Source organism: Bacillus sp. 7894-2, from assembly GCF_002272225.1.
Lineage (GTDB): Bacteria > Bacillota > Bacilli > Bacillales > Cytobacillaceae > Cytobacillus.
This window is the reverse complement of the sequence record NZ_NPDG01000102.1, coordinates 1-112,375: the sequence shown is the minus strand read 5'-3', so window position 1 is coordinate 112,375 and position 112,375 is coordinate 1. Positions and strand designations below refer to the sequence as shown.

Here is a 112,375-nt window from a genome sequence, read left to right as displayed (position 1 = left end):
AATCAGTAGGAAGAAAAGCACTCCCCACTGATTGAAGTTTCACTTTATCGTTTATTCTGTTCCTTTTCTTTTTTCGTACTGCCGCTGCGGGGTCATTTTGGAAATGGCATCATCCACAACTTCCTGGGCTTTCTTTGCTTCCCGGTCCTGTTTTTGGGCTTCCTCCTGAATACGGTTTACGTCCTTCGGGGTATTTTCGGTCATAAATAAACCCTCCCTATTTGTTATATGTAATTAATGTTTCCGAATTTCAGTGAATTAAACAAATTGGAGTCATGAAACCTTTTGAATACTGAATCGTACTACAGTAAAGGGGATGAGAAGATGGCAGCTTTTATTGTGATTTTTTTCTTATTTATTCCTGTGTACGGAGTATTGCTATGGAGTTATTTTGATCCGGAAGAAAGCCTGCTTTGGGGAAGGCGGGGGATGTATAAGGAGGAGCCCGAGATTTCGGAAGGTGCCAAAAAATACACGAAAGTTTTATCGCTCGTCCTAATGATCCTGATAACATTGATATTTGCTATTGTATTCTTTAATCTAATAGCAGAAAAGTTCAGTTAAGTATTTGTAAGAAGGAGTAATGCGGAAAATGATAATTGAAGTGATCGCAGACACACTCAGTGATGCGCGAATTGCCGAACAGGCCGCGGCAAGCAGAATTGAACTGGTAACCGGGCTGGCTGAAGGCGGTCTAACGCCAAGCTATGGAGTTATTGAAAGTGTATGCAGAGAATTGACAATTCCGGTGAATGTGATGATCCGCCCGCACAGCCGCGGGTTTTGCTATTCGGAAGAGGACATAAAAATCATGATTAAGGATATTAGTGTCTGCAAGAAGCTTGGTGCAGCAGGTGTAGTCTTTGGCGTTCTCACACCTGACCACAAAGTACATAACGAACATTTGAAACGGCTAGTTCATGCTGCAGACGGACTGGATATTACCTTCCACCGGGCATTTGATGTGACTGATGACCAATTTGCGGCTCTGGAAGTGATCAAGGAGTATCCGCAGATTTCGAGAATCCTTACATCAGGTGGACAGAGTAGTGCTGCAGATGCAGTAGAAAGATTAAAGTGTCTCCATGAGCTTACGGCAGATAGCCATTTAAAAATTATGGCAGGTGCGGGTCTGTCAGTTGTTAATATAAAAGCATTTTTGGATGAGGTGCCTGTCACTGAGGTTCATTTTGGTTCAGGTGTCCGATTCCAATCAAACTATGAGCATGCGATTGATCCTGAGAGAGTGCAGGCGTTAAAGAAGATAATCGGCAGCGGAGAGTTATAGAAGAAAAGCATCATTTATTTGGATTCTGTTTACGTTGAAATTCTTCTTTGATAACTACTTATGTTATTAATTCAAATTTTCAGAATGAAGATTGACTGGACTGGCAGTTCCATGCTACATTAATTTCATATTATTAAAAGGTGTGGTGAAGTATGTCGATTGCAGGTGTCAACTAATTGTTTAGTTGAATTAGGTACTAATTTTCTGGTTTTCGCCAGTTTATTAAGAATGCCTTTTTTCAAACATGTTTTGTTTGAATACCTGCCATCAGACTGCTTCCATTTCTATATATTCGTGTAGCTTTAGACACTATGCCTGTTTTAGGGTTAAGTTTGTTTATGCCTGTTCGAAAAGTAGAACGCCCGCGGAAGCTTTCTGCCCAATTTACATTGGGGCGGGGAAGGCTTTTGCGGGCTATTTTATTTGGAATGAGGCAGAGAGAATGAATGGAATGACCTTTGAAAAATTACAATACCACGAATTGAAAAATAAAGTGAAACAGCATTGCGTCAGCAGTTTAGGGAAAGCGCTGATCGATAAGCTGGAGCCGAGCTCAAATATAAAAGCCGTCCGCAATCGCTTAAACGAAACAAGCGAGGCGAGAAGGCTGCTGGACGCCGAAAAGCATTTGCCATTAACCGGCATTTCCAATATAACAGGCATTATTGAAAAAGTGGAAAAAGGAATCATTTTAACTCCATCAGAGTTAAACGCTGTATCCGATTTTCTTAGGGGCTGCCGGAAAATCAAAAAATTTATGGCAGATAAAGAATTTTTTGCGCCAGTTCTCTACACGTATGCGTTATCTATGACCGAATTCAGGAATATTGAAGAAGAGATTCTATATGCAATCAAAGGAAACATGGTTGACTCAGGTGCAAGCAAAGAGCTGAAACGGATTAGAAACCATATTGCCAAAACCGAAGAGAAAATTGAAGAACGATTGAATAAGTTCTTGCGGAGCAGTGCTAATAAGGAATACATTCAAGAATTTTATATCAGCAAAAAGGATGACCGTTTTACGATTCCGATTAAAGCATCCTTTAAAAATCAGGTTGCCGGAACAGTGGTTGAATCCTCTTCAAAAGGCTCGACTGTTTTTATGGAGCCTGATGCCGTTTCAAAGCTTAATGTGGAATTGTCCATGCTGAAATCGGAGGAGTCGGTAGAGGAATATCAAATACTCGCCACACTTTCAGGAGCCATTCTTGAATCCATTCATGAGATCCGCATCAATATTGAATGCATCAGCCAGTACGACATGATTTTTGCAAAAGCGAAGTACAGCAAAAGTACGGACGGTATTGAACCAGCGATAAATAAACATGGGTATATCAAATTGGTAAACAGCAAGCATCCTTTATTGGAAGGGAACGTTGTCCCGCTGGATTTTGAAATCGGGAAGGACTATAGAAGCTTAGTCATAACAGGCCCCAATGCAGGCGGGAAAACCGTGGTCTTAAAGACAATCGGAATCCTCACTCTGGCTGTCATGTCCGGGTTTCATATTAAGGCGAAGCCGGGAAGTGAAATCGCCATTTTTGACAATGTATTTGTTGATATTGGCGATAATCAGAGCATCGAGAATGCCCTGAGTACGTTTTCTTCTCATATGAAGAACATTTCCGAAATCATGAGTGCTTCCACTAATAATACGCTGCTTTTATTCGATGAGATTGGCAGCGGAACAGAGCCGAATGAAGGGGCTGCATTGGCAATTGCGATTCTCGAAGAGTTTTATCATATGGGATGCATCACGATTGCCACTACTCATTATGGTGAGATTAAACGTTATTCTGAAATGCATGATGATTTTATGAACGCTGCCATGCTATTCGATAGTGCGGAATTGAGGCCGATGTATAAGCTTTTAATAGGTGAATCTGGAGAGAGCAATGCACTTTGGATTTCCAGAAAAATGAATATCCGCGAACATGTCCTGAAGCGCGCGCAATTGTATATTGAAAATAAGGAATATAATCTGGAAGCAGTACGGGAGAACAAAATAAAGAAGCCAGTGATTGAAGTGAAGCAGACTGAAGATGTGTATCACTACGATATTGGTGACCGGGTAAAACTGATCAGCCAGGATGATTATGCCATTGTGTATGAGCCAATAGATAAATTCAATAACATTAAGCTGTATTATAAAAATGAAATAGTTGAAGTAAACAGCAAGCGGATTGAATTGGATATTAAAGCAAGCGAGCTGTATCCGGAAGGGTATGACAGGAATACCTTATTTACCAGTTACCATGAACGGAAGCTGCAGCATGATCTGGAGAGAGGATCGAAAAAGGCGCTGCGGAAGGTTGAAAAGGAGATTCGGAATAGGAAGCAGGAATAAATGAGTGAGGCGATTCTCCGGGTGGAGGATCGCCTTTTTACTGGGTATTTTTGTCTGAAGCTTCTTTGGTTCGGACAGAGAACGGCGGTTTTCTGCTATTTGAGTCCGAAGTTGGCCCGGGTTCTGACACAGAACTGTGGTATTCAGCTATTTGAGTCCGAAGTTGGCCCGGGTTCTGACACAAAACTGGGGTTTTCAGCTATTTGAGTCCGAAGTTGCTCTGGGTTCTGACACAGAACCGGGGTTTTCAGCAATTTGAGTCGGAAGTTGGCCCAGGTTCTGACGCAAAACCGGGGTTTTCAGCTATTTGAGTCCGAAGTTGGCCCAGGTTCTGACACAAAACTGGGGTTTTCAGCAATTTGAGTCCGAAGTTGGCCCAGGTTCTGACACAGAACAGCGGTTTTCAGCAATTTGAGTCGGAAGTTGGCCCAGGTTCTGACGCAAAACGGCAATTTTCTGTAATTTGAGTCAGAAGTTAGCTCGGGTTCTGACACAAAACCATGATTTTTTGCTTTCTTTGTCCGAAGTGTTCCGCGGAATCTTTGTCCGGATAACTGCCAGGATGAAGTTTAAGCAAAATCTATGAAATCAAAAACCCTGTCGCAATAAATAATGCAGCAGCAATAACAGCCCCGATGGCTGAAACTTTCAATTTATATCGTGCATAGTCGACGAGGTCCATATCCAGGATCGAAGCAGTGGTAATGGTGGTATCGCCAAGTGGTGAGGTAAGCGCTCCGAATGCCCCGCTTGCGAACACGGCTCCAACGGTAAGTGGAATGGAGGCGCCGGTTGAAACCGCGAGGGTAATTCCGAGCGGCATGAACAATCCCCATGTTCCCCATGAGCTCCCAATAAAGTAGCCGACCACTGAACCGAGCACAAAGATGGCAGCTGGTGTCAGATAAGCTGGCAGAAAGCTTCCGAGTGAGCTCCCGATAAAATCTGAAAAACCAAGATCCTCCGCCGCCAGTGTCAGCGCCCAAATCAGAATGAGCAGGCTGATCGCCTCCATCATCTGATTGCCTCCATCGTAAAAATGATAAAGAATTTCGTTCATTTTCTCCCGCCTGATTATGTAGAAAATAAAGGTTAAGACAAGGGTGATAAAAACAGCCAGCAGCATCACAAATGTAGCGTCGGCCATGGAAAATGCCTCGAAAATCGTATTTGCACCCTGCGACATTCCATCCTGCCATAACAGGAACAGAGAAAAGGCAAGCAATAAAACGACAGGGAAAATCAAATGCCATGGCTGGGCTTTTACAAGCGATAATTCCTTCTTAATTCCCATCCGGTGGAATTCATGCTCTTTTTCCTCCAGATCGGTATGGGCTTCAGCTTTTTGCTCTCCTGTCTTTTTCCGGCGCCAGAACGTCTGCACCATCCCAATCAGCAGCATAATGATCGCGTAAAAGTTAAACATTATGCTCAATAAAAAAATCTCATATGCGGACATATTCAGATCCAGCCCGCTGATGCCGCCTTCAACAAGTGAGACCATGAAGCCCACAAAAGCTGTCGCAACCGGAAGCAGCACAATTACGGATTCAGTTGATATATCGAGAGTCATGCCGACTTTCTGTTTGGAGAGATTCATTTTTTTAATCAACGATTTGATAATGGGTCCGATCATCATAATCCGAAACATCGGCATCATGAAGGTGAACGGGAGAGTGATCCAAATGAACACAAGAAGACCTCGTTCAGAGCGGATCCGTCTGCCGGCCCATTCGGAAAACCCCTTAATGCCGCCCGCAATATTCATCATTCCGACAAGCCCGCCGAAAAGGTATAGAAATCCGATTATCTTGATATTCGTTTCATCGGAAAGCGTTGTCACAATATAAGTGACCGACTGCTCCGTCCCCGCCAGCAGGTCCGCGGACACTAGTATGGAGCCTACAAGGATGCCCAACACCAATCCTGGCAGGATATTCTTCAGCCAGATGGACATTCCGATTACGATTATAAATGGTATGAGCGATAGCCAGGTGATGTTCAAGTTTGTGCCCTCCAAAAAAAAATGCCGTTACTTATTTAGTATGGCCAGGGAAGGGAGGTAAATTCCCTGACATCATACAATAATACTTCATTTCCTTTGGATTGCCTGCTATTAGAAGGTACAACCTTTTTCGCTTTAACTCATTAATATGGGTGTTTGATTCAGTAACAATCCCCCATCCTGACACATATTTTGATGGAGAGAGTATCCGAAGGACTGACAATGCTGTTCTTCATTTTGCCCCTTGATGCTGCTTGCACATCTTATTAATAAATACGGAGGTATGAACATGAATGATTTCCAAAACGAATTGCAAATGCTGAATGTTGGTGATTTCCATGCGAATGAGATGGTTCCTTGGGATCAAAACCAGGTGTATAGTGATCAGTCCCGGTTATGCGCTGGTTTTGGTATTGGCTTTGGATTTAGCTGCTTTTTCTTTAACTGCTTCAACTGCTTTAACTGTTTTAATTGTTTCCGATGCTCTAACTGTTTTAGGTGCGGAGGCCGCTGTGGCGGGCGCTGCGGAGGACGTTGCGGCGGACGCTAGCCTATTCGATGTGTTCAGTTTAGCCCCTGAGTATTCAGGGGCTTTTCATCTGAGGGTCAGACATATGAGACAAATCCCAATACATAGAATGAGAGAGAAAGTATGTTTCTTAATTAGGCATAGTTTACGGGTAAGGAGGCGCGAAATGAAAAAATTGACCCCTTCTGTGCGGCTGAAGATGAAAAGGGACACGTTTTTTATCCCTGATCCAGCCAAAGGTGTGTATTTTCGGAATAATGTAAGCTCCTTCCGCATGGAAGGCAGTATGATCGATCAGTGGGTTCAAAAGCTGATGCCGATGTTTAATGGTGATTATTCGCTTGAGGAATTGACGGCCGGCTTGCCGGGCCCGCATAGGGATCGGGTGTTTGAAATTGCGGAAGTGCTGTACCGTAACGGCTTTGCGCGGGATGTTAGCGGGGATCATCCACACCAATTGGAAGAGCATGTCCTTAAAAAGTATTCCTCCCAGATCGAATTTTTGGAAAGCTTCGGTGATTCGGGTGCATACCGTTTCCAGGCATACCGGCAGGCAAAAGTGCTGGCAGCAGGTTCAGGCCCTTTTTTTGTTTCGCTGGTTTCTGCGCTGATTGAGTCCGGATTGCCAAAGGTTCATATGGTCATTACAGACCCTGAATCGACTAACACAAAGAGGCTGAAGGAGATTGTCGCACATGCCCGGCAAACAGATCCCGAAGTTTCTGCAGAGGAGGTAACAAGAGAGAGTGAAGAGGATTGTTCCTGGGAGGAATTGATCCAGCCTTATGATTCAATTCTATATATCTCGGAAACAGGGAATGTAGAGGAACTGCAGGTTATACATGCAGCTTGCCGGAAAGAGAAGAAGATATTTCTTCCTGCTATTATCTACAAACAGGCTGGTATGGCAGGTCCTCTTGTGCATCCGGAATCAGAAGGATGCTGGGAGACTGCCTGGCACCGCGTACATCAGTCCGCATTTTGCAAAGACAAGCAATTGCATACTTCCTCCGCCACGGCAGGAGCCATGCTCGCTAATTTGATCGTGTTTGAACTGTTTAAAGAGGTTACTGGATTGACCAGTGCTGAACAGAGAAATCACTTTTTCCTGCTTAATCTGGAGACGCTTGAAGGAAATTGGCATTCCTTTTTGCCTCATTCGATGCTGACTGGAAATACAGTTGTGGAATGGATTCAAGATGTTGATCAGAGAATCGGACAGAATTCCGAAAGAAATAAGTCTGACAGTTTGTTTCTATTTTTCAGCCAATTGACTTCCAAAGAGTCTGGAATTTTTCATACATGGGAGGAAGGGAATTTAAAGCAGCTTCCACTGGCACAGTGTGAAGTGCAGGCAGCAGACCCGCTGTCAAAGGGCCCGGCCGAACTCCTGCCAGCTTTAATCTGTACAGATTTGAGGCATGATGAAGCACGCAGGGAAGCAGGTTTGACCGGAATAGAATCGTATGTGTCGCGGATGGCTGAAAAGCTCGCAGCAGATCAGCTTGCACCTAGCGAATTTGTTGGTGTGGGAGCAGGAGAAACATTTGCAGAAGGGGTACTACGCGGGCTGGATAGATGTTTGGAAGAGAAGCTGGCTAAGCGTCAGGCAGTACAAACAGCAGTTGCTCCGCTGCATTTGAGTACTGTTGAAGATGAACGCTGCAGGTTCTATTTAGACGCATTGGCAACCATGAAGGGAGCGCCAAAAATCTGTGAGGGTGAAGGAGTGTCCGGCTTCCCTGTGGTCTGGGTCGGCACGGACGATCGCTGGTTTGGCAGTGTTGGCATTAATAGAACATTGGCGCTGAGGAAAGCGCTGCAGCATGCGATTGCACAGTCGCAAAAGCAAAGGGGGAGACATAGAGCAACTGCAGTGGAGGCATCATCTGTGCTTGTGGAGGAAAAGGAGCCTCAGCGTCTGGTCATACCTACTTGTATTGAGAAGGAACAATCCCAGCTATTGCAGTCTGCCAGACAGGTTCTGGAAGAGAACAGCATGCAGCTCTTAGTGTGTGAATTTTCGTTCGAGCCATTTTTGAAAGAGAGTCTGGCAGGGGTGTTTGGGGTGTTCATACGGGAGGGGGAATCTCAGTGAGTGCTGTCGTGGTAGTTGTCGGAGAGGGGCTGCTGGCGGACAGCGTATGCAAACAACTGCCTGCCGAATATAGGGTAGTCCGTCAAATGAATTTCGAGCCTGAACTGCCGGATGGAACAAATTTGTTTCTGGTGCTGCACGATACTTGGATGCCTTCAGTTCATAAAAAGGCGGAAGAGGTATCCCGATCATCAGGTATTCCCTGGCTGCGGGGTTTTGTATCATTTGGAGAAGGCGTGATCGGCCCAATCGTTCACCCGTCTGCACCGGGATGCTCTCAGTGTGCGGACACTCGGAAACTCCTGGCAGGGCGTGACCGGGAAGAGATGTGGAAGCTGCAGCAGAAATTCGAAGGGAACAGCGGATTAGAAAGTGACGCCTGGGCATCACGGACAGGTCTTTTACAGGTGTCCCTCCTGCTTGTGTCCGAAGTGCAAAGGTGCCTGGAGGGCAGCCTGGCGGACCTGGAAGGACGAATGTATCTGGTCAGTCTGAAAACATTGAAAACCTCTCGCCACCTCATTTTGCCGGATTCATTGTGCCCGGTCTGCAGCTCCCTCCCTGAAGATTCACAGGAAGCCGCAGGAATTACTATTAAGCCAAGTCCGAAAATTAGTGCAGATAGTTACCGCTGCCGCTCACTGGAGGATTTAGAGCACTTGCTCATCAAAAATTATCTGGATCCGCGGACTGGTTTACTAAATGGGAAAATGTATGATTTCAAACCGCCTTTTGCAGATGTAGTTGTAAACCTGCCGTTGTTTGGAGGGGATGAAGGCGTGGCTGGCCGCACTCATTCCTATAAGGTCAGCGAGCTGACAGCCATTCTGGAGGGGCTTGAACGTTCCTGCGGCATCTCGCCCCGTGGAAAGAGGACAGCAGTCTTTGACAGTTACCGCAACCTGGAAGACCGGGCTTTTAATCCTCTAAAAGCAGGTGTGCATGCAGATGAACAGTATGCACGGCCGAACTTTCCTTTTAATAAATTAAATCCTGATATCCCGATGAATTGGGTATGGGGTTATTCGTTTTTGGAGGAGTGCCCGATTTTGGTTCCTGAGCTGCTTTCTTATTACAGCTTGGGCTGCGGGAATGGGTTTGTCTATGAAACGTCCAACGGATGCGCACTGGGCGGCAGCCTGGAAGAAGCGATTTTCTACGGTATTTTAGAAGTGGTGGAGCGTGATTCATTCCTGATGGCCTGGTACGGACAGCTGGCCCTTCCTCGGCTTGATCCTTATTCCGCTAATGATCAGGAATTGCAGCTGATGATTGATCGGGTAAGGGCAGTGGCGGGGTATGATCTTCATCTGTATAACGCGACAATGGAGCACGGGATACCAAGTGTTTGGGCGATGGCGAAAAACAGGAAGAAAAAAGGGCTGAATCTCATTTGTGCGGCCGGAGCCCATCCTGACCCGCTCCGGGCGGTAAAAAGCGCAGTCCATGAGTTAGCTGGAATGATGGGGACAATGGACGATGATTTTGAAGCGAACAAGACGAATTTACGGCAAATGCTTAAGGATTCTTCCCTTGTCAGGAAAATGGATGACCATGGGATGCTTTACGGTTTGCCGGAAGCGGAGGAGCGGCTGGCGTTTTTGCTGGATGAAAACCGTCCGCTCCGATCGTTTTCCGAGGAATTCAAGCAGGGAAGGAGACATGCAGACCTGACAGATGATCTGCAGGACCTTCTTCAGGCCTTGCACAGGCAAAAGCTTGATGTCATAGTGGTGGATCAGACGACACCGGAAATAAAGAGGAGCGGATTGCATTGTGTCAAGGTGCTGATTCCGGGGATGCTGCCCATGACATTTGGACACCACCTGACACGTGTAACAGGGCTTGGGAGGGTGCTGGAGGTACCAATGAAACTCGGATATGCAAAAGAACCCCTTAGAGTTGAACAGCTGAATCCACATCCCCACCCATTTCCATAAGCCCTTACTGGGAGGTGAAAAAGATGAATTCAGACACATTTCTGCACAATTTGCATTTTGATATTGATAAAATAACCCCGCCGGATTGGGAAGTGGATTGGGAAGATGCGCCGCTTGCTTATAAGCTTTACCGGGGCTTACCAGTTTTCCCCCTGTCCCTGGAGGTTCCCCTTTCTCTTGAAGAATGGGAGGCACCTGCAAAGCCTGATCTTAGGAGAATTGGGGATTTTCTTTGGTACACATTCGGCCTGAATCAATTTTCCCAGTCTGTCTCTCCAGTGGGTTCGGATGAGCAAGGGGATTTTATGCAGTCGTTTCGGCGGTCTGTGCCTTCTGGCGGAGCGCTGTATCCTAACGAACTATACATGTTTTTGAAAATAGATGATGTGCCGGAAGGGATCTACCATTATGATGTACTGCACCACCGCCTGGTGCTGCTTCGCAAGGGGAATTTCGATTCGTATATAGCCCGTGCTCTTGGCAGTCGGTGTGATGTGTCATCCTGTTTTGGGACTGTGTTCGTGACGACCATGTTCTGGAAAAATTACTTTAAATACAATAACTTTGCATATCGTCTGCAGGGCTTGGATGCAGGGGGAGTGATTGGACAGTTATTGGAGGTTACAAAGAGGTTTGGTTTTGCAGCGGGAGTTTACTTCCAATTTCTTGATCGTGCTCTCAACCATCTCCTTGGACTGTCTGATGAGGAGGAGAGCGTATATGCCGTGATCCCGCTGTCAGTGGAACCAACCAGATGGGCTGCGAACAGTACCAGCAGGAACGAAATGGCTTCTGCCGCTGAATTGTGCGGGGAAATAACCCCGATTCAGACTAAAACCTTAGTCAGATCTAACAAAGTAAAAGAATTTCCGATGTTAACCAGCATCAATAAATCGTCCATGCAGGAGTCCATAAGTTCGTTTCGTCAAATCATTCCTCATTACACCCACTGTGAGGGACGGCCTGTGACTCTTCCTCATGTAAACAGGATATCGTATGATTTGGCGGCAGTCTGCAGGGAGCGTTTTTCACCGGACATAGATTTCACTTTAGGAAAAGTCAGGCAGGAGCAGCTTGCTGCCCTTCTTCAGGAGGCGGCTGTATCCTGCCTGTATCGGAACGATTTAGATATGGCACTTGAAAATCGCGCGTCACGTGTAACTTTATATGTGTGTTTGAATAATGTCGACGGGATTCCGAATGGTGCTTATTATTATGACAGCGATGCCCATTCACTAAGAGAGATTAATCTTGGCGACCATCGGCTTGCGCTTCAATCCGGAATGCCTGCAGGCAATGTGAATCTGTTTCAAGTCCCGCTCTGCTTTCATATAGCCGGGGATAGAGCTTACCATAAAACGGAGTTGAACTATAGAGGCTACCGCATTCAGCAAATGGAAGCGGGAATGCTTATGCAGCGATTACTTATAGCAGCAACAGCGCTTGGAATGGGCGGACATCCGCTGCTCGGGTTTGATGCAAAGATGAGTGATGAAATCTACGGAACCGAATCACAGGGAAAAACCAGCCTCATCCAAATCCCAATTGGCTTCTACCGGGCCCGTCCATGGCTGAAGGGGAATTTAATTAGCTAGATTAGAAGATGAATCTGGTTGAAGTTTAGGGATGGTTGGGCGCTTAGCGACCATAATAAGAGTGGAGAAGAATATCGTCGTTAATAGAGTTGATTAACTCCCAAAAGTCAGGAAGTTGCGTAAAAAGGCGATAAACTAAAAACTAAAGATGGTGAAAATATAATACCTGCACAAAGACTGTTTATTATCTATATGCAATAAAAAAGCGGTAAATTGATGATTTACCGCTCTTTTATTGATTCAATCCATTTTGATTAAAAAAATGTGTAATAACAAAATTCACTTCCATCCTGTAACATTTGAGAATGTTTCATAATCACAACCTGTGATGTATTCAAACTCTTTTCCAGTTCTCCTTGTATATGCTTCGGATGCTATCGACAGTAACGGTTCAAAAGAGTTGTCCTTTGGCATTTTTTGAGGATTATTGAGACAATCATCAAAGTATTCTTCTCCCTCAGCAATCACGGAGCACCTAATATACAAGAATAGATCTGCAGAGAAATGCTCTTGTGTTATTTCATTATATGAATATTCTCCTATGTTTTTGGCGTGCTCTTTAGTGTCTAATAAATATAGCTTATAAGACAATGCTTCTTCAAACTCTTTAATGTCCTTTACTCTCATTTTTGCTAGTGCATTAACAGCAGGTTCTATTATTTTTTCTTCATCATTTTCATAAAAATTAAGTAAAAGAATAATTGACCAGAAGGTTTCATCCTTCATTATTTTTTTAGGTTTTTGTGGTTTATTATGATATTCTTCTTGTATTCTTTTTTCTTCTTCCCGAATTTCCTTCTCAAAGTTTTTTCTATCATGTTCCCATCTCCACTCTAAAGAAACTTCCATTCCAACAGAATCGTCCCATTTCCCGCCAAATGAGTTGCAAAATATTTTTCTTTTATTATCGGAAAAAGGAATATTCCCGATGTAAGTAACCTCTTTAGGTACCTTCCCTTCAACCCAAAGCAATGCACGGCTATTTTTGAAAAAAAGCGATTCTGAATAAGAATATCACCTAAAAACTCGTTTTCAATTGGTGGGATTTCTGTACCTATATATGGTGTTGTGATAATAAGATAGGATTTATCTATTTGGTCAGCAACTCTTATTGCACCGTATCGACCATCTGGTAAACTTACCGCAAAAACATCTCCTATTAATACTGTATTTTTTAATTTCCCCTTAGCCACTTTGACTCCTCCTGGAATATATACTCCTTAATAATTATTTATTAATTAATTGTCCTTATGAACTAAACTCACCATTAGATGTGTAAGACTCTTTACTAATTTTACTATATTTATCTCAGAAAAAACGCTAAAAAGCAGTGCGATTTCTGTTGTGAAATCCACTGCTTTTATACTTGTTTTTATATTTCTTTTTCCTTTGCGGGTACTCCAAAAGAGAAAGGCATACTGTAATTAAGTAAGTAGTGCAGTTATAGTGAAGAAAATGTAAAGAAATGATAGGAATCACACTTTAAATAACAACTCAAATAACAATAGAAATGACCCACAAACACACACATATATATCTGTGTGTGTCTAATTTACTTTTCTTCTCATAGTAAACCTTACATTAGTTGCTTATCAAGATTACTTTTACTTTTTTAGAATTAAAAATTTAGGTCTCTAGACTTACTGGGAATTTGAGCTTGGGTCGTATGATTATTCTTAAGGATAAAGTTAAAATAATGATAATGAATATAATGCGATATATTTTAAAACATAAAAGGAGTAGTCATTTTGAACAAAATCAAATCAAAGCTAGAAATCACATCCACTACTAGAAAATTGCAACTAGCCATTGCTTTGAGCTCGGTAATTTTCACCATCGGTACGACATTGCAAAATTTTGTCATTGTAAATACAGGGCTAATTGAAACTATGATGCAAATGGCAGGTGCTCAAAATCCAGCTGGAGAAGCACCAGGATTTACTTTTTGGTTTCGAATTGTTGGATGTATATATATCTTAGGTAATGCGTTAGGTTTATTGGCTTTTCGGAGCCGTTCTAGGGTACTATGGTGGACGATATTATCAGTAAACATCACTCAAGGTTTAGGTTTTGCTATGATACCTCCTTCAATGTGGACAGCTTCAACCGAAGCTTACGGTGTATGGGGGATATTACCTAGTGCTATCACCGATGGAGGTGGGCTCATCTTGTCCCTTGTGATGATTATTTCTATGGTGAAGTATCGCACTACATGGGCACAACACCGATTACATCAACGATAAAATACACTTAGTAAAGTTATACCTAAAAAGCCTCCATTGGGTCTGGAGGCTTTTTGGCTTTCAAAAAAAGGATTTGTTCATATTGTTCACTTATTTGCTTCGTTTAAATTAAGTACATAATCTCTATACTTAATATAAACAAAAATTTACAATCGCCTTTTGTATGCGTAGAATTAACAAAGTAACTAGCACATCTTTTAGCATGCTAATTTTAGAATTGACAACAACTAATGTCATTATTAGAAATAATTTGTAATTTACTCTGCGATTCTGAAGATAAAACCCGCCAATGATTGGAATAAAAGAGAAACAAGAGACCAAATCGTCAATGCAATTTGGTCTGCTAATAGGCATGTTATTTCATATGTGTCTCCACGTTATCTGAACTACTTAGTAATTAAGCCGGAGCCTTTTTTGCCTTTTATTCATTCCCCAAACTTCCCGCGATAATGAGACAAAGCCATAAGCGGAAAGATATACCGATAACTGTGGTAATGAATATAAAAGCTCCCCGCCATGGCCTGCCCTTTTGGATATTCTGTCGTCCAATCCTCTTTATCAATTGAGTTCAGCAAGTAGTGAATTCCTTTTTGAATCTGTTCAGTTGGCTGGTCTTCCGCTGCAATTAGAGCATCAACCGCCCACGCCGTGTCTGTAAGTGTGCTTGCATTCAAGGGAACATAAGATTTTTGGCTGTCGCTCAGGCAGGATTCTCCCCAGCCGCCATCCTCGTTTTGGATTTCCTTCAGCCAGTCACAAGCCTTCCTGACAGAAGGATGGGTTGAATGGCCTGCCGCAACAAGCCCTGTTACTGCCGCCCATGTCCCGTAAATATAGCAAATGCCCCATCTCCCATACCAGGTGCCATCCTGCTCCTGATTTTCCACCAGCCAGTTTACTGCGTTTTTAATCAAAGGGTCTGCAGATGGCAGATTCGTATAGTTCCCCAAAAACTCCAGCGTTCTCCCGGTCAGATCGGCTGAGGTGGGGTCTCCAAACATATATTCACCCTTTTCAAACGGAAGGAAGGCGAGCCATGGATTTTCGGTGTTTCTTTCAAAGGAAGGCCAGCCTCCATCATCATTTTGCATGGATAAAAGCCACTGAATGCCGCGATCCCAGGCATCCTGATATTCTGAACTGCCCTCGACACTTATGGCGATCGCCCTCAAAGAAGCGGTGGTGTCATCAACATCCGGGTTGAGGGTGTTGACATCGGAAAATCCCCATCCGCCCGGCTTTCCATGGGGGTTATGGATAGCCCAGTCCCCAAACTTTACATGCTGACGCTTCAGTAAATAGGTGTTTGCTTTCCTTACTGCAGGGTCTTCAGGGGAAACACCCGCTAATTGGAGGGCTGTGTTTATGAGAGATGTATTCCATATACTGGCGTTTGCGTATTGCATATGAGGGAGGCCGTCTATATCTGTCCGGAGCGATTTCAGTCCTGAAACAGCATTCTTTATAACCGGCTCATCCTTGGAATAGCCAAGAGACAGGAGCGCGAAAATCATTAAAAAGGTTGAGCTGAAGTAACTATAGAATGTCCCATCAGGCTCAATCCGCTCAAGCATATATTCCATTGCCCGGTCCATTGCCAATGAGTGAAGCTGTTCAGGCAGCCCCAAAAGCTCTTCAACACCTTCTTTGATCAATGATAAAAATGATCGGTATTCGGGCTGGACCTCCCACTGGGCTCTTGTAATTAGCAAGTCAGAAAGGTCAGGGCTGTTTTTTGTTTTGATGCTGAACTTTTTCTCTGAAAGAATCAGGATCGGAGCCAGATTCACACGCCCATACACCGAAAACTGATAGAAATTGAAAGGGAAGGACAGAGGCAAAAGCATAATCTCAACAGGAATCGGAAAGGATTCAGGCCATGGGTATTGTCCCGTAGAAGCTAGCATAATTTTGGTGAATATATTTGCGTTCTCCATTCCGCCATGCTCCTGTATAAATTCTCTCGCAGCTTTCATCCTTGCGTCTTCCTTCTCAATATAGCCCGAATAAAGAAGTCCATAATAAGCCTCCAGTGTGGCATTTGCATTTCCATCCTGTTCATCCAGGAAAAGCTTCCAGGCTCCATTTTCTTCCTGCTTGCTTAGGATTCTTGCGGCCAGTCCCTTAATTAATTTTTCATCATGTATCTCCAGTGTCCTTAATAAAATGATCATATAAGCGTCTGTTGAAATGCCGGTTTCAAAAGGATAATTCCATGAACCATCATTGGACTGATTTTTTCTTAATGCGGCAATGAGACGTTTCATGCCAGCAACGGTATAGGTCATTCATGCACATTCCTCTCCAGTTAAATTGCTCCTATAAATACATATTCATTTCACAGAGAGAGAATTCATGGAGGAGGTTTGCTTATCTTTTTTCAAAAGAAACACCCAATGAACTGGTTAAAAGAAGAATTAAAGAAAAGAGTTCAAAAGCAGATAAACCTTTCAGATGAAGAAAAGAGGATTCTGAGCCAGGTTAAAAGGGAGACAACTGAATGGAATCTAAATAACGTCACCCGGACACAAGCCTACCTTGACTTCTACCGGCAGCACCCCGAAATCCATTGGGCCTTTTTGGGGCATATGGTTTCCCGCAATGGCGGCTGGAATATGACCGATTTAAAAGGGGAGCTCCTGTCAAGATTACTTTCAAATCGGGAAAAGCAATCCTTCTTTTCTTTTTTGGAAAGAGGGAACTGGCTCATTTTTCAGGATGCGTATCCGCAATTTTTGATATATAGAGAAAGCTTGAAGCGAAACAAGCCCTTATTTTACCTTTTCCCGTTCCTTAATATCTCGGTTTTTATGGAAACAGTCTGGAGCAGCTTTTGGAGGAAGCCTGATCCCTATATGCTTACCATTGCCCTTATCATCAATGAACAAAGCTATTTAGAACAAAGGGTCATTCAAAACCCCCAATATAAACTCGAGGTTTTTCAAAAGCTTGAATTTAAGGTTCAGGAGCTGCTGTCCTTGAATCACATCCTCTTTCCTTATGAAAAGAAGAGTGTTCTTCATCTGAAAGGCCAGACATTGAATCATTTTGAATCGCTGCACGAGCGGATCACATTAGGAAAAAGGCTGTACGATGTTCTGTTTAAGGACAAAGAGGTGCTTGCCTTAACGGAACACTGGGCAAATGCACACCCACATACCGGCTCAAGAAAGGATTATTGGCCGCATATTTTCAATGATGTCCATGAAGGGGTGCCAGGCGAGCAATATCAATTTCAGTTAAAGTCGTGCCAGCTCCGGCCGGGGGGAAGGAGGATTTTTAGCCCAAGCCTTGAAATCGCCTGGAAAAATGCAAGCCAGCCTGAAGCAGAATTAGGAGATTGGTATAAAAGTGATCACGTATTGGAGTATTTTTTGGAGTCAGACGATATGATTAAGGGAGAGATCAGGCATGCATACTGTCAAACACTTGAAAGGCTCGAGCTCGCAGCCCTTGCCAAAAAGGTCGTCTGGAATTAAAGCCTATATACCTGCCATGCTGCTGGCATCGCTATTAGGCACATATTTAGATTTGTATTTTACCGGGAAGGGGATGTACGCTTTCCCAATAGGGCCATTCTCAGGCATCTTTACGATCAATATTTTATTCACCCTGGCCGTCCTTCCTATCTTCATGATTCCTTTACTAAAAATTATGGAAAGCTTAAAGGGCAGGTTCTGGGGAATATTTGTATTGGCTATCAGTATAGCGATGGCAGCTGCAGAAAAAATGGCAGAGAGTATCGGAATATTTGTTCATGCCGAAAACTGGCATCATCTTTATACCTTCATTGGCTACTGCCTATTTATTGGATTGATCGCTGCCTTTCATGGATGGATGAATGGAAATCGCTGAAAAAAGCCTATTTCAATAGTGTAAAAGCTTCCGTCTTCTGAAAAAGTTTAGTTGAAGGAATTTAAACGATGACTGAAGAAGTTGTAATAGTACCTAAAGTATATTTTAATATATTTCTTATTGCGGAGGGGGTTTAGTGCAAACACTTTTTAAATATTATAACTGGAGGATATTAAAGTGGTGAATTCATGAATATTATAGAACAATTTGGTGATGTGCCAAAACTAGAAACGGAACATCTCGTCCTTAGAAAAATCACATTAGATGATGCAGAAGAAATGTACTTATATGCTTCGAATGAAGAAGTAACAAGATATGTAACTTGGGATACTCATTCTTCAATATCCGATACAATTGAATTTATAAATTCATTTTTACCTAAATATGATGCTCCATGGGGGATTGAGCTTAAAGAAAATGGAAAATTTATAGGAACAGTTCATTTTGTTTGGTGGCATCCAGAACACAATAGTGCTGAAATTGGATATGTCCTTTCTAAGGAATACTGGGGCAAAGGGTTAATTACCGAAGCAGCAAGGGCAATTATCTCTTTTGGTTTCGAAAGTATGAACTTAGTTCGCATTCAGGCGAGATGCTTTTTAGAAAACAAAGGATCAGAGCGTGTTATGGAAAAGTTAGGTATGTCTTTTGAAGGGATAAATAGAAAAGTTTTGTATGTTAAAGGGGAACATAAAGACTTAAAGATGTATTCCATTTTAAAATTAATTGATAACCATTGCATCTAATAGAGTTGTGAAGATCTGCACTTAAACTATCGTTTGCACAAGCTTAAGAAGGGACGGAATTCATACCAAAGAAAACTCGCCAGTTTTTGGGCGAGTTTTGCTTTTTTATAAGCCATTTGAGATGTCAAAAGGACTGTCATTTCGGTGAATGCTTTTAGAAAAGCACCTCAAAACGGAACCTCAAAATCTATGGAGATAGGCTTTTTTCTGGTGGAAAATTCATTTCCTGTTTTGCATTTATAAAACAAACATGTCCTTTTATTAAAGAAAGGTAACACTCTATTTACAAATCGGTAAAGCTCCAATTGTTCGACATTTTTTTAATAATCACTTGATATAATGACATTATTTTAGAAGGAAGTGAGATGAATTCAGGTCAGTCCTTAGCAGCGAGTATAAACCTATCTAAAAAATATAACAAAATCATTGGGGGAGGAATCATGACGGAGGTTTTGCTTTATGTCGGTACATATATTTCCCTTACATTTGCTCTTGGCTGGCTGATTACGGTCGCTTTTAATCTATTTTTAAAATGAAGACCTTTGTAAAAAAGCTATTAAAGTCCTTTTCCTCTGAATGCACTCAGGACGCTGCGGCTCGTGCTCATCTATAAGGAATCTTATTATCCAGGGAGGAATTAGATATGTGGATTTAAACACTATTTTTACAGGACCGGATCCAAATGTTTGAGTATGAGAACAGGGAAGAAGCAAGAATTGAGCTAAAGAAAGCAAAAGGATGCAAAATTCTATTTGAGATCATTCACTATAGGGATTTTGAAAATAAATAAAATTCTCTTGGACAGCCGGTATACTAATCTGGGAAAAGACCTTCTTCCATTGAAGGTCTTTTTTTTATTAGATAAACAGCTGCCTATTTTGATTAGAATTAAGAAAACAAAGATAAAATCCGTTTAAGAATTATTGACTAACATCAAACGTTAGTTTAATATGTTTGTTATAAAACAAACAAATTTTTATTTTGTTTAGAAAAATTAGGGTGTGTTTAACCGATGGAATTTTCAAATCAATTCTGGGACGCTTCTTTAGAGGAGCTAAAACAGGGTTACATGGAAGAAAAAGAGACATACACTTGCCTGTTATGCGGGGAAAAGACGGAAAAAGGGATTGTATACCCATATAAAGATCGATTTTACGAAGCGGAGCGGTATATACGCATTCATATTGAAACGGAGCATATATCGGTTTTTGACTATCTGCTTTCGATGGATAAGAAGCTTACAGGGCTTACGGATCATCAGAAAAGTCTTCTGCAGCTTTTTTATCAGGGGAAAAGCGATAAGGATATTCAGAAGAAGCTGGACATGGGGAGTACCTCGACCATTCGCCATCACCGTTTTGCCTTAAAAGAAAAGGAACGTCAGGCGAAGACTTTCCTTGCAATCATGGAATTGCTGAAGGAAAAGGATGAGCACGCACCAGCATTCCTGCCGGTCCATAAAACAGCCACGATGGTGGATGAACGCTACAACATTACAGAGGGGGAACAGGAGAAAATCCTAAAGAAATACTTTCCCGAGGGTGCCGATAAACCCCTTGCAAAGTTTCCGCCAAGAGAGAAGCAAAGGCTTATTGTGCTGCGGGAAATTGCCGGCAGACTGAAGGCCGAACACACATATGGCGAGAAAGAGTTAAATCAGGCACTAGAGGCCATTTATGAGGACTATGCGTTGATCAGAAGGTATTTGATCGATTATGGATTTTTAGACCGAAAGCCAGATGGCAGCGAGTATTGGCTTAAAAAGTAGAAAACGGGGGATTACCATGGAACGAAAAAGAGAATTAAAGCAGCAGTTTAAAGAAACGCCCATTGAAGCTGGGGTTTATCAAATTAAAAATACAGTGAACAACAAAATCTTCATTGGAAGCACCAATAATTTAAAAAGCTTGAACGGGGTCAGATTCTCACTCGAAACAAACACCTACCTGCCTAATCGGGGGCTGCAGGACGAATGGAATCAGTTTGGGAAAGAGGCTTTTGAAATTGACATTCTTGAAAAGCTGAAAAAGAAGGATGATCCGTATTTCAACGAGAAGGAAGCGCTGGAGAAGCTTGAGGAAAAGTGGCTGGAGGAGCTGCAGCCGTTTGGGGAAAAAGGGTATAACACGAAAAAATGACGTGTGGGGTTCCCACACGTCATTTCTTTAGGCTTGTTTAGCCAGCAAGGATTCCTTCAGCCAATTCTTCCCCTCAACAATCCGGCTGACCATCATGGCCGATACCGTGTTGCCGGCTGAATTCAGGAGGGTAGCCGGTGCATCAATGATTGTAGAGATAACTGCGATGATCGGCAGCACTTCTGGCGGGAATCCGAACACGCTCAAGATGAGCATTTCGCCAATCATTCCACCGCCAGGGATTGCGCCCATTACAGCTCCGACCAGGAACGAAACAGCCAGGATAGTAAGAATGCTGGTCATACTCGACATGTCTTTCCCAAATAAGCTGAACAGGAACACAATCTTAAACACTCCGCCAAGAACAGAGCCATCTTTATGCGTGTTAGCCCCAAGCGGGATCATGGTTTCAGCAATATCCTGCGGAACACCCATTTTTCTGACAGCAGCAAGGTTAATCGGAATACAGGCTGCACTCGAGCATGTGGCAATCGCACTGACAGAAGGAGTGATTGCATTTTTCCAGAACACCTTGACGCCATTTTTTCCGCCAGCCGCAAAGGCATACAGCGTAAAGAAACCAAAGAAGTAAATAAGAGTTAAAACAAGATAAAGAACAAACACACGTACATATCCGCCGAGAATCTGCGGGCCAAGCTCACCAATGATTGTAGCGAAGTAACAGCCAAGACCAATTGGCGCATAGTACATCACAAATCCAACGATCTTCATCATGATGGCTGATCCGGATGAAAGAAGGTTGGCAATCGGCTTGCCTTTTTCACCGGACATCGCTGTCGCCAGTCCGAATAAAATCGAGAACACAATCAGCTGAAGCATGTTATTCTTCGAGAAAAGCATTTGGAAATCAGGAACCGTGAAGGCCTGAACCAGCTGCCCAAGGAACGTGACTTCTTCTGTCTCAGGATCGATGGACGCATCTGTCATGATGCTCTTAATGGCAGAGACGTCTGTATTTTTCAGGGGATCCACAATGGAAATCCCGATGAATCCCAGAATCGCGGAAATGACAGCCGTAATAAAAAACACGGTGAAAATCCCGGCCATGATCTTCCCAAGCCTTTTCATTCCGCCCATATTCGCAAGGCTCGATGCGATGCTGAAAAAGACAAGCGGCACAATGATCATAAACAATAAATTTAAAAATAAATCCCCAAACGGCTTCACAACCGCAGTCTTCGGGCCAAAAACCACTCCCGCAACTCCACCGATTAGGATGGAGAGGAGCAGGAAGATGGTTAGTTTGTAATTTGCAAAAACCTTTTTCATGATGTCTCAACCTTTCTGTGTAATTCAACACTCTATTATATAATTAAATCGTATCTTAAAAGAAGGCTGATGGAAAAATTCTTTATATTCTGTCTGATTCGCCTTTATTGGCCAAGCACCATTTGAAAAACGCTTCTCTATTCGAATAGTCTATTTAAGTCTATGATGGTGCCGCACTGCCTACTGTTTCGGAAAGTAGAGACTGGAGGCTTTTTGTTTGGAAAGATTTTAGTATTCTGGGGGAGCTTGATGGAATGTAAATTACTTTTTTGAGGGAAACTGATTCAACCTTTTTTGGTACTAATTAGGGGAAAATAGAACATACGTACCAATTATGGTATAATATAGAATAGCTACAAGGCAGGGTATGGGAGCGGTGGCTACCCCCGAGGTCAGAAAGGGGGTGCTGTCGTGTACGTAACGAATGATGATCTAAGTATTATGATTGCTTTCGCTACTCTAGTCGTCACAATTATTGTCGCAGCACAATCGGGCAAAAATAAAAACGACTAGCCCACCCTGATTTGGCCGTCGGGTCGTGGAACTAGTCATTTCATATCGCGACCTCAGCCACCGCAAACTTATACTGCGGAGTAGCTAAGATGAAGACTTGGGTGTGACAGCACCTGAGTCTTTATTTTATGTTGTGTTCTTATTTTAATAATATACTAATAAATTCTATTCATCAAGTGTTCTGACTATTCAAGCTCTCCCGCTTCCCATGCCTCCTGCTTCATAATTGCCCTCATTAATGAAAATTGATATTTGTATTTTATAAAACATTTGTTCGTATTTTTCAAAAATTTAGTTAGAAATGTTACGAAATTTTCACAATTCATTCGACAATATTCGCGCGAAACTGGCCGCTGATTTCTTTATAGTGAAAAGTGTTACGTTTTGAAAGATTGGGGTGTAAAGATGAGAACTTTAAAGATAAAAGACTTAACCCTGGACGCGCTGGAAGAACTGGAACATGACCTTCATGAAAACGGGGAAAAAAGCAATTACAGCTATTACATGCAATTGGTGATCATTTATGAAACGATGTACAAAAGGCTTACAAATCTTGCTAGAAATAATGGCCCCTATTATGATTACGCACTAAAGGAAACAAAAAAACTGCTGGTATCGTATCTTATTAAATATGGAACCTACTTAAAAATGAATCACTTCAGGGACGACAGTGATGAAGTAGAGTCACTGCTCAAGGCGATTAGACTAGAACAAAAGCTGCCGATTGCCTATTACCGTCTTGGCTGCCTCGCTTATAAACATGGCAAATACGGTTCAGCTGTCCGCTATTTCCAGCAGTCCCTGAGTAAGCAGCTCTTAGGTGACCCAAGCTACAGCCTCAATCAGCAGCAGGAACTCCATGCCCACATATATTTGGCCAACTGCGGGCTGCATGTTGCGGGCGAGTCCTTTGAATCGATGGAAAAACTCCCATCTCCGGATCAGCTGCCGAGCGCAGAGCTGTCCCCATTACTTGAAGCATCATCAGCCAATGAAACCTACTTACATAACCATGCCTTCTACAAAATAACCAAAAATAAAACGGAGACATGTTCAAAGGATGTTTGCGAACATCTATTTGAAAACAGTGAAGAAGGTGAGATGGTTCTGTACTTTAACGACCGGGAAAATATTCTATTATTTAATGGTCAGGATGCCATCATCACGCCAACCGATGCGAATATGATCAGACATTTCATGCTGTGCTCCAGCAGGGAAAATCCAAGTACGAGAATCACAATGCGCGATTTTTTCGGAAGAACGGGGCGTGATGGGGAGGTAAAAAAGAGCACCTTCACCAAATCCATAGAAAGACTCAGGGCAAAATTACGGGATATGCCTGAGATGATTGATGTAACCGAAGACAGGGGAGAGACTGCCTATTATTATAATGGAGCCCATCCATTTACCATCCTCTTCAGGGTCGATGATGCTTTTGCGAATCTGTATGTGAACTGAAAATGAACGAATGAGGAGCCAAATCAGCGGTTTTTATAACCAGTCAATTAGGCTCCTTTGCATTACAGCCCCTTTTTCATTATAAAAGGGTCTGCTTCGTATTATTTAGTAAATCTTCTATTGCGAGATCCAGGGTGGAATGATTCTCAGCGTCCAGCCAGTTTTCTGGAATGATGAGATAAGAGCAGCTGCCGCTGTGTAAATAACGGTAAATAATATGGGCTGCATCGATTTCATGTCTGGTAATCTCACCGGGTGGATTTTCATCTTTATTAAAATAAGCTAAAATGTTCTCTTTTATTTTTTTACTAATATTACCGTTTGCTCCATAGCTCTGGCTGAACAGAATCTCCGTCCTTTTCATAAGGTACAGTTTAATCGATGAATCCGTTAATCTTTCGATTGCAGCGATACTATGGTTTTCTTCGGTGAATTCGATGACTTTTTCTTTTTTTAACAGGGAGCTTACTGCCTGTATATGATCCCGATAGGTGGAGGCCGCTTCAAAATCAAAGATTTCAGAGGCGTCCAGCATCATTTGAGTCATGTCCTCTAAGATACTCATGTCCGTGCCTTTCAGAAAACCGATAAACCTGTCCAGGATGTCATTGTACTGCTGTTCGGCAGGACCGCCAATACACCGGCCAAGGCAGGAGCCTAAGGAATAATTCAGGCAGGCGGAGTTCGATCCATTGGGATTGCTGCAATTTAGCTTAAAGCATTCCTTTAACCCCCGGATAGCTTCTTCCACTCTTCTTCGGCTTGTAAAAGGGCCAAAATAAACTTTGCTGTCATTTTCACTGGGATCAAAGGCAATATCAATCTTACGGTGATGGCCGGTAAGGCCGATTGAGATATATATGAATGTCTGCGGACTCTTCATCATCCGATTATAGAGCGGCTTAATGCTTTTTATTAATTGGCATTCAAGCATAAAAGCCTCGAATTCGGTATCTGTCAGGATATAGTCAAGATCTCTTAAGTGTTTGACCAGCTTTTTAATCTTTGGTGAATGGTTCGTAGAGTTCCGGAAATAAGACTGAACCCGATTCTTAAGATTCTTCGCCTTCCCCACATACAGAACTTGGCCCTGCGAATCCTTCATCAGATAGACGCCTGGAGTTAAGGGCAGGTTTTTCACCTTTTCTGGGAGATTAATAGCTATTCATTCCTTTACTAGAATATATATTTAGTATTTTATCATGGGAGGGGATTCTGCAGCTATTTCCCTGATTTGGGTATTGTATGGACCACTTGTGTCTATTTATTAGGCAGGTTGTGATAGAGGTTTTCTTGCTGTTAAAAATACAAGAAGAAGTATTTGGGCTTGAAGAGATTAAACAGGGTCTGTATCAACAGAAGCAATGTAACTATGGTAATAAATAGGCTAGCGGTGAGTTGCTGTGTTTAATCGGATGATAGGCAATAAATCCGTCATTTTAATAGAAATGTGCCTTTTCTCTCCTTTTTAAAATAATCCTTTCTTTTTTTATATCCCAGGAATTAGTCCATAAGTATAATTATTTGAAAATTACAAAAAATTTATTGATTTTGTAAAATTCTAAAAATAAAATGTAGTAAAGCTACATAGATTTGTAATGCTGAAGAAGTTTTACTACATAAAAAGGAAGGAGAGGGCGATGCAAAAAGGATTGGATCGTATTCGGCAGGGGATTGGGATATTGAATCCCTCGGAGAAAAAAGTGGCAGAGTTTATCTTGAAAAATCCGCAGAAAATTTTGGACATGCCGATTGCGACGTTATCGAAAAAGACAAATACAAGCGAAGCTACGATAATTCGAATGTGTCGTTCGCTGCATTTTAAAGGATTTCGTGAGTTAAAGATCAGTATTTCTGCTTATATTAGCCAGGAGGATCAGAAAGGCAATAAATACCAGGATATATCAGAAGGTGCGTCTCTTACAGAAATCATTAAGTCCATTTCTAATAATAATATGTATTCGATTAATAGTACGCTTGCTATTTTAAATCCTAAATCAATAGAAGAGGCGATTACCATATTAGATAGAGCCAAGCGAATAATCGTCATTGGCGTTGGGGCGTCTGGGATTGTAGCGTGTGACTTTGAGCAAAAATTAAAACGAATCAATAAATGGTGTGAAGCAGTAACGGATAGCCATTACATGCTAACAACTTCGGTCCACCTTCAGGAAGACGATGTAGTGTTAGCCGTTTCCTATTCGGGAGAGACAAAAGAAATCATTGATGCCCTTAAAATTGCTTGTGCCAATGGAGCAGCTGTTATCTCGTTAACAGGCTATTCGACGAACACGGTGCAAAAAATGGCAGATATTAATTTGTTTGTATCTATAAGTGAACAGAGTATTCGAAGCGGAGCCACAGCTTCCAGAATTGCGCAGTTAAATGTGATTGATATCTTGTTTACAGGGCTGGCGTCCCTCAATTACGAACAGTCTGTAGATTATTTAGAAAAAACCAGGAAAGTGATTCAAGACAGATTTACGGGCTCCAGAAGCAAGTTTTTACCCAATGTATGAGGTCTAATAACATTCACATGCATTGGTTGAATAATAAACTAAAGGGGTGTCAAAGCATGAATGGAAAAGCAATGATGAAAGGGAAAAGAATGCTGATCATGGCTCTTATTCTAGTAATGGGGATGCTGTCAGCATGTACCTCTGATTCTTCATCAGGAGACGGCAAAGAAGAAGGAAAGAAAAAATCAGGCGGTGCGGATGGTGAAATCGCTGGAGAATTAGAAATCCAATACTTTGTTGGCGGATATGGTGACGGATGGTGGAAATCAGTAATTGAAGGATTCAAAGAAAAATATCCGAATGTTGAAATTGTTGAACATGCTGGGCCAGATATCAATACAGAGATGAAAACACGCTGGATTTCCAATAATCCGCCGGATGTTGTCTATATTGATGGAAATGGTTCAAGTGAAACACAAATGATTAGTGATGGACAGCTCATGGACCTGAGTGATTGGGCAAAGGATCTTAAACTAGAAGATGGAAGTCCACTGCTCGAAAGCTTTATATCACCCGCTGAAGAATTAGATGGCGGAGCGATTTACACATTGCCGCTTGTGTTTGATACGTGGGGAGTCTGGTATGACAATGCGTGGTTCCAAGAGAAAGGATGGGAGGCGCCAAAAGATTTTGATAGCTGGCTGGCTTCCATGAAACAAATCAAGAAAGACACTGGCATTGCTCCATTCATAACAACGGGTCAATATCCGCAGTACTTCCAGCGTGGCGTGTTAAATCCTGCCTTTGCAGCTGCTGGCGGGGAAGAGCTATTAAATGATTTATCTGATGGAGTTGTGGAAGCTTGGGAAAGTGAAGAAGTGATGGAAGTCATGAAAAAAGTCGAAGCAATGGTCGATGCAGGGATGGTGGATAAAGGTTTTGCCGCCCGCAGTCATACACAGACGCAAATGAATTTTATTATGCATGAAAATGCTTATATTCCTGTAGGATTCTGGCTGCCAACCGAGATGAAAGCTGATACACCGGAGGACTTCGAATATGGCTTTATGCCAACTCCTATGAATGATGATGGAGATGCAATGGCACTGGTACCAGACATTCGTCCTGTGGCGATTGCCAAAGAAGCTGAAAATCCAGAAGCAGCCAAAGCGTTCGTAGAATACCTCTTTACCGAAGAAAATGCACAAAAATTTGCAGAATCAACTGGTGCAATTATGAACTTAAAAAATGTAGATCTTTCCAAAAATGAACAGGTGCCTGAATTCTTAAAAGGAATCAATGACATGATCAATAACCCAGGTTCGATTGAAATTTATAACAGAAATACACCTGAAGGCAAAGACCAAAAAATTTCGATTGAGATGACGGATGAATTGCATGTTCAAATCGTTGAGCTATTAATGGGCCGAATTGATGCTGAAAAGTTTGTCCAAACCATGCGGGATAAAGCAAAAGAATTGCGAAATTAATCGCAAAAGCCTGGTGCTGCAGAATGCAGCAGAAAGCATCTCTTTTTCATGATTTAAGGAGAATGGAAAGCTGCTGAATGCTTTTCATTCTCTTTTATACATAAACGATGACAATCTATATTCTGTTTTCCAGGAAGGAGTGATGGGATGGTACAGTCGAAAACGCAAAAACATCTTTTTCTGGCATTTTGTTTGCTGCCTACTTTTATCTTGTTTCTTGTCTTTACAGTATATCCTGCTGTCAATGGCCTTTATTTATCCTTTTTTGAATGGTCGGGAACAAGTGCGGTTAAAGATTTTATAGGGCTAGAACATTATAAAAAATTATTCAATGACTCTGTCATTCTGAAATCTATATTCAATGATTATTTTTTCGTGTTTACGAAAGTAATAGGGATTATGATTTTATCCTTGTTTTTTGCTGTTGCTCTAACACAGCTTCGAATTAAAGAGGCACCGTTTTATCGGGTTGTATTCTTCTTTCCCAATATCATGTCTGTTGTGGTGATCGGGATCTTATGGCAATTTATCTTTGATCCGGATATTGGGCTTATCAATGGGCTGCTTACAGCGATCGGTCTGGAAAGCTGGACGAGACCCTGGCTTGGTTCCATGGAATGGGCGCTTCCCAGTCTGGTATTGCCAGCCGTATGGGCTGGCATCGGACTGTTTATGCTTTTATTAATGGGCGGAATCATGAATGTGTCGAAAAGTCTCTATGAATCTGCTGAAATCGATGGAGCAAGCGAATGGCAGCAATTCTGGAACATAACCGTACCACTCATTTGGCCGCAGATTAAGACATCCATTATTTATATTGTGATTACCTCCTTAAATGGATCCTTTGTCATTGTTCAGATTATGACAAATGGCGGACCAGGGAATGCGACAGAGGTAATGGGTTCTTATCTGTATGAAAAGGCCTTTGAAGACTTTCAATTCGGCTATGGTGCAGCCATAGGTGTTTTAATTTTAGCGGTATCATTGGTTACCGTACTGATCCTGCAATATATTTTAAAAAGAGAAAAAGTAGAATATTAAGGGGAGAGGGGTTTATTTTGGGTTATGTCCGATTTTTATCAGCGCTTGCCGTTCGAATTCCATTAATCCTTTGGTCTGTTGTGGTTATTTATCCCATTCTCTGGATGTTTATCGGTTCCTTTAAATCCAATGCAGAAATATACGCTTCACCATGGTCCCTGCCAAAAACATTTAACTTTGAAAACTTTGTCCTGGCTTGGACTGATTTCAATATCGGCACCGCATTTATAAACAGTATTTTCGTCACGATCCTTGGGACCTTCTTATGTTTGGTCCTGGCAATTCCCACTTCTTACGCACTTGAAAGGCTCCGGTTTAAAGGGAGTGACATTTTATTTAATACGTACCTCTCAACGATGATGATTCCGTCTGTTCTTGGCTGGATTCCCTTATTCTTTTTATTAATGCGGATGAATTTATTGGATAACCTATGGGCTTTATCCATTGTATACGCGATCTCGCATGTTCCGTTCACGATTTTTATATTAACCAGCTTTATGGGAAATGTTCCGCGGGAATTAGAAGAAGCAGCCGCTATCGACGGGATGTCACAATATGGTGTTCTGTTAAAAATAGTTACCCCTTTAGTAAAATCAGGGATCATTACGGCATCCATCTTAAATGCCGTTTCATTCTGGAATGAATATTTTATGGCACTCATTCTTTTACAAACCGATAGCAAAAATACGCTTGGTGTGCAAATGGACCTGCTGGCTACACATGCACAATACAATAGTGCTTGGGGAGTATTGTTTGCAGGCCTGACCATAGCTGTCGTCCCGGTAATCATCTTTTATGCTCTTTTCCAGCGTCATGTGGTTAAAGGGATGACGGAAGGTGCAGTGAAAGGATAAGCAGTAATAGAAAAAGGTGGTTACATATCATGAAGAATACATTTTCCAAGGTTACATCTTTTATTGATCAATCAGTACAGGAAAAACAGATACCTGGTGCCGTGGTAGGGGTTGTAACTCCTAATGCTATGCCCTATATTCACTTTTCAGGATTTGCCCATACCCAAAAGGGGATCGAAATGAAGGAGGATACAATCTTTGATTTAGCTTCATTAACAAAGGTTGCCGCGACGCTTCCCGTCATTTTAACTTTACTTGAAGACGGCAAACTGGATCTGGATGATCCTGTCCATCGCTATATCCCGCAGTTTGAGGTGTTTCAAAAAGAAATAACAATCAAGCACTTATTAACCCATACAAGCGGGTTTCCGCCGGAAATAAAGTTTTATGAAAATGATTATACTTTGGAAGAATCCATTCACTTAATCTCTCAAATAAAGAGTCGAATGAAAACAGGAGAACAGGTTATCTATAGTGATTTAAATTTTATCGTACTTGGATATATGGTCAAGAAACTCACTGGAATGTCTTTAGCAGCTTTTGCTAATAAAAAGATCTATGAACCTTTAGGGATGTCTGATACTCATTTTAATCCTCCATTTAATAAGATAAATCGAATAGCTGCTACAGAGTTTATCAGCGATCTTCAAGAGTATCAGTGGGGTAAGGTTCACGATGAAAACGCAAACCATTTCCATGGGGTAAGCGGCCACGCGGGTCTTTTCTCTACTGTACAGGATTTATCCAAATTTGCGAGGATGATATTAAATGGAGGAACCATTGGAAACCAGAAGATTCTATCTAAACAAACGATAGATTTAAGCAAAGAATGCCAGACCCAAAATCTGAATTTACGGCGAGGGATTGGCTGGCAATTATATGATCAGCCCTCTTTTTCGGGGCAATATCTCCAAAATGGGTTTGGCCATACCGGATTCACAGGAACCTCTATATGGTTTGATGGCGAACAGCGTTTCGCAGTGATTATCCTAACGAATCGTGTGCATTTTGGCAGGGAAACGGATATTTCCCGATTCAGGAGAATTACCCATAATCTAATATCCTTAGTGATGGAAGACGAACACGAGGTAAAAGGCGATGAATAAAAGGAAGAGATGGATTGCGGTTGATGGCGGAGGAACTAAAACACAATGTGTGATTGGTGACGAAAAAGGCAGGATTCTTGCGGCGACTGCTGGTGAATCAACCAATATCCATTCCAATCCGCATGAGCATGTAAAAAATGTTTTACTGGGACTGATTGATGAAGTCTTAATGGCATCTTTCTCCCATGAGGATGAGGTTGAATCCATTCATTTATATTTGGCCGGATGCGGACGAGAAAAAGATAAAGAAACAATCAAATCGTTTTTTATGCTCACCTCTTATAAACATAAACTGGCAATAGAAAATGATGCTCTCGCAGCACTAGCTGCCGGAACCTGGGGAGAGCCAGGCATCATTCTAATTGCCGGGACAGGATCCATTGCATATGGGGTCAATCCCTTAACTGGTGATCACGTTCGGGTAGGGGGATGGGGTTTTCTGCTTGGTGACGAAGGAAGCGGATATTGGATTGGTCAACAAGGCATTCAGGCCGTCATGAAATCCTATGATGGAAGAGAAGCAGCTCCTCTATTAACGAATTTAATCAAGGAACACTTTCACGTTAAAGAAGCCCCAGAACTTATCTCCAGTATTTATGGAAATGCAAGTGAGCGCTTAAAAATTGCCAGTGTTGCGCCGCTAGTCATGCAAGCAGCGGAGAGTAATGATCCAGCAGCCAAACGAATAATAAAGGAAGCGATCGAAGAGCTGTGTATATTAGTCCGTGCTGCAAAGAAGAGATTAATGCCCGCTGATTCATTGCCTATAGTTATTCATGGCGGACTATTTTCAAATACTTCTTTTCGAGAAGGGTTTATAACTTATATGAAGTCCAATGCGGGTGAGGTGCTTATCTTTCCAGCATTCCCTCCAGTTATTGGTGCCTACCTGATGGCACTAAAGGAGAGTGGGATTTTGATAGATGAAAGGAAGAAAAAGAATTTAGAAATGAGTTGGGACAGATTGAAGTAGTATTTTTAGATAACAGAGGGACGGTTCTGGAGTTTCACCGTGAAACGCCAGAACCGTCCCTGTGTTTCGCCTATGCCAATTTCACTTAAACCAAACCCATATAATCACGGAATCTGGAAATAATAGCGTATAGCAGTAAATATTCCAGCGGGGGTGTGAAGAATTGGCCAATAAGATGGTAAACCTTTGTATTTATATTACGCCTAGAGGTGGAGTCGAACTCATTGATATTGAAAATGATGTTAAAAGGGCATCGTTAATTTGGAATCAGTGCGGGATTGAATTCAAGATAAAGAAATTATTTACTCCGATTGAAAAACGGGAATTGGCAGATTTCCTATTTGCTGATAAGGAAATTACCCATTGCGGAAATTTAGCAGCTGTTCCTCAAACGCCGGTTATCACAAAGCTAAAAAATATGTTGTCCTTCCGGCCAGAATGTGAGGAAACAGATGTTGCGGTTTATTATGTGGATGGAAACACGTTTTCAGATGGAGTCACTAACTCGTGTTTTTACCTTCAGCAAGAAAATGGGAAAAAACGTTTCTCGATTGTCTTAACACTTGGTGCCATAAACTCCGATCAGCTAGCCCATGAATTAGGACACGCGTTATTCGTTCGAGAGACTGATGGCAAGTTTGATGATCCCGATCCGAAAAGGGATCCAGCAGATCGGATTCATAATACGGATCAATGTTACTTGATGCATACACCGGTAACGGGAATCAAAATTTCTCAGCCACAATGCAGGCTGGCGAATAATAGCATTCTGTTAAAGGATGCCCTGCCGCCAGCAGATCTTTTTCGGCTTATAAAATTCCACGGAAGCTTATTTATTGTAGACTATGATTTCCCTGATTCCAATGACATGGAAATGTTCGATTTGCCACATAAAGAGCTGAAAGTAAATCCATCTAACATTGTGAATACATGGGAGTTTTCGCATGTTGTAGATGAAGTTCGGATTCTGGTGACGCTGAAATTTTACTGGAGTATGGATTCTTCGATTACTCTGAAGTCTTTCTTAACCCTTTACGATGACGATGATGCAGAGGGTTGGAAAGGTTCTTCAATTCACATTCCAAAGGATGCTCAGAACCTCCATTTTTCTACTGAGGTTATTAATGATGAGGAAGATAATTCTGACGAAAAAGGCCATTTAGTATTATTCATTTCAAACGAGATCGACCCCAATCCTTAAGGAGGCTGGAAAATTGAGGAACAAATGTGTGAAACTTTGTGTCTATCTTACCCGAGATGTGAGTAAAAGTGATCATGACCTTATAGAAGATGTTCGTAGAGCTTCGGCAATTTTGGCTCAATGCGGCATCGAATTCCGAGTGAAAAACAGATTTACACCGGAAAAGCTGCCTGCCCTTAATGTCTCTTTTCAAAATAAAGAAATTAAAGTATGCGGCAGTATTCCGAATACCCCAGAAAATGAAAAGCTAAAACAATTACTGGCTGTCCGGGAAGAGTGCAATGAGGATGAAGTGGCTGTCTATTATGTTGGGGAAGGTGCTTTTGAAGGAAACTCTGTTTCTTGCTTTTACTTTCAGGAGGAGAATGACCAAAAGCGATTCTCTGTTGTCTTAACATCTGTTGCCTCTTCTGACTTTTTAGCACATGAGCTTGGACATGCCTTAATGGTTCGTGAACACGGAAAGTACGATGATCCGATTAATCCTGACCCTGCTGATAAAATTCATAACATCGAACCCTGTAATTTAATGAATAAAACAGTAAAGGGAATAAATTTAAATGAGAGACAATGCGTGATTGCAAACAAAAGTTCACTGTTAAAAGAATGGTCACCTCCATCGGAAATGTTCAGGAAAATCCATTACCGAGGCAGTTTATTCATTAGGGATGATGACTCGGGTCTTTTTGATCCACGTGCAGCGGATTCCGAAACACATACAGTTAAGTCTCATGAGGTAAGGATCGGTCCCTTGAACACCAATGATTCCTATTTCCAAGCGATATTTACGACTGATGAAGTTCAAATCTACATTCATTACAACTGGACATGGAATTTTGACTTATCCATCACATTTGAAATTGGCATGAGTTTGTATGAAGACGATAGTCTCATAAGCGGACTAATTTATGATGACCTGGATGGAGAAAGCTCAAAAGTAGTGACAATTCCTAAAGATGCTGTGGACGTTGAAGTGAAACTGAATGTCTTTAACGAGGATGAAAACGATACTCACACGTTTGGAAGTCTAAAGCTTTTCGTTTCAAATGAGATAGGATTTTCAGGTGAGAACTAGTAAATGTTAGTATAAACAAAAGGCAAACTCGTCATATTTGAGTTTGCCTTTTTATGGCTTCAGGGTGAAAGTAATTGGAAACAAGGGGCGGTTCGCGCGTTCATACATTGAAAGAGAAACATGTGAACCGTCCCTGTGTTTTTACAGCTATTTGGTTTTCCCCCATAATACTAGGTGGTCTCCCATATATGCAAATTGAATAAACAATATTGTTATTGTGGTAAATGATGACTTTTGTTGTATAAAAAGGATAGATGTATACAGGTGATTATCCTGTTCATTTATCCTTTTTCTTTTACATCTATAAAATGTGTGACATTCTAATCAAGTATTTAGTTCTAAGGTATCCTAGAGATTTAAGATAAGCAGATGTTTTAGCTACCTATTTTGTAGGCCATTGAACGACCATTTGCCAACAAAATTCTATAAAGTATAATATGAGGATAGAAAAATACAGCAAAAGGAAGAACACTTGATTATTTTTAAGCAAAAGTCACTAGTCTCTTTTATAGTTGAAAAAGATTAAGTTAAATAGTAAGTCGAACTTGTTAACAGGAGGGAAAGATGAAAATTTATGTGGATGCAGATGCTTGTCCGGTGAAAGATATTATTATTGCAGAAGCAAGGGATTTTGAAATTCCGGTTATCCTTGTTACAAGCTTTTCTCATTTTTCTAATGCAGAACAGCCATCAGGAGTGAAAACCATTTATGTTGATTCTGGAGCAGATGCTGCAGATTATCGGATTGTGAAGTTAGTGGAAAAAGGAGATATTATCGTGACGCAAGATTATGGTCTTGCGTCACTAGGTTTAGCAAAAGGAATTACCGTCCTCCACCATAAAGGATTTAGATATACAAATGAAAATATTGACCAATTATTACAAACACGTTATTTAAGTGCAATGGCTAGAAAAAGCGGACAGCGAACGAAGGGACCAAAGCCTTTTACAGCAGAAGACCGGGAGCAATTTAGGGATCTTTTTAAACAGGTTATTTCACCTAAAATTTAAGCTAAATTAGAGATTCAGAAAGGAGCTAAATATTTTGAAGTATTTTAAATCGCAAATGCAACAACTAATTAAGGGAAATAAAGAACTCCATACACGCTTTAAAGAACTGAAGGCTGAGCATGGTCTTGAGAAAAACAATGCCCTCAAGGCCTTGTACCATTCAGAAGTTGCGGATGGAGGAAAGTATCAGGTAGCTTACCAAGCACTTGATCAGCCCAAAAAGTAGACTCTTATATCTAATTATACTTACTAAAAATTCTGTTATAAATGTTGGATGGTTATAAGTGGATTAAGTTAGTGACCAAATTATGAAGTGGGTTGCTACGCAGTACAACGCTACTGCGTATTCGAACGACATATAATTGTTCTCTTTGTAGAAGAATGTACATATTAACGAGGGCTTGAGACTAATAAATATCTTGAATCACAGAGGGACGGTATTATTCGAAGTACATAGCGGCGATGGAGGAGGAAGGGGTGCCCATCTGGGGAATCACCATTCAGAACGAACCTGAAGCCAGGCAGGTATGGGACTCCTGCCTTTACACAGGAGAAGAAGAACGGGATTTTATCAAAAATCCACATGAGAAACATGGCCATGGTGATGTAAAGATTATCATCTGGGATCATAACCGTAATGACATTTTCGAGAGAGCCTAAGCCGTCCTGTCCGATCCAGAAGCTGCTAAATAGTTGTGGGGAACGGGAGTCCATTGGTATGTGTCTGAGGAATTTGAGAATCTTTCCAGGGTTCACGATGCATTCCCTGACAAGCACTTAATTTTCACAGAAGGGTGCATAGAAGGCGGTCCACAGATGGGCGAATGGCATACGGGTGAGCGGTATGGCCGAAACATCATCGGCGACTTGAACAATCATCTTGAATTATGGATTGACTGGAATCTCGTGCTGAATGAAGAAGACGGACCGAATCATGTGGGGAACTACTGTGATGCGCCAGTGATTGTGGATACGAAGAAGGATGAGGTTTACAATAACAGCTCCTACTATTATATTGGGCATTTCAGCAAGTTCATTAAGCATGTAGCCAGGCGAATTGGCATCCAGGCATCAAATAACCGCCTATTGGCCACCGCCCTTGAGAATATCAATGGTGAAACGGTGGCGGTATTGATGAATGAGAATGACAGTAGAGAAGAAGTATCTATATCCCTTGGGGGTAAAAGTATGATGCTTATTCTTCCGAAGCATTCTGTAGCGACAATTATTATTTATTGATAGATAGGAGAACAGCCCTGAATGGGGGCTGTTTTTTGTATATTGTGTAAGACTTGTAAGCATGTATCAGGTGCTTTTTCTTAATACAATTTTGTAGGGTGTCTTATCCATTTCTTAACTATTTTATCGATTATATATCTTTCCAAAGAGATATTAAAAAACACTAATACTTAATGAATATTCAGAATTTTCCAGAGGTTTTTCACATTTCAAATCGAATGATATATAGTATCTGCAACTTTATAAACTTTCCTGCTCATTAGGAGGAACTAATCTGCGAGGAGGATATTAATGGGTAAATCAATCCTTTTTGAAATTCAAGAAGAAGTGAACTTAGTGGCTGAAGCCATTAAATCTGTTTTGTCTTTAGAAGTAATTATTTATGATAAAAATAAAGTTGTTGTTACGGCCACAGGCGGGGGCACGCATGCAGTTGTGGGTGAGCCGGTTCGAGGACATATCATCGCAGAAGTCTTAAAAACAAATCAGCCTGTTTACAATTTAGAGCCAGGTTTTCATGACGTATGCATAAGCTGTATCCTTCATCAAAATTGCCCTGAAAAATCAGATGTTTCATATCCATTAACACATGAGGGTGAAATTGTCGGGGTTATCAGTTTAACTGCATTCTCTGAAAAACAAAAAAATGAATTTAAAGAGAAGCATCGTATTTTATCAAATTACCTCGGGAAAATGGCGGATTTAATCAGCAGTAAAATAAATGGAACATCGCTTTTAAAGAAATATTTATCCACCTCACAAATGCTGCAAGTGACGATCCAATCCATGTACGAGGGAATCATCGCTGTTGATCAAAAAGGGTCCATTTTAGAGATGAATCGTTCTGCAGAAAAAATACTAAATATAAAAAAACAAAATGTTTTAACTTTGAATATTTCAGAAGTTATTCAAAACCTTCCGATTACAAAAGTATTTTCAACGGGACAAGGATACTCGGATAAAGAATGTTCTCTTGTTGTAAATGGAAAAATGATTCAAGTCATTATCAGTGCTAACCCTCTGATCCATAACAGCCAAATTATTGGATGTGCCATTACCCTCAAAGATTTAGCCGAGGTTCAAAAGTTTGCCTATTCTATAACATCAGAGGTAGATGATTCTACATTCGATATTATTGTGGGAAAAAGCCCTGCTATATTGCAGACAAAGGCGGCAGCCAAAAAAGTTGCGGCAACAGATTCTACCGTCATCTTTTTGGGGGAGAGCGGAACAGGGAAGGAGCTTTTTGCCAGAGCACTGCATCAAGAGAGCAAAAGAGTCAATAAACCATTTCGGGCCATTAATTGTGCAGCCATTCCAGAACATTTACTGGAAAGTGAATTGTTTGGATATAGCGAGGGTGCGTTTACGGGTGCAAGGAAAAGTGGAAAGCCGGGAAAATTTGAAATGGCACAAGGAGGCACTATTTTTCTGGATGAAATAGGTGATATGCCATTGCATTTGCAAGTGAAGCTGTTAAGAGTGTTAGAAGAAAGAAAAATTGAACGGATTGGTTCGAATAACTCAATAGATATTGATATCAGAGTCGTTGCAGCAACCCATAAAAACTTAGAAAAAATGGTAGCTGACGGGGAATTTCGGCAGGATTTATTTTTTAGGCTAAGCGTCATTCCGCTTCATATTCCCCCATTGAGGGAAAGAGATGGGGATATTCCCGTCCTGCTCCAGCATTTTGTACAGCACTACGATAAAATTACGGGAAAGAAAGTGAGAGGTTTCACTCCTGATGCGGAGAATCGGCTTTGTTCGTACAACTGGCCAGGTAATATACGTGAACTTCAAAATGCTGTGGAATATGCCATAAACATGGCAACTGACCACTGGATTAGAGTAGAAAACCTGCCTCCGAGAATCCGTGAACAAAATCACCTGAATGCTGATAAAGAAAATATTACTCTGGCAGAAATGGAAGAAAAAATGATAATGGATGCATTAAAGAGATATGGTGATACATTGAATGGAAAGAAACAAGCTGCAGATGAACTTGGTATAAATGTAGCAACTCTGTACAGGAAAATTAATAAATACGAGCTTAATCGCAAAATGCAATTATAGTTAGCAAATTGCGATTACGTTAAAAACATAGCTGATTTGTCTTTTCTTCTAAATTTGGACAGATCTCCTATGTTTTTTTTGCAATTTGCGAACAATGGACCTTAGTGATGTTTTCAATAAAAGAGAAGCTGTCCTGAATAACCCTATTAAACTGGGAGTCTTAAAGTAAAATATAGAAAATTCACAACTTGGCACGGTACTTGCATTCTAACTAGTTGAAGTAAAAAAACGAGGGGGAGTGCAATGAGAATCATAAATAAAATGTTTATGATGAAGTCCGTTCAGACTTTATTGAAGACATGTCTAAATGTAAAGCCTGGAGAAAACCTATTGATTCTAACGGATACAAATACGACTGAGATTGGAGAGGTTTTCGCACTTGCTGGTGAAGGGATGGGAGCAGAGGTTGTTATGACAATCATGAATCCCACCACAAGGCATGGGGATGAACCGCCAAGAATCATTGCAGAAGCAATGAAAGCAGCTGATGCGATCGTTGCTCCGACAACTTTTTCTATTAATCATTCCACTGCCAGAAAAGAAGCAAGTAATGCAGGAGCAAGATTAATATTTATGCCCGATGCGAATGACGAGGTTTTCTTAGATGGTTCACTGGATATCGATTATTTTGCACAAAAGAAAATAATCGATAAGGTATCCACCATACTTGAAGAAGGAGAACGATTGAGCATAACAACCCATTTAGGTACAGAGCTTTCTATGTCCATATCAGGACGTCATGCTGTACCTCAAACTGGAATTTGCCATGAACCTGGAAGCATTTCACCCCCTCCTTGCATTGAAACAGCAGTGGCACCAATAGAAGGAACGACAGAAGGAATCATGTACATTGATGGGGCCATTGTGCCGGGAAGGGCTTGTGAAGATCCAGTTAAAGTAGTCTTTAGAGAAGGTAAAATCATTTCCATTGAAGGAAAAGAAGATGCTGAAATGCTTAAGCAAACGCTGGAAAGTTACAATCATCCCAATGTATATTGCGCAGTGGAAATGGGAATTGGCATGAATCCAAAGGCGAAAATTGGCAGAGGAGGGCAGCTGGAAGACGAGGCAGAGTACGGAACGATGCATATTGGAATTGGCAATGGCATTACATTTGGAAGCAGTATCAGAGCCCCGGGGCATTGTGATTTAGTGATTCGAAAACCGACTATCAAGGTGGATGGGAAAATCCTTATGAAAGATGGAGAACTCTATATAGATTAGGGAGGAGGTTTGTTTGGGAGAAATAAGTCTAATCGGCGAATCACTGGCCAGTTTCTTTACAGTTAAAATCATGCTTTTATTTCTTATTGGCACAGTTGCCGGAATGGCAGTCGGTGCACTTCCAGGTCTAACTACTACCATGGGAGTATCCTTGCTGATTTCATTTACCTGGGGGATGGAATGGATAGAAGCAATGGTTCTAATTGTGTCTGTTCATATAGGAGGAACCTATGGAGGATCCACGCCAGCCATCTTCTTAAATATCCCGGGTACTCCGGCCTCAGCTGCGACTGCTATGGATGGCTATCCAATGGCCCAGCGGGGGGAAGGAGGACTGGCAAGAGGACTGGCAACCTTCCAATCCTTTTTAGGTACTATTCTGGCGGCTGTTTTATTTCTGATAGGGGCGCCGCTCCTGCTGGATTTAAGTATGAATTTCGGATCATGGGAGTATTTTCTGCTAGCCATGTTTGGAATTATTCTCAGCGCAAACCTAACGGCTGCATCATTGTCGAAAGGGCTAATTTCCGGGATCTTAGGACTAGCTTTAGCCACAGTGGGAATGGATAAGATCACAGGCGCACAGCGTTTTACTTTTGGAGAAAGTGCACTCATGGATGGCTTTAGTCTAATTGCAGTCTTAATCGGAGTATTTGGAATTGCTGAGGTAATCGACTCTATTATGCAGCTCAAGAAGCCTTTAAAAGCAGAGAAATTCCAATCTATTTTTCCCCCGTGGAAGATGTTGGTGAAGTTTTTGCCCGCCGGCGGAAGATCTTCTGTTATAGGAGCAGCGATAGGAGCGATACCGGGTGTTGGAGCAGATGTAGCAGCCTGGGTTTCATATGATGTGGCTCGCCGAAGAAGCAAGAAGCCTGAGACGTTTGGCAAAGGAAATCCAGAAGGAATCGTTGCGGCAGAAACGGCAAATAACGCTTGTGTGCCAGGTACATATATACCGATGTTAATTCTTGGTATCCCTGGTGATGCAGTCACAGCAGTTATTATAGGGGGACTTTTACTTCACGGATTGCAGCCAGGTCCGCTTTTACTCACACAAAATCCTGATATATTGAATCAGTTTTTTATCATTTTAACGATATCTGCTGCGTTTATGCTTGTGTTTGGATTATTTTTCTCTTATTTTTTTCAGAAAATCCTATCTGTTCCCAGAAGTATAGTTTTGCTTATTGTAACGGTATTTAGTGTGGTAGGGACATTTGCAGTAAACAATCGGCCATTTGATATTGGAATTATGTTCCTTTTTGGCATCATCGGTTTTCTTATGCGTAAAGTCGGGCTGGCTGCCCCGCCTTTAGTGTTAGGATTGATCCTTGGTTTAATGGCGGAACAGAATTTCCGAAGAGCCATGGTGAGTGCGGATTATTCGTTCGTGCCATTCTTCACACGGCCAATTAGTCTTTTCTTGCTGGTCTGTATTGTATTTTTGATTTTGAATCAAAATTCATTCCTGACAAAACGCGTAAAACATCTGTGGAGGAAAATAAAGCCTAAGGGGGCTAACTTATGAAACTAAAAATGATGTTTCTGACTCTATTTTCAGGGGTTCTGATATTAAGCGCCTGTGCTGGAAACCAATCAAATCAAAAGGCATCTGGAAACAGCGAAGAAGCAGAAAGTGATTACCCTTCACAGCCAATTGAAATTATTGTCGGTTTTAGTGAGGGAGGCGGTACTGACACAATGGCACGGACCCTGCAGCCAATCCTTCAGGAAGAACTGGGAGAATCCGTTGCGGTGAGGAACATGCCTGGAGCTTCCAGTGCATTGGCTCTTGAGTATGTTAACGAACAAGAGTCTGACGGACACACCATCCTATTTCAAACCGATCTGATCCGTGTATTTCCAACAATGGGCATGACAGATTTAACATACAAGGATTTCGAGCAAATTGGAATTGGCGCAATGGGGATTGCCAATTTTACAGTTAAAGACGAATCTGACCTGAAAACGTTTGATGATGTGGTTCGGCTCTTGAAAGATGGAAATGCAAAGGTTGGTGTGGCAGCGATTGGGGACCCTTGGCACCTCACTTTGGAGATTGTGAATAGTGTCGTGGGTGGAGATGCAGAAATTATTACGTATGATTCTGGTGCAAATGCTGCCATGGCTGCTATGAAAGGTGAGGTAGATTTCTCTATCAGCGGGGTTAATGAGGTAGTGGATCTGCTGAGGGCAGGGGATTTACGATCACTGGCTGTTATGGATAATAAACCGTTTGAAGTTGATGGACTTGAATCAATCCCGCCGGTCACTGATTTTGTTTCTGATTTGAAAAAATATGTACCGGAAGGAACCTGGTGGGGGCCAGCTGTAAAAAGCGGAACACCTGAAGAAATCGTAACTAAAATTAGAGACGCATACAACAAAGCGATCAGCAGTGATGAATTTAAGGAATTTACAAAAAAACGGGCAATTATCCTAACAGATATTGAAGATAGTCAAGAATATACAAAACAAATCACCGAAAAAACAAGCTGGCTGCTTTGGGATATTGGTGTGGGAAAACGATCACCAGAAGAAGTAGGAATTAGCCGGCCGAAAGAGTGATAGAAAGGAGAAAAGATGCGGATAAATAAAGATTATCTTTTGGCGGGCATTGTTTTCGCGATTGGTCTCTTTTTTGTAATAGGCAGCTATAATTTCCCGCCAGGAGAACATTTTTTAAATTCATCTCGTTCATTTCCCATGCTGCTCGGCTATAGTTTGATAGGTTTATCAATCTGGCAGTTTGCCCAAACGTTCAGAAAGAAAAAAGAGGAGGAAGAGGAAACGGCTTCTGCCTCCATTCAGGAAGTTAAAAGAGGGATAGTCTATCTGCTTTTAACAGTTGTTTATATCTTTCTGTTAATACCTTTCATAGGGTTTCTGTATTCTACTTTAATCTTTTTACTCATTGGAATGCTCTATTATAAGGAAGTTCGATGGTATACGGCCACATTAGTATCCATAGGGATGATTGGATTCATCTATGTGGTGTTTGAAAAACTCATGTATATTCGATTACCTTGAAAAACGAAATTATTATTTACTCTCTTACATGATCCAATGATTCAATGAAAGACGAGGAGACAGGATTTAAAGAATTCGCTGTAAAAGGAAATCAAATAATAGATATGGCGGTGATTTAAATGAGGATAAAGCAAACAATTGAAAGAGTTCCCGGAGGGCTGATGGTCATCCCGCTGATGCTTGGCGCTTTATTTAATACGATTGATCAGCTTCACATTCCATTTATAATGAATTTCCTTAAAAGCATAGGGGTATCGCCGGTTGAAGAAGGAATTTATGAGTTTATGAAAATCGGAGGATTCTCGGAAGCACTCTTTAAGACAGGAACGTTAACGCTCATTGGCTTGTTCTTATTTTGTGCAGGCAGCCAGATGAATTTGCGGGTAGGCGGAAAGGCCTTAAAGAAAGGAATTCTATTAACAGGAAGCAAGTGCTTGACAGGGATTGCCATCGGTATTTTATTTGGGGTGTTTTTTGACCCAATGGACGGTCTGCTTGGATTATCTACTCTGGCCATTATTGCCGCTATGACCAATGGGAATGAAGGAATGTATGCAGTGTTGACAGGGCAATACGGAAACCGGTCAGATGTTGGGGCCATTTCCGTCCTGACTCTGAATGACGGTCCTTTTTTCACCATGCTGGCTTTGGGGATGGTTGGCGTTAATTTTCCTTTAATCGCATTCATAGCTGTCTTGCTTCCAATCGCTTTAGGAATGCTGTTAGGGAATCTGGATGAAGATATTCGGGAGTTTTTAAAGCCTGGAGAAACGCTGCTTGTACCATTCTTTGCTTTCTGTCTTGGAGCAGGGATGAATTTTATGAGTTTCTTTAATCCTGAAGCTGTTTGGGGAGGTTTAGCTCTCGGGTTTGCCACAGTCATTTTTACCGCATTAACAGGAATCCTGGTTTATAGGCTATTTGGAGAAAAAAGTACGATTGGCCCTGTTGCAGAAGCATCGACTGCAGGGAACGCAGTGGGAACACCCGCTGCAATCGCAGCGGCAGCATCAGTGGCAGCGGGTGCAGGTCTGATGACGGTGGAAAAGGCTCAAAGTTTTCAGGAAATTGCCAATTTAGCCACAATACAAATTTCCATTTCTACTATTACTACCTCGATATTATGCCCAATAGCCGTCATTTTATGGGATAAGTATCAAAGAAGCAAAGGCATAGATGGACGTCTGGAGGATATACCCAGGAAAAAAATAAAAATCTCTGCTGAGCTCGAACAGGAATCTTAGAAGGGTGATGAAAAGGTTGGAAAAAATTCATGCTGAAATATCCGATTTTATTTGCACCATTACCATTAAAAACCCGCCAATGAATATTTTGACGAAAGAGTTTCGGCAAGAGTTTGTTCCCTATATGGAGGAGCTTAAGACCTCTTCGGATGTACGGGTTATTGTCCTTACTGGAGAAGGGGATCGGGCCTTTTGCGCGGGAGCCGATTTAAACGAAGAAGGAGAGCTGACTCCTGAGTCTGTCCGGCATTTCTTAGAGGAAGATTGCAGAATTTACGATATTGTCAATGAAATGCCCCAGCCTGTCATTGCCGCAGTTAATGGCTATGCGTTTGGCGGAGGGTTCGAGCTTGCCTTAGCCTGTGATATTCGCATCATGTCAGAACGTGCAAAGCTTTGTGCAGTAGGGGTAAAGGTTGGACTGGTTGTCGGACCAACCCGTTTAGTAAGGCTGTTGGGTGAAGCATATGCCAAAGAAGTAATTTTGACAGGCAGAACGATAACAGCTGAGGAAGCATTGCAAAGAGGTTTGGCAAGCAGAGTGGTATCCCATGACAAGCTGCTGGCAGAAGCGCATGAATGGGCACAGCTGATTGCTTCCCGTGCTCCAATCGCAGTCAGACATGCGAAGAACACGATTCAGAAAACCATGGATTTTGAGTGGCAGGAAGCCATGAAACAGGAACTGGATGCTTTTATAGAATGCCAGGATACATGGGATCACAAGCATGCGATTGAATCGTTCTTTAACAAAAAGCCGCCAGTATTTAAAGGGATTTAGGTTTGAACTTTATAAAAATTGATGAATCAGGGAGTTGTTTTAAAAAATGAAAGAAGCATTAATGTACCCGGCCGCTACTGCACTCGTAAAAGTTCTGGCAGGTGTTAAGAGCGGGGAAAAAGTTGTCATCCTGACAGATTTTTTAACGGATGGAATCACAAAAGTTCTGGCATCTGTGGTCTGTTCACTCGATGCTGAGCCCATCAAGATCTCAATGCCGCCAAGGAAAGGGCATGGAGATGCATTGCCGGATGCAGTCGCAGCGGCTATGAAGGAAGCTGATGTGATCATTGCACCGACAACCTATAACATTGCCCATACAAAAGCCCGCCATGATGCACAAAAGGCAGGAGCCCGAGTATTAATCTTGCCTGAAGCACATGAAGACATTTTATTAAGCAAGGGGCTGCGTGCTGACTTTGCTGAACTAAGACCTCAAGTTGAGAAGCTGGCAGACATATTGACAGCTGGTGAATTTGTCCATATCACGACATCCCTTGGCACAGATTTAAGGTTTTCCATCAAAGGCAGGTCAGGAAGAGCTCTAACAGGGTTTGCAAACAGTACGGATGTTTCGGCAGCTCACTGCATCGAATCCAGCATTGCTCCGGTTGAAGGGACCGCTGAAGGAATTTTAGTGGTAGATGGGAGTATTCCAGGGGTGGGTCTAATGGAGACTCCAGTTGAAGTGGTATTTAAGGAAGGAAAGGCGGTTTCGATTACAGGAGGCAGAGAAGCGGAGCAATTCAGGAAAATATTAATGGAGAAGAATGATGACGAAGGGAATATCTATTTTGCCGGTGAGTTTGGCATTGGCATGAATCCGGAATGTGAATTGGAAAACAGCATGCTAAGTGATGAAGGGGTTTATGGAACCATCCACATTGCTTTAGGTACCAATGCATATATCGGGGGAACTGTGAAGGCCAAAGGGCATTACGATATGGTCGTAAAGGATCCGCGGGTCGAAATCGACGGCAGACTCATTCTGGACAATCAGGAACTCTATTTATTTGAAGATAAAGCCTTAAATAGACTTTAAGAAAGTGGAATCAATTTAATAGAAGGAGATGGTAAGAATGAGTGCATTGGAAGGCATTAGAGTAATTGACTTAAGCCAGGTCATGGCAGGGCCTTATTGCGGAATGCTGCTGGCCGATATGGGTGCTGATGTCATTAAAGTTGAACCGCCAAAAGGGGAAAGCACCAGAAGATGGTCCCCTTATAAGGAAGGGGAAAGCGGCGCGTTTATGGCGATAAATAGGAACAAGCGCAGCATAACGCTTGATTTAAAAGATGGCGAAGATCAGAAAGTGTTTTATAAGTTAATAGAAACTGCGGATATTTTGATCGAAAATTTCCGCCCTGGCGTAGTTAAGCGTCTGGGCGTTGACTACGAAACACTCAATCAGATTAATCCGAAACTGATCTACTGCTCTATATCTGGATTCGGCCAGTATGGCCCCTATTCATCCCGTGGCGGTTATGACTTAATCGCACAGGGGATGACCGGAATTATGAGTGTGACAGGTGAACGGAATGGCAACCCGGTAAAATGCGGCCTTCCGATTATCGATTTGGGTTCAGGCCTGTTTTCTGTCTATGGCATCTTATCCGCATTGTATTCCAGGGTTCATTCCGATGAGGGGCAGTATATTGACGCTTCTTTATATGATACGGGACTCGCATTATCGGTCTGGGAAAGCACCCAATATTGGTTTACAGGAGAAACACCGGCACCTACCGGAAGCGGACACCGCTTGTCTGCTCCTTATCAGGCATTTCGGGCAAGTGATGGTTATTTTACAGTTGGCGCAGATACTCCGCATCATTGGCCGGTATTCTGCCAGATCATCGGCAGACCTGAATTCTTATCAGATGACCGATTTGCTGATGACGCCTCCCGGATTCAGCACTTAGATGAATTTGTCCGATTAATTGAAGAGAAAACGAGTCTGAATCCGAGACATTACTGGCTGGAAAAATTCGAGAAAGCGGGAATTCCTGCTGGCCCGATAAATACCTATCCCGAATCTTTAACTGACCCGCACACACTATCCAGAAGAATGATAGAAGAGGTTGTGCACCCTGTTGCCGGGAAAATAAAAGCATTAGGGATTCCTGTCAAACTATCAAAAACACCTGGAAAGATCGCGAAATCGGCTCCTATGCTGGGAGAACATAAGGAAGAGATTCTAAAAGAATTAGGACTCGCTGCTAAATAAGGTGTGACATATATAAATCCTGATTTTCATTAAGGAGTAGGATATGCATGATTGAACAATTAAAAGGGCGGGTACCCTCCATTCATGCCGAAACCATGATACACAGCTCAGCACAAGTGATTGGCGACGTCAGAATAGCCAAAGATGTTAGTGTATGGCCTCAATCAGTTTTAAGAGCAGATGATGATAATTTTATCGAAATTGGTGAAGGAAGCAATATCCAGGACGGCTGTATCTGCCATGTGACACCTGAGGCTCCTTTAAGAATAGGGAAAATGGTAACTGTAGGGCATGGTGCCATTTTACATGCCTGTACGATCGAGGATGGAGCTTTGATTGGTATTGGTTCGATTATTTTAGATGGGGCTGTCATTGAAAAAGGAGCACAAGTTGGAGCGGGTGCGTTAGTTCCTCCAGGGAAAGTGATTCCTAAAGGCAGCTTAGCAATTGGAGTTCCTGCCAAAATCGTGCGGGAACTAACAGAAAATGAAATACATGACCTGGAAAAAAATGCAGAAGAATACATCGAGCTATGGAAACGAGATTATCGTGAAGAGAGTGAGGAGTCATTATGATTAAAGAGAATAAAAGCTTAGCAGAAAGAGGCGACCGTGTTTTGCCCCCGGCTGCCAACAGAGTAACGAGGATAGGTGTAACGAAAGCATTTGGCTCAACCATAGAGGATGAGAACGGAAAAAAATATCTCGATTTTGCCAGTGGTGTAGGAGTAAATAATGTTGGACACTGCCATCCCGATGTAATTGAAGCGGTTAAGCGGCAGCTGGATACCATGATTCATGTTGGCCATAATGTAGCTTACTATCCATCCTATATTCAATTAGCGGAGGAACTAAATGAATTAACCGGATCACAGAAAATGGTGTACTTTTCAAATAGCGGAGCAGAAGCGAATGAGGGAGCAATCAAATTAGCGAAAAAAGTGACAAAACGTCCAGCCATCCTATCATTCAAACGGGGATTCCATGGACGGACCCTCGCAGCGACATCGATCACTTTCTCAAGCTCAGCTTATCGACAGGATTATGAGGGTCTTCTTCCAAGCGTATATGCTTGTGAATATCCATATCCTTTTAGAACCGGGCTAAATTATGAAGAAGAGACGAAACGATGTATTCAAAGCATCCATGAGGTATTCCAGTATCAAGTGGCTCCATCCCAGGTGGCAGCCATAATCCTTGAACCTGTACAGGGAGAGGGCGGGTATATTGTACCTCCGAAAGAATTTTTGAAACAAATAAGAGAAATATGTGATCAGCATGGGATATTGCTTATTTTTGATGAAGTTCAAACCGGTTTCGGAAGAACGGGGAAAATGTTTGCCTATGAACATTTTGGAGTAGAGCCGGACATCCTTACTTTAGGAAAGGGAATTGCTTCAGGCTTCCCTTTAAGTGCTATCATTGCCAAGAAAGAAATTATGGAGAAATGGGAGCCGGGAACACATGGAGGCACGTATGGCGGAAACCCTGTCTCGTGTGCGGCTGCCTTGGCTTCCATTGAAATTCTAAAACGGGAAGGTATAGATAATGCCCAAACTTTAGGGGGATATCTAAAACAGCAATTATATGATTTGAAATCAGAATTTTCGGTCATCGGTGATGTAAGAGGCCTGGGCCTGATGATCGGCATAGAGTTCATGGATGAAAAAGGCCGCCCGGATGCTAGTACAGTAAATTGGCTGAAGAATTTTGCTTTAGAACACGGAGTCATTCTTTTAACCTGCGGTACTGAGAAGAATGTTTTGCGGTTTATCCCGCCTGTAACGGTATCAAAAGAGGAACTTGATCAGGCAGTTTCTGTACTGAAAGAAGGATTGCAGCAGCTCGCAAAAAAGGAGAACGGTCATGCTATATATTAATGGTGAATGGAAATCTTCCAATAAAAATAAATCGATAACTGTGTATAATCCTGCTACTTTAGAAAAATTTGGTACGGTCGCTTATGGAGGAAAGGAAGAGGCCGAGGAAGCAATCCAGGCAGCATCCGCCGCCTTTCAAGACTGGAAGAAAACAAGCGCAGTTGAGAAATCGCAATATCTTAGAAAAATTGCCGATTGTCTAAGAGACAGAGAAGAAGATCTGGCAGTAACCATTACGAAAGAGATGGGCAAACCCCTGAAAGAATCCCTTGGTGAAGTCAAACTGGCGATTTCCTATATGGATTGGTATGCAGAGGAAGCGAAGCGTATTTATGGAGAGACAATTCCAGCATCCAGCCGGGATAAACGCATACTTGTACTGCAGGAGCCGGTTGGAGTGACGGGTGCGATTACACCATGGAACTTTCCAGCCGCCATGGTTACCCGCAAAATTGCACCAGCGTTAGCTGCCGGGTGTCCTGTCATCCTAAAACCAGCTTCAGCTACCCCCTTAACGGCAGTGAAGATATTCGAAGCCATTCATCAGGCTGGTCTGCCAAAAGGAGTAGCCAATTTGATTATTGGACCTTCTAATGAGATTGCTCAAACGTTATTAGACAGCAAGCAGGTTCGAAAACTGACCTTCACAGGTTCAACGGCAGTTGGGAAAAAGCTGATGAGAGACGCATCAAATACGGTCAAAAAAGTTTCAATGGAATTAGGCGGTCATGCCCCTTTTATCGTATTTGAGGATGCTGATTTAGAGAAAGCCGCAGAAGCAGCGGTGGCAAGCAAGTTCAGGAATGCAGGACAAACATGTGTATGCACAAACCGGATTTATGTTCAGAAGGAAGCCGCAGAGGAATTTACCCGCTTGTTTGCAGAAAAGGTAAATCGTCTTCATATCGGGAATGGCATGGATGATGATACAGATATTGGGCCATTAATTAATGAAGAAAGCCTTGATAAAGTCGTTGAACATGTGGAGGATGCCAAAGAAAAAGGCGGTGTGGTTATCTGTGGCGGATCACTGGCAGATATGAATGCTAAAGGTGTATTCTATCAGCCTACTGTTATTCAACATGCAAATGAATCGATGAAGATTGCAAGAGAAGAAACATTTGGTCCAGTGGTGCCGATTTTCACCTTCGAAACGGAAGAAGAAGCAATCGAACGGGCAAATCATCCAGAATATGGACTTGCATCTTACTGCTACACGTCAGATCTAAATCGCGCATTCCGGGTAATGGAATCTCTCGAATATGGCATTATTGGCATTAATGATGCGATGCCGACAACCGCACAAGCCCCGTTCGGAGGAATGAAGGAAAGCGGTGTAGGAAGAGAAGGGGGCAAGTACGGGTTGATGGAGTATCTGGAAGAGAAGTTTGTCTCATTGAATATTGGATAATCAAAGGGGCCATCAGAATGGATTTATTAATGAAGGAAATAAGAAGCATAATACCCTCAGACCAAATTTTAACGAGTTTGGCTGATCGATATAGTTATAGTTATGATGCTTCATTCGGCAGCTATCTTCCTGAAGTTGTCATCCAGGTGAAAAATAAGGAGGAGATTTCTTCACTTCTGAAATTGGCCAATACATTTAATATCCCGGTATACCCAAGAGGACAGGGGACTTCTTTAAGCGGAGGTCCTCTCCCTGTTAAGGGGGGAATGGTTTTAGACATGTCTCAATGGAATGGTGATTTGAAAATTTATCCTGATGATTTGGTGGCAGTCGTATCACCGGGTGTTCTGACAGCGAACATCAATCAGGAAGCAGAAAAGTTTGGACTCATGTATCCCCCTGATCCAAGCAGTGCCCATGTATCAACAATTGGAGGGAATTTAGCGGAAAACTCAGGTGGTCCAAGGGGTTTAAAATATGGGGTAACGAAGGATTATGTTATTGGGTTGGAAGTGGTGACACCTGAGGGAGAAATCATCAAAACAGGCGGAAAGACAATAAAAAATGTAACTGGATATGACTTAACAAAATTGATCGTTGGATCGGAAGGGACGCTTGGGATCATTACAGAAGCTACACTGAAATTAGTGCCAAAGCCCCCAGCATCAAAGACCATGATGGCTGTCTTTGATGATCTTGTCCAGTCAGGACAAGCGATTTCAAAAATATTAACTTCCGGAATCCTTCCGGCCAAAATGGAGATAATGGATCAGTCTTCCATAATAGCAGTGGAGAACTATCAGCCGCTGGAGCTCCCTATTGATGCAGAAGCCATTCTTTTAATAGAACTTGATGGACACCCTCTGGCTATTGAAGAAGAAATGAAAAAAATAGAAGAGATTTTTACAGAATTTGAATCTGTGAAAGTGAAAATAGCAGAAAATCAGGACGAAGCACAGAGTTACTGGAGAGCAAGGAAGCTGGTTTCCCCGGCTATTGTCAGAATAAAACCAACGAAAGTATCTGAAGATGCCACAGTGCCCCGCAGCAAGATCCCCGATATGTTCCAAAAACTAAAAGAAATCCGGGAGAAATATGATATTCATCTAGTTGTGTTTGGGCATGCGGGTGACGGAAACCTCCATCCAAATATTATCTGTGATAAAAGGGATACAGAGGAAATGATACGGGTTGAAAAAGCAGTAGAAGAAATCTTTAGAGCTGCTGTTGAACTGGGAGGGACACTCTCCGGTGAACATGGAATTGGAACATTAAAAGCCCCTTTTATGGAAATAGAATTGGGTGAAGCCGGTCTTGATATGATGAAACGAATTAAACAAATATGGGACCCGAATAACATTTTAAATCCCGGTAAAATCTTTCCTGAAGAAGGCCAGAAGCTGGTGCTAAGGGAATGAGTACGGGAGCCGGTCTTAAAGACAGATTACATTATGATGAGACGTTTAATTGTGTCCAATGCGGATATTGCCTGCCGGTTTGCCCCACTTACGAAACGATGAAGAGCGAGGTGCATTCGCCGCGTGGCCGCATTAATCTGGTCAAGATGCTGGCAGAAGATAAGATTAAGGCAGAGGATTTGCGGGAACCCATCGAAAAATGCCTTGGATGCCGCGCCTGCGAAACAGCCTGTCCGACCAGCGTACAGTATGGGAAGATTTTAGAAGGCGCCAAAGAAGTTTTAGAAAATGAAGAGCAAAAATCGAAAACAAAAAAAATAAGTGAATCATTGATTTTTGATCAAATGTTTCCATCAAAGAGATGGATGAATACAATTGGAAATCTTTCATGGTTTTATCAAAAGTCCGGGCTGCAAAAAATGGCACAAAGAACAGGGATAACCCAATTTGCCCCGCTTCATCTAGGGAAATTTGAGTCCGTTCTCCCTGATCTTCCATCTCCCGCAGAACGGAAAAACAGGGCTCGCCTCTTCAAAGCCATTGGTTCCAGGAAATTTACTGTTGGATTTATTACCGGCTGTGTCATGGATGCCATCTTCTATGAGACGAACAGGAACACAATCGACCTGCTGACCAAGGCAGGAGCTGACGTACTCATTCCTGTAAATCAGACGTGCTGTGGAGCGCTTTATGCACATGCCGGAAAAATAGCGGACGCTAAAGAGCTTGCCAAACGAAATATAGAGGCATTTGAAATGGAAAAAGCAGACTATATCGTTAACAATGCTGGAGGGTGCGGTGCGACTCTTTTGGAATATGGTGAATTATTCAAGGGAGACATCGAGTGGGAAAGCCGAGCACAAGCTTTTTCTGATAAGGTAAGAGATATTTCACAGGTGCTATCTGAATTAGATGGTTTGAGCTTTACAAAGGAAGTGAATGGAACCATAACTTTTCAGCCATCCTGTCATATGATCAATGTCCAAAAGGTAAAAGATGAGCCATTATCTTTATTAAAGCAAGTAAAAAGCAAAGGGTACCGTGAAATGAATGACAAAGAACGGTGCTGTGGATCTGCTGGCATCTATAATATTGTTAACTACGAGGATTCGATGGAAATATTGGACAGTAAAATGAAAAATGTAAAAGAGACCAATACATCCATAATTGTAACAGCCAATCCAGGCTGCTTACTGCAAATGAAATTAGGCATACAAAGGGAAGGGCTTGAGAAGAGTGTAAGAGCTATACATCTTGTAGATTTGCTGGTTGAGGCTGGGGCGGTTTCAAAATAATTTAAATGCAATAGATTCAACAGGTATCCTAAGATAAACGTCTGTAAACACAGTTTGCTCGAATAATGAGGGAACTACCCGCATAGTGATAACACTGTGCGGTTTTTTGAATTAATATTTATTATCGTTTTAACTATTTTGTTAAGTGGCATGCTTAGCCCATTCGAGTAGCCAAAAAAGCAACAATGCCAGCACATGTTATACCGATAGTCTTATAACGTATTTATTAAAAATTTTGCACTAATAACCTACCATGCATTTGACAGAAAAAACAGTGTTACCCTTATGATATTTCAAGTAGAATCCTTTTGCATCTGATTTAATTTTACAATATTTTATAAACATTTCCTGTTTTCTACCACACTGCTGAACATTTTGGTAGAATAAAAAGGTAATGAAGTAACTTTGTGTCAGTTTAAAATTAGTAATCTATCATTCTTAATTATGAGGTTTATCGATGAATAATAGTTTGTCAAGAACAGAAGAAGTCGTCCAATCGTTTATAGATAAGTATGGTGAAGAGGAATATTATACGAAAAACCTTCACAGCAAGTTTATCTCTTGGTTAAGCAACACTGAGGACCAAGAGGTAAAAGACATTTTAATAGAGTTATTTTCTGAATTTAACTTTTATACAAAAATTGAGATTAAAAGGATATTACATAAGCAACTAAAAGATTCTTTATGTAAAGTGGACTTAAATTGTACATGTATTCTGCCTTTAATCGCAAAAGACGGCAGGTCAAGTTCTTTTGATATGACAGGTCTTTTAAAAGAAATAATAAGGGAACATGATATAGAAATATTTATAGACACAATAAAAACAGATTTCCGTTTTGTAGACGAAGATATAGAAAATATTATTCTTTTTGAGGATATTTCAGGTACTGGAGGTACTGTGATTAAATTCTTGAAGGACAATACAAAATTTTTAGAAGGAAAAAAAGTAATATTAAACTTAATTGCTACCACTGTAAGTGCAAAAAGAGAAATTGAAGAATATTTAAAACATAGTAGAATTGATATTGAACTTGTGGTGGAGCACCAATATAGTAAAGTTTTTTTAAAACACCCTAGTCTAAATGAGACACATAGACAACTAATTTACAAATTTGAAGAAGAGATTTGGGGAAGAGATCACAATAACATATTGGGATATAAGGATAGTCAAGTCTTAGTTGGTTTTTCGCATAACATTCCTAACAATACTTTAAGTTCTTTTTGGTATCATGTTGACTTTGAAGGGGCAAGACAGGAATGGCACTCTCTCTTTAAAAGAAACACAGGGAAAAGAAGGAGAAAAAGGAGAGTTACGCAGAATCATAACATCAAAAAGCGAGGGAGTAACTAAGTATTGGATTATAAAAAAGTTTTAGTACTATCATATTTTAATACATTACAGGCCAGTTATTCTTATAGGGAAATAAGTGAAATTTTTGGATTAAATGCAAATCAAGTCAATATTTTAATAGATCAATTATATGAAGAAGGATTTTTGGAATTAGATGGTTACTATAGGCTTACCTCTAATGCAAAACGTATATTAGAAAAATATAATCTTGAAGAAATAGACTTCTTTGATAGTTTTGAGGAGGAAAGTATTTTTGTTAATCGGCCAATGGGATTTGATGATATCTATCTTCCTATAGGGTTTACTAAAAAAGTTAAATGAAATATAATAAAACAGGTCAATAGTCTCTAGAAAGGTAGAGAGTCTCTATCAGATTTAATGTTACTTAATTGATTGGATGAAAAGAAGAAAACCACTTCTTTTCACCCATGCAAATTATCATTTGCATGAGCCTAATGATTAAATAAAAAGCAATTTAATCATAGGCTTAATTTTCATAAGTGATTATTCATGTCTAGGATCGTCTTAATTCAATGGTAGAGACTATTGACTAAAGTAATATAGAGGGAAGAATATGGATTATATAGCTGCTTTGCAAGAAGCATTAATTCAAAAGGGATATGGTAACAAGTATCAAAAACTATGTGTAGATTATGCAAGTAACTTGTTAAATAATAGATTACCAGTTATTTTTGATAAAAAACACCTAGCATTGCTAATGGGTGTAAATTATCAAACATTAACCTATTATCTTATTAACACTGATAATTTTTACAAGGAACATAAGATAATTAAGTCAAATGGGGGCTATCGAACAATTTCAGCACCAAGTTTTAATTTAAAAGCTATCCAAAGGTGGGTTTTAGATAATATATTGTACAAATACCAGGTTAGTGATAACGCTAATGGTTTTGTTAAAGGAAAAAGTATTAAGAATAATGCTGAATCACATATTGGAAAAGAAATTATATTAAACATTGATATAAAAAATTTTTTTCCCAGTATTACATTTCAACAAGTATTTTACCTTTTTTATAATAGTGGCTATACCAAAGAAATGTCATTTACTTTCGCTAAATTACTTACATTCAAAGGAAGACTTCCACAGGGTTCTCCTGCAAGTCCGTATCTAGCTAATATTCTCTGTAAAAAATTAGATAGTCGACTGAATGGATTTGCAATCAAAATAGGTGCTAGTTATTCAAGGTATGCAGATGATATTACCTTTTCCGGAGATGCAGATATCTATAGGCACATAAGCTTTATTAGAAATATTATAGAAAGCGAAAATTTTAAAATTAATGAAAAGAAACTAAGAGTGCAAAAATCGAATAGTAAACAAGAAGTTACTGGTTTAATCATTAGTAATGGTGAAGTAAAGGTTAAACGAAATTATAAAAAGAAATTAGAACAGCATATCTATTATTGTAAAAAATTTGGGGTATTTAATCATTTAAAATACACAGGGGCTAGTGACAAATCATATTTTAAAGAATATCTATATGGTATGGCTTCATATGTTAGTATGATTGAGCCTGACACAGGAAAATCTTATCTTAATAGTCTAAATGAGATTATATGGGATTATTAAACAACTTTTATAAAAAAAATAAGTTGCTTAACAATATCAAAGCTAATATTGAATTAGAGGATTTTCTTTAATTTGTACATGTTTAAAGCACGTTGAATCTATACGATGTAAAGAAATAATTCTTTCATACATTGGTTAAGTATATGTCCATTAACAAAGTCATTCATTTAAATGAATGGCTTTTTATTTTGGTAAAAGCATAAAATTTATAAAATTCTTGAATGGACCAAAAACGAATCATATAAACAATGTCGTTAGTAAAGGAATAAATATTCAAACAGAGCATCTCAGGGAAAAATAAAACTGAGTAGTAGGCTTCTGAATGAAAAAATTGGCAGTAGAATATTTATTATTGAGGCAGAAGTACATTATTAGATTAAGAGGACTAAAGTTTGCTAGTTTTTTCGGGTTTCTAATGAGTTAAATTTGTCAGTTTGAAACTGGTATGGAAATTGATTACAAAGAAGGTTGATTTATCAGGTTATTTTTCGGTAAGCATTAATTTGGCTCTTTTAAAAAAATTGCATAAAAGCAAAGAAAGTTTCTTTTGAATTGCTAGGGATGCTGAGGTACAAAACTCAAAAGTCTAAAGCTTAATGGCTGAATCTTTAGCAATAGAGAAAACCTACAGGCCTAATGAGGTTACAAAATAAAATATTATCTTAAAAATAATAATTATGAATGAATGCATTGTAGTAAGGAGAGAATCCTTGAGATCGCATTAAGGGCCTCTATAGGGTTACTGTAGGATATAATTATCTCTCCTTATGAAAAAAGAAATTACTGTTTCAATTCAGACAGGATTTATATTGCTTCTCTCTACATTTAGGATATGAAATTTGTAATCTTTATCAGTTAAATCTGTGAAAATAAGTAAATCCTTAACTCAACCTATTTATATATTAAATTTTTGTTATAATTGTAACAAACCAGTAATGAAACGGAGTTATTCGAATGGAAACAGTACTAACGAGACCTTCTGCTGCGCCCGTTATTCAGGCGCTACGTTCGATTGGGTATAATGCAAGTACAGCGATTGCTGATTTAGTTGATAATAGCCTGGATGCCAGGGCAGTTAAAATACATATTAATTTCGCCTATGGCGAAAGTGATGGAATGATTACAATTTCTGATAATGGCTCGGGCATGGATGAAGAGATGCTCCAGACTGCCATGAATATTGGGTCCAAGGATCCGAGAGCAAAAAGGGGAGCAAATGAACTCGGACGTTTTGGGATGGGTTTAAAAACTGCATCCTTTTCGCTGGGGAAACGGTTAAGCGTTCTTTCCAAAAAAGATGGGGTTTATAACGAAAGATGCTGGGACCTGGATCATGTTTCTGAATGCAATGAATGGCAGCTATATACCAAAATTCCTGCAGAAGTCAGGTCTAAAATGGGTGAAATTGAATCCGAAAGCGGAACAATTGTCTGCATTGATAAGCTTGACCGCTTTATGGGGTTTGGAGGAAAGCGTAAGCTGAAAGAAACCAGCTTCTATAATAAAGTGGCCCGGATTAATAGGCATCTCGAATTCGTATTCCATTCAATCCTTGAAAAGAGCGAAGTGCAGATGTTCATTAACGGAAAGGAAATTGTGCCATGGGATCCTTTTATGCATTATCACCCAAATACCATGGAAGGTGAAATGCAGATACTTAGGATCAATGAGAACCGAATTAAAGTACAGTATTTTATATTGCCGCATGCTTCTCATTTAACAGAGCCGGAATATAAAATGGCTGGCGGTTATAAAGGCTGGCGTGATCACCAGGGGTTATATATTTACCGGGAGAATCGTCTTCTTTATTTTGGTGATTGGATGGGGCTGTTTCCGAAAGATGCAGCTTCACAGCTTGCCAGGGTGCGTATAGATCTTCCAAATGCTGCAGATTCTGACTGGCAGGTGGATATCAAAAAGTCAGGCATTAACCTGCCGGAAGATGCAAAAAGAAGATTAGAGGCCATTTCGGCTATTGCGCGCAAAGTCTCTAGAGATATATTCTATTTTCGCACCCAGCCAGGTCCGAGGAATCCTTCCATAAAAGGCAGCCTGAATACATGGGAACAGTCCGGGAGCGAGGATGGCCCTCAATTTATTTTAAACAGAAATCATCCAATTTTATCTGAACTTCTAAAAAACCTGGATGATGAAAATGCAAAGCTATTAAACTTGTATCTTAAATTTGTTCAGCTTGGTTCCCCAAGCAATATTATAGATTCTCCAAAGGTCCCGGAAGAAGAAGTACAGGATGTGCCAGACAGCCAAAAAGAGCTGGTTATTCAATTTGCTTCTTCCATGTTGAAGCTGAATGTAGCTGAAAATGAAGAGCAGCTGTTTAACATTCTCTTAACTCAGCCGGCCTTTGACGGCCTGAACCGGACAACCATAAAAGCAATCACAACGGAGGCGAATTTGATTGTCAGCAATTGATAATAAGAGTGTTTTTGAACAGGCTTTTACGAATAATTATTATATGTTAAAAGCGATGTCTGAAAACCAAGAGGAAGCTGCAGAAAAAGCACTTGAATTAGCAAGAGTATTGGCATCTGGGTTTGGTCCAATTGATGATGCACAATTCCAAAAATGGTCTCTTGAAATGTTCATGAAATACAAGATTGGCTTGGAGGTTCCCAAGGATTATGTCATGAGGAACTCCAAAGAAAAAAGCTGGTTTGAGCCTAAAATGGCAGCAAGCGGATTTTTCTGGACCAGGTACCGCAGATATCTGTCCGAAGCAAAAAATTGGCCGCTTGAGGCAGTCACCGCCATTGATGAAACAACCAATCAGATTATGGCATCGATTGGAAATCCAAAGTCCATGGAGCCATTCGATAAGCGCGGCCTTGTATTGGGTTATGTCCAGTCAGGTAAAACAGCCAACTTTACTGGCTTGATCAATAAAGCTTATGATGTCGGCTATAAGCTGATCATTGTACTGTCAGGTATTCATAATGACTTAAGAGCTCAGACACAGATACGTTTGAATGAAGAGGTAATTGGAAACCGGACAGATAAGGATGGCAATCCAATTGGAGTTGCCCAAATTTATGCGAATACCGCTGAGCATATCATTTCATCATGGACAACAGAAGTAAATGATATCAAGTCCAGCCAAAGAGGAACCAGCAACCTGAACTCGCCAACCCTGATGGTTGTAAAGAAAAACAAAACGGTTCTGGAGTCACTCAGAGATCAATTAATCAATCACCGTGATTTATATAATCTGGATATCCCTGTCTTAATTGTTGATGACGAGGCAGACCAGGCATCCGTTGACACTTCCAATCCAGATAAAAATGAAGATCCGAAAACGATTAACCGTCTAATCCGGCAGATACTTGAAGTGTTTAATCGAAAAGCATTTGTTGGCTACACGGCAACACCGTTTGCCAATCTTCTGATCAGCAAAGAAGGAAGGACAGATGAGGAAGGGGATGACTTGTATCCGAAGGATTTCCTCGTCGGCCTGCCAAAGCCTAAGGAATATTGCGGTCCTGAAGAATATTTCAATGTGGAAGAAGATGCAGAAGACACTCGCCCTAGTCTGATCCGCCATCTGCGGCAAGAAGATCTTGAAGTATTTACGACGATTAAAAAGAAATCCGATGCAGATAAATTTGAGGAAGTGCCTCCGCAAATGCGTGAAGCCATCCTTGAATTCCTTCTGGTGATTGCGATCCGCAATTTGAGAGGGCAAAGAAAGAAGCATAATTCCATGCTTATTCATACATCACGCTTCAAAGACGTTCAATCAAGCGTTAAAGAGGAAGTGTCGCGTACCTTTGATGCCATCTCAAAACAGCTTCAGTATAATCCTGAATGCAGTGTGATTGCAGAGCTGCAGGAGCTTTATGAAAATGATATTCTTCCTACTAGCAGGGAATGGCCAAATGAAAACCACTCAGAATTCAGCTGGGATGAAGTATATGAAGAACTGAGAAAATGCTGTGAGACGATTCAGGTTTTCGAAATTAACGGTAATAGTCGGGATGCACTTGATTACCACCAATATAAAGAAGATGGGCTGAATGTTATCGCCGTCGGCGGAGACAAACTATCCCGCGGTCTAACACTGGAAGGCTTAAGCATCACCTATTACTTCCGCAACACGCTTATGTATGACACGCTCATGCAGATGGGGCGCTGGTTTGGTTACAGGAAGGGATATATGGATCTTTGCCGCATCTATACATCAGATGAGATTGCTTCGAATTTTGAACATCTGGCCATTGCCATGATTCAGCTGCGCCAGGAATTCGACAGGCTTGCTGCCTTGAAAAAAACTCCTTCTGAATATGCTGTGAAGATGCTGAGCCATCCAACAATGATGCTTACCAGTCCGCTGAAAATGAGAAATGCAGTATCGACTAATGTCATTTATGCAGGCACTCTTCAGCAGACCAGACTATTTGATCCAAGTGAAGAAATTCTAAAAGGGAATATGGAAGCTGCTGTAAAGCTGGCAAACAAGCTTACCCTAGAAAAGACTGCCTACAGAAAGACAAACTTTTATACGTCTTCTGATGTGAAATCAGACATAATTAAAGAATTTCTTTCAGAATATCAGACTGCCGACAGCAATATTGTCAATTCAGCTTTAATTGCTGATTATATTGATCGCGCTAATCATGAGGGTGAGCTGACGGATTGGACAGTTGCTATAGTAGAAGGGAATCCTTCAGCATCATCTGGTTTATCAGATTATCCTGTTGAATTAGGAAAGATCCATTTGAAATCTGCAGCCCCTCTTGGTAAGAAAGTGAAAGCACCTGAAAGCAAGCATCAAATCAGGGATATTGGGGCCATTGTGTCTCCAAACCATGAGTACATGGACCTTGACTATGAAGAAATAAAAGGAATCAAAGACCGTACAGAAAAACGCAGAATGCGTGACAAAGAAAAAGGTTTAATTCTGATTTATCCGCTGCACCCAGAAGTTGATATTTTTAGCAGTCTGGATGTTGAATTCTCGTCAAAATTAGTGCCAATTGGAATCGCTTTTTCTTTTCCGGGTACCGAAATTGATGATACAAGTGTCTACCAGACGAATAAAACAGTCTGAATAACTTTATTTAAGGAGAGTAGCTGTGTTGAACCTAAAAATAGAGTTTGAACAAATGATCCAAGAGCTTAAAAACCAGGACGATAGTGAGGTATATAAGCTGAATGTCCTGACATACGAGAGCCCTGTTATGTTTGCAGGAATCGATCCTGCGAATCATCACCGTCAGCTTTACATTGATCTTGGAACGGAAGCATGGGACGACAGCCAGGAAAGAGCCCTTCCAAAATGGCGGGGCATGTCTGTCAAAGTGGAATACTTTGAAAAGCTCTTTCTCTTAAAAGAGCATTATTTTCTTGTAATACGTCAAGAGGATGAACAAAGCCCTGAAATTTTTGATGTGGTCCTCCAGAATCTCGCTGAACATTTAATTGCAGAAAAGGAAGATTCGCTATTTTCTACTGTATATAAGGTACTTGACAGATGGAGGACATTCTTTCAGCGAGGCGGATTTAAACGGCTTTCTGATGAACAGCAGCGTGGGCTATTTGGGGAATTATGGTTTATCAATGAATGGCTGGACAAGCACCCAGGCCAGCCCCCTCTCATTATTGAGCAATGGGAAGGGCCGACCAAGGGGCGGATTGACTTCAAAGGTTCCAGGTGCGGGCTTGAAATCAAAACAGTGATTGATAAATTATCAAAAACCATTAAAATATCAAATGAGAACCAGCTTAAGTTAAGTGAAGCCGTTTCTTCAATTTATCTATATGTCTGCTTTCTTGAACAAAGCCGGACACATGGCATGAGTCTTCAAGAGCTGGCCGGACAGGTCCGTGCCAAGCTTGCAAAGCGATCTGAACGAATTGCACTTATATACAGCGATTTAATGACTGATCTCGGCTTTAGGGAAGAAGAATATGGGGATACATTGTTTTTTGTGGAAAAAACAGAGGTTTATGAAGCAGAGGAAGATTTTCCTCGGCTGTTAAAAGAGCATTTGCCAAAGGGAATTTCCCATGTTAGCTATAATATTGATCTGACTCATTGTACGGAATATGAGAAAGATCCGGAAACCATATATCAAATGTTTAGAGTGGAAGGGTAAAAGATGATAGAAACTAGACAAAGAAAAGAATTTCTCCTCGATTTCATGGAGGAACTGGAAGAAAAAGCAATAAAAACGGGCAGCTATCAGGTTCCATTCTTGGAGAAAATGATTTCCTTTATGGACAGGCCTGACGATCCGGAAATCCTTATTCCTCCTTATAAAGATACGGCAAAAAATATTGCCGTGAATGCCTATTCTTATGATGATGAGAACCAAGTTTTAGACCTGTATGTGGCCGATTACAATTTTGAGCAGAACGAAGAAGATCTGCTTACTATCAATATGACTGCTGTCACGGAAATTGCCAATCGGGTAAAGCGCTTTGTCACAAATGCAAAGTCTCTTCTTCAGACCATTGATCATTCATTAGAAGCTTATGATCTTGCAAAAGTCATTGATGAAGAGATGGAGAATATTAATGAGATTAATATCTTTGTTGTGACAAACCTGTACTATTCTTCAAATAAGCCGGTAGAGATGACGATTCCAGGCATCGAAACGGTGAATGTCCAGGTTTGGGATATTGACCGGGTGCAGCAGCTGATCACTTCCGAGCAGGCGGTCGAGACCGACTACATTGATTTTGAGAGAGACTACGGTGAAACATTCGAGATGATGTTTGTCCCGGATCCATCTAGCGGAGTAAAGGAATTCGACTGCTATGTTGGCTATATTTCAGCTGAATTGCTTGCTAAAGCCTATGATGAATGGGGTCAAAAGCTGGTCGAGCGAAATGTGCGTTCTTTCCTTCAGGCAAGGGGCGGAACTAACAAAGGAATTCGCGATACGCTAAAAGATCCATTCCAGCGCAGAATGTTTGTGGCTTATAATAACGGCATTTCAACCGTGGCGCGCACAGGTGATTTTGAGCTTGTGGAAGATGGAGTGAATCAATATAAAATCAAAGGTCTCAGCGGCTGGCAAATTGTCAATGGCGGCCAGACAACGGCTTCCATCCACAAAGCTTATAAGGATGGAATTAGTTTAAAGGATGTTTACGTCCAGGCAAAACTGACAATCCTTCAGGTTAATGAATTTGTTTCTAAAGATCAGCACCTTCTCGAAGATGAAATGATCTCCCGAATTTCACAATATGCCAATACCCAAAATAAGATTAATAAATCTGATCTATTAGCCAATACACGCTTTATGTCCGATCTGGAGAAATTCTCGCGCAATATCTGGATTCCGGCAAAAGACGGAAGAAGGCCAGAAAGCAAATGGTACTTCGAACGTGCCAGAGGCCAATATATGGTGGACATCAACCGCCGCAAGCGAGGAAAAGAGCAGACAGATTTCAAAAAGCAGTACCCGAAAGAAAAGGTCCTTACAAAAGTCGATCTGGCAAAATACTTCATGTCTTGGGAAGGTTATCCTCACGTTTCCAGTAAGGGCGGAGAGGAAGCATTTAAGAAGTTCATGGATCTGAACAAGACTTTCTGGAGCGGCAGCACACAGGATAAGATTACTCTATCCGTCTATCAGAAATTAATTGCGAGAGCCATCATTAATCAGCGCGTCAAAGAAATCGTTGATGAAATGAAGCTGAGAGGCTACAAGGCAAACGTCATTTACTATACAGTGGCAATGCTTCACCACCTCTACAGCGAGCAAATTGATTTGGTTGGTGTATGGGAAGAACAGGCACTTTCAGATAAATGGGATGATATCGTACGTACGATTGCAGATAAGACTTTGTTCTATCTGAAAGAATCTGCTGGTGAGCGGAACGTTACGCAATGGGCGAAACAGGAAGCTTGCTGGATACAGTTTAAAGAAACCTGCTCCCAGGAACTGAAAAACTTAATTTAACAGAAAAACACCCTAATCTTCTGATAAAGATTCAGGGTGTTTTTCCTTTAAAACTGCATAGGTTTTAATAAAAATCGCGATGGAGTCAACTGCAGCATCAAAGTCCTGCTTGAACTCATGCTCCCAGATGCGCAACACTTTCCAGCCGTTATCCTGATAATACTGATTCACTTCCTGATCTCTGCTGACATTGCGAGCCAGCTTTTTTGTCCAATACTCCTGATTGGATTTTGGCATATTTCCGTGAATCGGGCAGCAATGCCAGAAACAAGAGTCTATAAAGATAACGATTTTATATTTCTTTATGGAGATGTCCGGTTTGCCGAACATTTTTGCATTTTTACGAAACCGAAAGCCTTGCCTCCAGAGAGCCTTTGTAATGTCATTTTCCAGCATTGACTGGGACTTGATAGCTCTCATGTTATGGGATCGCTGTTCTTTTGTTATTTTTTCAGGCATGGAATCACGTCCGATTTAGGGTTTATATTGGAATCTTACCCAGAAGAGCCGGACATTACACTTTTGACATTATTCATAAAAAAAATTATTATGTTATATTTGATAAAAGCGAATAAACTTTGACTATAATCTAGACTGGAGTGGCTTTACTAGAATAAGAAATCGTTTTTTAATGGGTGAATGCTTCTCTTAAGAAATCATATTTCTCCTTGATATTCTTGAATGTATCAACATCTTTTATATATTTCGGATCAAGCTCATAACATCCTCGATGTTTTAAAGTATTAAACTCATCCAATACTAACATGTCATCATCTTTTAATGGAATGTGACATGACCCACAACGGATTTTCATTCTGCCAACCTTCTTTACAAATTATTGGTTTTTACCATATTTTACCATGTAAATAACTATAAATGTTTGTATATTGAAGCTGTGGAGGGGAATACCCAAACAGAAGTGCTACTAACGGTATTAGATAATACTGGAACCGAATATGGAATTGATTTATTATGATAGATCTAAAGGAAAAGAATCACGGTGCGGCCAGAACACCACCATGATTCTTTATAGACGCCAGGAACATAGGGGTATGCTAGCAAAAAACGAAATGTAGATGCGCGACAAGAAAAGGATAAATAGAATAGAAAAAATAAAAATAAAAAAATTATCAATAACTAAACGTTGATTTTTTGTAGTAAAACAAGCGATTAACTGAAAACTAGTTCTAAGAGGAATGTATTTTGTTTTGGTATCTAGAATTAAATGTGAGTAAGGAAGGAATGTGTCAGCAACCCTGATTAGCTCGAATATTTATTAATAATTTTGCAAAAATTTTCCCAGTCAAGGTTTGTATTTCTTAACCATTTTATTGGAAGCCCATAATTAATTTCGCAATCTAGCGGTCCTCCAATATGTCTATTCCAATTTTCAGGGATATTTTTTATAACATTGTTTAGTAATTTTTGATATTCAGAATGCGATAAATTTCTGTTTCTCGATTTGCATTTTTCTAAGATAGATGGACTATATAGATGGTCTCCCTTTTTATATTCAATCCATCCTCGCTTTGTTTGCGGATCGACAATATCCCTATTTAACGCATACCCCAGTATTCTGACATTCCAACTGTGGTTCAAATATCCATAAGGGTTATTTTCAAAAGCCTTGCCTTCAGGTATGCTGTCCAGCAATCCAACAACATAGATTTTTGTATTAAAGTTTACTATTTTATGGCGTTCCACCAGGAGCCATTTAGATGATTTCCTTGTTCCTTTAATATCTGTTTTGAATGTGAATTTCTTAGATTCACCGTTGAAAAAAACAGTTGCTAAATCATTTCCATTGTCATGGATCAGCTGATCCTCCCATATATCGAAGTCCACCTTAAAGCTTATTCCACAATTTATCTCAAGGAATCTTTTGAAGCCTATTTCCACTGATTTCCCTATGACATGATCCGCAATATAATCATTTTTTTCTCGAATGAGCTGTTTTCTTCCAAATTGTTTTAGGCTGGCTGCTTTTTTCTGATATAATTGTTCAGCAAATGAAAAGCACTGTTTAACATCTTCTATAGGAACATTAATCAAATATTGCATGCTGTTCATTATGCTCTTAAAAACTGTAACAAAATAGAATTTTCCCCTGTAAACTCTACCCTTACGATATCCCCTTCTCTTGCATTATGCCGGTCTTTCAACCAATAGCCTAGAGCACGTAAATCACCTTCTTTGTGAAAGTTTTTCCCGTATTCTAGAAGTTTTCCTTGAGATCCAGTTGCTTTGAGCGGTCCGTGGAAAAACCCATCAGCTGAAGTACAATGGAACAATTCTCCTGGTCTGATAGTATATCTCCTGGCGTTATCCATGCTAATCGGAATATAGACTTCATACTCATTTCTTCGATAAACTGATCTAGAGGCGCCTTCAGTTCCCCAATTTAAATGTGCTCTCTTTAATTCAACGTCAAAATATTGTCCAGAACGCGGCATACAATTTCCCCCTCATATTACATATTTTCCTAAATTATAAAACATCGTTAAAATAAAAATGTCATCTTATAAGGTGATATTTTTGTTTTGTTTTGAATTTATACTAGAATTTATAGGGAAATAATGGAGAAAGGAAGATTTACATCAAAACGAACGTGTTGAAAGGCTTATTTAAGAGAGCCTTGTTATATAGGCTTCTAACAAATTTAGATGTATTAATCTCAAAAGCAAAGCTATCTCATAAGGAAGTAAGCTCTAGAACAGGAAGGAAAGGTAATTGGATTAATGATGCTTACAATCAAAGTGAAGATATTCAAATCTCTTCATTAGCAAAAATTTTCTCTGTTATAAATACAGAGATAGACCTTAATGGGTATTCTTTGTCAGCGGTCTTTGATGATAAGGTATTAGACATCGCACGAGTAATTTCAAACCTATCTGATGAAGAAGAAAACTCAGCTCAGATTGCACAGTTCGTTTCTTCAGAAGAGGAGCTTCTTATAGACCTATTAGGAGATTGGGGATCACTAGAATCAAAAAGAAAGCTTAATAAAGAAGAATTATCATATTTTCGAGAAATAAAAAAATTAATAAATCAGCAAGCCAGCAAGGAGGACTCACCAGATGCCTGAAAGAAAAGTATGGTTTATTACACGCCCGGAACGAGATCCGAAATTTCATGTAGAGGCGCTTCGAGCACTGCAAATAGCAACAAATGATTTCCAAATTGTTTGGTCGAGAAATAGAAGCGCCCATAAACTTTATGAAGAAGTATTGGCCTCGGAAGGACTTAAACGGGATAATATCAGTCATGATGGATCTGGAGGCAGGACATGGGCTGCTATGCTTCGTACTTTTGGATATGTTTACATTACTCCTTCCGGAAACCTATCTCTTACCAAAGTAGGTAAAGCGCTTCTTGAAGGAAATAAGATACGTGAAAATACATCGAAGCAAATACTAACCCTTCAAATTCCTAACGCTTACTTTTTGGAAAGCGGATTTAGACCCAAGTTTGAAAATGATTTTCAAATCCGTCCTGCAAGATTCTTAATCCGGCTCGTGAATCAGCGCCAGCTGGATTACTTCGTCACAAAAGAAGAAATTACTTTCTTTGCACTGACTGCAAAAAAGGATGATGAGCTGTGGAGTGTCACAGAAAAAATACTTAATTATCGTTCTGCTGGTGAAACAGAAAAGAAAAAAATGAAAGAAATAGTTGCCAGTATCTATGACCATAGAGAGCGATCTGATAATGGAGCCCGTGATTTTGCTTCAGCTCATGGTGACGTCGCACATACTTTTATGATGATGTGTGATTACACTGGGTTAGTTGACTACGTAAGAGGGGATGCCCTAAGGATTCCTTCTGAATTGCGCACCAGTACTGCTGAAAAACTAATTAATTTTGATACAAGGTATCCTTTCAATAAACGTTATCTAATTTCATTAGAACGCTTTGCAGAAAATGCTGGATTAGATGTAGATAGTTATAAGGCAAGTGCTTATGGAGGAATTTCTCCATCAACTAATCGAAGTAAAAGTATTAAAAAGGTTCATCGGCTATTATCAAATTATCCGGTGTTGCAGTCGCTTTCTGCAGAAGAGATTACAGTAATTCTTGAGCAGGAGTTTTCCAGGAGAGAGGCACGAAACTATGCTTATGAACTTCACAACTACCAATTTACATCCCTAAATGAGGATTTTGTCGAATCATATTTATTTGAAGAAAATGATTTAGTCTTTGAGGACAAGACAGCAGAAATTCTAAAAGCAATCGGCTTCAAAATTGACCTCAGGCCAAAACCAGTTGTAAGAAAGGTGCAAACAGAGATTGAAATAGTTTTACATGTAGACAATAATAGGATCTGTATAATAGATGCCAAAAACTATAAAAAGAAATTCCCATTGTCTGCCCACCTGGCTTCACATATGGCTTCAGAATATATTCCAAACTACAATGGTTATGAAGGGAAAAAAGTTACTTATTTCGGCTATATAACAGCTAGCGAATGGAGTGGGGAAGGTAATCTAAAGAAGATATCTGAAAAGGTTAATACTTCTCAGGCTTTGGAAGTTGCAGGTGGAATGTTTTCAGCTAAAGCTTTACTTGGATTCTTAGATTACTGTTTAGATAATGACATACCTGAACAAAAGCGAACAGAAATGTTTATGACTTTATTTACTAATAAGGGTTATAGGAGTATTTCAGAAATGATTTAAAGAAAAGTAGCCTTAGAGCTGCTTTTTTATGTTATTAGTGGTAGAATAATAGCATACCAGTATGCAAGAACATATATTCCTATTTAGTGATAAGGAGCGATAATAATGATATTTAAAAAAGGAGAGCTATTTAACGGCCCAGGAGGCTTAAGCTTAGGCGCAAAAAATGCTAAAGTCATTCATCCGTTAACAGGAGAAGAGTGGAAGATAGAGCACTTATGGTCAAATGATTATGATGGCAGTGCTTGTGAAACGTTCGCTCTAAATATATGCGGAGACATAAATGATCCATCTGTACATCATGGTCCGGTAGAAGAGCTGCCAATTGGAAATAAAGAGATACTTGGTGAAATTGATTGCTTTGCATTTGGATTTCCCTGCAATGATTACAGCCAAGTGGGAGAAAAACATGGACTTAATGGCACCTTTGGACCTCTCTATTCATACGGAGTAAAAGTCCTGAAAGAGTATCAGCCAAAGTTCTTTGTTGCAGAGAATGTTGGTGGCCTTCAAAGCGCTAATGAGGGACAAGCCTTTATTCAAATTCTCACAGAACTTGAAGAATGCGGCTATAAATTAACACCCCATCTTTATAAATTTGAAGAATATGGGGTGCCACAAGCAAGACACAGAATAATAATTGTTGGTATTCGCAATGATTTATCAAAAGAGGGAGTTGAGTTTAAAGTTCCTGCACCGACTACTCCTGACAAGTACAAAACCTCATTAGAGGCTATTACTTATCCTGCAATTCCAGAAGGAGCTCCTAATCATGAAATGCCTAAGCATACAAAAAAGGTAAAAGACATGCTGATGCAAATTCCTGCCGGAGAAAATGCATGGTACCCTGGCATAGATGAGCACCTGCGATTGAACGTAAAAGGGGCTCGACTCAGTTCAATTTATAAAAGACTTGATCCTAACAGACCAGCATACACGGTTACTGGAAGCGGCGGGGGCGGAACCCATATGTATCATTGGGAAGAACCTCGTGCTTTGACTAACAGAGAACGCGCCCGCCTTCAGACATTTCCTGATGATTTTATTTTTTGTGGAAGCAAAGAGAAAGTCCGAAAGCAAATTGGAATGGCCGTCCCTCCACAGGGAGCGCAGATAGTATTTGAAGCAATCCTAATGTCCTTTGCAGGAATGAGCTATAAGGCTGTTCGCCCAACACCCAAGCTTCAATTAGAGAATTTGAAGGGCAAAAAGAAGGTCGAAATAGATGATGTTGAAACAACAAAGGTTGAAGTGAATGCCTAGAACATTTCATCCCATCAGTCCCCTGAATAGGGGGCTTTTTTTTTGAATTCGACATTGGAATATAGGCAAAAATCAGAGTAACTATTAGGCGAGTTATTGGATGCCTTCATTGTCAAGACATATTGTTGTTCTTCTTTTAAAATAAGTTGCACAGTTTCTTTCAATCATCTATGAGGCAGGCTGCTTTTTAGTTGTAAAAGAATGGAGACATTCGAAATTTTAATTAACATTTATTGATCGTACATTGTTTTGTGTATGTCAATATAAAAGGATTATTTGTATTTTTTTGAATTATAATGTCCTTACAAAACACGTTTAAAGACTATAATAGGAAGGTTTTCAGTAGTTATGAATAATATTTCGGGAAATATTAATCGAGAGGATTGAATTTATGCCAATTAGTATGGAAAGTTTAGAAATAGGAAAGAAATATGATCGTGATGCTTTATCATTAGTATGGGGGTATAAAGGGAGACAAGCAATCAGTCGCGGGATTATCACTCCAGCAAATGATCATAAAATTATCCTTTTTGTAACTAAGATTAAGCAAAAATCAGATACTCAGTATAACGATTACTTCATAGAGGAAGGTCTACTTCATATGGAGGGGGAAATTAGTCATTTCAACGATCAAAGGTTAATTAATGCAGAGATAAATAACGAGTCAATTTTTCTTTTTTATCGCGATATCCATCACACTTATTTTACTTATTATGGAAGAGTATTTTTAGTAGATTTTAAATTAAATTCTGATAAACCGAGTATCTTTATTCTATCCACTTCTGTAAGTCTGTCTGTAAGCGCTAGTGCTCTCTCTACAGAGCAGAATAAAACGAGCCTAATAGAAAGAGAATTTATAGCAGACAAAGAAGGGGACAAAAAGGTTAAAATTCATGTCAGTTATGAACGGAGTCTTAAGAATCGGGCTAAAGCGATTGAAATACATGGAACAACCTGTAAAGCTTGCAATTTCAATTTTGATAAATTCTATGGAAAAGATTTAGCCAAGCATTTTATTGAAGTTCATCACGTTATTCCGCTCTCGGATATCAAAGAGGGAACAATTATAGATCCTTCAAAAGATTTAGTTCCTTTATGTTCAAACTGTCATAGTATGATACACCGCAGAAGAGATAGAGTAATGGAAGTGGAAGATCTACAACAAATAATAGAAGTTAATAAGAAAGGATAAGGGAAACAAAATTAGATCATATCTTCAAGATTACTTGGAATTTCATGGAGAAGAAATTTTAGGTCAGTTTATTAATTAGAACCTTGAGCTTAAAGTCTTTTTAAACTCCAATATTAATATTAAATTTTTGAATGGATTGTTAAAGGAAACTGAAAGACAGTAATTTATTGAGCTTATAAAGCTAATGTACACATGGAGTTTAAGATTTGAGTGGTGTTTGCAGTATAGACCTCTTTATGTAAAAAAAAGTAAAACCTTTGCCGTGAGAGTTGAAAATTATGGTATTATATTTTCAGAGAATATACTGATTTCACTCGAATCTTAGGGAGGTGCTATTTATTGAAATTATCATACTATCTCTTTAATGAAAATGTTATTAATTTCAATCAGCTAATATTACCTGAAAAAGTTAACGAACAGAATAACTACTTTGAGTTACAGCCTAGGAATACAGAATTAGGTTTTGAATTTAAAGTATTTATTCAAAGAAACAGAACAAAGGAACCAAAATGGATAACATTTTTAGAAAATGATCTAGAGATTCCTAACAGGGACGACATAAAGAATACTGTCAATTCATTTGTTATTCTAGTAAAGGTTAATAAGAATCAGACTGATTATTTTTTTGCTATAACGGGAGGCTTTGGATTTACAGCCATTGATAGGAACAATTTGGAGAACAATTTCGGATTAAAAGTTGCACTTAATTCTATTGATTCTACAGAATTAAAGGCATTTGACGTAAGAAATATTGATCTTAAAACAAAGCAAAAAAGAGTCCTAATAAATAAGGGTAGTGAACTAGGCGAATTTGATCTCAATTTTGAACAAGATCTTATTAACTTAGTATCAGGAAAATCAAGGGATGAGGGAATTGGAACATCTATAAAGGGATCTACTTCTTCACTTAGTTTAAACAGTGATGTAACCTTTGCCACACTAGGAGAAAAATGCAACCAATTATTGGATTTGTTTCTCAGTGATGATTACAAAGAAAACTTTGGCTTTATAGATAACGTTAAAATAGTCAAGGACGGGGATGTAACTTCGGATTTAAATAATAATCTATTTCAAGCCCTTAACAGGCGTGAAACTCATAATATCTCTTTAGCATATCCTGATATGATTGAATATGAAAAGTGTTCTAGTTATAAAATAAAAAAGGGTACGAAAACTGTGGAAACTGAAGAAGTTAACTTAATGGATCTCTATTCATTATTAGATAAAGAGGGTGTAGTGTTTGACTCAGCAGACCATATTAAAAAAATTAAAATTATTGGGTTTGATGAAGCAGAACATCCAGTAACTTCACCAGTCACTTTAAATCATTTTATTATTTTCCAAACTGAATTAAACGAGAATACTTACATTTTTTCATTAAACAATTGGTATAAGATTGATAATGATTACTTTTCTAGAATACAGGAAGAAATAATGAGGGTGCCACTTGTTGAGGATCCAACCTTTCTTACACCTATACTAATTGATGAATCAGAGGGAAGTTATAATGATAGACAGAATTCAGATTACTTTTTAAATATGGATAAACAGAATTTCCAAATTCGAAACTCAAGAAGTAAGATTGAGGTTTGCGATTTACTCTCCAAGGATAAGCATTTTGTTTGTGTAAAAAAAGAAACTCGTTCAGCTACATTAAGTCATCTTTTTGCACAGGGGTCAGTTTCAATGCAACTATTGAGAGAATCTAGTGAATATAGACAATCTCTAGTAAATAAGGCTTTAGAAAAATTCCCTAGAGTAAATTTTAACCAACAGAATTTTCCTTTCAATGAATGTACTTTAGTATATGCCATATCTACATCTAAAACCGATGATATTAGGAATGTACTACCTTTCTTTAGTAAAGTAAACTTGTTACATCATGTAAATTTAATAAGGAGATTAGGAATAAAGGTCGAAATATATAAGATACCAGTAAGTCATGAAGTGGTTGCAGTTGTAAATTAACTATTTGATCAATACGTTAAATTGGTCACCTTTTCGGTCACATTCTTAAGGTTAATTAGGGGATACTATAGGTAAAAGTACCTATAAAAATGTTGTTGTAACTCATAGTAATCTTAACCTTGGAGTTAACATAGTACATCAAAGGTTAATTAAAGGATTACCTTGACAGGGTAGAGGTCGCTGGTTCGAACCCAGTCGAAATCACTAATACAGGGACCTTGAGATGCTAGTCATTTCAAGGCCTTTTTTATATATGCTTTTTAATGAAAATAAACAATATTAGGTAAAACACTACTGTTTTTAGTCATAAAATATTCCTATTCTATTTTCAATTATTGCTACGTAGCCTTTATTATTTTTTTCAATGGATGTCCTCCTATACGTAAATAACTATTTGACTTTAGTTTCAAAATTGTAGTTAATTATTTTCTCCAAATAGTACAATTCTTCCATCTAACTGGTATATTAATACTATACTAAATAAGCTATCAATTAGTAAGGAGAGCATAGTGATACCATTAATTAGCTTTTTTAAAAAGAGAAAAGATGAAGAACAGCAAAATCCAAAAATAACATTAGATCAAATAGAAGAGAAAAAGACTGAAAAGGTTGCTACCCGTATAGGTGAGTTAGGAGAATACAAAATCGATATTCAATTACATCAGCTTCCGAAAGATTTTAAGCATCTGAGCGATTTGCTAGTTGAAAACCCAAAAGCAAAGACAGGTTATTCACAGCTTGATCATATAGTGATTACTCCGTTTGGTGTCTTTGTAATAGAAACTAAAAATTATCAAGGAACCATTTATGGAGGAAAAGATAGAAAAACATGGTCCGTAAATGGCAAGTTTAAAATGATGAATCCATTTATTCAAAATTATGGACATATACAAGCATTAAAAAACTTCCTTGATCAAAAATACCATCATCTATTTATTTCAATGGTTTCCTTTACGAAACGCTGCACGTTTAAAATTGATGACCTCGAACTTAGAAAAATTGCTTCTAATGACTTAATTGTATATGACGTGGAATTATTCGATTACATACATAGGAAAGTATCGGTTCTAAAACTGCAGCATAAAGAGCCTTTGCTTAATGATAGTGAGGTTTTAATGATTTATGACGCAATTTATGCAGCAAATATAATAGATCCATCTATTAGAGAGAAGCATGTGCAAACGCTAAAAGAAAGTAAGTCAAATAAAAAAGAGACAGTTACGAAGGAGAATCAGTCGGAAAAATGTTGCGTATGTAACAAAACTGTTTCGGACAAAGTGAAAGCATTTTGTTTGTCGAATAAAAGGTTTAATGGGAAGATCTATTGTTTTGGGCATCAAAAAGATTTATACAAATAATTACTTAAAGGGAGTCGAAAATGCCTATCTACAATAAACTTGTACGAGACCGTATCCCAGAGGTTATTGCTCGAAACGGAAAAAAGTGTTCAACAAGAATATTAGATAATGAAAAATACATAGAGGAATTAAAGTAAAAGAGCTTCGAAGAGCTAGAGGAATACGTTAAAGCACAAACTGATGAAGAAGCAATCGAGGAACTGGCAGATATACTGGAAATCCTTCATGCATTGGCCAAAGTTCATGGTTCTACAATCCGGGATGTGGATGAAATCCGTAAAAGTAAAGCGGAAAAAAGAGGTGGATTTCAAGATAAAGTATTCCTAATTGAGGTTGAAGATTAATCATAAAATTTTAATGGATTGGGGAAAGAGAAAGTATGAGTCATAAACTGCAAGTTGGTGAAATGGAAGCTTCATATTTAACCGACAAAGAAATATGGGGGCACTTTAATTATATCTTTTCATCAAAATCGAGAAACTCAACAACATATAAATTCGTTTTGATTAAGTCTTTAATCGAGAATCTCTACAATGCGAATGAAAAATTGGAGCTGCATTATGATTCTTTATTTAACAGTTTTTCAAAAATTTATTGGAATCTCGTCATTCATCATGATCTTAACCAAATTAATATGGTGGGCAAGAAAGCAGAGGTTCAGAGCATTTTGCTTAACGTGCAATCAAAGCATAAAATCCCGAACACCTTTGTTTTCGATAAGCTATCAAACGAATTGCAAATCTTTATCGTGAATAAGGTAAAAAAGAAATGCAAGGTCAATGTAATGGGAGCGATATATGGAGATACCTCCGGAACTATTTTTGATTTTGATAATGAACAAGAAGTCCTCCGCTTTAATCCTGCTTTCTTTTCTTTTATGCAGCGCTATCAGCGCGTGTTGAAGTATATGTCCAACTATCAATTGGCTATTTTTCTAGAAAAGTTCAATGAACAAGGAGATACTTCTCGGCTTTTACTTAAGGTTGAAAATGTCTCCAAACGTTCATCATTAGATCCTTTTTATCAAGTGCTTGCTTCTTTCTATGGTGGGAAATGCTTTTATTGCGGTAAAACTATCAAGAAGAAGGAACAAGCCCATGTAGATCATTTTATCCCCTGGAGCTTTGTTCAAGCGGATCAGCTATGGAATTTAGTGATTGCCTGTACAGCCTGCAATCTCGCAAAAAATGATAAGCTGGCAACCAATATATTTTTAGAAACTCTGATTGATCGGAATGGAACCTTCCTTATTATGCCGGAGCTTAATGGAAGAGAAGACATGAAAGTATACACAAACAAAAAACTGATGGATTTATATGAACATACGATTGATAACGGATATACGGATATATGGGTACCGAAGAAGAATCATGCAGATGGTTAAGTGTATAAATATGATTAGTATCATCTCTTATGCACTCTTTTCACAAATAGAACCAAAAGTAGACAAATCGAGACACTGTCTCAATTTGTCTATTTTTTTATAAAGGGGAAAAGAAAGAATATAGTAACTTATAATACGCTAACCAGACATTCTCACCACAAGCTATAAATTCATATATAACAGAATATTTGAAAATTTTAATAAATAAGATTGACAAATAAATAAGGGCAAGTTTATTATAATTACATAAACAAACATCATAGAAACAGTTTCAATAATATAAAAAGAAAAGGAGTCTTTTGATGGCAGTTGAAAAAAAGCTCAGGATACAGTCTGTTGACCGAGTGCTTGATATATTAGAAGAAATAGCACAGGAGAAGAATGGTATTACTGTTAGCGAAATAGCAAAAAGATTAAACCTGCAAATAAGTACTACATATAACCTGTTAAATACCTTGAAAATGAGAGATTATGTTTATCAAGATATTGAAACAAAAAAATATTTTATAGGTGTTAAAATCATGAGTTTGAAAAATACCTATACAAACAATTTAGATATTCAGAAGGTTGCTGCCCCGTATCTCGATGAATTGCATAAGGAAATCGCAGAGACAATCCATTTAAGTATTAGAGTAGGCAGTCATGTAGTTCCTGTTCACCGATTAGAAGCGAAACATGCAATTCGTGTGGATAGTGAGTACGTTGGTAATAAAGGACCACTATATTGTACAGCCACAGGAAGGGCATTATTATTAAGTTTACCAGAAAGTGAGCTAGATTGTTTTCTTAACAGGATAGATATATTGCCTTTTACTGAACATACCATTACAGACATAGAAAAGATTAAAGAAGAACTGGCTAATAGTAAAGCCAGAGGCTATACTCGTGACTTTATGGAGTATCAGCAAGGGGTTTTTTGTATAGGTGCCCCTATTTATAACTACAACTCAGATGTAATTTCTTCCATAAGCGTTTCCGTTCCCTCCCTTAGATTTAGTCCTCATGAGCAAGAGCGTATCACAAACAATGTAATAAAGACTGCGCAGAAAATATCTCAACAATTAGGATATCAACAAGAATCTGTATAACAAAAAATATAAGAGTTTTATCTCTTATATTTTTTTGAAATATATAAAGAAAGAGTTTTTATAATATAAAAAGAGGTGGTATTTGTGCGATTAACTGGCAGTGAAATTATTTTAGAACACTTGATCCAAGAAGAGGTTCCTTACATTATTGGTATACCTGGTCACGGAATATTAAGTTTTGTTGATTCCTTTGTTAAACGGAAAGATAAAATTAAAAGTATTATGCCAAGACATGAACAGAGTTCCATCCATATGGCAGATGGTTATTACAGGGTAAAAAAGAAACCGCTTGCAACATATGCGTCGATAGGTCCAGGGGCGATTAATACAGCAGTTGGTCTTGCAACTAGTTTCGTAGATTCTGTCCCTGTCTTTACTGTAGTAGGGGAAACCCATACACATATGTTTGGCAGAGGGGTACTCCAGGAAATCCAAAAATACAATTGGGCAAATTCCGTTCGAGTATTTGAACCTATTACCAAAAAGAGCTGGCAGGCTACAAGAGTCGAACAATTACCCAGAATTATGAATAGTGCATTTAATGAGATGATGACAGGCAGAAGAGGCCCTGTTCTACTAAATTTACCAATGGATGTTCAAGCAGATTCGATAGACGTCACATTAGATGATTCCAGGAAAAGAAGAGTTTCAGATGACTATACAGAAATTATGGCTATACCCGGGATTGAGAAAGCTGTAAATATATTGCTAAATGCTAAGCGTCCTGTGATTTTAGCAGGGGGAGGGATCCATGCATCAAGTGCTTATGAAGAGTTGAAAAATTTAGCAGAAGCAACAGGTTCTGCAGTTTTATGCACTTTCAGTGGCAAAAGTGCTATAGAAGAAGATCATTCTTTATATGGTTGGATTGCCGGATCCAAAGGTACCCACTGTGGAAACAGTATTGCTAAAGAGGCTGATGTTATTCTTGCAGTAGGCTGCAGGTTTGCAGATGAGACAACATCCTCCTACCGAAAAGGGGTTTCATTTAATTTTCCTGATACGAAATTAATTCATGTAGATATTGATCCACACGAAATAGGTAAAAATTATCCTGTGGAAATTGGAATTGTTGGCAATGCAAAAGATGTTCTAGCCAATATGATTCGATACATTCATGAGAATCAATTAATGAAGGACTGGCAGGATTCTGATTATTATCATGAAATACAACGTAAGAAAAACGAATGGTTTGCATATATGCATAAGATTCAGAATGATAATCGCTCACCTGCAACTATTTCTCGTTTTTATAAGGAATTAAGAGAATACTTAGATAGAGATGCGATAGTTGTGACATCCTCAGGTAATAGCCAGGCACAAATTTTACAAGAGTTCCCTTTCCTTGCCCCGGGAACTAATGTCACAACAGGAGGATTTTCTACCATGGGATATGCATTCCCTGCAGCTTTAGGGGCAAAGTTAGCTGCTCCAGACAAACAGGTTTGTGCAGTAGTGGGGGATGGGGATTTTTCGATGACCCTGCAAGAACTTGCCACAGCTGTACAATACAATATTCCAATTGTAGTTATTGTTCTCAATAACTCAGGCTGGCAAGCTATTACAGACCTGCAAATTTCTGCGTTTGGTAAGGAGCGAATTATGGCAACAGAATTCAGGATGGATAATGAGGGGGAACTTTATACCCCTAATTTCGCTCAGGTAGCAGCAGGATTTGGTGTTCATTCTCAACACATCTCCAATCCTAATGAGATTAAGTCTGCTTTAAAAAATGCTTTCAAACAAAATGGACCATCGCTTATCGAAATTACAGTAAATCGTGAATATCCATATTCAGGTGGAATCTCAACAGGATGGTGGGATGTGCCAGTACCAACTTATCTTTCAGATAAACGAAAGGTTTACGAAAAAGAAAAAGCAGAAGAAAGTGTACTTTAAAATCATTAACCAAATAAGGAGGAGAACAGTTTGAGTAAGCTTTACATTAATGGAAGATGGAGTGCATCGGAAACTGGGAGGGAATTTAATAGTTATAATCCTGCTAATGGGTCTCTTTTAGATAGTGTAGCAGATGGCAATCGAGAAGATACCGCTAATGCTATCCACGCTGCAGAAGAAGCCTTTAAAAAGTGGTCAGTTGTGCCGGCTATTCAACGCTCTGATTACTTAATGGCTTGTTATGACTCGATGATTAAGAATCAGGATCTATTAGCCGAAATGATTACGAGAGAACAGGGGAAACCACTGAAAGAAGCAATAAATGAGGTAGGATATGCAGCAAGTTTTTTCAGATGGTATGCAGAGGAAGCCAGAAGAATCTATGGAGAGACCCTTCCTTCAAATGCTGCCGATAAGAGAATCGTAATATCTAGACAGCCTGTAGGAGTTGTTGCTGCGATCACCCCTTGGAATTTCCCGCTAGCTATGATTACTAGAAAGATAGCACCAGCTTTAGCAGCAGGGTGTACTGTAGTTGTAAAACCTGCAGAACAAACACCTTTAAATGCTGTAACGTTGTTTAAAGTGTTAGAAGAATGCAATTTACCTCCCGGTGTAATAAACCTCATCACGACTTCACAACCTAGAGACGTTGGAGAAGAACTGCTACACAATCCTGCTGTAAAAAAGATTACATTTACTGGTTCAACAGACGTTGGCAAGTATTTAACAAAAGAAGCTTCAAATCAGATGAAACGTGTATCAATGGAACTTGGAGGTCATGCACCTTTTATAGTATTTGATGATGCTGATATAGAAGATGCTGTAAATGGCGTAATAGCAAGTAAATTCAGAAATGCTGGTCAGACATGTGTTTGTGCAAATCGCATATATGTTCAGGAGTCAATAATGGATGAGTTCATCAGTTTGTTTGCTGAAAAAGTTAATGCATTTTCTGTTGGTGAAGGCTTCAAAAGTGAAGTGGATATTGGACCACTTATCGATAAGGACGCCATCCAAAAATCCAAAAATCACATTGAGGACGCTCTGAACAAGGGTGCGAAACTTATTACAGGCGGCAAACAAATTAATGGAGAAGGTAATTTTTTTGAACCTACCATTTTATTAGACGTAGCTGAAGATATGTATATTTGTCAGGAAGAAACGTTTGGTCCTGTTGCACCCATCCTTACGTTTAAGACAGAGAACGAAGTTATAGAGCGTGCAAATAATGTTCCATATGGACTCGCTGCATACTTTTATACCAACGATTACAGTCGCTCAATACGTGTTTCTGAAAAACTGGAGTATGGCATAATCGGGCTTAACGATGCTATTCCAGCGGTTGCGCAGGCTCCATTTGGAGGGATGAAGGAATCTGGTGTTGGACGTGAAGGAGGAAAGGAAGGTTTGCTGGATTTCCTGGAAACTAAATATATATCTATGAAATTTAAGAATGAGTGTGAGCAATAATGAAAAACAGAACATCTTATGGAGACAAGGGGTTCAGCGAGTTTTTAGTAACTGCATTTCAAAGACAACTGGGACATCATCCTGATGATTTTCAAAAGCCGGTAATTGGTATATGTAATACCTCAAGTGAAGTGAATCGTTGTCATAGCCACCTTAAACCAATGATAGAAGCAATTAAAAGGGGAGTAATTATGGCGGGAGGAACTCCACTGGAGTTTCCAGTCATATCATTAGGCGAAATGTTTACTAGCCCAACAACAATGTTATACAGAAATTTGCTTGCAATGGATGCAGAAGAAATGATAAGGGCCCAACCAATTGATGGTGTTGTGTTAATTGGAGGTTGTGATAAAGTTACACCAGCTTTGCTTATGGGAGCTGTTAGTGCAGATAAACCAGCGATTATGTTTACTGGTGGTCCTATGAATAATGGAGAATATAAGGGCAAAATACTTGGTGCCTGTTCTGACTGCAGACATTTCTGGCAAGAATATAAGGCTGGAACGGTCAGTGAAGAAGAACTGAATGAAATCAATTCAAGATTGGCACCAACTGCCGGACATTGCATGGTTATGGGGACTGCAAGTACTATGGCTGCCTGTACGGAAGCGATGGGAATGATGCTTCCGGGAGGTGCGGCAATACCGGCAACTCATAACGAAAGACTATCTCATGCCCAGGAAACAGGTAGAGCAATTGTAAGACTTGTAAATGAAGATCAAAGGCCATCCAAACTATTAACTAAGCAATCTTTTGAAAATGCAATCAGAGTTTTAATGGCAATTGGGGGTTCAACAAATGCTGTTATTCATTTGATAGCAATTGCAAGAAGGCGAGGTATTACACTAAAGCTTGAAGATTTTGATCGTCTTAGTAATACTACCCCTTTTATAGGAAATATCCGTCCTGCCGGCGAGTATCAAATGGAAGACTTTTATTATGCTGGTGGTGTCAATTCAATAATAAAAGAACTCTTGTCATTGATGAGTAAAGATGAAATGACCGTTACCGGTAAAACAATTGCTGAAAATATAAAAGATCATAAGGTGGATGAAGTCTACCGCCATATAATAAAGCCAGTCCACAACCCTTTATATAAGGATGGTGGAATCGTTGTATTAAAAGGAAATTTATCTCCAAACGGCTGTATTGTTAAACCTAAAGCTGCGACAAAGAAGTTGTTAAAGCACAGGGGAAAAGCAGTTGTATTCCAATCAATTGCCGATATGGAACAACGAATTAATGATCCGAACTTGGAAGTTACAGAGGATAGTGTCCTTGTTTTGCAAAATGCAGGTCCAAAAGGAGCACCGGGAATGCCAGAGGCTGGAATGATTCCAATTCCTCGAAAGTTGCTTGAAATAGGTGTAAGGGATATGGTGAGAATTTCAGACTGTCGTATGAGCGGCACAGCATTTGGAACCGTTATTTTACATGTAGCCCCAGAAGCTGCAGTGGGCGGGCCATTAGCACTGGTTAGGGAAGGGGATGAAATTGAATTAAATATTGAAGAGAAACAACTAACTCTTCATGTAGAAACGGAAGTATTAGAGAGCAGAAGAAAAGAATGGGCGCCACCGGAATTGGTTGAAAGAGGGTATACGAAATTATATCAACAACATGTTCTACAGGCTGATGAGGGATGCGACTTTAATTTTTTATAAAAGCTAGGGGGAAATTAAAATGGGTTTCTTGATAAAGAAGTGGAATTTGTCTAGTTTGTTCGTCATTAGTCTATTAGTATTGCTATTTATATCAGGTTGTGCCAACCAGCAAAGCGAAGAAGCAACGGCAAGTAACAAAAGCGAAAACCTCTCTGATTCAGAAGATACCATTTCAATCGGGGTAAGTATCCAAGGATTTAAAGGGATGTTTACGAACTATATTCGAGCCGGAATAATGGAAGAAGCAAAAAAGCATGGGAAAAGTGTGAATGTTGTTGTTGTAGATGCTGAGGACAGAGCTGATAAGCAGATTGGTCAAATTGAAAATTTTATTAGCCAGGGGGCAGATGCTATTATTTTAAACCCGGTAGATAGAATTGCATCTGCACCAGCTGTGGATGCAGCAGTAAAAGCAGGCATACCGATCATTACTGTTAATACTCAAACAGACAATCAAAGCAAAGCAAGCGCATTTGTAGGATCTGATGATTTTGAAGCTGGAAAAATACAAATGGATTTCATCGCTAAGGAATTAGGCGGGAAAGGCAACGTTGCCATCTTACATGGGGCGATGGGGCATTCTGCTCAAATCGGAAGATATGAAGGCTATAAATCAATCTTAGAAGAAAATCCTAATATGCAAATTATTTTTGAAAACACAGCAGAATGGCAAACAGATAAAGCATTATCTATAGTTGAAAACTGGCTGGTCACAGGGAAAAATATAGATGCCATAGCAGCGAACAGCGACACAATGGCACTAGGGGCCAAGTCTGCAATTGATGCAGTGGGGAAATCTAATGACATTCTTGTTCTTGGTATGGACGCAATCCCAAATATGCTTAAAGGTATAGAAAATGGACAAATTAGTGGGACAATTTGGCAAGATGGAATTGGCCAAGGTAAATATTCTTTAGATCTAGCTGTTAAAGCAGCAAAGGGTGAAACGATTGATGACTATTTAATTCCTTATGAGTTAATCACGAAGGAAAACATCGATAAATATAAAAAAATGGCCGAAGAACGCGATGAATTATCAGAAAAGTACAATTAATTAACGGGAGATGTCATCCACATAAAGGCGGTGGTTTCAATGACAGGTCAAAATATCCTCCAAATGCAAAATATCCATAAAGCATTTGGAGGGGTAATTGCCCTAGATAATGTTTCATTTAATGTAAAAAAGGGTTCTGTCCATGCTTTGATGGGTGAAAACGGAGCGGGTAAGTCAACTCTTATGAAAATATTGTTAGGTATCAATAAGCCCGATCAAGGGACGATTTGTATTGATAATAAGGAAGTAACATGGGACAAACCATCGGATGCTTTAGCTGCTGGAATATCTATGATCCACCAAGAATTGAATCCTGTTCCGCATCTAAGTATTGCTGAAAATATTTTTCTGGGCAGGGAGCCAATTAATAAAAGAACAGGCTTTATTGACTATAAAAGGATGAACGAAGAAACCAGTCATTTACTTAAAGAACTGGATTTACAGGTCGCACCGACTGAGCTGGTAGCAAACTTAAGTGTAGCTAAAATACAGCTTATTGAAATTGCAAAAGCAATATCTTATCAAGCTCAAATTGTTGTGATGGACGAACCAACTTCAGCTATTAGCAATAAAGAAGTGGATAAATTATTTCAAATCATCCAAAAGCTCAAAACTAATGGTGTAACAGTTATATATATTTCACACAAAATGGAAGAGGTTTTTTCGATATGTGATGATGTAACTGTTCTCAGGGATGGGTCTTTCATTGGCACAGAGAGTATTCGTGAAATTAATATGAATCAACTGGTTTCTATGATGGTAGGAAGAAAAATTGAAGATGTGTTTCCTCAAGTAACTCATAACACTGGAGAGGTTATATTGAAAGCCAATAACCTCGAATCAAAAGGTCTCTTTCAAAATATTAGCTTTCAGCTTAAGAAAGGGGAAATCTTAGGATTTGCTGGACTTATGGGCGCAGGCAGGACTGAAATTATGGAAGCTATTTTCGGCTTACGTAAATTAGACAAAGGAGAATTGATCTACAAAGGTAAAAAAGTCATATTCAAACATCCGCAAGATGCAGTTAAAAACAAAATAATTTTAGTGCCGGAAGACAGAAAAAATTCAGGCCTGGTCCTAAATCATTCAATACGTCAAAATATCAGCCTTACAACCATTGGAAATTATACACAAAAAGGCTTGATTAAAGCCAAAAAGGAAAGAAGCGTAGTAGAGAGAATTATCGAAAAACTCAGGATAAAGGTAAGTAACATGGAGCAATCAGCTTCTTCTTTAAGTGGAGGAAATCAGCAAAAAGTGGTTCTAGCAAAGTGTCTTCTATCAGACCCGGAAATTATTATTCTTGATGAGCCTACAAGAGGGATTGATATTAAAGCAAAATCTGAAATATACAAGATTATAAACGAACTTGCTCAGCAAGGAAAAGGCATTATAATGATTTCATCAGAAATGCCGGAAATATTGGGGCTTAGTGATAGAATCCTCGTCCTCCACCAGGGTCAAATTACCGGAGAACTCTTGAAAAAAGATGCTACTCAAGAAAAAATACTTCAATTGGCCATGGGTAGGAACGTTTCATAAGAAGGAGGGACTAAGTTGAAGGCTAATACACATTTGGAAAGTCAAACCAAAAATATATGGTCGCAAAGTCGATTGAAGATTAAAGGTTATGCAGGTAAATACGGTATTTTAATTGGTTTTATTGCGATCTGTATCTTTTTATCATTTGCTTCACCAGTATTTTTAACCTCTGCTAATTTAATTAATATCCTAAAACAAGTCTCTATTATTGGGATTGTTTCCATGGGTATGACGATGATCATTATTAGCGGCGGAATTGACCTATCAGTAGGATCAATTCTAGCCCTTACTTCTGTAGTAGTAGCAGTATGTGCCCAAAATAGCATACCTCTTATCTTGTGTATACTAATTGCTATTGCTGTAGGCGGACTTGCAGGAATGATTAACGGATATGTAACAGCAAAAGGAGCAATTTCCCCATTTATTGTTACGCTTGGAATGATGACGGTTGCAAGGGGAATTGCTTTAATAATTAGTAATGGTATGCCGGTTTCGGGATTGCCGGAGACATTTTTCACATTGGGAAGCACGGTTTTCCTTGGTCTCCCTTTACCGGTCTATATTTTTTTCTTAATGATTTTCGTGACAACCATTTTATTGAAAAAGACGAGGTTTGGGAGACACCTATATGCGATTGGTGGAAATGAACAAGCAGCATTGGTGTCGGGTATTAATATTACTAAAGTAAAAGTTTGGGTTTATGTTATAGGGGGATTATTGACTGGTCTGGCCGGAGTAGTTCTGGCTGCAAGGGTTGGAGCAGGTCAGCCAAATGCTGCTGTCGGGTATGAACTAGATGCCATTGCAGCTGTTGTTATTGGCGGTGTAAGCTTTTCAGGGGGGATTGGACACCCATTAGGCGCTTTACTAGGTACTCTAATTATCGGGGTTATTAATAATGGCCTTGACCTGATGAATGTTCCAACTTATTATCAACAGATTATTAAAGGGCTCATAATTGTTGCTGCAGTGTTGTTGGATAAGAATAGAGCTAAATAAACAGGATAGGGGTGCCAATGTTGAAAACTATTAATGTATGTATTGTAGGCTGCGGACGGATTTCTACTCTAAACTCACTGGGGTATTTAGATCATCCAGATGCAAAAATATATGCTGTATGTGATTTGGATGAAGAGAAAGCCATGGAAAAAGCTAAAGAATGGGGGGCAGAAAAGATATATTCTGATTACTATGAAGTTCTAAACGATCCAAATATTGATGCAGTAGAGTTATTAGTTCCTCACCATCTTCATTGCTCCATGACTGTAAAGGCATGTGAAGCTGGTAAGCACGTGTCTGTGCAGAAACCAATGGCTTTAACAATCGAAGAAGCCGATCAAATGGTTGAAGCTGCACGAAAAAACAAGGTCAAATTGAAAGTTTATGAAAACTTTGTTAGTTACCCACCTTATGTAAAAGCAAAAGAATTAATTGATGCGGGGGAGATTGGTGATCCAATTTCGATAAGAATTAAACTGAACGCAGGAAAACAGGATACAGGGTGGGAAGTTACTAAAGATACTTGGTCATGGAGAATGAACGAAGAAATATGCGGTGGAGGTCCTTTGGTTTTTGATGATGGCTACCATAAATTCTCTTTAGCCAGATATCTAATGGGAGATATAGAAAAGGTTTCCGCCTGGATTGATCGAACAGATGTTATACCAGGAGAATTCTATGAAGACGCTCCTGCAATGATTATGTGGAAATATAAAAATAGTAAAAAATATGGAATAATGGACGTTACCTATTCAAAAGATCTACACATTAATACAGATTATTATGCTTGTGACGAACGAGTAGAAGTTACCGGATCAAAAGGCGTGCTTTGGATAACCAGATGTACTGCTAAAATGTTACAAATTCCTACTCTTATTGTTTACCGTGATGGAAAAACTATAAACTACGAAGATTTAAGAGACGACTGGGCCGATTCCTTCATTGATTCTACAAAGAACTTTATCGAGGCTATAAAAAATGACACAGAGCCATTACTCAATGGGGAAGAGGGAAGGGAAGTATTAAAGTTCGCTTTAGCGGCTATTGAATCCTCTAAGAGAAAACAAGAAATTAATATCGATCAATTGTTTACTCCAATTAAAAATTAATTTGTAGAGGAGTAAATATATGAATCATTTTGTATTGTTCATATTGTACTTTATTCCGATTACATTATGCTTTATTTTTATTCCATATTCACAGAATAGAGTAAATAAAAAACATATACCAGGCTTAACATTAATAATAATCTCAATTGTTTTTATGGGGTTACTATTTCTACTTAAGACCCCTTACTTCCCAATCCTCTTTTCACTAGGTGTGTCTATACTGCTTTCTGGGGTGATTGTACTTACTACTAGTTATATTAAGATATTAAAACATTAAATAAAATTTGAATCGTAGAGGAGACTTTTCTATGAAAGAATCGATCATGTGTGATCGGTTCTTTCTTTTATCTACAAAAGGTATTCACTTGTAAGCTGAATGGTTTGGAAGTATTATATGAATAATTTTAAGAGTTAAGGGAGACGCACATATTTTTTTCGGGTTGATATCACCAAATGCCACTTGATTAAATGCAGGTGAGTGGACAGTGGCCTAGATGCTTTTCAGCATTCCTCCATGTAAAACTATCCCATAAACCCAAATAAATAACTTTATAAAAAATATGCTTTTAAATCCTGAACAATAAGTCTATTATAGTAATTAAAATTAAAAAAGGAGATTCATATGATTTCATCTATTCAAGATCAACTTCAAGTATTTAGAGAAAGTCAAAAAAACAGGGGGCGGCTGCTTATCAATTGTCCTGATCAACCGGGTATTGTGGCTGCTGTATCCCAGTTTCTGTTCCAGCATGATGCTAATATTATCGAATCGAGTCAATATTCGACGAATCCAGAGGGTGGCACCTTTTTTATCCGAATCGAGTTTGAATGTCCGGGTTTACAGTCGAAGGAAGAAGAGTTGAAGAGTCAATTTAAGGAAATCGCAGAAACATTTTCAATGGAATGGAAATTAGCATTTGTTTATGAATTGAAGAAGACAGCTATTTTCGTATCAAAAGAACTTCATTGTTTACGTGAGCTGTTATGGGAATGGCAAAGTGGTGATTTGCTTACCGACATCGCTCTTATTGTAAGCAATCACGAGGAAGCAAGACAAATTGCAGAATCCATGCATATTCCATTCTTTTACATACCAGCAAGCAAAGAAAATAGAGAGGAAGTGGAAGAAAGACAGCTGCAGCTTTTAAAAGAATTTGATATTGACTTAATCATCTTAGCCAGATATATGCAAATTTTGACGCCAGCCTTTGTTGGGGCTCATCCGTTCAAGATCATTAATATTCATCACTCTTTCCTTCCTGCATTTGTTGGTGCGAGGCCATATGATCGAGCCCATCAGCGCGGAGTAAAAATAATTGGGGCAACGTCTCATTATGTTACAAACGATCTTGACGAAGGACCAATCATTGAACAAGATATCAAGCGTGTCGACCACCGGGATCATATAGATGATCTAAAAAAGAGCGGACGTTCTATTGAAAGAAGTGTTCTTGCCAGAGCGGTTAAATGGCATTTAGAAGACCGGATTATTGTTCATGAAAATAAAACAATTGTTTTTTAAGAAAAAGGATCTGTAATGAGCGCCTGTCTCTCAGTTAAGTAATGCATTTTCATGTGATCTGCCCCCTGTAAAGAAGAGAGTGTAAATAATAAAAAAGCCATAGGCAGCTTTAGCTCTATATCCCATAGGGCTAAGGCCTTTTAAGTGTTTTTGGTTTACTGCTGAAGATTTTACCGTAATGTAATGGGAAGAACTTGTACTACGATTAAAATAGGGATTAGCTTAGAGGCAAATGAGAATGAGGCAGCCATGGAATTAAAATTGCATGAACAAATCCCCCATTTTCCTTTAGATGAGCTTTGGGGGGGAGTGATCAAATTGAGCAGACATAACACTTATCAAATTGGACAGATCTTCTATATTCAAAAAGTTCAGAGTTCCAGGCAAAGTAAAGAGTTTTGAACAGACAGATGCTTATGTGTATGAAGTTCTTGAGTCGTTTTCTCAAAAAATGGATGAGGCAATCGTGCAGTCTATTCTTTGGAGAGAATCCACTGATGAGATAACCATGACTCCACGAAAACTGTTCATGCATACGGTCATTCACGAATACCACCACAAAGGACAGATTATGGCGATGGCCCGCCAGTTGGGGTATGAACCGCCAAATACAGATGTTCTGGTAACGAGAAATTAGATTAAAATATGAAAGGATGCCCCATGGTGCAGTTCTTACTGTCGAGAGGCATCCTTTGTTTCGTTTATGACGAAATTAAAATCATTTATTTTAGTTCTTTACTTCTAAATGATTAATAACCCGTTCCATCGCTTGAATATGCCCCAAATGGTTTGCCTCATGAAATAGCGCAAATTCAGCTAATTCACCAAAGGTTTCAAGTCCCAAAAATGGTTTATCCAGCTTTTCATTTAACTGTTCAGCTGGAATTTGCTGTATTCGGGCCAATTGATCCTTCAACTGTATAATGAGCTCATCTGTTTCAGGAATATCACCTTTCCAATCTGCCGGCTTAGTACCGTTCCCAAATAATTCAATATAGTTTGCAGGGAGGTGGGTTGTTTTGCGGGGAAAGCCAAACATAAACTGTTCACAGACCGTTAATACATGGCCAATATGCCAATGGATCGTGTTGTTAAAACCGTCTGGCTGTATCCTGGCTACATCCTTTGATATTGACCCGCTCTTATTAATAAAATAACCTCTTGTCTTCTCAAACTGTTTAAACACTAGTTCATTCATTTCTTTCTCCCCTTCCAAATATTCTCATCTGTTAATATAACAAAAATTTGTAAAGGTTAGGAGGGTCAATGGACTGAATTGATTTCTTTTTATTTTTTTAGTGGCGATTTTTTTATGGCAGTGTTACATCCAGCCTAGCACCGTCTTGCGCGATTGGGTAAAGCGGGAGAAATAATAGGTCCAGCTGACTAATGTGCTAAGCCCTCCAGGTTGATTTTAGCTAGCAATTTTTAATATAAACACTTTACAGATAGAATTAACTATGTTAAATTCTATTTATCTAAGGATTCTGAAATTTCAAAAAGATGGTGTGAGTGAATGAGTTGGACTGCTGGCCCATTTAAACAGGAACTGATCAAGGACTATAACAATATCAATCTTCTTTTGTTTAACATCGGTGTCAAAAGTCAAAGAGTCGAGTTTTTGGGGGATAAGATATTAATTTTCGCCAATCATAAGAGAATTCCATCTCTTAAACATTTGGACGAGATTAATCGCTTTGTAACCCGAATGACTGACATTGCCATCATAGATAGCTATAAGGAACATTTAAGAAATGTCCTTGAAGAAAAATATGGGATGAAGGTACTTTCTATATTAAAGGACTATGATCCCTTAACTGAACTTTCGGGTACTATCATTACCCTGGATCGCGATACAAGTGCCTATATTTCCAGGTAACTAAATACTGGTGACTGGTCCATTGAACTCTTAAGAGTGCATTAAAACCGTCAGTGCAAGCTTTCAGACTACCGTCTGTTTGTTTTGTGCTGACGGTTTTTTTATAGGCTGTTTTCGCAAAGTTTGTTGCTATTTATATTATATTTACTGAGTTGATTGTAGTGGAAGGTTTACTCAAGGTAGCCTATTCAACGTCCTACGGGAGTAGCGGGACAGGTGAGACCCCACAGACGCGTAGCGTCGAGGAGGCTCACCGCCTGCCCCGTGGTTCGCTGAGCATCCTCTCACTGCAATCAACGGACAACATTGATAAGCGAAAAACAACAATTTATACGAAAAGAGCCTTTTTATAAAAAAATAGAGGAGGAACCAACATTATGAAAACAGTAGAAGATGTATTGATTGCGCTGGATGAGTTGACAGGAGGAAGAGTGGTTAAATCTCTAAATGACATTACGAGAGGTGAGCATCCCTTTGTCATTATGAAGTCTTCCAACATTCCCGGAAAAGAGATCATTGAAACGCCTGGTCTTGTCTATGGTGATATGAAAAAAGAAGTCAAAAAAGTAGCAGTTGCTATGACCATGACAGAAGGATGCATCGAACTTGCCGGCGCTACTGGTGTCGATGCCATTGTTGCTCATCATCCGATAGCGGAAGCGGCTAATTCAGGTGGAGTAATCTTAAAAAACTATCTGGATTTGTATAATGTCGCCGCATTTGAATTGCATGAAGCTTTCCATGGATTACATCCCGGCATTCCTTTTTTGCACGGCCATCAGGTATACCGGACTGAGGTTTCTTATGGAGGAGTACACGGAAACATTTTTTATGCAGGGAAAGTACTCCCCGAGGTGAAAACGCTGGGTGATATGTTAACTCGGCTGGACAATTTTATGGGTCTGAAAGTTGAAGAGGAACTGTTACATACTGAAAAGGAAATACGCAATAGTCCATCTTTGTCTGAAACGAGTATAGTGACACGCGGGAGAATTGCTCATGGAGAAGAGACAAGCCCCGTGAACAATATTGTGCATATTTTCCCGCATACCGGATTTTCCCCTGAACATTTGCGCCTAGCAATCCAGGAACACCCGGAGGCTGACACAGTTCTCGCTAGCATTAGCCGGGTTTATGATGGACATCCGCTTATCGAAACAGCTAAGGAGTTAGGTCTTAATTTTATTATCGGAAATTGCCATGTATTAGAAATACTCGAAAATGGATTACCTTTAGCTTACGCCTTGGATAGGCTGCTGCCTGATGTTGAAGTAGTTGTTTTTCGGGAACGTGTGACAAGCATATCCCTAAATGAAATGGGAGCTCCTCAGTTAAAGAAATATGCAGAGGAAATGGCTGAGGGGTATCTATTGAAAAAAACGGCTGTCCATACACTATAAAAAAGGAGTGAAGGTAAATGAGCGAGGTTAAATCGTTAGTCCAAGAGAATTTAGAAATAGAGGAGAACAGTGTCCCGATTCCTTTAACGAGAAAATGGACAAGGGTTGAAGCAGTCGGTCTTGGTTTAGTCATCCTCTCACTGCTCGTATTGTTAATCACGCCAGGTACATTAGCCGGGTTATTTACTTCCATTGTCGATCAAGTTTTCCCGGTTATCGTAGGGATATTTTTAACCGGTACGGTAGGGGTTTCCATTATTGTTAGTGTCATTATTGGCCGGGTACTGGAAAGGCTGGGATTTACGGATGCGCTAATTCGGATCTTCATTCCTGTTACAAAACTGATGAAAGTCAATTCAGCGGTTATCATTCCAAGTATATATAATATTCTTGGTGATATTAATGCTGCCGGGAAAATTGCCGGACCGATCTTGATCCGTTCAGGAGCAACAAAAGCAGAGCAGAAAATAGCGGTAGCCACCATGGTTCAATCCCAACAGTCATTTGCTACATTTATGTTAGGCATGGTTGCACTAACGGCAGTAGGGGCCAATGCCTTTATCGTGGTCGTGCTGGCTGTTTTCATGCCTGTCATTGTTGTCCCGTTTCTGCTTTCTAAAACCATTTACCGGGATACGAAAGCTGTCCAAATTGCAAAACTGCCCCAATTTACACCGAAGACTGGATTTCTCCCGACTTTGTTTAATGGAGCCAGGGAGGGGGCAGAGCTTTTATTCCTTCTCATTATACCGGCTGCCGCTGTCGTGTTTGCTGCAATTGGGGTTTTGGATTACATTGGCATATGGTCAAAATTTGAATCCGGCTTATCAGCCGTTTTGTTAGCTCTAAATATTCATCCTGAGACCGGAATTCTCTCCATATTGGCTAGCCCGGCGCTGGCAATGGCCCAGCTTTCGGAAGTTGCGGGTTCTTTGGATCCGCGTTTGGTCATCGGCTCCTTCGTATTAGCTTCATCCGGTTTGCCTTTGGCTACTATCTTTGGTCAAATTCCGGTTATATGGGCAGCTAATTCTGACCTTAGTGAAAAGGAGGCAATGGGAGCGGCTTTATTAGGAATCGTCATGCGTATTTTGACAGCCTTTTTAATAGTTTATTTCTTAACGCCGATATTGGTTTAATGCTCCAAGATTAAATTTTTCCCAGCAAAAATGAGAGATCGATCAAATATTGATCAGGAGGGATCTTTTTAATTGATTGGGGATCCAGGTGGAGCTCTGTTTTTCTTAACAGATTGTTTTCCTCGCCCCACAAGAAAAGAACGGCCGTTTGATGAATGGGTTCCATAATCCCTTTCATCGGCGCAAGCAATTCAATCTTAAGATCATCCAAGGGAAAATCAGGACGGCTAATAAGCTTACAAGGTGCTGTTTGGAGGGGTTCATAGTGATTTCTTGTATGATCAGATAGATAATGGATTCTCCCGGTAGCTGTAATTCTTTTATCAGGGAGGATCAGTCCTGATTCATGATAGATATCTCTTCCGATTGAGGAAGGGATCTTTTTTTTGTTCCATAAAATGGACATCGAAAAAGTGTGGCCAGGCAAAATCGTCCATGCTCTCTTGGCTATCAGTTCAAATCCGATAAAGGACATGGCTATCCCTCTTTCCTGTTGCTCGATACTGATGTTTATGCACTAAAAATCTAAAAATAACTGGGTTCTTAAGTATACTCTCAGCAAACGGTAATAAATGTTAAATGAAAATAGGTGCCCTTTATAGTGCGCGCATTTTTAAAGAATTAAGTGTCACAAAAGAAATCACAGAATCGTTATATATATGAGCTAGATTAAGAGAGGCAGGTGAAAGATGAAAAGTAGCGATTATATAGTAATTAATGAACTAGAATTAATAATATTGTTTTGTATAAAGACATCATGAATGGGTCGATTTTTCCTTAAACTAGATTTTATTCCAGTAGAATATCAATTAATAATAAAGAATAGGGGTATATCAGATATGACACAGCGAATTAATTATATGCAGCAATCACCAGAATTCTTTCATAAAATGATGGCACTGAGCAACGCAGAAAAGGAAAGTTCTATTGAAGAAAAAACCCTTCATCTCGTTCATATTAGAGCTTCACAATTGAATGGGTGCGGCTTCTGCCTGGATATGCATATCAAGCAGGCAAAAATCCATGGTGAGACGGAGCTTCGCCTATATCATACTCCTATTTGGCGGGAATCCAACTTGTTTAGCCAACGCGAACGAGCTGCGCTGGAATGGACAGAGATTTTAACAAAGATGCCTGAACACGGAGTGTCTGATAGTATTTATGAATATGTTCGAGAGCAGTTTTCAAAAAAGGAAATATCAGATCTTACCTTCTCGGTAATGGCAATTAATGCGTGGAACCGCATTAACGTTGCTTTCAAAACGGTTCCTGGATCAGCTGACACTGCATTTGGATTGACAAAAGCTGGACTTTAATTCTTAACTACGTCAGTACGGGTCAGGTGCTTTAATAGACTCAATGAAATAATAAAAAATCAACAAGACCCGTAGATAATCCATTTGAAATGGCTATCTTACGGGTCTTGTATAATAATTCTATTAATCCTCTAGATCATAATTTCTGTAGTTTATCAGGGTTTCGAATTATATAGATATTGCGTATTAGATTTCCCTCTGCGTGTATGATCCCCAAAGTATGAATACCCTCATTGGATCGAAGAATGAAAGCAGGTTGCTCGTTAACTTGTGCGGTTTCAATATATGGAGTCCCCTCAATCATTGACACATTGCGTAAAGGTCCAAGAAGAAATTGGGCTACGAGATCTTGTGTTTTAATTGGATATTCGGCAGCCTTTGCCTTCCCGCCGCCATCTGACACAAGTACAATGTTTTGATCCAGCACTGATACCATTTGCTTCATGTTTCCCTGTTTAAGTGCTTCCAGAAAATTATCAATTAGCTCTTTAGAAGTTATCTCAGTTTGCATAAGTTCTTCAGAGGTAATCCCCATTTTTGAACGTGCACGGCTAAAGAGTTTCCGGCAGTTCACCTCACTTTTTTCAATGATCTCTGCAATTTCCGGATAGTCGAATCCAAGTGCTTCACGAAGGACAAAGACAACACGCTCTGTAGGCGTCAGTCTTTCAAGCATTACTATCATTGCGTAAGACAGAAGGTCGTCACGCTCGACGGATTCCATTGAATCTATAGTCGAATTCAAAAGGGGTTCCGGCAGCCATTCTCCAAAATAATGTTCTCTTTTATTTCGTGCTGATTTTTGAATATCACGACAGCGATTCGTGATCATTTTGCAAAGATAGGATTTGGGCTCAGTGAGCTTCTCCTTTGGTACCTCATATAATTTCAAAAAAACATCATGCACAACGTCTTCTGCATCAGAAGCAGACCCTGTCAGCTGATAGGCAAGCTTAAATAGCAATCCTTTATATTGCTTGTACATCTCTTGCATTGTTTCACTTCCATTCTTATCTGTAAATTGCTTATTCATAGCACAAGCTACAATAATAAAACGAGCAAAGGTCTGATATTGTGACAAGGATAGGCGTGCTTCTGAAATTAGTACATAACATTTCCTATCTAACTGCTAATATGTGTGCTGTTCCTCTAAGATTTACGACTTCCTAAATTGGTTTGGCGCATATTTTGATTCATAGTTCCTCTCCGCTAAAATTATTGCAGCATCTGCATAGCTCTGGAAGGAATGGTTATAATACCCAAGAAATCCAAATCAGCCGGAGTGGTCAGTCATGAGTTCGATTAGCACATCTATCCAGGATAATGAAAAATATCTTAAGGAACAATTTGATCGTTCGTCAGATGTTGTACTGCGTACACTAGTATTAAAGGATGAAACCATTCTTTTACTTATTTATTTAGAAGGACTGACCAAGGTGCAGACTGTAGAGGATAATATTCTAAAGCCTCTCATTTTCAGCGGATTGCCGAAGGGGATTGATGTAATAGAATCACTGTCTGAGATGCTTAGACGCGAATGGGTTCCACTTACGAATGTTAAGTCTGAGAAGTCCCTTGAGGAATTAGTGCAGCATGTACTGAAGGGAAGTCTTGTTATTTTGGCTGATGGTGAAACTTCCGCTGTCATCGCTCAGGTCCAGAATTTCGAAAAGAGAAGCATTCAAGAATCACAAAAGGAATCAACCTTGCGCGGAACAAAGGAGGCTTTCGTCGAGAGTATTCGAACAAATACTTCACTGATTAGGCGAAGGATCATTCATCCGCAATTAAAAATGGAATCTTTTACGATAGGAACCTATACGCAAACGGAAGTTGTCCTTGCCTATTTGCAGGGGCACATCGATGAGAAAGTGATATCACAAGTTAGAACCAGGCTTGAAAAGATTGACGCTGACGGAGTAATCGACTCTGCTTATATAGAGGAATGGATAGAAAATAATCCTTTATCCATGTTCTCACAAATTCAAAATACGGAACGGCCGGATATTGTTACAGCTTGTTTATTAGAAGGAAAGGTCGCCATCATTACAAATGGAACGCCATTTGTCCTTATTCTTCCCTTTACTTTTTGGGAGGGACTGCAATCAGCAGACGACTTTTTTGAGAGATTTGTATTCATTGCTTTGACTAGAATCATCCGGTACTTGATGACCTTCATTTCTTTCGCTTTGCCTGCTATTTATGTCGCGCTAACGACCTTCCATCCTGAGATGGTACCGCGACAGCTAATGTTCAGTATTGCTGCAGCCAGAGAGAATTCACCCTTCCCGACCTTCTTTGAGGTATTTCTAATGTTGATAATATTTGACGGGCTGCAAGAAGCCGGTGTACATCTTCCCAACCGGCTAGGACCTGTCATGAGCATAATAGGTGCCCTCATTATAGGGCAGGCAGCTGTAGAAGCTGGCATCATTTCGACACCCATCATCATTGTGATTTCATTAACGGGTGTAGCCGGTTATACACTTTCAAGATATAGTGCAAGCCTCCCGTTTCGAATCATCCGATATCTTATGCTGTTTACCACAGGTGCACTCGGCTTCTTCGGTTTTGCTTTTGGCATGATTATCTTATTGATTCATCTTGTTACACTTGAATCCTTTGGAACTCCCTATTTCAGTCCAGTAGCGCCATTTGATGGCAAACGGATTAAAAACTTGGTAATCCGTCCCCCATTATGGGGCAAGAACAGACAGAAGAAAGAGAGTGTAAAATGAAACGACGAGTTATTTTTACCCTTATCACCCTAACTTTTCTCTTGTCTTCCTCTGGCTGTGAGAACTTTATTGAACCGAATCAATTGGCTTTCGTTATCGGTACGGCGCTTGATCATGATGATAGCGGGGGGATCGAAGTCAGCCATCAAATTGTCATTCCCTCACAGATAAGTGGAAATGAAGGGGGGGCAAGCTCGGGCAGCTCAGAAAGTTTCATTGTCTTATCAGCCAAAGGCAAAGATATTTTTGAAGCCAACCAGAAAATTCAGAGGAAAATGTCCCGCCGATTATTGGAGAATCATCGTATCCTTATTGCACTTAGTGAAGAGCTTTTTGAAAAGCATGATGTAAGCCAATTATTCGATAAGCTTAACAGGGATCCTGCAAACAATCTAAGGGACATTACGATTATGATAAAAGGCGGAAGTGCCAAGGACTTCCTTATGCAAGGACATCCCATGGATCATCTATCCAGCATAGCAGCTGGAAAAGAGATGAAGCTGAACAAAATGAGTAAATTCACATCCAAACAGCTTGCTATAGACATACTTTCTGACGGGTACAGACCCTTGATTCCGGTTTTCAATGTTGAAGAGATTCAAGTGAGTAGTAATAAGAAGCAGTCAATTGGTTTACTGTCAGGCTTTGCTATTATGAACAAAGATCTTAAAGTTAGTGGAATTCTCGATGATGTGGAAGGTTCAGAAGCAGCCTGGATGGCCGGGAAAAGAACATTTCAGGGGATAACGATTCCTTGGAAGGACGGGAAAGGAACATTATCATTCAGGTTTACCAGACTCAAACGCCAGATCCGATCTGTTAAAGGCGAAGATCCGGATCACATTATTTTATCAGTGAAAGCGCAGGCCTATCTTCTTGAAAATACAACATCATTGGATTTGTACGAGGTAGAAAACATTGTAGAAGTTCAGAAATACCTTAACGACCAGGTTCAAAAAGAGCTGCAAAAAACTGTAGCTAAAGTACAGGAATTTGGGCCTGATGTCTTTGGTATCGGCGAACATCTGCATCGTGAATTTCCATATTGGTGGAGATCACAAAAAGAACACTGGGATGAAACATTCAAGGAAACCGATATTACGGTTCAAGCGAAAATTAGGATTAGGTCACTTGGAACGAGCGGACAAAGATTCAGTAAATGAGGATTTGGAGGGATTAGATTGATGAAGGTAACGGGTTATCAATTATTTTGGCTGATTAGTATCTCTTCCATCATCTTATTTTCTTATATCCCTATCAAGCTGGCGGCTGAGCACACTCTCCAGGATGCCTGGATTTCTATTTTGCTTGGGAGTATGGTCATGATGGCTATCACTTGGATCATGCTTCAAGTATGCATGCAAAATAAGGATAAATCGTTAGTGGAGTTTATGAAAGACCTTTTTGGAACTTTTCTTGGAAAAATTTTAGTCACTTTTTATTTCATTCATTGGTTCATACAAATGTCTACTATTACAAGAGGTATCACTGAATTTCAAAATTTAGTGCTGCTGCACGAGATGCCGATGATCGTCATTTTACTGTGTATGTTGTTTCTGATTGTCTATGTCATGTTCAAAGGCGGGATTATAGCAATAAGCCGTTGCGCAGAGGTGATCGGCCCTTTTTTTATTTTTTTAAATTTCATCCAGTTACTTTTGAGTCCTCAGGAGATGGACCTAAATCGAATATTGCCTGTCTTTGTGGATTCGGGCTGGGGAAATATTTTAAAGGGTACTTTATATTCATTCAACTATATGATCGATCCTTCGATCATTCTCATGCTCTTCTTCTTTGCCGAAAATAAAAGAACTGCTGCAAAAGGGATTATTTGGGGAACCGCTGTTGCTATGCTATGGGGGGTACTAACCACACTGGTTCTTCTGTTTATAACCGGACCGAATATAACCTCTGAAATGGTCGTTCCCGTATACTCTATTACGAAGCTCGTTTCCATTCTGGATTTTATTCAAAATATCGATGCCTTTTATATTACCTTTTGGGTCATGGGGGCTTTTATTAAGCTATCAGTAGTCTTGTTCATCCTAAGCTATGGCTTAGCCGAGTGGACAGGGGTAAAGAATTGGAAACTTTTCGCATGTATTACGACGCTGGTATTGCTGGCATTTGTAATTTATAGTACATACGATATTCGAATTGGTTACGAATTTAAAACCATGTACTTAATTGGTTTCCTTTATCCCTTGATCTATATTATCATTCCGATGCTATTGTGGGTGATTGGAAGTATAAAATCTCATCGTAAAATTTCCAGCATCAAGTAAGCTGGTTGTTTTTAGATATATATGTTATTTCTAATGCTTCCTTGTCACAGAAGGAAGCATGAAGTCGTTATATTTGCGATAAGTCCTACAGTTGAGGAGATGTTGTGCCGATAAAGTAAACTTTAGAGAGGGATAAATACATAACACTATCAAAGGAATAGCCGGTTACCAAATTATTTACAGAATTAAATGGAATGTGTAAGAATTTTTAGCCTTGGTTCCTATCGGGTTTAACTTTAATAGTTGTAAAGTTGGTGAAATATCATGGAATTAAGACAATTAGAATACTTTATGGCAATTTGTGAAGAAATGCATTTTACCAGGACTGCGGAAAAACTTCGAATTGGACAACCTACTTTAAGCTATCAAATTAAAGCTTTGGAAGATGAGTTGGGTGTTCGTTTATTTGATCGTTTAGGGAAAAAAATAGCAATTACTGAAGCAGGTGAAATTCTCCGGGAACATTGCATTAAAGTATTCCAGAATTTAAATTGCGCGAATGAAAAGATAGAAGAGCTTCAAAAAATCAAAAGAGGAAAATTAGTCATTGGTACCCTCCCTGGAGATTTAAACCATGTCGCATCAATGGTCTTAATCATGTTTCATGCCAGGTATCCGGACATTCAGGTTAAAATAATTTCATCAAATGATGTGACGGAGAAGGTGAAACAAAACGAAATAGACTTGGCACTGACTCTGACGCCACCCTCAGATGAGAGCTTGACTTATATTCCATTATACGAGGAAGAATATTATTTGACAGTCCGGGCAGGTCATGAGTGGGCTGAAAAAAATGAGATAGAATTTAGGGAGTTAACAGGCATCCCTCTCATTTTGAACCCTAAATGTCATTTGTTCAGGCAATCTCTTGATGACGAAGGTATATCTTATGGAATGGAACTCCAATCTGTCATTGAATCAACCGACTCAGGGTCGATGTTAAGTCTAGTGAAGGGAGGAATAGGTGCTGCTATTATTTCATGTACCCTCTTCTCCCAGGAAAATGAAGGGCTAAAAGCAATAAGAATTATCAATCCAACAATTAAAAGGGAAGTCACTATTATCCACCATAAACAAAAATATATAGGAACAGCTGCAAGAGGTTTTATCGAATTATTAATGAAATACATAGAAGAGAAAAAAATCCATGATCGAAATCCAGAGCGGCCGAATTTCTCATTATGCCAGTAGTTGTTTACTCAATTGTAACTACATCGGAAGCAGAGGGCAGGCCAGACTCAGGAAGTTGAGCGCCTAGAAGTGGTTCGGTTCCCTATCTAAATATTATGCAAGAAAATTACTTACCCCTGTACAGCTTACGGCAGGGGTTTTTTGCATTTCAAAATAAAGTTGCCGGGAGCTGTGACAGATGTTTTTGGTTTTTTGCAGGGAATCATCTAATTTTTGAATGAATTCGATTGAAAATATTGTATTGTTTAAATTTCAGAATTTATCTAATCTTATGTCTAGTGCTTGACTACTTCTTAAGGAGGGATGAAACATGGTTTCGTAAATAAGCCTGCTGCTAATTTTGCATATAAAAAGTCGAGAGGAGAATTAATCATTTTGAAAAGAAGATTCCGTATCATTCAAATTACTCTTATTTCCCTATTATCTTTCATTCTCTTATTAAACCTTGTTCTTCCAACTAACACAATAGCAGGTGGGAATCATGATGAGAGATTACCAATGTCTGCTATTGGAATCACTTCAGAGACTAATAAGATAAATTCAAAAGTAGCCAAACAATTTCAGAAACAAGATAAAGTGACTTTCCTATTAAAATTAAAGGATCAAGTGGATACGAATCAGGTTGCAATGACCGCAGCAGAAAAAGCGAAGAAACAGAAACAAACCAATGCCAGTATTGAGCTTCAGGTTCGCTCTGCCATTGTATCGTCGTTAAGAAATAAGGCAACGGAGACTCAAGCAGAGGTAATGGATTTTCTGGAACAGGCAAAATTAGAAGGTAATGTAAGTAATATTCAATCCTTCTTTATTGTGAATGCTATCGCCGTCACTGCAACAGAAGATGTGATGGAAAAACTCGCAAAATATCCTGAGGTAGCGAAAGTTCTGCCAAATGAAACACGCCAACTGTTCAAGCCTATACCATCTAAGGAGAAACCTTCAAATGAAACCGCATCCACGGTGGAGTGGGGAGTGGAAAGAGTCGGTGCACCACCAGTATGGGATATGGGAATTGATGGCTCCGGAATTGTAGTAGCGAGCATTGATACAGGGGTACAATGGGACCATCCCGCATTAAAGGAAAAATATCGGGGTTATAATTCATTGCAGCCCAATCAGCCAGACCATCAAGTGAGCTGGTTCGATGCAATCGATGGAGAAGAAGCTCCATATGATGATTTAAAACATGGTACACATACAGTAGGGACGATTGTTGGTTCGGAACCTGATGGAAGCAACCAAGTTGGTGTCGCCCCTGGAGCAAAGTGGATTGCGGTTAAAGCATTCTCTGAGGCAGGCGGTAAAGATATCGACTTGCTCGAGGCTGGGGAATGGATATTGGGCCCAAAAGATGCCGAGGGCAATCCGCATCCTGAATTGGCCCCAGATATAGTAAACAACTCATGGGGTGGCGGATCTGGTCTGAATGAATGGTATCTCCCTATGGTGCAAAATTGGAGGTCGGCTAATATATTCCCTGTATTTGCGGCAGGCAATAGCGGTGCAGGCGAGGGGACGATTTCAAATCCCGCGAATTATCCGGAATCATTCGCTGTAGCAGCAACAGATGATCAAAATTCGCTGGCATGGTTTTCATCTCGCGGGCCATCTCCATATGACGATATTAAACCTGATGTTTCTGCTCCGGGTGTGTCTATTCGTTCTGCTGTACCGACCAATGACTATGAGCTTATGAGTGGGACATCAATGGCGACGCCTCATATTGCAGGAGTTGTGGCGTTAGTAAAGCAGGCGAATTCATCTCTTACAATTGACCAAATAGAAAAAGTATTGATGGATACAGCTATTCCGTTGACAAGCTCATTATATCCGGCTTCGCCTAACTATGGGTTTGGTCACGGATTTGTTAATGCGTACAATGCTATAAAATCGGTGAATGCTGGAACAGGTGTGATTCAAGGTGAGGTCGTCCATGATGGAAAGGATGCAACAAAGCCAACTTATCAGCACACTTCACCGGAGTATGTTTACGACCAGGTGGTTTTACCATTAACAATTGAAGTGCAAGATAATATCAGCGTAGCATCAGTAGAAATTCAGTATTTAGCAGACCAAGACTGGAAGACTATAAAAGCGGAAAGGACTGCTGGTGATTTTAGAAATGGGACCTACCAAGCAGTGGTAACAGGGGAAGATATTAGGAAAAACCCATTTACGTATAAATGGAGAATCGAAGATTATGGAAAAAATGAAGTAATAACCTCCAACTATGAAATAGAAGTGAAGCCTGCAATTACAACCGGGTATTCTCATGATTTTGAATCTGTTCCAGAAGGCTGGTATTCTGAGGGGATTAATAATGATTGGGAATGGGGGGCCCCTGTCGATCGACCAGGCAAGGCTTATTCCGGACAAAAGGTATATGGAACGAATGTGGATGGGTCGCATGCATTTAATTCGTCCTCTCTTCTCCATATGCCTCCAATAGACCTTCCGGATGGCAAGAATGCATATTTGCAGTTTAAGCAATGGTATGACTTTAGTCCGGATGGAGTTGTTGAATCTACAGATTTTGGAGCAGTACTTGTCTCTTTAGATGGTGAGAATTGGGAGAGGCTTTATAGAACGGAACCAAGTAAGTATCATCATGAGATTCCGATTGAGTACACAACAGAAGACTGGATTGATGCGGAGGTAGATCTTACTGCTTACGCTGGAAAGCGGATTTATATCAGTTTTTATATGAATGCCGTCCAAACAGGCTTTGAAACGAGAGAGTATTCAGGCTGGTATGTTGATAATGTCGAGTTATCTGAAGGATCAGATAAAACTGGCGGAGAACAGAAAACGTTTGGCAAGAACCAAACCCCTGAAGTTCATTTGAAAGAAAATGTTGGCAGCAACGTGTTAGCCCCAAGTGCAACATTTGTTGAGAATACAATAATTCAATCCAATGTTTTACCAATCCATGGAAAGGTTACACTATTGGATTCCGGCTATTCTGTAGCGACAAATCCTGCTGATGGATCTTATATCATGATGCATAATACAGGTGATTTCACGATACGTGCAGAAGCATATGGGTTTCATCCAAAAGAACAGCCCGTTTCAATCCCAGAGAATGGGATCGTCCAAGCAGACTTTAATTTGAAGCCTTTAGCTTACGGAACGATCGAGGGGGTTGTTAAAGACAAAGCAACTGGAAAACCGCTTAAGGATGCTGTTCTTTCATTAGTCGAGGATGCATCCATTACGCCGGTGAAAACAGATAGCAAGGGCCGATTTAGGCTGACTGCTTTTGAGGGCAGCTATACATTACATGCGTTCAAAAACAATTATCTATATAATGAGCTTTCGGTTACTATCTCGCCAAAGAAAAAAACTAGAAAGAATATTGAACTGAAGAGGTATATTGGGTTTCCTGGAGAAATCGGTTACGATGATGGCACGGGAGAAAATTCCTGGTTTTGGAGAGGTGCTAATAATGGCTTTGGCATAAGAATGTCTCTGGAGGAAGGAATTACTAAATCGTGGGTAACAGGCGGATTATTCAAAGTTAATACGAATTTCCCTTCTGAAGGATCAACCCGATTTCAAGTTGCTGTATACGATTCATCTGGTCCAAACGGAGCCCCTGGTAAAAGAATCGCAGGACCCTTTAATGCGGATGCACGGACGGATGGAGAATGGACGCATGTCGATTTAACGGATAAAAATATTTTTGTTACAGGTGATTTCTATTTAGTCTATATACAGCCTGATGCATCATCTGCAGGTACCTCACCAAGTCTTTATAGTGACCATGATGGTCCTTTCCATGACCGAAATTGGGACCTGTTTAATGGAAAATGGACGAATAATCTGGAACCTGAATATGGGAATATGATGATTAGAGCGATCGTGAACAATGAGATTCCAGCTCCTGTAATCGAGACGCCGTTAGATAATACGTTTACCAATGAAGCAACTGTACAGGTAAAAGGAACTGCCTTCTCTTCACACACGGTGAAAATACAAAACAATGGCAAAGAAGCAGCATCTGGGACAAGCCAAAAGGATGGTACCTTCAATCTATCCCTCGAATTAAAGGATGGATGGAATAGGATAACCGCAACAGGATGGACAAAAGATGGGAGCACGGATGTTTCCTCACCGGTTAACATTATTTTAGATGAAAAAAATCCTATAATAAGGGATGTTAAAGTTAAGGGCAAGAAAGAAAAAGGTCAAAGTGTGACTATTCAGGGTACTGTAAAAGACGAATATCTGGAGGAGGTCCTCTTACAAGGAGAAGAAGTTGAAGTAGATTCAAAAGGAAATTTCCATCATCAAGTTGAATTAAAGAAAGGAATTAATACAATTATCGTACAGGCTGCTGATAAAGCTGATAACACGGCAAGTAAAATAATTACCATTAAAGCCAAATAGTCTTGTTGAAAGAAAAGTAGAGCAAGCAAAAGTAAGTGCAAAATATTTGTAATATCCTAAAGTGCTCGCTGTAAGTAAGAGTGTGTATGAAATGAAAAAGCTATATTCCACTATTATTGCGGGATATAGCTTTTTTATTGAAGTATTATTGCTTGCTTGTTTTCTTTTCAATAATGTACCTCTGTTATTATGCAGGAATTGGGGGCTGAAACAGTATTATTAAAAGGATAATGAAAATGATAGAAAAGAGCCACGCAACCCATGGTTTCCATTGATGGATTGCCAGTAATAGAAATGTCAACAAATTAAAAATAAAGGACCATAACAACGACCAGCCAAAATGATGTGTAATACTCTTGAAATTATAGAGAATTATTTCGGCACCTTGAAAAATTAGAGACCATAAAATAATCCACAATATCTTTTTTAACAGTGTATTGGGGAACCTTCCTAAATAAACAACTGAAACAAATGGGTAAACGATAAAAGCTATTGCTAAAGATATCACTGAATGTGTAGGTAATAAAAAGTTATCTACTCCAACGGGTTTAAACACCCAAACCCTGTAATTATATAGCAGGACTTCATACAATAAATTCCCAATAATCCAAAATAATAAAGTAGGATAGATTTCTCTCCACTTGTTCCAAGCACCAAAACATATCCCTATAATGATAAAAAAGAAAACAAAAAAAGTTTGCATAAATCTCTCCTTAAATAATTTATACCCCTTTTTAGTATGTCTTAGAAAAAACTGAAAATACAAAGTATCATTAAATCCACGGTATCTCTAATCCAGAATAATGACCAAGGATTTCAAAAAACGAATGTTTGATTGAATCCGGTATTCACCTTTATCGCTGACCTGTTTCCTCTTGGCTATGCTCTAGAGGCGATGATGGATGCTTCTCTTTTTGGTGCAGGCTGGAGTGATATTCTGCTGCCGATTTCACTCATGCTTCTGATTGCTGTTATCTATATGGGAATTGGAATCAATCTGGGGGAACGGTGCAGGCTTTAAGGCTGGATCAGGACTGATCCGATAGCAGGAGAAGGCAGTTTCCGGTGATGGACACTGTCTTCTTATTATTTGCGGGCACTCCTGTAAAATCCTATTGGTGGACAGTGACTATGATTTATATTCTTTCCAAAGGGCAGCTAAAAAAAGTGCCTGTTTACTAGTCTGCTATAGCTTTAGTAAAAGGGAAAAAAAATGTCTAATATAACTGTTTACCAGAAAGGTCAATGTAAGAAATTTCACGAACTCCTTATTTACTTAATCAACGTTTTACTCCCTCGACAGCATAATCATGATCAAGTTGAGGTGTGAGTCCTGCTACTGTTACAGTTATTTTTTATCCAGGAAATCTTTTAATGGCTTTTGAAGTACATTCATAATGCCTGCGATGATACTTGTTGCCAAAATACCCATTAGACTTAGTGAAATAGGACCTGCTGCATCGTCACCTGTAACTTCTGCAAGCACCATTAGGCTTACTATTCCTAACAAAATGAGCAAAATGACTGTAAAAGCACATTTTTTTATAACATTTAAAGATTTAAGTGATAACTCGGAAAAAGCATTGTTCCTTTCGATATAGGTTAATAGTTTAAATGCTTGGTACAACGCAACGGAAAACGTGATACAGAATCCATATGCACATACTAAAAAGGGGATTAGGAAATAAGCCGTATCTGGATGTACCTTTGCATCATTAATGGCGATCTCAGGTAACCAAAAGATACACAATGCAAATAACACAATTCCAATAAGAAAAATAATTACTTTTAAAAATGTGGTTGAACCTTGTTTAATACTCATTTAAAGCACCTCATTGATTTAATAATAAAATGACTTTAACACACGTTTTATTGTTTATCAATAAATTATTGTTGTTTTTATTTATATTATTATTGTTTTTTTCATAAATAGTTCTTGGCAAGGGTAAACAATTGGGTAAAGACTATTTTGAGATCATGGACGGAGTAAAAATGTTTTTCTATGATTCCGACTCAATCAGACAGGAATTTGGGCAATATGGACTGATTGAAATCTCGGAAATCGTTGAGCCTCATAAGGATAATGAAACAAAACCTCCATTTACATTTACAATGGTAAAATGTCAGAAAAAATGAGCTTGTTAAAGAAGCCCAAGGATTTCCCCTTTAAACGTAAATGCCCGTCTTAATAAAGGCAGGCATTTTTTTAGAATTTGAAACTGCCCTATTCATCCACAGAAGGGGAGAATTGTAACTTTCATCGTTTATAATTAACACTTTTTTCAACCCTAATGTTAACATCAATTTTTTCAACAGAATTAAGGTCAAATGATTTTATCTCAGAAGGCTTCCAGGTTTTCAGATGATACCGATAGGCAGTTTCACTGATATTTAATAAATCAGCATTTATTTCATCGCCTATCTCCAGGGATTTCTGGATATCACTTTTTACCTTTTTGTTTATTGCTTCTTCGATTTGATCTATGCTAATATTATCCTCATTTTGAACCAATTCTGCTCTCCCTCTAACCATTAATTTATAGGCAGGTCTATTTCCTTCCATGACTTTAACAATCCTTTCAGGCTTTATGATCAGGACGCTTACTTTTTCATCAAAAAGTGAAAGGGGTACTGTCGTAGCCTGATTGGAAGTCCATTTAATGCCTGATAAATCTTCTTTAGCGACCCATCCTTTATATTCCTGGTTTGAAATGACAAAGCCGCCCATTAAAGCTGAAATTTGCTTTTTTTCTTCTCCTTCTGAAAAATGAGATTGATTTATTTTTAGGCCCGGAACGATAAAAGACCCAATGGGCTCATAATAAGTGGAGATGAACTTATTGTACTTTTGAACAGGGATGATAAAGTTACTTTCAGTCAATGGATCCGGGTTATGGAGCACCGTATATAACGAAGGATAGTTAAAAAAGCTGTCACTATTGAAAATTTCTTTAATCGGCTGATTTGTCCCAAAAAAGTTGGAATTATACCTTAGGAAATGGTCCTGTCCTATATATTCGACAACAGCTTTTACTTGTTCCTTAATCGTATTTTCACTTAGAAGAATGGTTTCAACATGACCAAAATAGAGCGGGTAGGCTGCTTTTTGTTCAAACTTGCTAATGGCTGACTGAATGGTTTTCCCTTTTGCCTCGCCAATAAAATTAGGGACGGATTCCTGTAAAGAGGAAGCACCTTCCTGCTTAGCGATACTGGCAAAATTCATAGCTTGGAGGTAAACAGTAAATTCATCTTCGGCGAAATCAATGCCGATGCCTGTAATATAAATTTGACTTTGTATTTCTTTTTTTCCCCAGCATCCCGTCAATCCGAAAAGCAATCCAATGATCATAATCATGAACAAAATCTTTTTCATACCTTACTCCTTTTGACTTTCATTACCGAAGAGATTGTGGGTCTGATTTTTTCTTGTCAGAAGCTGAAAAGGCTGTCTGATGGCAGACTTGATTCGATGTGCTAAATTAGGTTTGATCAGGTAAGAGATATAAGGCTGACCAAAGCTCTCCAGGGAAACAACCGATGTCGCGATAAGAAACATGGAAATAAAGAAGCCATATATGCCAAAAATGGACGAGATGAACAAAACAAAATACCGGAGGATCACGATATTGCCTGAAATGTTTTGATTAATAAGCGTATAGCCGGAAATGACGGTTATGGCGATAATGACCAAACAGGAAGGAGAAGTCAATCCGGCCCGAATAGCCGCATCGCCAATAAATAATCCGCCCAGCACAGCTACAGTCTGTCCCACTGCTTTTGGAAGACGTACTCCAGCTTCTTTAAATAACTCAAATAAAACAAGCATTAAAAAGGTTTCAACAGGGGCCGACAAAGGCAGCCCTATTCTGGATACAGATACTGTTGCTATGAGAGGGTAAGGAATTTGATCCAGCTGAAAAGTAATCAATGAAATATAAAAACCAGGTAAAAATATCGTAGTTAAGAAAGCCCCCAGCCTTAAAATCTTTATTATGCTTATATAAAAAAAACTGTCATGAAGATCTTCAGGAGAAAACAGCAAATGATTAAACGTGATGGGGCCAACCAGACAGGTCGGATTTCCATCCACTAAAATGACAAACTTCCCTTGCGTTAAAGCATAAACTGCAAAATCAGGTCTGCCGGAGTTGTCCATTAAGGGAAACAGGGAGAATGTTTTATCATACAATAATTCTTCAATTTCGACCGTGCTTGCCACCATGTCAAGCTTAATGGCATCCAGCCTTTTTTTTGTTTCTTCAAGCACATCGGAGTTTATTTTATTATCCATATAGAGTAAGGTCATTTTTGTCCTGCTGACTTCGCCGATCGAATACTCAATGCTTTTTAGTGAGGATGATTTCAGCCTTTGCCGGATTAAGGCCATATTATCTGAAATGCTTTCAACGAATCCATCTCTTGGCCCTCTTATCGAGGTTTCAATATTGGATTCCTCAGGACTTCTTTTGGGAATATTGGAGACTGATAAAAAGAAGATATCATTATTCTCCGAATTAATGATCAGAAGTTCACCAGAAAAAACCTTCTGCTCTATCTCTGTTTTAGTATGATCCTGCTCCTCCAGCTGAGTTACCTCTAGTTCATTAAATAAGTCATGTTTGTTCAGCTTTCCGCTCTCTAAGATGACATTTTTTAACGCAGGGAATATCACATCGTTCATATATTTAATATCCACTAAATTGGAACAGTACAGAAAAACAAGGGATAGCGTACCTTGTTTTTCCGGATAGATTTTTTCCTTAATCACAACATCTGATGCATTTTTGAACCATTCTCTTAATTGGTCTGCTATTTTAGGCTGAATTTTTTTCATGTTTATCACCACTTAATTTGATTAGAATGAGGACAAATAGGAGCGCACAAACCTGAAAGATTAGGCTATAAGGAAAAAAATAGTGCTGCAAAAAATAATAGAATGAGGTTGAGTCCCAATTCACAGAAGCGCTTGCCAATAAAAGGAGATAAAGAATCGGGAGAAGCCACCTGCTTTTCATTTTGAACGATAATAATTTATTTGCTATAAAGAGTGTCAAGCTTATTCGGACAAATGCCCCTGATAGCCATTGAAAGATTGAAAGGAAATCCAGACGTGTAAATTGGTTTCCAATTCGCAGAAGCCTCCATTGTTCGTACGCCGGATTCCTCATTTTAGCCGCTTCCTCTACGCCAAATTCTGAGATGGCTCCTATTAATGGACCAAAAGTTAACAGGGCAAGTATGACACCAACCAATACAATCCACTTTATTTTGAGTTTGTCTTTCAGATATGGGGTCAAAAATAAAATAGCAGTGATGTCAAACAGTCCTGAACATGAATAGAATATTCCTTTAAATAAACCTTCAACGCCATTTTCATAGAGGGGAAACAGCAATTCGTAATTCTTGTTTGGAATATTCCCGGCTGCTACAAAAAAGCCAAAGAATGAAACAATCGGAATGACAATCAAAGCTATGGCGCTAATCGTCCTGATTCCTTTGACAGATGCATAAAAACAAACAAGGGAGAAAAGAAAGACAATAATTAAATTCGGGACTTCAAAAGCGTAATTACCTTTCGCCCAAAAAAACGTGAATTTGAGGGTGATAAAAGCTGAAAAAAGAAAATATAGTCCAAACAATAAAGCAATAATGGAATAAATCCAGGAAGGCAGCCCTTTTCTTTTCAGTAAAGTAATGAGGTCATTTTGACGGTCCATTTTTTTATAGATGTAGAATATAATCAGGCACCAAAGAATCATAGGCCCTATACTAAAAAGAACACTTAACCAGGAATCCCGTTTCGCTGTTGAAAGCAGGATTGGAAGAATGAGCACATGCACCAGAAATCCTGTAGAAATGATTTGCAGAATATATATGTGCAAAGATTGAATTACCTTTTGATTCATTCGATCACCTTTGACTTCTTTAATGTCTGTTCCGATAGTTTGAACCTTGCATATATAATTTATGTACAACTCGTCTTTTCTCAAAAGAAGACAGAGAAGATCTAGGATAGAAAAAGAATCAATTTCAAGTACCACAGAAACAGGTATTTCTGTAACAATAAAGGGTTCCCAAAAAACTAAGCCAGTGTGCTCTATTTGGAGCTGCAGATTTAGGTGTTAGCTTTGTCAGGTTCATCAAATTGGTCAAAACGGTTTATCTGCTGATGGGATATCATGGATTTAGGCTGATAGCGGCTATTGTGAATGCGTGGTTTTGCAATAAGAGGAAAGCAGCGGATATAAAAGCAACGCATCTTAATGAGCAAAAAAGGCAAGGAAGGTAAATGAACGGACTTAAGAAGCTCGATTCGCGGTGCGGAACTGTGTATCGAGCTTCTTATTCTTGACTGGTCCTTAAAAAATAATAATTTCTCTTCTATAACTATACACCTGTCCCTCCTTTTGAATAATCTATTATGAAGGAGGTGAGCGATAATGTTAGGGGATTCGAAAGAGAATCAGTCAAGCTGTTCTTCTCGAAGAAAGGTTAAATCATTATTTCCACAAATAGAAATTGTACCTAGAGGTAATCTGGGGGACACTCCAGACGACAACTGCGAGGCTATGTTTGTGTTAAAGTCTGCTATGGAGAATAACCAGCTAATTTTGACCATGAGCGTGTTTTGCGCTCAGGCATACATAATTGTACTGACTTTCCTAAAAATACGTTTATTCAAAAATAAACATTTCATCACACTAATATAGAAATTAAGAGAAAAAACCACTCGAATTGGTCTTTTAATCTCTCATTGCACCTGCTTCTCTGGAAGTCATTGCACCTTGCCCCTGGCTTACATCTTTTTGGATTTCTTGTTTTACTTTTTGTGGATCAGTCCCGGCAGGTTTCGTCATAATGTCTTTAGCTTGTAGCTCCTGTTGCATACAGATCCCTCCTCATTTTTTTTACACAAACTTATAATTTACAATAAAACACTCATTTATCAGAGGATATGAGAAAAAAGTGAGGGGAGTATTAAAACCAAGAAGAACACTTTCTGTTTATGTATGAAAATCATGTTTTAATGACTGTTGCAATAAGGGAACAATCTAATAAAGCGATGCTATCATCAGCATTTATAAAATTACCATCTATAGAATGAGAATACGTATACTTTCAGGAGATGATTACGTTCCTTAACTTCTGGTGCAGGGATTTATGCCATTCCTATTTCGTCATAGTAAATATTCTTCCATTATTCAACTCGCACCAATCTAATCCCTCATATGTTTCCTTTTTTCCATACTTATTAAAAAAGGCTTCCTTGTTATCGAATACTTCCATTAAGCCATTTTCCAGTAACGTGGTCATTCGAAAAGTATTTAAATTAAAAACGCTGGAGACAGCTATTAATTCACCTATATGGACATTGTTAGCAACATTTTTCATAATTTCATCTCCTTTTTTAGAAAAATCTGCTCAGATTTACTGTTACTAATAGAAATAATCCTTTGTATTTAACAACCTATATATTAATCTTAGCTGAACACATGAATGTATGCGCCGACCCTTACTAAATCAATTTAAAATATCTGAGGGATGGAGTGAAGGCAAAAACTCTCGCAGAAAAAGAAGTGACAATCTCCCTTAACCCTGTTAAAGTCAATAATTCCACTGTGGTAACACCTGACATTGCAGCTTCCAATGGTGTAATCCATGTCATTGACCGGGTATTATTGCCGAAATAGTATTGAGAAGAGACTGAAATTCCCTTGGGTTTCAGTCTTTCTTTATGTCTTTTTTATTGTTGGCTGCGTTAAAAAGTTTTTGTGTTTTTCAGGCGGAAATTATAGGCACCTCTGATTTGGAGGTTCCCGATCTTAAAACGTTAAAGCACCCGTTAATAAAGTGAAACTTCAATCAGTGGGGTTTTCCTTATCCCCCACTGAAT

Annotated in this window: 95 protein-coding genes and 3 pseudogenes; 78 read left to right on the top strand and 20 right to left on the bottom strand. The window is 39.6% G+C overall.

The window, feature by feature from the left end; genetic code table 11:
• Nucleotides 1-51 precede the first annotated feature (51 nt).
• Complete coding sequence (locus tag CHI10_RS22440) at nt 52-204, bottom strand: hypothetical protein (RefSeq protein ID WP_179289054.1); 153 nt, start codon at nt 202-204, stop codon at nt 52-54.
• 120 nt (nt 205-324) lie between these two features.
• On the opposite strand from CHI10_RS22440, the gene CHI10_RS15925 reads away from it, so the two are divergent.
• The 3 genes from CHI10_RS15925 (at nt 325) to CHI10_RS15915 (ending at nt 3,635) form a co-directional block, all read left to right on the top strand.
• Nucleotides 325-564 carry a hypothetical protein gene (locus CHI10_RS15925; RefSeq protein ID WP_095245205.1) on the top strand — a complete coding sequence of 80 codons (240 nt, stop codon included), beginning with the start codon at nt 325-327 and terminating at the stop codon, nt 562-564.
• 28 nt (nt 565-592) lie between these two features.
• Complete coding sequence (locus CHI10_RS15920; protein ID WP_095245204.1) at nt 593-1,288, top strand: copper homeostasis protein CutC; 696 nt, start codon at nt 593-595, stop codon at nt 1,286-1,288.
• Nucleotides 1,289-1,730: 442 nt separating this feature from the next.
• Nucleotides 1,731-3,635, top strand: a complete 1,905-nt coding sequence (locus CHI10_RS15915; protein ID WP_095245203.1) for an endonuclease MutS2 — start codon at nt 1,731-1,733, stop codon at nt 3,633-3,635.
• A gap of 580 nt (nt 3,636-4,215) precedes the next feature.
• Here the strand turns inward: CHI10_RS15915 and CHI10_RS15905 are convergent.
• Entirely contained in the window at nt 4,216-5,640 is a 1,425-nt protein-coding gene (locus tag CHI10_RS15905) for a Na+/H+ antiporter NhaC family protein (protein WP_095245201.1), read from the bottom strand.
• Between the two features lie 247 nt (nt 5,641-5,887).
• Between CHI10_RS15905 and CHI10_RS15900 the strand changes: the two genes are divergently transcribed.
• The 4 genes from CHI10_RS15900 to CHI10_RS15885 all read left to right on the top strand — a co-directional run bounded on the left by CHI10_RS15900 (nt 5,888) and on the right by CHI10_RS15885 (nt 11,802).
• Nucleotides 5,888-6,190: a heterocycloanthracin/sonorensin family bacteriocin gene (locus tag CHI10_RS15900; RefSeq protein ID WP_353615976.1), complete on the top strand. Its 303-nt coding sequence runs from the start codon at nt 5,888-5,890 to the stop codon at nt 6,188-6,190.
• 145 nt (nt 6,191-6,335) lie between these two features.
• Complete coding sequence (locus CHI10_RS15895; protein ID WP_095245199.1) at nt 6,336-8,267, top strand: putative thiazole-containing bacteriocin maturation protein; 1,932 nt, start codon at nt 6,336-6,338, stop codon at nt 8,265-8,267.
• Complete coding sequence (locus CHI10_RS15890) at nt 8,264-10,207, top strand: TOMM precursor leader peptide-binding protein (RefSeq protein ID WP_095245198.1); 1,944 nt, start codon at nt 8,264-8,266, stop codon at nt 10,205-10,207. Before CHI10_RS15895 ends, CHI10_RS15890 begins: the two co-directional genes overlap by 4 nt.
• Before the next feature lie 23 nt (nt 10,208-10,230).
• Nucleotides 10,231-11,802, top strand: a complete 1,572-nt coding sequence (locus tag CHI10_RS15885) for a SagB family peptide dehydrogenase (RefSeq protein WP_095245197.1) — start codon at nt 10,231-10,233, stop codon at nt 11,800-11,802.
• Nucleotides 11,803-12,081: 279 nt separating this feature from the next.
• Here CHI10_RS15885 and CHI10_RS15880 read toward each other — a convergent pair whose 3' ends face one another.
• Both CHI10_RS15880 and CHI10_RS15875 read right to left on the bottom strand, forming a co-directional pair.
• Nucleotides 12,082-12,651 (bottom strand): DUF4240 domain-containing protein, encoded by a 570-nt coding sequence (locus CHI10_RS15880; protein WP_095245196.1) that lies wholly within the window; start codon nt 12,649-12,651, stop codon nt 12,082-12,084.
• Entirely contained in the window at nt 12,636-12,995 is a 360-nt protein-coding gene (locus CHI10_RS15875; RefSeq protein WP_095245195.1) for a hypothetical protein, read from the bottom strand. Before CHI10_RS15875 ends, CHI10_RS15880 begins: the two co-directional genes overlap by 16 nt.
• Before the next feature lie 555 nt (nt 12,996-13,550).
• On the opposite strand from CHI10_RS15875, the gene CHI10_RS15870 reads away from it, so the two are divergent.
• Complete coding sequence (locus tag CHI10_RS15870; RefSeq protein ID WP_095245194.1) at nt 13,551-14,045, top strand: hypothetical protein; 495 nt, start codon at nt 13,551-13,553, stop codon at nt 14,043-14,045.
• Nucleotides 14,046-14,470: 425 nt separating this feature from the next.
• On the opposite strand, the gene shc is transcribed toward CHI10_RS15870, so the two are convergent.
• On the bottom strand, nt 14,471-16,333 hold the full coding sequence (gene shc / locus CHI10_RS15865; protein WP_095245193.1) for a squalene--hopene cyclase: 1,863 nt from the start codon (nt 16,331-16,333) through the stop codon (nt 14,471-14,473).
• Between the two features lie 108 nt (nt 16,334-16,441).
• On the opposite strand from shc, the gene CHI10_RS15860 reads away from it, so the two are divergent.
• From CHI10_RS15860 to CHI10_RS15840, 5 genes are all read left to right on the top strand, one after another.
• On the top strand, nt 16,442-17,524 hold the full coding sequence (locus CHI10_RS15860; RefSeq protein WP_095245192.1) for a DUF2515 family protein: 1,083 nt from the start codon (nt 16,442-16,444) through the stop codon (nt 17,522-17,524).
• Nucleotides 17,457-17,900 carry a CBO0543 family protein gene (locus tag CHI10_RS15855; protein WP_286137399.1) on the top strand — a complete coding sequence of 148 codons (444 nt, stop codon included), beginning with the start codon at nt 17,457-17,459 and terminating at the stop codon, nt 17,898-17,900. The genes CHI10_RS15860 and CHI10_RS15855 overlap by 68 nt, the downstream gene beginning before the upstream one ends.
• A 188-nt stretch (nt 17,901-18,088) precedes the next feature.
• On the top strand, nt 18,089-18,646 hold the full coding sequence (locus CHI10_RS15850; protein WP_095245191.1) for a GNAT family N-acetyltransferase: 558 nt from the start codon (nt 18,089-18,091) through the stop codon (nt 18,644-18,646).
• Nucleotides 18,647-19,658: 1,012 nt separating this feature from the next.
• Nucleotides 19,659-20,414, top strand: coding sequence for a DUF2087 domain-containing protein (locus CHI10_RS15845; protein WP_095245190.1), 756 nt, complete (start codon nt 19,659-19,661; stop codon nt 20,412-20,414).
• Between the two features lie 16 nt (nt 20,415-20,430).
• Nucleotides 20,431-20,784 carry a GIY-YIG nuclease family protein gene (locus CHI10_RS15840; protein ID WP_095245189.1) on the top strand — a complete coding sequence of 118 codons (354 nt, stop codon included), beginning with the start codon at nt 20,431-20,433 and terminating at the stop codon, nt 20,782-20,784.
• Between the two features lie 27 nt (nt 20,785-20,811).
• On the opposite strand, the gene CHI10_RS15835 is transcribed toward CHI10_RS15840, so the two are convergent.
• On the bottom strand, nt 20,812-22,074 hold the full coding sequence (locus CHI10_RS15835; protein ID WP_095245188.1) for a dicarboxylate/amino acid:cation symporter: 1,263 nt from the start codon (nt 22,072-22,074) through the stop codon (nt 20,812-20,814).
• A gap of 411 nt (nt 22,075-22,485) precedes the next feature.
• On the opposite strand from CHI10_RS15835, the gene CHI10_RS22745 reads away from it, so the two are divergent.
• Together CHI10_RS22745 and CHI10_RS15830 are read left to right on the top strand one after the other, a co-directional pair.
• On the top strand, nt 22,486-22,587 hold the full coding sequence (locus tag CHI10_RS22745) for a putative holin-like toxin (protein WP_286137398.1): 102 nt from the start codon (nt 22,486-22,488) through the stop codon (nt 22,585-22,587).
• Nucleotides 22,588-22,992: 405 nt separating this feature from the next.
• The gene (locus CHI10_RS15830; protein WP_286137397.1) at nt 22,993-24,045 is read left to right on the top strand and encodes a tetratricopeptide repeat protein; all 1,053 of its coding nucleotides are present in this window, start codon (nt 22,993-22,995) and stop codon (nt 24,043-24,045) included.
• Nucleotides 24,046-24,124: 79 nt separating this feature from the next.
• On the opposite strand, the gene CHI10_RS15825 is transcribed toward CHI10_RS15830, so the two are convergent.
• Nucleotides 24,125-25,150 carry a GIY-YIG nuclease family protein gene (locus tag CHI10_RS15825; RefSeq protein WP_286137395.1) on the bottom strand — a complete coding sequence of 342 codons (1,026 nt, stop codon included), beginning with the start codon at nt 25,148-25,150 and terminating at the stop codon, nt 24,125-24,127.
• A 535-nt stretch (nt 25,151-25,685) separates the two neighbouring features.
• Between CHI10_RS15825 and CHI10_RS15820 the strand changes: the two genes are divergently transcribed.
• From CHI10_RS15820 to CHI10_RS15665, 33 genes and pseudogenes are all read left to right on the top strand, one after another.
• On the top strand, nt 25,686-26,564 hold the full coding sequence (locus tag CHI10_RS15820) for a MurR/RpiR family transcriptional regulator (RefSeq protein WP_179289059.1): 879 nt from the start codon (nt 25,686-25,688) through the stop codon (nt 26,562-26,564).
• Nucleotides 26,565-26,620: 56 nt separating this feature from the next.
• A complete protein-coding gene (locus CHI10_RS15815) occupies nt 26,621-27,994 on the top strand; it encodes an extracellular solute-binding protein (protein ID WP_286137394.1) in 1,374 nt (457 codons plus the stop codon).
• 147 nt (nt 27,995-28,141) lie between these two features.
• Complete coding sequence (locus CHI10_RS15810; RefSeq protein WP_095245185.1) at nt 28,142-29,035, top strand: carbohydrate ABC transporter permease; 894 nt, start codon at nt 28,142-28,144, stop codon at nt 29,033-29,035.
• A gap of 17 nt (nt 29,036-29,052) precedes the next feature.
• Complete coding sequence (locus CHI10_RS15805) at nt 29,053-29,889, top strand: carbohydrate ABC transporter permease (protein WP_286137393.1); 837 nt, start codon at nt 29,053-29,055, stop codon at nt 29,887-29,889.
• A 29-nt stretch (nt 29,890-29,918) separates the two neighbouring features.
• The gene (locus tag CHI10_RS15800) at nt 29,919-30,995 is read left to right on the top strand and encodes a serine hydrolase domain-containing protein (protein WP_095245184.1); all 1,077 of its coding nucleotides are present in this window, start codon (nt 29,919-29,921) and stop codon (nt 30,993-30,995) included.
• Nucleotides 30,988-31,968: an N-acetylglucosamine kinase gene (locus tag CHI10_RS15795; RefSeq protein ID WP_095245183.1), complete on the top strand. Its 981-nt coding sequence runs from the start codon at nt 30,988-30,990 to the stop codon at nt 31,966-31,968. Before CHI10_RS15800 ends, CHI10_RS15795 begins: the two co-directional genes overlap by 8 nt.
• A 163-nt stretch (nt 31,969-32,131) precedes the next feature.
• On the top strand, nt 32,132-33,169 hold the full coding sequence (locus CHI10_RS15790) for a hypothetical protein (protein WP_095245182.1): 1,038 nt from the start codon (nt 32,132-32,134) through the stop codon (nt 33,167-33,169).
• A 13-nt stretch (nt 33,170-33,182) separates the two neighbouring features.
• The gene (locus CHI10_RS15785) at nt 33,183-34,244 is read left to right on the top strand and encodes a hypothetical protein (protein WP_095245181.1); all 1,062 of its coding nucleotides are present in this window, start codon (nt 33,183-33,185) and stop codon (nt 34,242-34,244) included.
• A 564-nt stretch (nt 34,245-34,808) separates the two neighbouring features.
• Nucleotides 34,809-35,255, top strand: a complete 447-nt coding sequence (locus tag CHI10_RS15780) for a YaiI/YqxD family protein (RefSeq protein WP_095245180.1) — start codon at nt 34,809-34,811, stop codon at nt 35,253-35,255.
• Nucleotides 35,256-35,289: 34 nt separating this feature from the next.
• On the top strand, nt 35,290-35,481 hold the full coding sequence (locus CHI10_RS15775; protein WP_095245179.1) for a hypothetical protein: 192 nt from the start codon (nt 35,290-35,292) through the stop codon (nt 35,479-35,481).
• 197 nt (nt 35,482-35,678) lie between these two features.
• A pseudogene (locus CHI10_RS15770) lies at nt 35,679-36,281 on the top strand (glycoside hydrolase family 30 protein); the annotation flags it as partial.
• Nucleotides 36,270-36,494, top strand: coding sequence for a glycoside hydrolase family 30 beta sandwich domain-containing protein (locus CHI10_RS22895; protein WP_353615975.1), 225 nt, complete (start codon nt 36,270-36,272; stop codon nt 36,492-36,494). The pseudogene CHI10_RS15770 and the gene CHI10_RS22895, both read left to right, overlap by 12 nt.
• 291 nt (nt 36,495-36,785) lie before the next feature.
• Nucleotides 36,786-38,570: a sigma-54 interaction domain-containing protein gene (locus CHI10_RS15765; RefSeq protein ID WP_095245178.1), complete on the top strand. Its 1,785-nt coding sequence runs from the start codon at nt 36,786-36,788 to the stop codon at nt 38,568-38,570.
• Between the two features lie 243 nt (nt 38,571-38,813).
• Nucleotides 38,814-39,794: an aminopeptidase gene (locus CHI10_RS15760; protein WP_095245177.1), complete on the top strand. Its 981-nt coding sequence runs from the start codon at nt 38,814-38,816 to the stop codon at nt 39,792-39,794.
• 13 nt (nt 39,795-39,807) lie between these two features.
• Entirely contained in the window at nt 39,808-41,325 is a 1,518-nt protein-coding gene (locus CHI10_RS15755) for a tripartite tricarboxylate transporter permease (RefSeq protein ID WP_095245176.1), read from the top strand.
• Nucleotides 41,322-42,365: a Bug family tripartite tricarboxylate transporter substrate binding protein gene (locus CHI10_RS15750; RefSeq protein WP_095245175.1), complete on the top strand. Its 1,044-nt coding sequence runs from the start codon at nt 41,322-41,324 to the stop codon at nt 42,363-42,365. The genes CHI10_RS15755 and CHI10_RS15750 overlap by 4 nt, the downstream gene beginning before the upstream one ends.
• Before the next feature lie 15 nt (nt 42,366-42,380).
• Nucleotides 42,381-42,827 carry a tripartite tricarboxylate transporter TctB family protein gene (locus tag CHI10_RS15745; protein WP_095245174.1) on the top strand — a complete coding sequence of 149 codons (447 nt, stop codon included), beginning with the start codon at nt 42,381-42,383 and terminating at the stop codon, nt 42,825-42,827.
• Between the two features lie 119 nt (nt 42,828-42,946).
• The gene (locus CHI10_RS15740; RefSeq protein WP_095245173.1) at nt 42,947-44,071 is read left to right on the top strand and encodes a 2-keto-3-deoxygluconate permease; all 1,125 of its coding nucleotides are present in this window, start codon (nt 42,947-42,949) and stop codon (nt 44,069-44,071) included.
• Nucleotides 44,072-44,087: 16 nt separating this feature from the next.
• Nucleotides 44,088-44,852, top strand: coding sequence for an enoyl-CoA hydratase/isomerase family protein (locus CHI10_RS15735; protein ID WP_179289058.1), 765 nt, complete (start codon nt 44,088-44,090; stop codon nt 44,850-44,852).
• A 46-nt stretch (nt 44,853-44,898) separates the two neighbouring features.
• Nucleotides 44,899-45,894: an aminopeptidase gene (locus tag CHI10_RS15730; protein ID WP_095245171.1), complete on the top strand. Its 996-nt coding sequence runs from the start codon at nt 44,899-44,901 to the stop codon at nt 45,892-45,894.
• A 37-nt stretch (nt 45,895-45,931) separates the two neighbouring features.
• Nucleotides 45,932-47,077, top strand: a complete 1,146-nt coding sequence (locus CHI10_RS15725) for a CaiB/BaiF CoA transferase family protein (protein ID WP_095245170.1) — start codon at nt 45,932-45,934, stop codon at nt 47,075-47,077.
• A gap of 47 nt (nt 47,078-47,124) precedes the next feature.
• Entirely contained in the window at nt 47,125-47,652 is a 528-nt protein-coding gene (locus CHI10_RS15720; RefSeq protein ID WP_095245169.1) for a gamma carbonic anhydrase family protein, read from the top strand.
• Nucleotides 47,649-48,956 carry an aspartate aminotransferase family protein gene (locus tag CHI10_RS15715; RefSeq protein ID WP_095245168.1) on the top strand — a complete coding sequence of 436 codons (1,308 nt, stop codon included), beginning with the start codon at nt 47,649-47,651 and terminating at the stop codon, nt 48,954-48,956. The genes CHI10_RS15720 and CHI10_RS15715 overlap by 4 nt, the downstream gene beginning before the upstream one ends.
• Nucleotides 48,943-50,367, top strand: a complete 1,425-nt coding sequence (locus CHI10_RS15710; protein WP_095245167.1) for an NAD-dependent succinate-semialdehyde dehydrogenase — start codon at nt 48,943-48,945, stop codon at nt 50,365-50,367. Before CHI10_RS15715 ends, CHI10_RS15710 begins: the two co-directional genes overlap by 14 nt.
• Nucleotides 50,368-50,384: 17 nt before the next feature.
• Entirely contained in the window at nt 50,385-51,785 is a 1,401-nt protein-coding gene (locus tag CHI10_RS15705) for an FAD-binding oxidoreductase (RefSeq protein ID WP_095245166.1), read from the top strand.
• A complete protein-coding gene (locus tag CHI10_RS15700) occupies nt 51,782-53,080 on the top strand; it encodes a (Fe-S)-binding protein (RefSeq protein WP_095245165.1) in 1,299 nt (432 codons plus the stop codon). Before CHI10_RS15705 ends, CHI10_RS15700 begins: the two co-directional genes overlap by 4 nt.
• A 457-nt stretch (nt 53,081-53,537) precedes the next feature.
• On the top strand, nt 53,538-54,431 hold the full coding sequence (locus CHI10_RS15695; RefSeq protein ID WP_095245164.1) for a phosphoribosyltransferase-like protein: 894 nt from the start codon (nt 53,538-53,540) through the stop codon (nt 54,429-54,431).
• Between the two features lie 3 nt (nt 54,432-54,434).
• A complete protein-coding gene (locus CHI10_RS15690) occupies nt 54,435-54,752 on the top strand; it encodes a helix-turn-helix domain-containing protein (RefSeq protein WP_095245163.1) in 318 nt (105 codons plus the stop codon).
• Nucleotides 54,753-55,005: 253 nt separating this feature from the next.
• Entirely contained in the window at nt 55,006-56,022 is a 1,017-nt protein-coding gene (locus CHI10_RS15685; RefSeq protein WP_095245162.1) for a retron St85 family RNA-directed DNA polymerase, read from the top strand.
• 954 nt (nt 56,023-56,976) lie between these two features.
• Nucleotides 56,977-58,455 carry an ATP-binding protein gene (locus CHI10_RS15680; RefSeq protein WP_095245161.1) on the top strand — a complete coding sequence of 493 codons (1,479 nt, stop codon included), beginning with the start codon at nt 56,977-56,979 and terminating at the stop codon, nt 58,453-58,455.
• Complete coding sequence (locus tag CHI10_RS15675) at nt 58,442-61,087, top strand: Z1 domain-containing protein (protein ID WP_095245160.1); 2,646 nt, start codon at nt 58,442-58,444, stop codon at nt 61,085-61,087. Before CHI10_RS15680 ends, CHI10_RS15675 begins: the two co-directional genes overlap by 14 nt.
• 25 nt (nt 61,088-61,112) lie before the next feature.
• The gene (locus CHI10_RS15670; RefSeq protein ID WP_095245159.1) at nt 61,113-62,135 is read left to right on the top strand and encodes a PD-(D/E)XK motif protein; all 1,023 of its coding nucleotides are present in this window, start codon (nt 61,113-61,115) and stop codon (nt 62,133-62,135) included.
• Between the two features lie 3 nt (nt 62,136-62,138).
• Complete coding sequence (locus CHI10_RS15665) at nt 62,139-63,950, top strand: AIPR family protein (protein ID WP_095245158.1); 1,812 nt, start codon at nt 62,139-62,141, stop codon at nt 63,948-63,950.
• A gap of 12 nt (nt 63,951-63,962) precedes the next feature.
• On the opposite strand, the gene CHI10_RS15660 is transcribed toward CHI10_RS15665, so the two are convergent.
• The 3 genes from CHI10_RS15660 to CHI10_RS15645 form a co-directional block, all read right to left on the bottom strand.
• Nucleotides 63,963-64,409 (bottom strand): very short patch repair endonuclease, encoded by a 447-nt coding sequence (locus CHI10_RS15660; RefSeq protein WP_019382271.1) that lies wholly within the window; start codon nt 64,407-64,409, stop codon nt 63,963-63,965.
• 801 nt (nt 64,410-65,210) lie between these two features.
• Nucleotides 65,211-66,002 (bottom strand): hypothetical protein, encoded by a 792-nt coding sequence (locus CHI10_RS15650; protein WP_142301780.1) that lies wholly within the window; start codon nt 66,000-66,002, stop codon nt 65,211-65,213.
• A gap of 17 nt (nt 66,003-66,019) precedes the next feature.
• Nucleotides 66,020-66,403, bottom strand: a complete 384-nt coding sequence (locus CHI10_RS15645; RefSeq protein ID WP_019382268.1) for a hypothetical protein — start codon at nt 66,401-66,403, stop codon at nt 66,020-66,022.
• 158 nt (nt 66,404-66,561) lie between these two features.
• Here CHI10_RS15645 and CHI10_RS15640 point away from each other — a divergent pair, with 158 nt between their 5' ends.
• From CHI10_RS15640 to CHI10_RS15550, 18 genes and pseudogenes are all read left to right on the top strand, one after another.
• On the top strand, nt 66,562-67,035 hold the full coding sequence (locus CHI10_RS15640; RefSeq protein WP_019382267.1) for a hypothetical protein: 474 nt from the start codon (nt 66,562-66,564) through the stop codon (nt 67,033-67,035).
• Nucleotides 67,028-68,626: an AlwI family type II restriction endonuclease gene (locus CHI10_RS15635; protein WP_019382266.1), complete on the top strand. Its 1,599-nt coding sequence runs from the start codon at nt 67,028-67,030 to the stop codon at nt 68,624-68,626. The genes CHI10_RS15640 and CHI10_RS15635 overlap by 8 nt, the downstream gene beginning before the upstream one ends.
• Before the next feature lie 105 nt (nt 68,627-68,731).
• On the top strand, nt 68,732-69,889 hold the full coding sequence (locus CHI10_RS15630) for a DNA cytosine methyltransferase (protein ID WP_095245156.1): 1,158 nt from the start codon (nt 68,732-68,734) through the stop codon (nt 69,887-69,889).
• Between the two features lie 391 nt (nt 69,890-70,280).
• Nucleotides 70,281-71,081, top strand: a complete 801-nt coding sequence (locus CHI10_RS15625) for an HNH endonuclease (protein WP_095245155.1) — start codon at nt 70,281-70,283, stop codon at nt 71,079-71,081.
• A gap of 339 nt (nt 71,082-71,420) precedes the next feature.
• Nucleotides 71,421-73,049, top strand: coding sequence for a DUF6119 family protein (locus tag CHI10_RS15620; RefSeq protein WP_095245154.1), 1,629 nt, complete (start codon nt 71,421-71,423; stop codon nt 73,047-73,049).
• Nucleotides 73,050-73,558: 509 nt separating this feature from the next.
• Entirely contained in the window at nt 73,559-74,407 is an 849-nt protein-coding gene (locus CHI10_RS15615) for a nuclease-related domain-containing protein (RefSeq protein ID WP_095245153.1), read from the top strand.
• A 20-nt stretch (nt 74,408-74,427) separates the two neighbouring features.
• Nucleotides 74,428-74,751, top strand: a pseudogene (locus CHI10_RS22740) (nucleoside triphosphate pyrophosphohydrolase).
• Between the two features lie 35 nt (nt 74,752-74,786).
• Nucleotides 74,787-75,791, top strand: a complete 1,005-nt coding sequence (locus CHI10_RS15605) for an HNH endonuclease (RefSeq protein WP_095245152.1) — start codon at nt 74,787-74,789, stop codon at nt 75,789-75,791.
• A gap of 302 nt (nt 75,792-76,093) precedes the next feature.
• On the top strand, nt 76,094-76,879 hold the full coding sequence (locus CHI10_RS15600) for an IclR family transcriptional regulator (protein ID WP_095245151.1): 786 nt from the start codon (nt 76,094-76,096) through the stop codon (nt 76,877-76,879).
• An 84-nt stretch (nt 76,880-76,963) separates the two neighbouring features.
• Nucleotides 76,964-78,778 carry a thiamine pyrophosphate-binding protein gene (locus tag CHI10_RS15595; RefSeq protein ID WP_179289057.1) on the top strand — a complete coding sequence of 605 codons (1,815 nt, stop codon included), beginning with the start codon at nt 76,964-76,966 and terminating at the stop codon, nt 78,776-78,778.
• Nucleotides 78,779-78,808: 30 nt separating this feature from the next.
• Nucleotides 78,809-80,251, top strand: coding sequence for an NAD-dependent succinate-semialdehyde dehydrogenase (locus CHI10_RS15590; RefSeq protein WP_095245149.1), 1,443 nt, complete (start codon nt 78,809-78,811; stop codon nt 80,249-80,251).
• The gene (locus CHI10_RS15585) at nt 80,251-81,915 is read left to right on the top strand and encodes an IlvD/Edd family dehydratase (protein ID WP_095245148.1); all 1,665 of its coding nucleotides are present in this window, start codon (nt 80,251-80,253) and stop codon (nt 81,913-81,915) included. Before CHI10_RS15590 ends, CHI10_RS15585 begins: the two co-directional genes overlap by 1 nt.
• A 19-nt stretch (nt 81,916-81,934) precedes the next feature.
• Nucleotides 81,935-82,969 (top strand): sugar ABC transporter substrate-binding protein, encoded by a 1,035-nt coding sequence (locus CHI10_RS15580; RefSeq protein WP_095245147.1) that lies wholly within the window; start codon nt 81,935-81,937, stop codon nt 82,967-82,969.
• Between the two features lie 39 nt (nt 82,970-83,008).
• Entirely contained in the window at nt 83,009-84,511 is a 1,503-nt protein-coding gene (locus CHI10_RS15575; RefSeq protein ID WP_095245146.1) for a sugar ABC transporter ATP-binding protein, read from the top strand.
• Between the two features lie 15 nt (nt 84,512-84,526).
• Nucleotides 84,527-85,510, top strand: a complete 984-nt coding sequence (locus tag CHI10_RS15570; RefSeq protein ID WP_095245145.1) for an ABC transporter permease — start codon at nt 84,527-84,529, stop codon at nt 85,508-85,510.
• A 17-nt stretch (nt 85,511-85,527) separates the two neighbouring features.
• Complete coding sequence (locus CHI10_RS15565) at nt 85,528-86,619, top strand: Gfo/Idh/MocA family protein (RefSeq protein WP_095245144.1); 1,092 nt, start codon at nt 85,528-85,530, stop codon at nt 86,617-86,619.
• 622 nt (nt 86,620-87,241) lie between these two features.
• Nucleotides 87,242-88,141, top strand: a complete 900-nt coding sequence (gene purU / locus CHI10_RS15555) for a formyltetrahydrofolate deformylase (RefSeq protein WP_095245142.1) — start codon at nt 87,242-87,244, stop codon at nt 88,139-88,141.
• 343 nt (nt 88,142-88,484) lie between these two features.
• Complete coding sequence (locus tag CHI10_RS15550) at nt 88,485-88,778, top strand: DinB family protein (RefSeq protein ID WP_251168552.1); 294 nt, start codon at nt 88,485-88,487, stop codon at nt 88,776-88,778.
• 90 nt (nt 88,779-88,868) lie between these two features.
• On the opposite strand, the gene CHI10_RS15545 is transcribed toward CHI10_RS15550, so the two are convergent.
• Entirely contained in the window at nt 88,869-89,339 is a 471-nt protein-coding gene (locus tag CHI10_RS15545; protein ID WP_095245141.1) for a DinB family protein, read from the bottom strand.
• A 318-nt stretch (nt 89,340-89,657) separates the two neighbouring features.
• On the opposite strand from CHI10_RS15545, the gene CHI10_RS15540 reads away from it, so the two are divergent.
• From CHI10_RS15540 to CHI10_RS15530, 3 genes are all read left to right on the top strand, one after another.
• Complete coding sequence (locus CHI10_RS15540) at nt 89,658-90,020, top strand: Na-translocating system protein MpsC family protein (RefSeq protein ID WP_095245140.1); 363 nt, start codon at nt 89,658-89,660, stop codon at nt 90,018-90,020.
• 377 nt (nt 90,021-90,397) lie between these two features.
• On the top strand, nt 90,398-91,420 hold the full coding sequence (locus CHI10_RS15535) for a Nif3-like dinuclear metal center hexameric protein (protein WP_095245139.1): 1,023 nt from the start codon (nt 90,398-90,400) through the stop codon (nt 91,418-91,420).
• Nucleotides 91,421-91,437: 17 nt separating this feature from the next.
• The gene (locus CHI10_RS15530) at nt 91,438-92,559 is read left to right on the top strand and encodes a hypothetical protein (RefSeq protein WP_095245138.1); all 1,122 of its coding nucleotides are present in this window, start codon (nt 91,438-91,440) and stop codon (nt 92,557-92,559) included.
• 10 nt (nt 92,560-92,569) lie between these two features.
• On the opposite strand, the gene CHI10_RS15525 is transcribed toward CHI10_RS15530, so the two are convergent.
• Nucleotides 92,570-93,034: a hypothetical protein gene (locus CHI10_RS15525; protein ID WP_095245137.1), complete on the bottom strand. Its 465-nt coding sequence runs from the start codon at nt 93,032-93,034 to the stop codon at nt 92,570-92,572.
• Nucleotides 93,035-93,398: 364 nt separating this feature from the next.
• Between CHI10_RS15525 and CHI10_RS15520 the strand changes: the two genes are divergently transcribed.
• Entirely contained in the window at nt 93,399-93,875 is a 477-nt protein-coding gene (locus tag CHI10_RS15520) for a carboxymuconolactone decarboxylase family protein (protein ID WP_095245136.1), read from the top strand.
• A 136-nt stretch (nt 93,876-94,011) separates the two neighbouring features.
• Here the strand turns inward: CHI10_RS15520 and sigJ are convergent, their stop codons facing one another.
• Complete coding sequence (sigJ, locus tag CHI10_RS15515; protein WP_095245135.1) at nt 94,012-94,869, bottom strand: RNA polymerase sigma factor SigJ; 858 nt, start codon at nt 94,867-94,869, stop codon at nt 94,012-94,014.
• A gap of 298 nt (nt 94,870-95,167) precedes the next feature.
• On the opposite strand from sigJ, the gene CHI10_RS15510 reads away from it, so the two are divergent.
• The 5 genes from CHI10_RS15510 (at nt 95,168) to CHI10_RS15490 (ending at nt 104,478) form a co-directional block, all read left to right on the top strand.
• Complete coding sequence (locus tag CHI10_RS15510) at nt 95,168-96,613, top strand: spore germination protein (protein WP_095245134.1); 1,446 nt, start codon at nt 95,168-95,170, stop codon at nt 96,611-96,613.
• Nucleotides 96,610-97,776 (top strand): Ger(x)C family spore germination protein, encoded by a 1,167-nt coding sequence (locus CHI10_RS15505; protein WP_179289056.1) that lies wholly within the window; start codon nt 96,610-96,612, stop codon nt 97,774-97,776. The genes CHI10_RS15510 and CHI10_RS15505 overlap by 4 nt, the downstream gene beginning before the upstream one ends.
• Nucleotides 97,777-97,797: 21 nt before the next feature.
• On the top strand, nt 97,798-98,898 hold the full coding sequence (locus CHI10_RS15500; RefSeq protein ID WP_286137401.1) for a GerAB/ArcD/ProY family transporter: 1,101 nt from the start codon (nt 97,798-97,800) through the stop codon (nt 98,896-98,898).
• 264 nt (nt 98,899-99,162) lie between these two features.
• Complete coding sequence (locus tag CHI10_RS15495; protein WP_095245131.1) at nt 99,163-100,089, top strand: LysR family transcriptional regulator; 927 nt, start codon at nt 99,163-99,165, stop codon at nt 100,087-100,089.
• 303 nt (nt 100,090-100,392) lie between these two features.
• Nucleotides 100,393-104,478, top strand: coding sequence for a S8 family peptidase (locus tag CHI10_RS15490; protein WP_095245130.1), 4,086 nt, complete (start codon nt 100,393-100,395; stop codon nt 104,476-104,478).
• Nucleotides 104,479-104,665: 187 nt separating this feature from the next.
• Here CHI10_RS15490 and CHI10_RS22735 read toward each other — a convergent pair whose 3' ends face one another.
• Nucleotides 104,666-105,181 (bottom strand): CBO0543 family protein, encoded by a 516-nt coding sequence (locus CHI10_RS22735; protein ID WP_095245129.1) that lies wholly within the window; start codon nt 105,179-105,181, stop codon nt 104,666-104,668.
• A gap of 132 nt (nt 105,182-105,313) precedes the next feature.
• Here CHI10_RS22735 and CHI10_RS15480 point away from each other — a divergent pair, with 132 nt between their 5' ends.
• The gene (locus CHI10_RS15480) at nt 105,314-105,499 is read left to right on the top strand and encodes a hypothetical protein (RefSeq protein ID WP_286137387.1); all 186 of its coding nucleotides are present in this window, start codon (nt 105,314-105,316) and stop codon (nt 105,497-105,499) included.
• 327 nt (nt 105,500-105,826) lie between these two features.
• Here CHI10_RS15480 and CHI10_RS15475 read toward each other — a convergent pair whose 3' ends face one another.
• Entirely contained in the window at nt 105,827-106,300 is a 474-nt protein-coding gene (locus CHI10_RS15475) for a DUF2975 domain-containing protein (protein WP_095245128.1), read from the bottom strand.
• 110 nt (nt 106,301-106,410) lie between these two features.
• Between CHI10_RS15475 and CHI10_RS15470 the strand changes: the two are divergent.
• A pseudogene (locus CHI10_RS15470) lies at nt 106,411-106,614 on the top strand (SAM-dependent methyltransferase); the annotation flags it as partial.
• Nucleotides 106,615-106,735: 121 nt separating this feature from the next.
• Here CHI10_RS15470 and CHI10_RS15465 read toward each other — a convergent pair.
• From CHI10_RS15465 to CHI10_RS15440, 5 genes are all read right to left on the bottom strand, one after another.
• Complete coding sequence (locus tag CHI10_RS15465) at nt 106,736-107,854, bottom strand: Ger(x)C family spore germination protein (protein WP_095245127.1); 1,119 nt, start codon at nt 107,852-107,854, stop codon at nt 106,736-106,738.
• A gap of 3 nt (nt 107,855-107,857) precedes the next feature.
• Nucleotides 107,858-109,315 carry a spore germination protein gene (locus CHI10_RS15460; RefSeq protein WP_095245126.1) on the bottom strand — a complete coding sequence of 486 codons (1,458 nt, stop codon included), beginning with the start codon at nt 109,313-109,315 and terminating at the stop codon, nt 107,858-107,860.
• On the bottom strand, nt 109,296-110,387 hold the full coding sequence (locus tag CHI10_RS15455) for a GerAB/ArcD/ProY family transporter (protein WP_095245125.1): 1,092 nt from the start codon (nt 110,385-110,387) through the stop codon (nt 109,296-109,298). Before CHI10_RS15455 ends, CHI10_RS15460 begins: the two co-directional genes overlap by 20 nt.
• Before the next feature lie 837 nt (nt 110,388-111,224).
• A complete protein-coding gene (locus CHI10_RS22435) occupies nt 111,225-111,368 on the bottom strand; it encodes a hypothetical protein (protein WP_179289055.1) in 144 nt (47 codons plus the stop codon).
• 283 nt (nt 111,369-111,651) lie between these two features.
• Complete coding sequence (locus tag CHI10_RS15440) at nt 111,652-111,873, bottom strand: hypothetical protein (RefSeq protein WP_095245123.1); 222 nt, start codon at nt 111,871-111,873, stop codon at nt 111,652-111,654.
• A gap of 128 nt (nt 111,874-112,001) precedes the next feature.
• Between CHI10_RS15440 and CHI10_RS15435 the strand changes: the two genes are divergently transcribed.
• Complete coding sequence (locus CHI10_RS15435) at nt 112,002-112,172, top strand: fasciclin domain-containing protein (RefSeq protein ID WP_095245122.1); 171 nt, start codon at nt 112,002-112,004, stop codon at nt 112,170-112,172.
• Nucleotides 112,173-112,375: the final 203 nt, after the last annotated feature.

What these genes read in the sequence shown, in the direction of transcription:
- CHI10_RS22440 (WP_179289054.1), bottom strand. Translation starts at nt 204, where the DNA reads ATGACCGAAAATACCCCGAAGGACGTAAACCGTATTCAGGAGGAAGCC.
- CHI10_RS15925 (WP_095245205.1), top strand. Translation starts at nt 325, where the DNA reads ATGGCAGCTTTTATTGTGATTTTTTTCTTATTTATTCCTGTGTACGGA.
- CHI10_RS15920 (WP_095245204.1), top strand. Translation starts at nt 593, where the DNA reads ATGATAATTGAAGTGATCGCAGACACACTCAGTGATGCGCGAATTGCC.
- CHI10_RS15915 (WP_095245203.1), top strand. Translation starts at nt 1,731, where the DNA reads ATGAATGGAATGACCTTTGAAAAATTACAATACCACGAATTGAAAAAT.
- CHI10_RS15900 (WP_353615976.1), top strand. Translation starts at nt 5,888, where the DNA reads ATGCTGCTTGCACATCTTATTAATAAATACGGAGGTATGAACATGAAT.
- CHI10_RS15895 (WP_095245199.1), top strand. Translation starts at nt 6,336, where the DNA reads ATGAAAAAATTGACCCCTTCTGTGCGGCTGAAGATGAAAAGGGACACG.
- CHI10_RS15885 (WP_095245197.1), top strand. Translation starts at nt 10,231, where the DNA reads ATGAATTCAGACACATTTCTGCACAATTTGCATTTTGATATTGATAAA.
- CHI10_RS15880 (WP_095245196.1), bottom strand. Translation starts at nt 12,651, where the DNA reads ATGGAAGTTTCTTTAGAGTGGAGATGGGAACATGATAGAAAAAACTTT.
- shc (WP_095245193.1), bottom strand. Translation starts at nt 16,333, where the DNA reads ATGACCTATACCGTTGCTGGCATGAAACGTCTCATTGCCGCATTAAGA.
- CHI10_RS15860 (WP_095245192.1), top strand. Translation starts at nt 16,442, where the DNA reads ATGAACTGGTTAAAAGAAGAATTAAAGAAAAGAGTTCAAAAGCAGATA.
- CHI10_RS15855 (WP_286137399.1), top strand. Translation starts at nt 17,457, where the DNA reads ATGCATACTGTCAAACACTTGAAAGGCTCGAGCTCGCAGCCCTTGCCA.
- CHI10_RS15850 (WP_095245191.1), top strand. Translation starts at nt 18,089, where the DNA reads ATGAATATTATAGAACAATTTGGTGATGTGCCAAAACTAGAAACGGAA.
- CHI10_RS15845 (WP_095245190.1), top strand. Translation starts at nt 19,659, where the DNA reads ATGGAATTTTCAAATCAATTCTGGGACGCTTCTTTAGAGGAGCTAAAA.
- CHI10_RS15840 (WP_095245189.1), top strand. Translation starts at nt 20,431, where the DNA reads ATGGAACGAAAAAGAGAATTAAAGCAGCAGTTTAAAGAAACGCCCATT.
- CHI10_RS15835 (WP_095245188.1), bottom strand. Translation starts at nt 22,074, where the DNA reads ATGAAAAAGGTTTTTGCAAATTACAAACTAACCATCTTCCTGCTCCTC.
- CHI10_RS15830 (WP_286137397.1), top strand. Translation starts at nt 22,993, where the DNA reads ATGAGAACTTTAAAGATAAAAGACTTAACCCTGGACGCGCTGGAAGAA.
- CHI10_RS15825 (WP_286137395.1), bottom strand. Translation starts at nt 25,150, where the DNA reads ATGAAGGATTCGCAGGGCCAAGTTCTGTATGTGGGGAAGGCGAAGAAT.
- CHI10_RS15820 (WP_179289059.1), top strand. Translation starts at nt 25,686, where the DNA reads ATGCAAAAAGGATTGGATCGTATTCGGCAGGGGATTGGGATATTGAAT.
- CHI10_RS15815 (WP_286137394.1), top strand. Translation starts at nt 26,621, where the DNA reads ATGAATGGAAAAGCAATGATGAAAGGGAAAAGAATGCTGATCATGGCT.
- CHI10_RS15810 (WP_095245185.1), top strand. Translation starts at nt 28,142, where the DNA reads ATGGTACAGTCGAAAACGCAAAAACATCTTTTTCTGGCATTTTGTTTG.
- CHI10_RS15800 (WP_095245184.1), top strand. Translation starts at nt 29,919, where the DNA reads ATGAAGAATACATTTTCCAAGGTTACATCTTTTATTGATCAATCAGTA.
- CHI10_RS15795 (WP_095245183.1), top strand. Translation starts at nt 30,988, where the DNA reads ATGAATAAAAGGAAGAGATGGATTGCGGTTGATGGCGGAGGAACTAAA.
- CHI10_RS15780 (WP_095245180.1), top strand. Translation starts at nt 34,809, where the DNA reads ATGAAAATTTATGTGGATGCAGATGCTTGTCCGGTGAAAGATATTATT.
- CHI10_RS15765 (WP_095245178.1), top strand. Translation starts at nt 36,786, where the DNA reads ATGGGTAAATCAATCCTTTTTGAAATTCAAGAAGAAGTGAACTTAGTG.
- CHI10_RS15760 (WP_095245177.1), top strand. Translation starts at nt 38,814, where the DNA reads ATGAGAATCATAAATAAAATGTTTATGATGAAGTCCGTTCAGACTTTA.
- CHI10_RS15750 (WP_095245175.1), top strand. Translation starts at nt 41,322, where the DNA reads ATGAAACTAAAAATGATGTTTCTGACTCTATTTTCAGGGGTTCTGATA.
- CHI10_RS15745 (WP_095245174.1), top strand. Translation starts at nt 42,381, where the DNA reads ATGCGGATAAATAAAGATTATCTTTTGGCGGGCATTGTTTTCGCGATT.
- CHI10_RS15740 (WP_095245173.1), top strand. Translation starts at nt 42,947, where the DNA reads ATGAGGATAAAGCAAACAATTGAAAGAGTTCCCGGAGGGCTGATGGTC.
- CHI10_RS15730 (WP_095245171.1), top strand. Translation starts at nt 44,899, where the DNA reads ATGAAAGAAGCATTAATGTACCCGGCCGCTACTGCACTCGTAAAAGTT.
- CHI10_RS15725 (WP_095245170.1), top strand. Translation starts at nt 45,932, where the DNA reads ATGAGTGCATTGGAAGGCATTAGAGTAATTGACTTAAGCCAGGTCATG.
- CHI10_RS15720 (WP_095245169.1), top strand. Translation starts at nt 47,125, where the DNA reads ATGATTGAACAATTAAAAGGGCGGGTACCCTCCATTCATGCCGAAACC.
- CHI10_RS15715 (WP_095245168.1), top strand. Translation starts at nt 47,649, where the DNA reads ATGATTAAAGAGAATAAAAGCTTAGCAGAAAGAGGCGACCGTGTTTTG.
- CHI10_RS15710 (WP_095245167.1), top strand. Translation starts at nt 48,943, where the DNA reads ATGCTATATATTAATGGTGAATGGAAATCTTCCAATAAAAATAAATCG.
- CHI10_RS15705 (WP_095245166.1), top strand. Translation starts at nt 50,385, where the DNA reads ATGGATTTATTAATGAAGGAAATAAGAAGCATAATACCCTCAGACCAA.
- CHI10_RS15700 (WP_095245165.1), top strand. Translation starts at nt 51,782, where the DNA reads ATGAGTACGGGAGCCGGTCTTAAAGACAGATTACATTATGATGAGACG.
- CHI10_RS15695 (WP_095245164.1), top strand. Translation starts at nt 53,538, where the DNA reads ATGAATAATAGTTTGTCAAGAACAGAAGAAGTCGTCCAATCGTTTATA.
- CHI10_RS15685 (WP_095245162.1), top strand. Translation starts at nt 55,006, where the DNA reads ATGGATTATATAGCTGCTTTGCAAGAAGCATTAATTCAAAAGGGATAT.
- CHI10_RS15680 (WP_095245161.1), top strand. Translation starts at nt 56,977, where the DNA reads ATGGAAACAGTACTAACGAGACCTTCTGCTGCGCCCGTTATTCAGGCG.
- CHI10_RS15665 (WP_095245158.1), top strand. Translation starts at nt 62,139, where the DNA reads ATGATAGAAACTAGACAAAGAAAAGAATTTCTCCTCGATTTCATGGAG.
- CHI10_RS15660 (WP_019382271.1), bottom strand. Translation starts at nt 64,409, where the DNA reads ATGCCTGAAAAAATAACAAAAGAACAGCGATCCCATAACATGAGAGCT.
- CHI10_RS15645 (WP_019382268.1), bottom strand. Translation starts at nt 66,403, where the DNA reads ATGCCGCGTTCTGGACAATATTTTGACGTTGAATTAAAGAGAGCACAT.
- CHI10_RS15635 (WP_019382266.1), top strand. Translation starts at nt 67,028, where the DNA reads ATGCCTGAAAGAAAAGTATGGTTTATTACACGCCCGGAACGAGATCCG.
- CHI10_RS15630 (WP_095245156.1), top strand. Translation starts at nt 68,732, where the DNA reads ATGATATTTAAAAAAGGAGAGCTATTTAACGGCCCAGGAGGCTTAAGC.
- CHI10_RS15625 (WP_095245155.1), top strand. Translation starts at nt 70,281, where the DNA reads ATGCCAATTAGTATGGAAAGTTTAGAAATAGGAAAGAAATATGATCGT.
- CHI10_RS15605 (WP_095245152.1), top strand. Translation starts at nt 74,787, where the DNA reads ATGAGTCATAAACTGCAAGTTGGTGAAATGGAAGCTTCATATTTAACC.
- CHI10_RS15600 (WP_095245151.1), top strand. Translation starts at nt 76,094, where the DNA reads ATGGCAGTTGAAAAAAAGCTCAGGATACAGTCTGTTGACCGAGTGCTT.
- CHI10_RS15585 (WP_095245148.1), top strand. Translation starts at nt 80,251, where the DNA reads ATGAAAAACAGAACATCTTATGGAGACAAGGGGTTCAGCGAGTTTTTA.
- CHI10_RS15580 (WP_095245147.1), top strand. Translation starts at nt 81,935, where the DNA reads ATGGGTTTCTTGATAAAGAAGTGGAATTTGTCTAGTTTGTTCGTCATT.
- CHI10_RS15575 (WP_095245146.1), top strand. Translation starts at nt 83,009, where the DNA reads ATGACAGGTCAAAATATCCTCCAAATGCAAAATATCCATAAAGCATTT.
- CHI10_RS15565 (WP_095245144.1), top strand. Translation starts at nt 85,528, where the DNA reads ATGTTGAAAACTATTAATGTATGTATTGTAGGCTGCGGACGGATTTCT.
- purU (WP_095245142.1), top strand. Translation starts at nt 87,242, where the DNA reads ATGATTTCATCTATTCAAGATCAACTTCAAGTATTTAGAGAAAGTCAA.
- CHI10_RS15545 (WP_095245141.1), bottom strand. Translation starts at nt 89,339, where the DNA reads ATGAATGAACTAGTGTTTAAACAGTTTGAGAAGACAAGAGGTTATTTT.
- CHI10_RS15540 (WP_095245140.1), top strand. Translation starts at nt 89,658, where the DNA reads ATGAGTTGGACTGCTGGCCCATTTAAACAGGAACTGATCAAGGACTAT.
- CHI10_RS15535 (WP_095245139.1), top strand. Translation starts at nt 90,398, where the DNA reads ATGAAAACAGTAGAAGATGTATTGATTGCGCTGGATGAGTTGACAGGA.
- CHI10_RS15530 (WP_095245138.1), top strand. Translation starts at nt 91,438, where the DNA reads ATGAGCGAGGTTAAATCGTTAGTCCAAGAGAATTTAGAAATAGAGGAG.
- CHI10_RS15525 (WP_095245137.1), bottom strand. Translation starts at nt 93,034, where the DNA reads ATGTCCTTTATCGGATTTGAACTGATAGCCAAGAGAGCATGGACGATT.
- CHI10_RS15520 (WP_095245136.1), top strand. Translation starts at nt 93,399, where the DNA reads ATGACACAGCGAATTAATTATATGCAGCAATCACCAGAATTCTTTCAT.
- sigJ (WP_095245135.1), bottom strand. Translation starts at nt 94,869, where the DNA reads ATGCAAGAGATGTACAAGCAATATAAAGGATTGCTATTTAAGCTTGCC.
- CHI10_RS15510 (WP_095245134.1), top strand. Translation starts at nt 95,168, where the DNA reads ATGAGTTCGATTAGCACATCTATCCAGGATAATGAAAAATATCTTAAG.
- CHI10_RS15505 (WP_179289056.1), top strand. Translation starts at nt 96,610, where the DNA reads ATGAAACGACGAGTTATTTTTACCCTTATCACCCTAACTTTTCTCTTG.
- CHI10_RS15500 (WP_286137401.1), top strand. Translation starts at nt 97,798, where the DNA reads ATGAAGGTAACGGGTTATCAATTATTTTGGCTGATTAGTATCTCTTCC.
- CHI10_RS15495 (WP_095245131.1), top strand. Translation starts at nt 99,163, where the DNA reads ATGGAATTAAGACAATTAGAATACTTTATGGCAATTTGTGAAGAAATG.
- CHI10_RS15490 (WP_095245130.1), top strand. Translation starts at nt 100,393, where the DNA reads ATGAAACATGGTTTCGTAAATAAGCCTGCTGCTAATTTTGCATATAAA.
- CHI10_RS22735 (WP_095245129.1), bottom strand. Translation starts at nt 105,181, where the DNA reads ATGCAAACTTTTTTTGTTTTCTTTTTTATCATTATAGGGATATGTTTT.
- CHI10_RS15475 (WP_095245128.1), bottom strand. Translation starts at nt 106,300, where the DNA reads ATGAGTATTAAACAAGGTTCAACCACATTTTTAAAAGTAATTATTTTT.
- CHI10_RS15465 (WP_095245127.1), bottom strand. Translation starts at nt 107,854, where the DNA reads ATGAAAAAGATTTTGTTCATGATTATGATCATTGGATTGCTTTTCGGA.
- CHI10_RS15460 (WP_095245126.1), bottom strand. Translation starts at nt 109,315, where the DNA reads ATGAAAAAAATTCAGCCTAAAATAGCAGACCAATTAAGAGAATGGTTC.
- CHI10_RS15455 (WP_095245125.1), bottom strand. Translation starts at nt 110,387, where the DNA reads ATGAATCAAAAGGTAATTCAATCTTTGCACATATATATTCTGCAAATC.
- CHI10_RS22435 (WP_179289055.1), bottom strand. Translation starts at nt 111,368, where the DNA reads ATGCAACAGGAGCTACAAGCTAAAGACATTATGACGAAACCTGCCGGG.
- CHI10_RS15440 (WP_095245123.1), bottom strand. Translation starts at nt 111,873, where the DNA reads ATGAAAAATGTTGCTAACAATGTCCATATAGGTGAATTAATAGCTGTC.